This is a genomic window from Bacillus sp. FSL R9-9497 (assembly GCF_038005805.1).
Lineage (GTDB): Bacteria > Bacillota > Bacilli > Bacillales > Bacillaceae_G > Bacillus_A > Bacillus_A cereus.
Window position 1 is genome coordinate 2,332,159 of record NZ_JBBOTY010000001.1, and the last position, 115,343, is coordinate 2,447,501.

Below are 115,343 nucleotides of genomic sequence, written 5' to 3' on the forward strand. Positions count from 1 at the left end.
GTGAATGGATGAAAAGATACATTACTAGATACTTTATACGTGTACGTAATGGAACAATAAAATTCACATTTCCGAAAGGGGAATTATAATGATAAAACTTGTACTTATTCGTCACGGACAAAGTTTATGGAATCTTGAAAATCGCTTTACTGGATGGACAGATGTTGATCTATCAGAGAATGGATTAAGTGAAGCGAGAGAAGCAGGAGCAATATTAAAGAAAAACGGATATACTTTTGATGTGGCTTATACATCTGTATTAAAACGCGCAATTCGGACGTTATGGATTGTACTTCATGAGATGGATCTTACTTGGGTCCCAATACATAAATCTTGGAAGCTAAATGAAAGACATTATGGTGCATTGCAAGGGTTGAATAAAGATGAAACTGCTCAAAAATATGGTGAGGAGCAAGTTCATATTTGGAGAAGAAGTGTTGATGTAAGACCACCGGCTCTTACTGAAGACGATCCTCGATATGAAGCGACCGATCCAAGATATAAAACACTCAAAAAAGGTGAATTTCCATTAACTGAATGTTTAGAGGATACGGAGAAGAGAGTACTTGCTTATTGGCATTCAGAAATTGCGCCGACATTAAAAAGTGATAATAAAGTAATTATTTCATCACACGGTAACACAATTCGCTCGCTAGTAAAATATTTAGACAAACTTTCAAGTGATGGTGTAGTTTCATTAAATATTCCAACTAGCATTCCGCTTGTTTATGAATTAGACGAAAACTTAAGTCCGATTCGTCATTATTATTTAAGTATGGATGGAGAAGTACCTGAAGGGGAAATTCCGAAACATATTTCTTTTTAATACGAAAATTTGAAATGAATGCTTGTCTACATATACAATATAGACTCATGGTAAAGTGGAATTTTAATCAGTGGGGTCTTACTGCCCACAAATAGCAGGATAAAAGACGTGGTACCTTCTAATATATATGCGATGTAGCTAATTTTAGAAGCTTGTCCACGTCTTTTGTCATAAAGAGAGCAGCTTGCGCATGTAATGGTATCGTGAGTAGTTTTTGAATGGAGGGTGATGTGATTAATGATCTCTAACATTCGAATTGGCTTATTTGTTTTAGCGATTGTCTTTGTAGTCCTTGTTTTCTTTTATTGGAAAAATGAAGAGTTGTACGAGGAGAAAAAGCAACGTATTAGAAAGACTTGGTATGGTTTGTTTATCATATCTGTCACCGTGTATTTCATGATAAAAGGAATCGATTTAACCCTCTGGAAAAATCTTTTAATGTTTACTGCAATGGTTATTTTTGTAGATATTGCATTCATTTTAACGCCTAATATTTCAGAAATATGGGGTGCGAAATTTAGCGATATTGGCAAGACAGTTCAATCCATAAAAAGATCATTAATTGCATCTAAAGCGAGAGGAGAAATATACACGACAATTATTCAAAATGTTAATCCAGCAGTATTCGGTACGATGGAATGGCATACGGAAGAGGAATATACAAAGAGCTTAAATGCATTTTTAGATTCATACGGGGAAAAGATTGGCGCGAAAATTGTTGTTTTTGAAGCCGCGAAAGAATTAAATACAAACTTTCGTGGTATTCGCTCGCAATTTAGTATTATCGTTCCGTTAGAACATATCGAGCAATTGAATGAGCAGAAAGCGGTGCAAGTAGAAAATGTCGGGGTTATACCAGCAAAAATAGTAAGTGACGTTTTCATTGTTATTGATGGAAAGAAAAATAACCTGCAAGATCGGGATTTTGAAAATGTATATAATTTAACAATACATCATAGTTATTTTAGTAAATAAGGACAGAATCTTTTTCTGTCCTTTTCTTCTATACATAAATTAAAAACAAAATCCGACAAAGTTGAATAAAATTGGACAATCATTCCTACACTAGCATGTAGAGGTGATTGTAGTGGTAAAAGATTATGACAATGATTTTTTTAAAGAAGATAACGAAGATACAACAGATTTCTCTTTAATAAAAGGGGATACGTTGCAGCAAGTAGAAGAATTAGAAGAAGAATTAAAAAGAAAATCATAAGTGTACACTCTTTCTACATTTGCTATATAATATAAATAAAAGGTTGTATCTTTTTGAAAAGGGGGAGAAGAGATGGCTGAAGTCAATGTACAAAAGTCTTCGTTTTTTAAAGAAAAAAAAGAAGAATCCAATACAGATTTCTCTCTTGTGAAAGGTGCATTAACGGAGAATATAAATCGGTTAGAGAAACTGATGAATAATAGTAGTTCAAAATATATACAGGTGAAAAAAACAAAAGAAAATGCATAGAGCATTTTCTTTTGTTTTTTTATTTAATAGTAAACTTATCTTTTACTTTTTCAGGTAAATCTGCTTTCTGAATCTCTTCATAGGACTTTACTTCAATTGATGATATTTCATTTTTGCTATTATCATCTTGATCTACATAAAGGCGTAAAAACGCGTCTTCATTTAATTTATGGTTGTTTTCTTTTTTTGTACTTCTAAATGTAATTTGTTTTTTGACACCATCTTCATCATATGCGGGCAGCGTATAGTTTCGTAAGTTTCTACCATCTACTTTTTCGATAGTTCCTTCGCCTTTTATCTGCATGTAATATACATCCTTACCAATTCTATTTAGTGACGCTCTCTCACAGCCAATAGTAAAACTAAAAAATAATAAACATAGTGTAATAATTGCTAAAAACTTTTTCATTTTCTTTATCTCCTTTAATGTGTTTCTTTAAAAAGTATACGACTATTATTAAATGAAAAAAATCGATATAGCTTACAACGCCCTTACAATATTGTAAGAGTGTTGTACATAAAATGAACAATAAAAGTTAAAAGAAAGGTAAAATAATGAATCATGGTATAATGATAAAAGACTTACATACTATTTTTTCATTTTGAGAGGAGCTTGAAAAATGTATTCTACTTTAGAACAATTAACAAAGCACCCTGTATTTTATCATTTTGCAGAAATTTCAAAGATTCCTAGAGGATCAGGTAATGAAAAGGAAATTAGTGATTATTTAGTGGGCTTTGCAAAAGAGCGTGACTTAGAAGTCATTCAAGATGAAGCATTAAATGTCATTATTAAAAAAGAAGCAACAGCTGGTTATGAAAATGTACCAGCTATTATTATTCAAGGTCATATGGATATGGTTTGCGAAAAAAATCAAGCAACAGTACATGATTTTGAAAAAGATCCAATTGAATTACGAATCATTGGGGACATGTTATATGCAAATCAAACAACTCTAGGTGCTGATAATGGTATTGCAGTTGCGTATGCATTAGCTTTATTAGATTCGAAAGAAATTCCGCATCCAGCACTTGAAGTCGTTATCACTACTGAAGAAGAAACGACAATGGGCGGGGCTTTTGCTATTGATCCAAATCATTTTGAAGGAAAGATATTTATAAATATTGATTCTGAAGAAGATCATAAATTACTTGTAAGTAGTGCAGGTGGTGCGAAAGCTGTTGAAACAATTCCCGTAATTTGGGATGAAGCGCCAGCGAATATGGATGCATACCGTCTATATGTTGGTGGTCTAAAAGGCGGACATTCTGGTATGGAGATTGATAAACAACGCGGTAATGCGAACAAAGTATTAGGACGAGTATTACGTGATTTATCAGCACGTACGGAGTTTTACATAAGTGAAGTTCACGGCGGATTAAAAACGAATGCAATTCCGCGTGAAAGTGTAGCTACAATTTTAATTCGTACAGAAGATGTAGGACAAGTAGAAGAAAAACTAGAATCATGGACACGTGTATTACAAGAAGAAATGCGTGCTGTTGATCCAGATGTTCATGTTACACTGACAAAATTGGATGAAACAGTTGAAAAAGTATTTGCTAAAGAGACACAAAAGCAGCTTATTTCATCATTATTCTTAATTCCGAATGGCATTCAAAGTATGAGCATGGATATTAAAGGTCTTGTAGAAAGCTCAACAAATTTAGGCGTTATTGAAACGTTGCAAGATGAAATTAAATTACGTAACGAAGTGCGAAGTTCTGTAAGTAGTTTAAAACAACATGTTGCAGAAGAAATCAAATATATTGCTGAATTAGTTGGTGCTACATTTGAAATAGAGTCAGAGTATCCAGAATGGCCATACAATCCAAACTCACAAATTCGTAATTTATTTGAAAAAGTACATCAAGAAAAATACAATAAAGAAATTGAAATCTTCGCTGTGCATGCGGGGATTGAGTGTAGCGCATTCGTTCAAAAGATGCCTGAATTAGATGCAATTTCATTCGGACCAGACATTTTCAACGTCCACACTCCAGATGAACATATCAGTATCTCTTCTGTAGTGAATAACTGGGGATTCTTCATTGATGTAATGAAGGGTACGAAAGAATTAGCTAAGTAATAACGACGAAATAAAAAGGAGCCTATAAAAATTTATAGGCTCCTTTTTTGTATTGGAATTTATCCCGCTATTTGCCGGGCAGCCCGATTGGTTCAACTAATAATCGTGGGGGATGAATAAAACCACTACTGATTAAAGTTTCACTTTATGAGAAGTCATTTTTCGTTAGTATGTAATATTAAGCTTGAACAATTAATAAGGATGAATTGTTGATGTTTTTTAGTACTAATGAAGGGGTGGAGAAATGAAGGAAAGAAAGCATTTTATTGTTTGTATGTTTTTATTGTTTTTCACATTTAGTTTTATTGGTGTTCAGAAAATAATAGCAGAAGAAGTTGAATTTTCAGGAACAACAGCTCCATTGAATGTAAATGTTAGAGAGGCAAAAAGTTTGAATGCAAATATTGTAGATGTGATTCCCGGAAATAAAAAAGTATCTTTTAAAGGATGGGAGTATGGTGAAGCGGTTAAAGATTACTGGACAGGAAATTTAGATAATCGTTGGTTTTATTATTTTAAAGATGGAAAAAAAGTATATGTAACGTCAGCGTATATTAATGGAAATCCCCCAAGTACACCAACAGACCGTAAATTATCTGTACCTAACATATTACAAGAAAGATCAAATTGGTGTTGGGCAGGCACTTCGGTTTCAGTTTTAAATTATTTTGGGAAAACTCCTTCACAAGATCAGTATGTTAGGTATGTTAAGGGTGGGTCATATAATAATCCTGCAACTTCACGTGAAATACAATATGGATTATCGGGATATGGTGTTAGCTCAGCTATAAGTTCTGGAGCAAAATCTTATGATTGGTTCAAAAGTCAAATTAATAGTAATCAGCCGATGATTGCACTCATTATGTGGCAAAATGGAGCTAACATCGGACACTTTCTAGTACTTGATGGATTTTATAAAGGGACAAATGGAACAGATTATATAACATACATGGACCCTTGGTATGGTGATCATTATAATCATAATTTCAGTACGTTCCATAACAATAATAATTTTTGGTGGAGTGAAACTGTTTATAATATCCATGCAAACTAATAATATTAAAAGCGGGGGTTCATAAATGGGAAAACTACTTAAGCTTGTGATACTGTGCATGTGCTTAATGACCGTTATTATTTTCGCTAGTAAAATTAGTTATGCATCAAAAAATAAAAGTGAATCAGTACAATCGATCGCATTAAAAGATTATCAATATAGTAAGGGAAGTTCTTCTGAAAATTTAAGTTTTGAAAAAATAACAACATCTCCATTTTCGTTACCAATCTATGAAACAATTCCAGCACAGCAAATTTTAAATAGCTCTGAATTTAAGAATTTACTATTACCAACAAATGAAAAGCTGTGGTTTATTATGAAGGGTGAGCAGCCAGAAGGACTAATTGTTGCGAATGATACTGAACCGATTCGAACGGGCGGAGAAAATAGAAGTAAAGATTTATATGGATTATATAAAGCAATAAAAAATAATACAAATGAAACAAAAGATATTAGTTATTTCGAATTTGAAGGGCAAGGAATATTGGTAGTAAATCAAAATAATGATCAAGAAATATACCTTAGTAAAGGTGCCGCTGCCATATTAAAACTTCCTGCTGGTCAAAAAGTATTGAGCAGTGAAGTAATACAGAAAATGAAAGAGAGAATTGTAACTGGTTTTGAATAGTGGTAATGTCTGATTTTTTTTTGTTTATACAAGGTTGAATAGGGAACAGGATCAATGGTAGCATTAGGGCATCTTTACTGTTTGAAACCTAATAGTGTATATAAAAAGGTTAGAGAAGTTAATTCTCTAACCTTTTTATATTAATGTCTGAAATTTAAAAAGTGATGGAGTAAACCAAATAATAAAAGTTTGTTTGCTCTTCTATTTTTATTTGCAATTTAAACTCGTTATATTCCGCTATCTATTGTACAACCTTTTTACATAGCTGAATTTTTTTATTTGAAAATAAGGGTGCATCTATAAAACCATAATGATAAACTAAAATACCTAATTCCACTCTAGAATTAATATGCCATTTTTCTTTAATATGATTAATTATCGTTGAAATTCTTCGAGGGGTAACATATATTTTTTTGGAAATTTCTGCATCCGTATATCCTTTTGCTACATAAATAGCCACTTCTAACTCTCTTTCGGTCAACATTCTTTTCATAAAATACGCTCCTTCGAAATTATTTATATAAATATCAAAAGAAACTATTAAAAGAAATAAAGGTGAAAAATCATATTTATTTTAATCCGGCTATTTGCGGATAGTAAGACTCCCACCTCAAAATCTAGATGTGGCAAAGAAGTCGGACTCCCTGTAAACGCCTGCCTGGGATGGACTAATAATCAGTGGGGGTGAATAAAACGCACATTGATTATTAGTGAACCATATTTTAATAATTTCTCGTATTGTGGTACAAGTTTGTAAAAGAAACTATAAATCCATATAATTAGTAATTGTAACTATATCAATTTTACATTACATTAAAAGTTGGAAAATATTCTTATACTCATAAAGTGTTACATTTGAGGGAGGAAAGATGGAATTCTACAATCTTGGTATTATTATTAAAGAACTTAGAAAGAAAAAAAACATGTCACAATCTGAATTATGTCATGGAATATGTTCACAAAGTCAAATTAGTAAGATAGAAAAAGGTATTATTTATCCATCTAGCATATTGTTGTATCAATTATCTGAAAGACTTGGTATTGATCCAAATTATATATTCGCACTAACCAAAAATAAAAAAATAAAATATATTGAAAATGTAAAATGTGTAATGAGAGATTGTGTAAAACAAAAACAATATAATGAGCTTTACGAAATAGTAAAAAAAGAGAAAAATGATGATAATTTCCAATCAAAAGAAGATAAACAATTTCTATTATGGCATGAAGCGATTGCTATATATTATGTAAATGGAGCAACAAGTAATGCTTTTGACATTTTAAATAGAGCACTAAAACAAACCTTAAGTAGTACTAACTTTTTATCAGAAAAAGAAATAAGCATAATGAATTCAATTGCTATAATACATGCAGAAAATGAAGAGTATGAGAAAAGTATAAATATATTAAAACAAAGTTTAATTAATTTTAATAAGATAGAATTTCCTAGAGAAAAAGAAATCAAATTAAGACTCATTCATACGTTAACAAAATGTTTACACCTTGCAAATCAATATGAAGAAGCAATAAAGTATAGTGAAATAGGCATAAAATTAGCCATAAATATGAATACTTTATACTTATTAGGTGAATTGTTTTTTGAAAAAGGTGCAATTTTATTGAAAGTTCAGCACTCTAATGAAGTTGGTTTAACAGACATAAAAAAAGCATTATTTATATTTGAACTAACTGAAAGAAAACAATATATAAAAATGATCAAGGAAAAATATATTAAAAATCAAGAATAAACAAGAAAGAATTTTAACATAAACTATTCCTAATTGTTATTTATTTCTAAAAAAAGTACTGTAATACGAACTATTCCTAATTGTTGTTTATTGCTAAAATGAATACCGTAATATTAGATAAATATAAAGGGTGGCATTTTATGAAATCAAGAGGAATTACTCGTAAAGCAGATAGTATGGGGCGTATTGTTATTCCAATGGAAATAAGACGGAGTTTAGGAATTGTAGAAAAAGATTCTCTTGAAATGTTTATAGAAGAGGATCAGATTATTTTACGAAAATATCAATCTCCAAGAGCTTGTGCACTTACAGGAGATATTTCAGACAGCAATATTTCGTTAGCGAATGGGAAGATTATTGTAAGTCCAAACGGGATGGAACTGTTAATAAAGAAGTTACAGCAATATCTTTTAAAGTAAAAGGTAAGTAAGAACTTTAAAATAGAATATACTTGGAAAAAGTCCTCTATCATTTAGGGGGCTTTTTTATTGTTATCAATAAAATTGAGGGGCCGTAGTTGGTTCAATGGAATACGAATTACCTTGTAAATAGTCTGACTATTTTTTATAAAAAAACTATTCATTTACATTTTTTGGTTTCGTGTTATATTTTTAGTGTTAACATAGTTGTATTGAAAATTCTGATTTTAAAATTAGGAAAACTTTAGAAAATGAAATACTCTTACTTGAATTGAAAATCATATAAACATAGTTTGAAAGTAAAGTATGAAAATGAATCAGATTTTTAAATTAAATTTGTCAATTCAATAGAGGTTCGTGGGGGAAATGTAACTAAGAAGAAATCTCTTATACTCCATGTTTTTTATTTGTAAATCGGTAATTCTAATAGCTCTGACGAAAAGTAAAGGAGTAAAAAAGAAGTGGATAGTTTGTTTAATAGAAGATAGGGTGTAAAAAATAAAACAACGGAGGTTTTATAATGAATAAAGGAATACTGCAGATTACAGAAATTGAAGAAATTACTATTCCGAATCTATTGAAGGATAAAATGAAGAATCTAATAGACAATGAATTAAAAACTCATAATCCTTATACTTGTGATCAAGAAATAGTAGCATATTTTTCAAAAGAGTGGCTTAATTGTTTGATTGACTATTCAAAGAAAACCCCGAATTCAGACATGAAAAATCTACTACACATGATAAAAATAGCGAATTGTGGTGGGAACGTACCGCCTATCCTTATTAAAAATACTCCATGTGATCCTATGGAAACACTATTACCTGGGGAAAATCGCAGAGGTTTTAATTATGGTGAAGACGAACACGATAGAATGAAAAAATATTTTTATGCAGAATGGGTCACATGGCTTTTTGCCACACTTTTTAATTATGATGCTTTAATTCACCCATCCGAACATGCTGGGAAAAATAGATTTCATCTCATTTCTCCTTTAAATAACGATGAAGTTTTGCGAAATGTCGGTGCAAGCACCGGTGGCGGGAACTTTTATCAACATAACGATGCCACAGTGTATACAGATATGAAAGAAAAATCAGATATTGAAGCAAGATTGAATACATTCAATACGAATTTAGAAATTGTATCAAATAGACTTAATAAATCTGTGGAACGAATAGTGTCTGAAATTACTTGTGGAAAATTTACTAGAGTTGATGCTCTTTTATTAAAAGGAGTGTTAAATTTAAAAACTCAAACTCATATTGGAACGCCAAAATTACTTCAAAAGCATCTTGAAGAAAATCACTTCAGTAAAGATGACATATTGGCAATAAGTAAAATGCCTATTGCTCATATAGCAGGAATGGCGGATGGTGAAATATCTGGATTTGTAGGGGAAATAAACCAAATTATATTTTTGGATGATAATGGCGATATTATTGCAACTTGTTTAAATGGAGCAGAAAATAGATTGATTTATGTGGGAGAAAGTGAAGAAGAAAAATTGAAATTTGACATGTTTTTAGAACTCTTACGAACAACGCCTACTTATAAGGTTCCACTTACATCTGAAGATTTATTACTTATACCAAATTCTTACTATGGTAAACAAACAAATGTAACTCATGGTAGGGAAAGGTTATCTGAGGAAGAATATAAAATCCCGATTGGAAATAATAAATACGGAAGAAGAATTGTTTGCAGGCAATACGTTTCCAGCCGATTACGTGATCAGAAAGAAAGTTACTTTAAAGATTTAATTAACTAGTTTAAAGAGAGGAGGGCTGATGGGGAGGTTTGGGGTATAATAGCTCAAGTCTTCCCATATTCTTTGTATGGATTTTACTATTGAATTACTCATATTACTATTTTTAGTAGCTGTATTAGCAGGATGGGTAGACACGATTGCTGGAGGCGGTGGTATGATAACTATCCCGATAATGTTATTAGTAGGTATGTCTCCTTCTGTAGCGATAGCAACTAATAAACTGCAAGGGAGTAGCGGAACTCTCATGGCAACAGTGTTTTTTATTAAGAAGAAAGAGATTAATCTTAAAGAAATGCGTTTGTCCATCTTAATGACCTTTTTTGGATCAGTTTTGGGTGGATGGCTTGTTTTACAGATACGAGCAGAATATCTAATTATGATATTACCTTTTTTACTTGTTTTTATTGGGATTTATTTTCTATTATCTCCAAATATAGCAAATGAAGATCGACCGAGAAAAATAAGTATGTTGTTGTTTGCGTTAACAGTGGCTCCGTTACTGGGATTTTATGATGGTTTCTTCGGCCCAGGAACAGGTAGTTTAATTGCTTTAGCGTTCATTCTTTTATGTGGATATGGTGCTACACGGGCGACTGCAAATGCTAAGATTTTGAACTTTACAAGTAATTTCGCTGCTTTGTTGTATTTTATTATTTTTGGCCAAATCGATTGGACAATTGGATTGATTATGATGCTTGGTCAAATTATAGGGTCATATATTGGGGCGAAGATGGTGCTTACAAAAGGGACGGCATTAATACGACCAATAGTGGTTATTGTTTGCTTTGTCATGGCAATTAAAATTTTTTTACAAAATATGAACTAAATGTAATCAATATATTATTTGTATCAAAGTTAAAGTGTTTTCATGTTCTTATTGCAGTATTACACTGTTTAAGATGTGTTCAAAATTACACAATTTGACTAGTGTAATGTATTGCGTTATGCTTTTTCTAGTATAAAAGAAAGGCTTGAAGATAATGATTCGTCGTTTGAGAAAGCTAAAAAATGTAGCAGTCGTAGTAAGCTTCTAAGTAAATAGCAATATATATAATACTTAGAAGCGAGGAATAAAGCTATGAAGTATCCATTATTTAATCATTGGTCAGAAACAAAGTATATAAAAGATATAGTAACAAATCCACTCATTGAAGTAGGAGAGTACTCCTATTATTCAGGCTATTATAGTCATCAAAATTTTGAAGATGGATGTGTAAGGTATTTGTGGGGAGATGCTAAGTCCCAAGCACTTTTCAATCCAATTGAACAGATGGGATGGCACCTTGATAAACTCATTATTGGGAATTATGTTTGCATTGCAAGTGGAGTAGTCATTTTAATGGGTGGTAACCATAATCATCACTCAGAATGGATTACAGTATATCCATTCGCTGAGCAAATTAAACAATCATATGAACCTAAGGGCAATACAGTCATTAAAAGTGATGCTTGGATTGGAATGAATGCTATAATAATGCCTGGCGTTACTATTGGTGAAGGTGCAATTGTTGCTGCAGGATCTGTAGTAAGTAAAGATGTTCCGCCGTATACAATAGTTGGTGGAAATCCTGCTAAGGAAATAAAGAAACGATTCACTGATACAGAAATAAACATGTTAATGGAAATGCGTTGGTTTGATTGGGATAGGAAATTGATTGAGAAGGCAATTCCGCTGTTATCTAGTCCATCCATCGAACCATTATTTACTTTTTATAAAAATGAAGTGAAAAATAAATAAATTAGTTAGAAAAACTACATCCAGTATAGGGTGTAGTTTTTTATTTTTTGTAAATGTGGAACAAATGTATTATTTAGATTGTCTATTAATTGTAATCCTAAAAAATATGAAAGTGTGAATCATTTTGAAAAATATAAGGGGATTAAAAATAAGGATATGTGTGGAAATACAAAGTATTAGCGCACCTAAAAGTGTCGGATGAGATGGTCTATATGAAAGCGATTCTAACGTTTTATATGTATATACAATTTGAGAACACTGTCTATTTTTTTTTGCGGGATTATGTTAGAATAACGCTTTTTTTTAGTACAAAGAAATTGGAGGTAACTGAAGTGAAAGGTATGTTTTGCAAGAGAGTTATTGCAATAGTAACAGTGCTTACAATATTTTGTAGCATGGTCGTTACAATTGGAAAAGCAGCAGCGGAAACAGATCCTGCTATAGACGTTGAAGCAGGATCAGCAATTTTAATAGAAGCAAATTCCGGAAAAATTTTATATGAAAAAAATGCAGATGAATCATTGGCAATTGCTAGTATGACAAAAATGATGAGCGAATACTTAGTTCATGAAGCGGTGGATAAAGGAAAACTTAAATGGGATCAAAAAGTTAAAATCTCTGAATATGCACATAAGATTTCGCAAGATCGTTCACTATCAAATGTTCCATTAGAAAATGGTGGCTCTTATACGGTAAAAGAGTTATATGAGGCAATGGCAATTTACTCTGCAAATGGTGCAACAATTGCTTTAGTTGAACAGATTGCTGGTAAAGAGGTCAATTTTGTAAAAATGATGAACGATAAGTCAAAAGAGTTTGGTATGAAAGACTATAAGTTTGTAAACTCTACCGGCTTAACAAATCAAGATTTAAAAGGATATCATCTAGAAGGGACAACTCTAGAAGAGAAAAATAAAATGTCTGCAAGGGATTGTGCAATTTTAGCACAACGTCTTATTCAAGATTTTCCCCAAATATTAAATACAGCAAAAATTCCTAAAAAAACATTCCAAGAGGGTGGTAAATATCCAATTGATATGGCGAACTTTAATTGGATGTTAAAAGGCTTAATTAAGCAATATGAAGGTGTAGATGGTTTGAAAACAGGAACGACTCCAGAAGCGGGAGATTGTTTCACTGGTACAGTAGAAAGAAATGGTATGCGCCTAATTTCTGTAGTGATAAAAGCAAAATCTCATACGGCACGTTTTGATGAAACAAAGAAATTATACGATTATGGATTTGCGAATTTTGAAGTGAAGAATGTCTATGGAAAAGATTCAGTAGTAAAAGGGCATGAAACAGTTCGAGTAGCAAATGCAAAAGAAAAAGATGTAGTAGTTCAAATGAAACAAGTTGTTTCGCTTCCAATGCCGAAGGGCAACAAAGACATTTATAAAAAAGAATTTAAAGTATCGAATACGGAACAAGAAGCGCCTATTAAAAAAGGTGTAACAATTAGTAAAATGATTATCTCGTCTAAAGATAATACAGATCCTGGGTTCTTATCAGGTAATTCATTACAAATAGACCTTGTAACAAAATCTGATGTGGAACAAGCAAATTGGCTTACACGTTTTATACGTAAAACAGGATCTTTTTTTAGTGGTATGTGGGATAGTGCGATTGATATAGTAAAAAGCTAATTTTATAGGATACAACTAAATGTTTCACTTTATAAAAATTTAATAAAATCTTTTCTTTGTATTAAATATTTTGTTTTAAATTATGTATATAAAGAAATGGAGGTCAAATTAACTTTGTACTGCTTATATTAGGAATTTAAAGAAAGAATATGTACAATTCTCCCACTACATTCTTATAGTGGCCTTTATGAACAGCAAAATTTACAATTTACAAGGAGAACATTTTATGAGTAAGAGAATAAAAGAATTAGATTCCATACGAGGGTTAGCGGCACTTACTGTGGTATTTGGACATTTTTGTTTAATGCTACCATCGTTGCCTAATTCTATTAAATTTTCCCCGCTTAGGTTTTTATGGGCGGGTGGGGAAGCTGTTATCGTTTTTTATGTACTAAGTGGTTTTGTGTTATCTATGGCACTTTATCATTCAAAAACAAATTATTGGGGATATTTAATTAAGAGATTTGTAAGAATCTATATTCCTTATTATTTTTGGATAATCGTTACCTTTGTTTTATTTATTTTATTTTCGTCGTATGAAGTGGTAGGACTACGGGATTGGTTCTATGATAGGTGGCAAGGGTCTATAACAAAATTAGATATTTTAAACCACTTTGTGCTTCTTAATAACTTTTTTACGGAAAATTATAATCCAGTTATTTGGTCATTGGCTCAAGAAATGCGTATATCTATTGTGTTTCCTTTGTTATTCCTTCTTTTTTATAAACTGAATTGGAAGAAAACGATACTATTTGCTTTGAGCTTTTCTTTAATTAGTGTTGTTCTTAATATGTTGCATATTGGGAAAGCTGAAGGATTTTATAATGGTTATGCTGATACACTGCATTTTACATCTATGTTTATGGTTGGAATGTTACTTTTTAAGTATCAGGAAAAACTTATCTACTCATATAGGAATATGAAAAAAATTAAAAAAGGATTTCTTATTGCATTAGGGGTTATTCTATATTTATATTCCATTTTAATTTATGGTTTTTCCCGTAATGATACAACTTTCTTATTAAAAGATTGGGGTGTCGTAATGGGGGTTAGTATATTTATTATAATGGCTATGAGTAACCTAAAAGTAAAAGTATTTTTAAATAAGAGTGTATTTGTATACTTAGGAGAAATTTCATACAGTATCTATTTGTGTCATTTTCCAATCATGATGATACTATTTAAACTATTGTATACAAAGATACCTATCTTTTTCCTTCTTACTTTGTGCATTGCAATGACAATACTTTTTTCTATAGTTTCGTATCATTTAATCGAAAAGAAATGTATCAACTGGGCAAAACAAAGAACAACAAATTTTTTGAAAAAAAGTATAATTCCTAGCGGGATTTTATTTCTTTAGTAAATATACGAATATGACCGATTCCTTAGTATACTTGGGAATCGGTCAATTTTGGATTCTAAATGTAAATATAGTAAAGTCGAATATAATTGAAATCGAAAAACACTTAGAAATAACAATTACGCTGTGAGCTATTGTATAGTATAGATATGTTTAAAAATAAAGGGGGAATACATATGTGGAAGCGATTTGTAGCAATTGGTGATAGTTTTACAGAGGGGATAGGGGATGAAGTTGAGGGAATTGCATTAAAAAGCTGGGTAGATCATTTTGTTCAACTGTGTGAAAACGATATAGAATATGCCAATTTTGCAAAGCGTGGGTTAGTAACTAAAGAAATTCGCTCGCAGCAATTGGAAAAGGCGTTAACTTTTAATCCAGATTTGGTTAGTCTCATTGCAGGGGCAAACGATGTTTTAAAAGGACGTTGGAATCATGATGCATATAAGAATGATATGGAATTTATGATAGATACATTAAGTAAAGCAGGGGCTGATATTATTATAGCAAACCTTCCAGATTTTACAGTTAGGCTTCCTTTTGCTTCTGAAAAAAAACAAGTAATAAAAGAACAATTATTAGAGGCAAATGAAGTTATACATTCACTGAGCAGAGAGTATAAGCTTCATCATGTTGATTTTTGGAATCATCATTTAGTTAATGACAATACGCTTTGGTCTAAGGATTTAATTCATCCAAACTCAAAAGGATATGTAAAAGTTGCGGAATTGATTTTTAGTAGTTTGCCTGTACAGAAGACAAAATAATAGTTTGCAATGTAACGAATATGATATTAAGTGTATGAAGCTATGTTTTTTAGTAAATGGAAAGAACTAAACATTTAGCAAACAAAGCGTTTCTACGATATATTTCTACAGTAGTGCACAAATACAGAATCACAAAGCAAGATCACTTATGGAAATAGGTGGTCTTTAAATGTTTTTATAACTAAATTAGTATATGCTGTATTACTAACAGTTTCGTACTACATAAAAATTAAGTTCTCTTATAGAAAAACTGATTTTATATTATCTTAAAATATAATAACATGTTCAAATGATATTTTGGGTATGTATCCTAATTGTGAATGATGTGTAATTTTTTTGAAGTATAAATATCCAATAAATAAAATAGGTAGTAGGTGCAGAAGTATTAATACTATATTATTTAATTCTTGTTATGAGTACATTAGTGATTGGTAATATTATATTTTTATTATCAACTTTAGTTATTGGAATTAATTTGCATAGAAAATATGTAGGATAAGAAAAAATAAATATACTTTATTGTATATTTATTTTTTTGTTTAGTAGGATTAATAGTTTCTATAAACTATTATATTAATAAAATTAAAAAACTTAATTCTTGATATCCTTATGGCTAAAGCCATCTATAAAATGACAATATAACTAAATAATTGTTTGGTATGATTTGTGGATTTAGCTTTTTATCCGAATTTTCTGATTCAAATATTTCAACTTTATGAATATAGTAGGTGAAATATTTGTGTGATAGTATTTGAGATAGAAAAAAGCCAACTTTAAAAAGGATGTGAATTGAATGTGCAAACAACTGTAAAGGGTTATATTAAGGCAACGTTTAGCTGTTATTAGTGTAAGGTAAAGATATATTTTGTAACAGTTGATATAAAAATGAAGAAATAGGTACGTTTTTGTTTGTCTGACTATTTTAAATATATGAAAAACAAGACTGGTTTGAGTTTTGACGAAGTTAAATTCTAGGTGAGATTTCAATAATGATTAATTAGGTTTAATAAAGAGGTACCTTATACGCAAAAGCGTTTATATTAGTAACCTAAGGAGCTTGCTTTTATGAAAACTACTGATTCAAAAGGCCTATTAGGAAATAGGGTTTATTTACAAGTTTTCTCTGCCTATTCATTGCTTATGCTTGGTGTTTTTATTGATATGTTAGCGATTATGACTATAGTTGGGTTTGAATGGGAAGTAGATCCTACTATGATTGGATTGATTCCTGTTGCATATGCACTTCCTGGAATTATTTTTGGCTCATGGGCAGGTGTTATTGCAGATCGTTTTAGAAAAATTCCAATTATGATGTTCTGTAATCTAATGGTTGGTCTAATAACAATTGCTCTTTTATTTGTACAAGATATCCACTGGCTCTTAGTGGCATTAATGATTCGTTCCATTTTTATTGTTTTCTATTATCCTGCACAGCAAACACTAACAAGACAGATTGTATCCCCGGACTTGCTTACTAAAGCAGTAAGTATCAACGGAATAGTAGAGCAGGGTACAAAGATAGTAGGCCCACTTATAGGGGGCATGTTGTTGAGCTGGTTTCAACCAGAGTTCTGCCTCATTATAAGAGCTATAAGTTGTTTATTAGCTACTTTAGTTTTGATACCCACAATAAAATTTAAAGAAACTATATCGAAAAAATTTGTTGAAAAGCAAAAACAAAGTACTTGGACCGCTTGGGTACAAGGGTGGGGTTATGTGTTATCTAATCGGATAATATTATCAACCATGATTTTCGTTACAATAGCCATGGCGGTATTACAATTAGTAGACTCACAATTCCCAACTTTATTTAAGAGCTTATTCCCACATGATAAAAGTAAAATGGGATATATCATTTCTATTATTGGTCTTGGCGGAATACTTGGTGCATTACTAACTCAGAAATTAAAACAATTTCAATATGGCTGGGTAGTATGCGGAGGTATGGTTTTAATGGGAATTGGTTTTGGGGGGATTGGTTTGATAACGCCCGGTACGGTCTTCGTTTTAGCCTATTTAATTAGTTTTATCGCTGGTATCGGAAGTGGGCTGATGCTTGTATCTAATCAAGTCATTTTACAAATAGAATCGGATCAAGATCAAGTAGGAAGAGTATTTGGTATACAAAGCAGTTTAACAAACGCAGTTCTAATTATTTCTCCTGCTATGAGTGGTCCATTAGTGCATTTGTTTGGAGTAACTCAACTCTATGTTTATGGAGGGATTGGGCTTGTTATTATTGGAGTAATTGGAGTTTCACTGCAGAAATATTTATGGGCTAAACATAAACACGAACCTATAAGAGCAAATAATTTTTGAAGGGAAGATTTTTATGACCAATGAGGAATGTTATCCATTAAGCCATCCGCAGCGAAGAATATGGTATACAGAAGTTATTCATTCTGATAAAGGAATATGTAATTTAAGATTTTTATTTAAACTTCATCGGAAAATGAATTATTCAAAATTAAACCAAGTTGTGAATCGCGTTATCAGTGAAAATGACGGTCTGTGCATTAGGTTAAAAGAAAATGAGCATCAGGAACCGAAACAATATTTTATTAAACATGAAGAACAAGAATTTGAGTTTTTTGATTTCAGTAATGTGGAGAATACAAATTTGCTTGAGGAATGGATTGAGCAGAAAACAAAAGAAACGTTTACATTATTTAATTCAAATTTATACTATTTCGCTTTAATAAAATTAAACGATGATGAATGTGCAGTCTTTGGAAATGTTCATCATATTATTATGGATGGTTTATCAATTCAAATATTTACTGAGCAGATTGCAAAATATTATTATGACATGCATAACGAGAATGAGGAAGGCGAAATTAAAAATTCATATGTTCAATTTCTGACTAATGAACAAACATATTTGAATAGTAGTCGTTTTCAAAAAGATCAAAAATTCTGGTTAGAGGAATTTAAAACACTGCCATCTGCGACTGGATTGAAGCCTTATAATACGTACCAAGTTAGTACCAAAGCATCACGTGAGACGTTTATATTAACGGAGCATTTGAAGAGAAAGATAGAAAGATTTTCTGAAGATTACAAAATTAGTTTATACACTTTTTTTGTTGCTGCTTTCTCGTTGTCCATGTATCGGTGGACCTCATCGCTTGATATTGGTTTAGGAATGGCTTACGGCAATCGTATGACTAAAATGGAGCGAAAATTGATTGGAATGATGGTGAGTACAGTTCCTTTAAGAATGGATATTAATCCGGAAGAAGAAGTACTTTCATTTATTAGTAGGGTATCCAGAAAACAAAGCAAATTATTGAGACACCAGAAATATCCATTTGATTTGTTATTAAAGCAGATTAATAAAGAGAATAATAGTAATGTGAGACTTTTCGGAACTACGATTGATTATAGGGATCGTGATGAAAGTGGTGACTCACTATGGATTCCAAACCATGAAGAGGTGCAAGATTTTGCAGTGCATATTGAAAATCTAATTGATATTGACTCTTTACATGTACATATTGATTATCGTGAGGAGCTATTTTCTAAGGAAGAGATAAAACGTTTTTTTAACGTGATGTTAGCGATAATGGAAAACACTTTTGAAAAACCAAAGCAGAAGGTAGCTGAAATCGAAATCATTTCTGATGAAGATAAAAGAAGAAGTTTAGTTGAGTTCAACAATCCTAAGCTGGATGTCCCATCTCAAGTAACTATTCATGAAATGTTCGAACGGCAAGCGATGATTTATCCAAATGCTATTGCAGTTACGTATGAAAAAGAAAAAATTACTTATAAGGAGCTTAATGAACGTGCAAACCAGTTAGCTCATTATCTGCAGAAAAAAGGAGTAGGACCTGATACTTTAGTTGGACTGTGCGTTGAACGTTCCCACGAGATGATTGTAGGTATTTTAGGGATTTTGAAGGCTGGTGGGGCTTATGTCCCACTTGATCCAACATATCCAGAGCAACGACTTCAATATATTTTAGAAGATGCTAGCATTCAGTTATTCGTAACGCAAGAAAGTTTAAAAGAATTGAACTGGTTACCAGAAAATGTTGAGTCGATTTGCCTGGATCGTGATCAAGATGAGATTTGGAAAGAAAGTAAGACTTTGCCGGTTTCTAGTGTCGGTCCCCAAAATCTGGCATATGTAATCTATACTTCGGGATCAACGGGAAATCCAAAGGGCGTTATGATAGAGCATCACAATGTCATTCGGTTATTTAAATCGACGGATTGTTGGTATCAGTTTAATGAAAAAGATACTTGGACGCTTTTTCATTCGTATGCATTTGATTTCTCAGTATGGGAAATTTGGGGAGCGTTATTATATGGTGGGAAATTAGTTGTTGTTCCGTACTGGATTAGTCGATCACCTAAGGATTTTTATCAATTATTGGTGGAGGAAGAAGTCACAGTTCTAAATCAGACACCTTCCGCATTTCGACAATTAATACAAGTGTGTGAACAAGAAGATAAGAATAAAAATTTGCAGCTGCGTTATGTCATATTTGGCGGAGAAGCGTTAGAACCTACTAGCTTGTTACCGTGGTTTCAAAGGTATGGGGAGAAAAACCCACAGTTAATTAATATGTATGGAATTACAGAAACCACAGTTCATGTTACATATTATCCAATTACTTTAGATGATGTGCAGCATGCTTCAAGAAGTAATATTGGAAAGCGGATTCCCGATTTAGAAGTGTATATACTAGACGCTTATCAACAACCTGTTCCTATAGGTGTTGATGGTGAACTTTATATTGGCGGGGCGGGGCTTGCACGTGGGTATTTAAATAGACCTGAATTAACAGCAGAGCGTTTTATATCTCATCCATTTAGTAGTGATCTGAAAGCAAGATTATACCGGACAGGAGACTTAGCGAGGTATTTGCCAGATGGGAATCTAGATTATCGTGGAAGAATTGATCATCAGGTTAAAATACGTGGTTTCCGAATTGAGATTGGGGAAATTGAGTCTACTTTACATACATATGCATATGTAAAAGAGGCAGTTGTAATTGTAAGAGAAGATCAGCCAGGCGATAAACGATTAGTAGCATATGTTGTAGGAGATGGAAATGTAGATGCGTGGAGAGAGTATCTTAAAGCGAAACTACCAAGTTATATGGTTCCTTCGGGATTTGTGGCGATGGAAGCTATTCCACTTACAGCTAACGGTAAAGTTGATCGTGAGGCCTTACCTATGCCGGAGGAAAAGCAGATTAATAGTGAATGTGTTGGCCCTCGGAATAGTAACGAACAGATACTAACTACCATTTGGAAGAGAGTATTAGGTGTTAAAAAGGTGGGAATCTATGATAATTTCTTTGAAATTGGTGGCGACTCGATTCTCAGTATTCAAATCATATCTCAAGCAAGTCAAGTGGGGTTAAAACTTACTCCAAAGCAAATGTTTGAATGCCCAACTATCGCTGAGCTGGCACAAGTGGCTATAGAAACGCAGGGAGTACAAGCGGAGCAGGGAATTGTGATAGGTGATGTGCCTCTTACTCCAATTCAGTGCTGGTTCTTCGAGCAAGAACATGCACATCCAGAGCATTGGAATCAATCAATGCTTTTAAGAGTAAAAGAAAGATTGGATGTGAAGTTACTAGAGGGAGCGATATTAAATTTACTGAAACATCATGATGCTTTACGTTTCCGGTACGAACAGTTACCAAACGGAACGTGGAGGCAGAGAAATGAAGGGACTGATGAGCTGTCAGTACTCCATGTTGTAAAACGGAATCAAGTTAATGAAAAAGAGTGGAATAAAATAATACAAGAAGAGATGAACATTAATCAAGCTAGTTTCAATTTAATTACTGGTCCGTTAATGAAAGTAGTGTACTTTGAAGATAACTTGACTGAAAATGATCGAATATTCTGGGTGATACATCATTTAGTAGTAGATGGAGTGTCATGGAGGATTCTATTGGAAGATTTACAGGTGGTATATAACCAGATGAAACAAGGTCAAGAAATTCGCTTACCTGCGAAAAGTACATCTTTTAAAGAGTGGTCTGAACGACTCCAGACGTACAGTAATTCGGGTATTTTAAAAGAAATACAAAATTATTGGAATGAACAAGTAGAAAAAGAAACGATGAAAATTCCAATGGACTATCCAATACAAGAAACGACAGAAGAATCGATTGATCAAGTAACGAGGACTTTAGGAATAGAAGAAACACAAGCATTGTTTCACGAAGTTCTAGTCACTCATAAGACAAGGATTGATGAGGTACTATTAACGGCATTAGGACAAGCTATCGTCGATTGTACAAATCAGCAAACCGTTTCTATTCATCTAGAAGGACACGGAAGAGAAGAGATGATTGAAGGTATTGATTTATCAAGGACAGTGGGCTGGTTCACGAGTATTTATCCCGTTCATCTCAATTTTCAAGGAACTCAGACACCTATTGAAGGGTTAAAGGCAGTCAAAGAGCAATTGCGTCGAATCCCAAATCGCGGAGTTGACTATGGTATTTTACGTTACTTGAATAAAGGATTACTTCCGTTTTATCAGCAAAAGCCTTCAATAAGCTTTAACTATTTGGGCCAATTTGATCAGGTGTTTTCAAGGGACTCTTTGTTTATGCAAGAGACAGGATTTACATTTTTAGATCATGCTCCAGATTCCAAACCATCTCATCTAATTGATGTTATCGGAATGGTGAAAGATGAAAAGTTACATTTTATTTGGATGTATAGTAGGGAACAGTTTTCTAAATTAAAAATTCAAGTGATAGCAGATGGTATGTTGAGGCATCTTCGTCAACTTATAAATAAACCAACAACAGAGTCTGCTTTTACGGTATCAGATTTTGCTGATGCAGAGGATCTTACGGAAGAAAGCTTGAGCAAAGTATTACTTAAATTAACAAAGAAGAGGGTGTAAAAATGGGAGACGTTATTGATATATATGGTTTATCACCTTTGCAAAAAGGAATACTGTTTCATACTTTATACGATCAAGATGATGAACATTCTTTTTCCTATATTGTACAAGTAGGTTTCTTGCTCGGGGGGCAATTGGATGTTGATACTTTTGAAAAGGCTTGGGAATATGTTATTAATCGACATGAGGTTTTACGTTCAGTATTTGTATGGGAGGAAGTAGAAAAGCCACTACAAGCGGTTTACCAACGTCTTCCTTTTACTATTCATCAAGAGGATTGGAGCACCCATCCACATGAGGAAAGGGCGAAGAAATTAAAACAGTTTTTGAATGTAGATCGTAGAAAAGGATTTTTATTGGATGAAGCACCATTGATGAGAGTCACTGCGATTAAAGAAGCAAAAGAGAAAACGAGAATTATTTGGACACATCATCATATTTTGCTAGATGGATGGAGTGTGTCATTGGTCTTTAGTGAAGTGATGGAAGTTTATCTCAAGATGATAAAGGGAGAATTGTTGAATTTCCCTAAATCTCTTCCTTATAAAAAATATATTCAATGGATAAATAAACAAGATCAAAGTCAAGCAGAGGAATTTTGGAAAGAAGAATTAAAAGGGTTCTATGCACCTACTCCATTAGCAATGGAAAGAAAGGATCAAGGACAAGAGAAGGGTTATGGAGAATGTGCTTATCAAGTATCTGAGGAACTTACTGAGAGTTTACAAGAGTGGGTACGAAATAGTCGATTAACGTTGAATACGTTAGTACAAGGTGCATGGGCTTATTTGATGAGTAGGTATAGCGGTGACAGTGACGTCGTATTTGGCGTAACTAGCGCTGGACGTCCTACTGATTTAATAGGAGCAGAGAATATGGTGGGGCTATTTATTAACACATTACCTACCAGAATTCGATTAACGGATAATACATCAGTAGTAGATTGGCTTCGTAAAATACAAATGAAAGAAATGGAACGAAGACAGTATGAGTATAATTCGTTGATAGATATTCAAGGCTGGAGTGAGGTTCCGCGAAATTGCTCCTTATTTCATACCTTGTATGTGTTTGAAAATTATCCAATTCAAGGTGAGAGAAATGATGATTTAAGATTACTAGATGTTACAAGCACGGAACAAACAAATTATCCTTTAACACTCATTGTAATGCCCGGTAAGAAAATTACTTTAAAGTTGATGTATGATCGAAGCTATTTTAATGAAGAAGCAATAAATCGGATTCAGAATCACTTATTGCAAATATTAATTCAGATGACGAAGAGCCTAGATTCAAAACTATTTGAAATTACTCATTTAACAGAAGAAGAACAAATACAGTTACTAGAGGAATGGAATCATACTCAATTTAATTATTCGGCTGAAGGCATGATTCATACGATGTTTGAGGAGCAAGTTAAAAAAACACCGGAAGCAATCGCGGCTAGTTACGAAAATGAACAAATTACCTATAAAGAGTTGGAGAAGCGTGCAAATCAGCTAGCTCATTATTTACAAAAGCATGGTGTAGGCCCAGAGTCTCTAGTTGGGGTATATATGGAACGTTCATTACAAATGATGATAGCGTTATTAGGTATTCTAAAATCAGGAGCAGCGTATGTTCCACTTGACCCTACTTATCCAGAGAGTCGACTTCGATATATATTAGAGGATGCTGGAATCGAAGTACTAGTGACGGAAGAGAATTCTAAAAATTTGTTTGTATCTGAAAATATAGAAAAAATTTGTATGAATAAAGATTACACTGCAATTGAAAAAGAAGAATCAACCCCATGTATAAGTGGTGTAACAGGAGAAAATTTAGCGTATGTTATGTATACTTCAGGATCTACAGGGAATCCAAAGGGAGTAATGATTGAGCATCATTCAGTAATTAATTATCTAGAATGGATGCAACATAAATATCCGCTTTCTGAAAAGGATGTGGTCTTGCAGAAAACGCCATTCTCATTTGATGTCTCTGTTTGGGAATTGTTTTGGGGCATTCACGTTGGTGCAAGTGTATCTTTCCTACCTCCAGGTGGAGAAAAAGATCCTTCTATTATAGCTGAAGTGATTAAACAACATCAGGTTACTATAGTTCAATTTGTACCTTCGATGTTATCTGTTTTCTTAGACCACTTCAATCATATTGAATTGAACATGAATTGCTCGTCCGTACGCCATGTATTTTCTGGTGGAGAAGAACTAAGTTCAGGGTTGGTTAGACGATTTCAACAGAAATGGAATTATAGTGGACAAGTGAAATTAACCAACTTTTATGGGCCAACTGAAGCCACTATTTATGTGAATGCATTTGATATTCAGCCTAATCAAGAATTTGTTTCTATTGGGCAGCCAATACAGAACACGCAATTATATGTATTAGACCAAAATCAACGCTTGCAATCAATAGGAATTGAGGGTGAGTTATATATTGGTGGTGCTGGTTTAGCACGTGGATACTTAAATCGTCCGAATCTTACTGCTGAAAAATTCGTTTCGCATCCATATCGATTTGGGGAACGACTATATCGAACAGGAGATTCAGTAAGATATTTAACTGATGGGAATTTAGAATTTATAGGTAGAATGGACCACCAAGTCAAAATGCGTGGTTTTAGGATTGAATTAGGAGAAATTGAAGCGACTTTAGAAAAATGTTCGTTTATTAAAGAGGCTGTCGTATTAGTTAGAGAAGATCGTCCAGGTGATCAACGATTGGTTGCATATGTAATAAGCGATGGAAATACCGAGGAGTGGAGAGAGTATTTACAAAAACAATTACCGAATCATATGATTCCAGCGCACTTTATAGAGTTAGAACACTTCCCGCTTACTCCAAATGGGAAAATTGACCGAAAGGCCTTGCCAGCACCTGATGAGCAAGCTATTGAAGATTTAAATGTGCTACCTCGGACGCCATCGGAAGAGCTTATCGCCTCGGTTTGGAGTCAAGTGTTAGGAACAGAAAATATTGGCATTCAGGATTCCTTCTTTGAACGTGGTGGGCACTCACTACTTGCTACTCAAATTGTCTCTCGATTGCAAGAACTGTTCCAAATTAAAATTCCATTACGTGAACTTTTCAAGCACGATACAGTGGAAGCATTGGCGAAACGGGTGGATCAGTTACGAAAAGAAGATAAAAAACGAGAGGTTGCTCCCCTTGTACCTATGACACGAGAAGAAATTATCCCACTTTCCTATGCGCAGAAACGTCTATGGTTTATTGATCAATTAATGCCAAATAGTGCTATGTACAATATCCATGCAGCGTGTCGCTTAACAGGTGAATGGTCAATTGAAGCATTGGAGGCCGGATGGAATCAATTGTTGGAGCGTCATGAATCATTAAGGACGATAATTCTAGAACAAGAGGGTGAACCTTTTCAACAAGTTCAATCTCATGTATTCAGACATATTCCTCAAACGAATCTAACAGATCTTTCTTTGGAAGATAGGGAAAGAGAAATGAAACGGCTCATTCAAAACGAGGCGGAGGAACCATTTCATTTTGGACAAGGTCCTCTAATTCGAACACGAATATTGAAAGTGGACAAGGAAGAATGGATTCTCATTTGTACGATGCATCATATTATTTCAGATGGATGGTCAATGGGAATCTTACTTGAAGAATGGATGGCTTTTTATGAAGGCGCATTAAGCGGCAAACCGGCAGAATTGAAGGAGTTATCTATCCAATATGCAGATTTTGTTATGTGGCAGAAGGAATGGCAAAAAGAAGAGAATTTGAATCAGCACCTTCAATATTGGAATGAAGAATTGTCTGGGGAACTACCGGTTTTACAACTACCGATGGATCGTCCTCGACCTGCAGTTCAAACCCATCGTGGTGCAAGTCAGTCCTTAATAGTGGCGAATTCCTTACAGGAAAAGCTCAAAGATTTAAGTTTGCAAGAAGGATGCACTTTATTTATGACATTGATGGCAGCGTATCAAAGCTTCCTTTCTCGTTATACAGGACAGGACGACATTATAGTTGGAAGCCCAATCGCTAATCGAAATGTGAAAGAGATTGAGGGATTAATAGGATTTTTTGCAAACACGTTAGTTTATCGAGCTGATTTCAGTGAAAATCCGACGTTCCAAGAACTTTTATCGCAGATAAGAAAAAAAGCACTAAAAGCATACGAGTATCAGGACATCCCATTTGAGAAAGTGGTAGAATCCGTAAAACCTGAACGGAATACAAGTCATTCACCAATATTCCAAACTATGTTTACTTTACAGAATACGAAACAAGAGTTTCTTCAGCTATCTGAAAGACAAATGGAACTCATGGAAAGCCATGTTTCTGTTGCCAAATTTGATTTGAGTTTATTTGCTTCTGAGACGGAAGAAGGATTATCACTAACCTTTGAATATAATACTGATTTGTTTAATGATACAACCATTGAACGTATGGTAAATCATTTTGAACATTGGCTAAATCAAATTGCCTCTTATCCAAAATGTTTATTATCAAAATTGAATATGTTATCGAAAGTGGAATATAAGCAACTACTAGTGGAATGGAATGAATCAGCCGTTATAGATATAGAAGATAGCACGATTCATACAATGTTTGAAGAACAAGTGGAAAAAACACCAGAAGCAATTGCAGTAGTGTGCGAAGATGAAGAACTAACATATCGAGAGTTGGACGAACGCTCGAATCAGTTGGCACATTATTTACAAAAAAATGGTGTAACATGCGAAACATTGGTTGGGATTTGCGTTACACGTTCATCCGAGATGATTGTCGGTCTCTTAGGAATTATGAAGGCGGGAGGAGCATATGTCCCAATTGATCCAGCGTATCCGGAAAGTCGACTGCAGTACATTTTAGAAGATGCTCAAATAAAGGTACTGGTGACACAGGAAAAGTTACAACAAAAAATGGTTATACCTACATTCGTCAACGTCATTTGTATTGATCGTAATCGAGCAGAAATAGAACAAGAAGTTACTACGGTATGCACGAGTGAAGTGACGGGCGATAACTTAGCCTATATTATCTATACTTCAGGTTCCACTGGAAATCCAAAGGGAGTAATGATTGAGCACAGGAATACAGTAACAATGATTCATTGGGCGCATCATACGTATTCTCGAAAGGAATTAGCGGGAGTATTAGCTTCAACTTCACTATCTTTTGATTTATCCGTTTTTGAAGTATTTGTTCCCTTAACGATGGGTGGTAAGGTGATTGTCGCTGAAAATGCTCTACATCTAGACAAGTTGTCTACCAAAGGTGTGACTTTGGTTAATACTGTGCCATCGGCAGCAAAGGAACTGGTTCGAGCAAAAACAATTCCTTCTTCAGTAAAGGTAATGAATTTGGCTGGAGAACCGTTACCATATCCGCTTGTTCAAGATTTATACGAGAGAAGTACGATTGAGAAGGTGTTCAACTTATATGGACCGTCTGAAGATACTACGTATTCCACGTATATGGAATTAGAAAAGGGTGTCATGCATAGGGTACCACCAATTGGTAAACCAATCTTCAATACAGAAGTATATGTATTGAGTGCTGAACAAAAAATGGTTCCAATTGGTGTAGTTGGTGAGTTGTACATTGGTGGATCAGGGTTAGCACGTGGATATTTAAAACGCCCTGACTTAACGAAAAATCGATTTATACCGCATCCGTTTAAAGAAGACGAGCGAGTATACCGGACTGGAGATCTAGTAAGGTATTTGCCGGATGGAAATTTGGAGTATGTTGGACGAATTGATCATCAGGTGAAAATTCGTGGGTTCCGGATTGAACTAGGAGAAATCGAAGCGGTATTACAAAAGCATACATTAGTTAACGAAGCTATTGTGATGGTGCGGGAAGATTATCCTGGCGATCCACGTTTGATTGCCTATGTTGTAGGAGACGGGGATGCTCAAAAGTGGCGTGATTATCTCAAGGACCAACTACCAAATTATATGATTCCATCCTATTTTGTTGGATTAAATGCATTTCCACTCACTCCTAATGGAAAAATTGATAGGAAGGCTTTACCAGCACCAGAGAAGCAGGAGATAGCGAGTTGTTATATTGCTCCTCGTACGTCTACGGAAAAAACAATTGTTTCGATATGGCATGAAGTTTTAGGCATGGAAAACATCGGAATTCAAGATTCGTTTTTTGAAATTGGTGGACATTCATTACTTGCTACGCAAGCCGTTTCTAATCTTAAAGAGGCTTTTGGAATCGAGATACCATTGCATGATTTATTTATGTTTCATACGGTGCAGCAATTGGCAGAACAGATTGATCAATTGCTCGATAACAAAAATCAAGAAATGCAGAATGATAGTAAGGAGAATGTAAGCCTTCAAGATTATATTCAAAAAGAAGCAGAAGTGAGTAATGATGAAGAATTACTGGAACTGCTTAAGCAATTAGAAGAGTTATCAGAGGAAGAAGCACAAGGGATATTTGAGAGTAATTTGATTGAGGAAGGGGTAAAAAAATGAGAAGTGATTTACTTGCAAAGCTGAGTTCACTTTCTCCTGAGAAGAGAGCATGGCTTCAGAAGCAAATGCAAAAAAAGGAGAATAAAGAAGCACTCCCGTTGTCTTATGCACAACAACGTTTGTGGTTTATGGACAGATTTAACCCAAACAGTTCTTTATATAATATTCCAACAGTATGGCATCTAAAAGGAAATTGGATACCTGAAGCATTAGAGAAGGGATTCAATCGACTCATTGAACGTCATGAATCATTACGAACTGTTTTTAAAGAAATAGGAGAACAGCCTGTGCAACAAATTGTCGAATTCCTTCCTAGAGCATTACCTGTAAGGGATTACTCTCAACTTCCTCTAGAAGTAAAAGAAAAAGAGGTAGATAGTTTAATTGCGAGAGAAGCGCAAGAACCATTTGATTTAATGAATGGTCCTTTAATTCGTAATCAGCTTGTTCAATTAGAGAAGGATGAATGGTTATTACTGTGTACGATGCATCATATTATTTCTGATGCTTGGTCCATTGGTATATTCATGAATGAATTCCTTGCTTTCTATGAAGAAGAAACGGGCGGAAATCCTGCTAAATTAAGTTCATTATCTATTCAATATGCAGACTTTGCGAAGTGGCAAAAGGAGTGGTTGCAAGGTGATGTGCTAAATCGTCAGCTTACGTATTGGCAGAAAGAATTGTCTGGTGAGCTTCCTATCTTACAACTGCCAGTGGATCGACCTCGACCGGTTAAGCAGACTTACTCTGGGGCTGCGCATCATGTGATTTTTCCTTATAAATTGCTCAGTCAATTGAAGGATATAAGTCGACAAGAAGGATCTACTTTATTTATGACTTTAATGGCCGCATACCAGAGCTTTCTTGCTCGTTATACGGGACAAAAAGATATTCTAGTTGGTAGCCCGATTGCAAATCGGAACCATAAGGGAGTAGAAGGATTAATTGGTTTCTTTGTTAATACGTTGGTTTATCGATCAGATTTGAGTGGCACCCCTACTTTTCGGGAGATTTTGAACCAAACAAAGAAAAAGGCGTTAAAAGCTTACGAATATCAAGATATACCATTTGAAAAAGTGGTAGAAGCTGTGCAACCTGAACGAAGCATGAGTCATTCCCCTATATTTCAGACCATGTTTACGCTACAGAATATAAAACAAGAACGACTAGATTTGCCTGATAGAAGTATTGAAATGGTAGAAAGTAATATGTCTATTGCTAAATTTGATTTGAGCTTAACTGCCTATGAAGTGGAAGAAGGTCTATTCGTCTCATTTGAATACAACACGGATTTATTTGATAGTAGTACCATTGCACGTATGGCAGGACATTTTGAGAACTGGCTAAATGAAATCACGTATCATCCAGATGAATCATATACAAAGCTGTCAATGTTATCGGATACTGAGCAAAAACAACTCCTAGAAGAATGGAATGATACGGACGTAGTTTATGGTCATGATTGTATGATTCATGAGCTATTTGAGCAGCAAGTTGCACGGACACCTGATGCAGTGGCGGTAGTTTATGAGGGTGGAAAGCTAACGTATCAAGAACTAAATGAAAAATCGAATCAATTGGCACATTTTCTACAAAAACGAGGTATCGGACCTGAATCATTGGTTGGTATATGTATTGAACGTTCTCCTGATATGATTATCGGTCTCTTTGGGATTTTGAAGGCAGGTGGGGCTTATGTCCCACTGGACCCAAGTTATCCTGAAAACCGCCTGAGATATATTTTGGAGAATTCACAAATTCAAGTGCTGTTAACAAAAGGGGCACTACAGGACTGGTTACCTAAAGATATTCAAGCAATTTGTTTAGACCGGGATCAAGTGATGATTTCTAAAGAGAGTAATTTAGCTCCGGTAAGTGGAGTAACAGCAAATAACTTAGCCTATATTATATACACTTCGGGTTCGACGGGAAATCCAAAGGGGGTAATGATTGAACATCATTCCGTTATCAACCGCCTACAGTGGATGCAGAAAAAATACCCATTGTCCGAGGAGGATACAATCCTACAAAAGACACCGTTTTCGTTCGATGTTTCTGTCTGGGAATTATTTTGGTGGTCATTTGTAGGAGCACGTGTTTGTTTACTTCCACCAGGAGGAGAGAAAGATCCTGCGGTGATTGAGGAGTATATTGAACGATATCGCGTGTCCACCATGCACTTTGTTCCGTCGATGTTATCTACTTTCTTAGATTATATGGAACTATATAATTCGAAAAGGGATGTATCGTCTTTAATTCAAGTTTTTACTAGTGGAGAAGCGTTAAACACTGAGCAGGTTCGCCGGTTTAAGGGGATCTTTTACAATGTTCAGCAAACAAAGTTAATTAACTTGTATGGTCCTACTGAAGCGACTGTGGATGTGACTTATTACGATTGTGATTTAGAAAAAGAAGCAATGATTATTCCGATTGGTCGTCCGATTGATAATACAGAGTTGTATGTGTTAGATCAATATCAACAAGTGGTCCCGATTGGTGTGGCAGGGGAACTTTACCTTGGAGGAGTAGGATTGGCACGTGGTTACTTCAATCGATCGGATTTAACTACTGAACGTTTTATTCCGCATCCTTTTAAGGACGGGGAACGATTATATCGAACGGGTGACTTGGTGAGATATATGAATGATCGTAACTTAGAATATATTGGAAGAATAGATAACCAAGTTAAAATTAGAGGATTCCGAATTGAATTGGGAGAAATTGAAGCAGCTTTACATGATCACTCATCTGTAAAAGAGGCAGTCGTGTTGGTGAAGGAAGATCGACCAGGAGATAAGCAGTTAGTAGCTTATGTAGTGGGGGAAGGGGATACTGGAGAGTGGCGTGAATACCTTAAGAAGCAATTACCACATTATATGGTTCCGGCATACTTTTTCCAAATTGAAGGTATGCCACTCACTCCAAATGGTAAAGTGAATCGGAAAGCATTATTGGAATTAGAAGAACAGTTCATAAGTGAAGATATTACTTCATCACGAACACCAGTGGAGGAGCTCATCGTTTCCGTTTGGAGCCAAGTGTTAGGAATAAAAAATATTAGTGTTCAGGATTCCTTTTTTGAAATCGGTGGTCATTCACTACTAGCTACTCAAGTAGTGTCACGTTTACAGGGAATTTTTCAAATCGAATTACCGGTACGTGAACTATTTGAATATACAACGGTGGAGTCACTGGCAAAGCGATTAGAACAGTTACGTAAAGGAGATAAAAAACGAGAGATTCCGCCACTAATACCAATGAAACGAGGAGAAGCTATTCCACTATCTTATGCCCAACAACGTTTATGGTTTATTGATCAATTTACACCTAATAGTGCCCTTTACAATATGCCAATGGTATGCCGTCTTACAGGGAATTGGCTACTTGAAGCATTGGAAACGGGATGGAATCAACTAATAGAACGTCATGAATCACTGCGGACGGTCTTTCAAGAAGTGAATGGTCAACCCGTACAGCAAATTGAACCGTATGCTTTTCAATCAATTCCGAAAACGGATTTAACTATGCTTTCTTCTGAAGATCAAGAAGAAGAAGTTAAACGTTTAATTCAACAAGAAACAGAAGTGCCATTTGATTTAACAGAGGGTCCATTAATCAGGACAAGTATTTTGCACGTGGGAGAGGAAGAATGGATACTCCTTTGTACTCTACATCATATCATTTCAGATGGATGGTCAATGGGAATCCTACTTGAAGAATGGATGGCATTTTATGAGAAAGCAACGAATGGAAAGGTAGCGGAACTTGAACCATTACCGGTTCAATATGCCGACTTTGCTCAGTGGCAAAAAGGATGGCTAAAGGAGGAGGTGCTTGATCAACAACTCCAATATTGGAGGGAAGAATTGTCTGGGGAGCTTCCTGTACTCCAACTTCCTGTGGATCGCCCGCGTCCCGCAATACAAACTCATCACGGGTCGACATACACTCTGGTTCTGCCAAGCACGCTACATGATAAATTGAATGAACTTAGTCGAAAAGAAGGGGCTACGCTCTTCATGACGCTTTTAGCTGCATATCAAAGTTTTCTATCTCGTTATACGGGACAAGAAGATATTCTGGTCGGAAGCCCAATTGCGAATCGGAATTATAGAGAAATTGAAGGACTAATTGGTTTCTTCGTTAACACGCTGGTTTATCGAGCTAATTTGAGTGGTAGACCGACATTTCAAGATGTACTGTATCAGGTTCGTCAAAAGGCATTGAAGGCGTATGAATATCAAGATATTCCATTTGAAAAAATTGTAGAAGTTGTGCAACCGGAGCGAAGTACAAGTCATTCGCCAATCTTCCAGACTATGTTCATCTTGCAAAATATGAAACAAGAGTTACCGGTGTTATCGAGTAGAAGTATTGAAATGATAGAAAGCCATAGTCCAATTGCAAAGTTTGATTTAAGTGTAATGGCAGTTGAGACGGAAGAGGGATTACTTTTTACTTTTGAGTACAATAAGGATTTATTCAATGCTACTACTATTGAACGGATGGCAGGACACTTTGAGAAATGGCTACATGAAGTTTCTCATCGCCCACAAAATCCGTTGCATGACCTGAGCATGCTATCAGAAACCGAGCGTACTTTGTTATTAGAAACATGGAATGACACTGTAATGGAAATGTCTCATCAGGGTCTTATTTGCGACAAAGTTGAGGAGCAAGTAGCAAGGCGTCCTGATACGATTGCGATAGTTGATCAAACAAAACAGTGGACTTATGGTGAATTGGATACACAAGCAAATCAGTTGGCAAATGTTTTACAGCGAAAGGGAGTAGCCCCAGAGTCAGTGGTAGGGGTTTATCTTCCGAGGTCAGCTGAGCTGATGGTAAGTTTACTAGGCATTTTAAAAGCTGGTGGAGCTTATGTCGTTTTAGATCCGTTGTATCCAAAATCAAGGTTAGAATACATGATTGAAGATGCAGGAATTCAATTTGTAGTGACGGCGGAAGGACAAGAAGGACATTTCGCACACGTCGAAATGGTGAGGTTAGAAGAATTAACGGTGGAAAGCGTAATCGCACCTACACGTCAAATAAATCCAGAGAACTTAGCCTATATTGTTTATACCTCTGGTTCTACAGGAAAACCGAAGGGTGTCATGGTTGAATATCGCTCATTAATGAATATGGTTTCTTGGCATCAGGAAGTTTATCATATTTCAGCAGAGGATCGTGCGACTCAGATTGCAGGGGTTGCTTTTGATTCGGCTGTCCAGGAGATCTGGCCGTATCTAACTGCTGGCGCAGCACTCTACTTGTCAACAGAGGAACTGAGAATTAATCCAGAAGCACTAAGGGACTGGCTCATTGATTCACGAATAACAGCTAGCTTTGCACCTACGCCTATTCTGGAAAGACTCTTGAAATTATCTTGGCCAGATAAAACGGATCTTCGTTTTATCATTACTGGTGGGGATCAATTAACGCAGTATCCATCTAACGATATTCCTTTTGCGGTAATTAATCAGTATGGTCCATCGGAAAATACCGTTGTTACCACAGATTGTTATGTACCTGTAGGAGTGACAACAGGTACGCCATCGATTGGTCGACCGATTGCGAATACAGAAGTTTATGTGTTAGATTCTCATCTTCAGCTAGTACCAATTGGTGTAATTGGAGATCTCTATATTGGAGGGAAGAGTCTTACACGTGGATATGCTAATCGTCCGGATCTTACAAAGGAAAAATTTATTCCACATCCTTTCAAGTCAGGAGAACGTCTCTATTATACAGGAGACAAAGCAAGTTATCTTTCTGATGGTAATCTCCAGTTCCATGGACGTATAGATGACCAAGTGAAAATTCGTGGTTTCCGGATTGAATTGGGAGAAATAGAAGCTGTTTTGCAGGCGCATTCTTCTGTCAAAGAAGCTGTTGTATTGGTGCGAGAGGATAATCAAGGTGATAAGAGATTAGTAGCTTATGTAGTTGGTGAAGGAAGTGTCCATGAATGGCGAGAACATCTACAAACACATTTACCTAATTACATGGTTCCAACAAACTTTATTGAGATGGAATTTTTACCACTTACACCGAATGGAAAACTTGATTTGAAGGCATTGCCTATACTTAGTGAACAATCCACTGAAAATACTGTATACCCAAGAACTCCGCTGGAAGAACTTATTGCTTCAGTGTGGAGTCAAGTGCTAGGAATAAGAGACATTGATGTTCAGGATTCTTTCTTTGATCTCGGTGGTCACTCTCTACTTGCTACACAAGTGGTCTCACGCTTACAGGAAGTCTTTCAAATCAAATTGCCAGTACGTGAACTGTTCGAATATTCAACGGTCGAGGCATTATCGAAACGAATAGATCAGTTACGTAAGGGGAGCGAAAAACGAGAAATTCCACCATTGATGCCGATGGAACGAGGGGAAAATATTCCACTGTCTTATGCCCAACAGCGCTTATGGTTTATTGATCAATTTGCACCTAATAGTGCACTTTATAATATGCCAATGGTATGCCGGCTTACAGGGAATTGGTTACCTGAGGCCTTGGAGTTGGGATGGAATCAGTTGATAGAGCGTCATGAATCTTTGCGGACTGTATTTTATGAAGAGGATGGCCATCCTGTGCAGCAGATTCAACCGTACGTTTTCCGTCCGCTTCTGCAAATGGACTTAACTAAGCTTTCATTAGAGGAGCGAGAAAGAAAGTTGGAGCAATGGATTCAAACTGAAGTAGAATCTCCATTTGATTTAGAACAAGGGCCATTATTCCGTGGGAAACTCATAAGAATTTCAGAAGAAGAATGGGTTCTTCTGTGTAATATGCATCATATTATCTCGGATGGGTGGTCGATGGAAATCTTGCTTCAAGAATGGATGGCATTTTATGAGAATGCGATTGGTGAAAAACAAGCAGAGCTGGAACCACTACCAGTTCAATATGCCGATTTTGCTCAGTGGCAAAGAGACTGGTTGAAAGATGAAGTACTATATCAACAACTTGCATATTGGAAGGAAGAATTATCTGGTGAGTTACCAGTCTTAATGTTGCCAATAGATCGTCCGCGTCCGCCAGTGCAAACCCACCATGGATTAACTCATAATGTTTTGTTGTCACGCTCATTACTGGATAAATTAAACGAACTAAGTCGTCAAGAAGGGGCCACACTTTTCATGACCTTATTGGCATCGTATCAAAGTTTCCTTGCTCGTTATACGGGACAAACGGATATTATTGTTGGCAGCCCAATTGCAAATCGAAATTATCGAGAAATTGAGGGGCTGATTGGTTTCTTTGTCAACACCTTGGTTTATCGAGCTGATTTAAGTAATGCACCGGCATTTCAAGAGTTGTTATCTCAAGTACGGATAAAAGCATTGAAGGCGTATGAGTATCAAGATGTTCCGTTTGAGAAAATTGTAGAGGTTATCCAACCTGAACGAAATACAAGCCATTCTCCGATTTTCCAAACCATGTTTACTTTGCAAAATACGGGACAGAAGCTACCAGAACTACATGGAAGAAATATAGAAGTAATGGAAAGTAATGCTCCGATCGCTAAGTTTGATTTAAGTTTAACTGCTGCAGAAGTGGAAGAGGGTTTATTACTTACTTTTGTTTATAGAACTGATTTATTTGACAGCTTAACTATTGAATCCATGGCTGAACATTTTGGGAACTGGTTGAATGTAATCGTAGAGAATCCTGATAAATCATTAGCTAAGTTGCCTATATTATCAGGATTACAGCAAAAACAGTTGGAAGAGTGGAATAATGGTGCTGTAGCATATCCACAGGAAAGTACAATTCATCAACTGTTTGAAGAGCAAGTAAATCGTACACCTGATGCGGTGGCAGTGGTAGATGAAAAACAGCAGTTAACGTATCGAGAGCTGAATGAAAAAGCTAATCAATTGGCCCACTATCTTCAGCAATGCGGAATTGGGAATGAATCATTGGTTGGACTTTGCTTTGAGCGTTCAATTGAGATGGTTGTTAGTATTATGGGGATTTGGAAGGCTGGAGCAGCCTATGTTCCATTAGACCCATCATATCCAGAAAGTCGCCTACGATATATTTTGGAGGACACTGGAATTCAAGTATTAGTTACGAACGAGTCATTGGAAGATTGGATACCTAAAGAAATCAAGATAGTTTGTCTAGATCGGGATCAAGCAATGATTTCCCAAGAAAGCATTCTTTCACCAAAATGCGAAGTAACAGGAGAAAACTTAGCGTATGTTATCTATACTTCAGGATCAACGGGAAATCCAAAGGGTGTCTTGATACAGCATCATTCTGTACTAAACTTGTCGCATGGTTTACAAAAAGAGGTTTTCAAACATGAGATACCATCTAACATGCATGTCGGTTTAAATGCGTCAATTGCCTTTGATGCATCTATTCAGCAATTACAAATGCTGTTATATGGTTCAAGTTTGTATATTATTCCGAATGAAGTACGAAGTGATCCGGAGCAGTTTGTAGCTTATATTAGGGAGAACAAGTTAGAAATCTTTGATATAACACCTTCATTACTTCAATTACTTTTAGATGTCGGATTGTTAGAAACGTGCGATGGCGTTCATGTTCCAAGTAAGGTACTGGTTGGTGGCGAAGCGATTATGCCTTCATTATGGGAACAGCTAGTAGAGACTGATAAAATGGAGTTTTATAATGTATATGGTCCTACAGAATGTACGGTTGATGCAACCTGCTATCATATTAAAAAAGATAGTAAGAGAGTAACAATTGGGCGTCCGTTGCCGAACGTTCAAACTTATGTATTAGATAGAAATAGGTTGCCAGTTCCAGTTGGTGTGATGGGGGAACTTTATATCGGAGGAGCAGGTCTAGCAAGGGGGTACTTGAATCGTCCAAAGTTAACATCCGAACGATTTATTTCACATCCATTCAAAGAAGACGAGAGGTTATATAGAACGGGTGATCTTGTGAGATATCTTCCTGATGGTAATATAGAATACTTAGGAAGAATGGATAATCAAGTGAAGATTAGAGGATTTCGAATTGAACTTGGAGAGATTGAGTCGACCTTACAGGAGCATTACTTAGTAAAAGAGGCAGTTGTAATGGTTAGGGAAAATCAGTCGGGAGATAAGAGGCTGGTAGCTTATGTAGTGGGCGAAGGCAGTTTAGAAGAATGGCGAGAGTATCTTAAAACAAAACTGCCAATCCATATGATACCTTCCTACTTTGTCGAAATGAAAGAATTACCGCTAACCATAAATGGAAAGATTGATCGGAAATCGCTGTCTATACCAGATTATCAAGGAACACAAGAAGGATACGTGGCCCCAAGAAATGAACGTGAACATAAGCTTTCTATCATTTGGGAACGTGTGCTAGGTTCAAAACGTATTGGTATGAATGATAACTTCTTTGAAATTGGTGGAGATTCAATTCTTAGCATTCAGATTGTCTCGCGCGCGAAGCAAGTTGGTTTACAATTGACACCAAAACAAATATTTGAACACCAAACGATTGCTGAGTTGGCGCAAGTAGTCAAAGAAGAACAAGGTGTACAAGCTGAACAGGGAATTATAACTGGAGAGACGATACTTACACCTATTCAGCAAAGGTTTTTTGCACAAAATCATCCTAACCCACATCATTGGAATCAATCCATGTTCTTTAGAACGAAAGAGAAATTGGACATAGGATCACTGGAAAAGGCGGCAGGTAACCTTCTACTTCATCATGATGCTCTGCGTTTAAGATATGAACGTTTACCTAATGGGGTTTGGAAACAGTGGAATGAAGGAATAGAAGAACAATTGATGCTTACTGTCATTTCATTAGACGAAGTGCCGGAAGCTGATTGGCATCAGGTTATTCAAAAAGAGATTAATATTGCACAAGAAAGTTTGAATTTACATGATGGTCCGCTAATGAGAATGGTGTATTTTGATGAAGGTGAGCACGCTGGCCGATTATTTTGGACAATTCATCATTTAGCCGTGGATGGTGTTTCTTGGCGAATTTTATTGGAAGATTTGCAAACAGCATATACGCAAGTAGTCCAAGGGCAGAAAATTCAATTACCTATGAAGAGTACATCTTTTAAAGAATGGTCGGAGAAATTACATCATTACGCTGAAACTGGCCTATCAAAAGAAGTGCTACATTACTGGGAGGAGCAGGCTGAACAAGACGTAGTTAAATTGCCGGTAGATGGTACTATAAGTAATCCAGTAAGCGCAGTAACTGAGGAAATTACTGTGGTGTTAAATGAGAATGAGACCCGTATGTTATTGCAAGAGACTTTAAGCACTCACCGTGTCCAAATCAATGAAGTATTATTAGCAGCATTAGTACAAGCTACGGCAGCATGTACGGGGCAGCCGATATTGAGCGTAGATTTAGAGGGACATGGTCGAGAAGAGATTATTGAAGATGTTGATTTATCGAGAACTGTGGGATGGTTTACAAGTATTTACCCAGTTCATTTAAATATTACTAGTGCTAATACGCCAATTGAAGCATTAAAAGCAGTTAAAGAACAAGTTCGCAAAATTCCTAATAAGGGTGTTGATTATGGGGTGTTGCGTTACATGAACGCAACAATGTGTGAGCAATTAAGCTCCCAATATACACCGTCTATTAGTTTTAACTATCTTGGACAATTTGACCAAATGTTTTCTAGCGATGCAATGTTTATTCCGGAGAACGAATTTAAGCGTTTAGATCATGCTGCCGGTTCCAAGCGATCGCATGTAATTGATGTAATTGGGGTTGTAACGGATGGAAAACTTCAGTTCACTTGGGTATACAATGTTGGACAATTTGCCAAATCAACGATTCAAAGTATTGCACAGAATATGCTATATCAACTGAGTACATTGATTCAATTTTCAGATAGAGAATCTGCACTGACCATTTCGGATTTTGCAATGGCTAATCTTAGCCAAGAAGGTTTGACAAATGTACTAAACAAAATGCATCGCGGAAAGAACAATCAGATTACTGATTTATATCCACTATCACCTTTGCAAGAAGGTATGATTTTCCACACATTGCATGACCAAGGGGATGAACATGTTGCACCGTATATAGTGCAATTGAGTTTTATGATTCGAGGAAAAATGAATATTCCTACATTTGAGCAGGCGTGGAAATCTGTAATTCAGCGGCATGAAATTTTTCGTACAGGATTTGTATGGGACGAAATTGAAGAACCTGTACAAGTGGTGTATGAAAATATCCCATTTAAAGTGAATAAAGAAGACTGGCGTACAATGACAAGTGAAGAGATAGAGGAAAAAAGAAAAGTCTTTTTGGCATTAGATCGAAAACAAGCCTTCCAATTTGATGAAGCACCATTGATGCGGGTAACAGTCATTCAAGAAGGTGAGGAAGAATATCGGATTGTTTGGACCCATCACCATATTTTACTGGATGGATGGAGTTTACCATTAGTATTTAATGAATTACTTACAGTCTATCAGAAGAGAATGAATGGAGAAGCTGTGAAGTTACCTAAGTCCTCACCATATAAGAAATATATCCAATGGTTAAGAGAGCAAGATAAGGAGCAGGCGGAACAATTCTGGAGAGAGAAGCTAAAAGGTTTTACTGCGCCAACTTTGCTGGGCTTAGAAAGTAAAGAGGAAGAAAAAGGTTACACAGAGAAGGTTACGTATTTATCAGAAGAGCAGACTCAAGCGTTACAAGGATGGGCGAAACGCAATAAACTTACTTTGAGTACAGTAATTCAAGGTGCATGGGCATATCTCATGAGCCGATATAGTGGAGAAAATGACATTGTTTTTGGTGTAACAAGCTCAGGGCGTTCTACGGAGATTATTGATGTTGAAAACATCGTAGGTCCTTTCATTACAACGTCACCGACGCGAATTCAATTGATGGATGATATAAAATTAATAGATTGGTTGCAAAAGATACAAGAGGAAGAGATAGAAAGAAGACAATATGAGTATGCTTCTTTGACAGAGATTCAGGGGTGGAGTGAAGTTCCTAGAGGAATACCGCTGTTCAATAGTTTATATGTGTTTGAAAATTATCCAGTGAAAGAGGAGTCTTCAGAAAATCTGGAAATTGGTGAATTGGAAGGGGTAGAACAAACCCACTACCCATTAGGGTTAGCTGTAGTTCCAGGAATCCAGTTATCGTTAAAGTTAATGTATGACCGTAGTAAGTTTAATAGAGTAACCATTGAACGAATGCTGGGTCATTTACACAAAGTGTTAATGCAAATGCTCAAAAACATTGATCAAAATCTATCGGAGCTAGTATATATTACGGAAGCTGAACAAAGAAAGCTATTGGAAGAATGGAATAATAATACTATATCCTATCCACGTGAGAATGCAATTCATCAACTATTCGAAGAGCAAGTAAATCGTACGCCTGACGCGTTGGCAGTGGTAGATGAAAAACAGCAACTAACATATCGAGAGCTGAATGAAAGAGCTAATCAATTAGCCCATCATTTACAGAAATGTGGAATTGGGACAGAGTCATTAGTTGGCCTTTGCTTTGAGCGTTCAGTTGAGATGGTGGTTGGTCTCATGGGAATTTGGAAGGCTGGAGCAGCCTATGTTCCATTAGATCCATCGAATCCGGAAAGCCGCCTACAATATATTTTAGAAGACACAGGAATTAAAGTGTTAGTTACAAATGAAGTATTACTAGGCTGGATTCCTAAAGACATTAAGACAGTTTGCCTAGATAGGGACCAAGCAATGCTTTCTCAAGAAAGCAAACTTTCACCAATATGTGAGGTAACAGGGGAAAACTTAGCGTATGTTATCTACACTTCTGGTTCGACAGGGAATCCAAAGGGAGCTTTAGTACAGCACCATTCTGTAATAAACCTATCCTATGGTTTACAAAAAGAAGTTTTCTCACATGAGATACCTAGTAATATGCGCGTCGGTTTGAATGCATCAATTGCCTTTGATGTATCTATTCAGCAATTACAAATGCTGCTTTATGGTTCAAGTTTATATATTATTCCAAGTGAAGTTCGCACTAATCCAGAACAATTTGTGTCCTATATTAGGGAGAATAAATTGGAAATGTTTGATATGACACCTTCATTACTTCAATTACTAATAGATGGAGGATTGCTAGAAATAAGTGCTGATGTTCATGTACCAAGCAAGATATTGGTCGGTGGTGAAGCAATCATGCCGTCATTATGGGAACAGCTAGTAGAGACCGAAAAAATTGATTTTTATAACGTATACGGTCCTACAGAATGTACGGTTGATGCAACATGCTATCATATCAAAAAAGATAGTAAGAGAGTAACAATTGGACGTCCGTTGCCGAACGTTCAAACTTATGTATTGGATAAAAATTTGTTACCTGTTCCAGTTGGTGTAACAGGTGAGCTATATATTGGGGGTGCAGGTATAGCGAGAGAATACTTGAATCGCCCAGAATTAACAGCAGAGCGATTCATCTGTCATCCATTTAATGAAGAAGAGCGTTTATATCGTACGGGAGATTTGGTTCGTTATTTACCTGATGGTAATTTAGATTACTTGAGAAGAATTGATAATCAAGTGAAAATTAGGGGCTTTCGTATTGAACTTGAAGAGATTGAAGCGAGTATAGAGAGGCATCCATTGGTAAAAGAAGCAGTAGTTTTGGCAACAGAGGATAAATTAGGAGAGCAGAGATTGGTTGCTTATGTAGTTGGAGATGGTAGTATGCATGAGTGGCGTGAGTATCTCAAGACACAAGTACCAAATTATATGGTTCCCGCACACTTTATTAAGGTAGACGAGATTCCTCTTACAACGAATGGCAAAGTTGATCGAAAGGCATTGAACAATTTAACTATTCATAGAGAAAATAACTTCTCTACACCAATCATTCCAAGGGATGAAATTGAATATCAGTTGATTAAAATCTGGCAGGATGTGTTACAGATAGAAGATGTCTATGTAAATGATGATTTCTTTAATAGAGGAGGACACTCTCTCCTTGTAATTAAATTAGTTTCAAAAATTAAGGAGAAGTTTGGAAAAGAGATTAAGGTGTCTACATTGATTAAGAATCCAACATTGGAAGGAATCGCATGCCTTATTCGTGATAAGCATGATATGACGAAATCAGTAGCAGCGCTAGTTCCACTACAAGAATCAGAAAAAAGCCCTTTCTTCTGTGTTCATCCGTTTATGGGGAATGTATTTTGTTACATTCAACTAGCAAGATTACTTAAGAACCATTGTTCATTTTATGGTTTACAGAATCCTCTTATAGAAAAGGGAGAAATTGATGAATTGACCTTGCCGGAACTAATTCAACTTTACATTGAAGAAATCAAACGTGTTCAGCCAGAAGGCCCATATCGTCTTGGAGGATGGTCTTTAGGCGGTGCAATTGCTTATGAAATCGCAACTGTACTAAAGAATCAAGGTGAGGAAGTTGAGTTGTTGATACTAATGGATACTAAAGTACCTTCAAAGCAGGACTATAAAACGAGTGAGGATATGCTCTCATATATATCTGAACATTTCATTCCTAGAGATCTTACTGAGCAGGGGGAAGGCCTCTTCCATGAACAAGATATGCTTGTAGAGCGACTAATTATGGAGGGAGTACTCCCGCCTGATGCAGATCTTATGAATTTGAAGCAAGTTATCAATGCTCATAGGAAATGCCTGAACTTAATGGCAGAGCATGATTTAATACCATACTTTGGAGAAGTTATCTACTTTAGTGCTGAGGAAGGAAAAGAGTTGTTTACAGATTGGGGACCTTTATTAAATGGAAGAGTAAATAAGTATTCTGTCCCTGGATCACATGAGGAAATAGTAGACTTCCCCGCAGTTGAAAAGATAGCTAAGTACCTATTAAATGAATTTGAAGGGATAAAAGAAACATCCCTTTCATTAACTGAAAAGTAGAGAATGCAAAAGATGCAACGCTATGAACGAAAAGGGCAGCCCAATAACTGCAAATAAAGCGTAGGCAATAATGAATATATCAAGAGTATTACTTTTTAAGAGGATAATGGAAAATTTACTTGATAGAGACATAGAAACCTATATGAGTTGCTCATAGAATGATGTAAATGCTCTCTATTTTTTGTAATAGAAACTAATGCTTTGATGATATTACTGAGGAAAGGTGCATATTTTCATTGATATGTAAATATGCACCTTTTCTATTGTATTTGCAATTTAATAAAGTTAATTTGAATTTATGTAATGCACATATATGAAGCCATCTTTTAAAAAAGGAAGTGATTTATCATACACATTCAAGCTGTGAAAATACCAAAGAATATTGAAAGTCATTTGTTTAAGCAACTTAGTAACTTGGTTTCAAATGAGAAGAAAGAACGAATGAAGCGTTTATTAAACTCATGCGACGTTAATAGGACACTGATAGGGGATTTACTAATCCGATCTCTAATCTGCCAAAAGTATAAAATTAATAATGAAGAAATTAGATTTAAATATAATGAGTATGGAAAACCTTTTGTTGAAAATTTTTCTGACTTTCATTTTAATCTGTCACATTCAGGAGAATGGGTGGTTTGTACTACTGCTAATTTTAATGTGGGTATTGATATAGAAAAGGTTTCAGAGATAGAGGCTCTTAAATTAGCAAAAGAATTTTTTTCAGCGGATGAATTTTATGATATATCTAATATGAATTCTGATGAACAAATTAATTATTTTTATGATTTATGGACATTAAAAGAAAGCTATATAAAAACGATTGGAAAAGGGCTTTATACCCCATTAAATTCATTCTCTATAAAAAAAGAATCACGAGCTTTAATTTTATACAAGAATATACCTAAAAACTTTTACTTTAAACAATATAACATTGATCCAAATTATAAGTTATCTGCTTGTGCAACAAGGGATGAATTTCCGCAAGAGATAATAATTAAAGACATTTATGCAATTTTCCAAAATATATACAAATTTGAAAGTAAGGAGAAAATCAATGCAGAAGACTAAACTTTTTTGCTTTCCACATGCTGGGGGATCTGCGTTTAGTTACGCAAAATGGAAAAATCACTTTAATCCATATATTGAGGTAGTCCCGATAGAGTTAGCTGGTAGAGGATATAGAATTGAAGAAAACTTGTACCAAAGTATGGAAGAGGCAGTAAATGATGTCTACAATAAAATAGTTATGCAGATAGATGATTCGCCCTACATTCTATTCGGGCATAGCATGGGAAGTTTGATCGCCTATGAAGTAGCCAGAAAAATAAAAGATTCTAAAAACGTATCGCCTGAATTTCTTGTTTTGTCCGGTAGAAATCATCCAAATAGTAAAATAAAAAATATCCGACATAATCTTTCTAATGAGCAATTTAAAAGAGAAGTTATTGCAATGGGAGGTACACCATCTGGGGTACTGCAATCAGAAGAATTAATGGAGATTTTCCTCCCTATTCTAAGAGCAGATTTTAAAATCGTTGAGACGTATATTCATGACAAAAATACACAACCATGTGATATTGATTTTCTTATATTTAATGGGAAAAATGATGAATTTACTACATATGATCAAGTAATAAAATGGGAACGATACACAAGTAAAACGTGTACTTTTCATTCTTTTGAAGGTAATCATTTCTTTCTAAATGAAAATATTGAAGAAATAGCAAATAGTATTATAAGAAAGTTAGATTCTAAAAGATTTTCAAATAGTTTTTAGAGTTTTATAAGTATGCTCATAGCTAAAAATATTAAAGGGTTTGAAGTATACACTTCTTGTGCAGATATGCATGGCAAAAAGACAATCGAGTACATTCGGTGGTCTTTTTCTATTTTCATGGAGTTTGTGGCGAAATGGTAGACTTGCTAGATTGTGGATCTAGTATTCCGTTGAATGTGCGGGTTCAAGTCCTGTCATTCCGACCACGAGGGGGTATAATTTAAGGGCAAAATAGGGGCCTCCAGAACCTCTGACCATAATTGTATAAACGTAGCGAACATTTCCTATCTACAGGTCTATTTATGTACCAAAGGGATACATTCGGTACATATTTAATACAGCGCATTGGTGAAGCGGCCAAACACATCGCCCTTTTACGGCGACAACCGCGGGTTCGATTCCCGCCATCCACTTATACTTGTTCATTAAAAGGTTTCACAAACAATATGTAATACGTTATGGGTACTTACATAAATTTATTGATTTTCAGTTAAAAAAGTATTGTGCGATTACACACGTTATGTTACATTAATGTTACTAATTTGTTACATTGTATTATAAATGTTTCGTTTTTGTTTCTTGTTATTTCCGTAATGTTACAAAAAACTATAAATGTTGTTATGTGTATAGGAGTGTGTGTAGTAAAAAGTCTGAGTTGAAAGTACGTGCACACTTTAAATTTCCTTTCTGTCTGAATGAAGAAGACTACCAACTAATTAAGGGCTTTAAAGTAACCACTTTAAATAAAATGTGCTTCCTTTCCCACACACAATTGAGTACATATTTAAAGTACAGCCTAATTGCTACACAGACTCTTGTACATATAAACATTAAGGTGAAATAGAGATAAGAATTCATTACATAAAAAGCATTACCAAGCTAAACTTACAAAATATCATCTGTGCATTTTGATGAAATGTTAAAATGCCTAGATGATATTTTTTTTGAAGAATTCTTGGATATGTTTATGAATAACAATTCCTAATACTTAATGATTCTCTACTACTAAAACATCCGATAATTTATGTAATTAGATTTACAGGGTGTATGTACATTCACTTATATAGGGAAAATGAGGTTTTTCATATGAAGTATAGTTATAAAGTGTTTATATTTATTTGGACAATTATTTTATTGTTTTTTCTACTTTATTATGGTTACAGTGAAATTTCCGAAAACGAGCAAGTGCCAGTCATAACAATCAAACAATAAAAATAAGAGATACTACAAAAGCAAAATATAATAAAAATAGATACCTGAAAATGTTTAAGAACAGGAACAATTACATGCATAAACACCCTTACGATTTCCATGCATACCCCACGTCATTTGGGCAATAGGGGAAAAGTATTATTATTTGGCGTGCGCAATCTTCCATCACTAGTAGAAACGGAAAGTTCTGTATCCCTGCTGAAGGAGGAAGATGTCTACCTGCCAGGGGTCGGATCTATTCAGCATCTAGAAATATTGGAATTAAAAGTGTAGAAAACAAATGGTGAAAAGGGAACATATCTTGTGTTTCCTTTTTTATTCTTGTAGATAAGTCTGGGGAGAAAACGGGGATTTCTGCACGTAACATAGATCTCACCGGTATACTAATTGTGTTTTACGTATAGCTGGGAGTTGGTTTGATGGTATTTGCAATGGATGTGAGATTCTGTCATTCTTTTCATGAAATTGAATCATTAGACATTCCAAATATATTGTTTCCGAGTCAGTGCAGAAAATTGTATCAAGTGATTGGAGTCGGCATTCAAGAAGAATTCCGCAATCCCTATGTCATTATAAAAGAGCAACATGGTTCCGTTACATTCCGATTACCAGAAGAATTATCAACATGGGTGCAGAACAAATTATTACTTGTTAAAGGGAGCTAGTTTGTTTCCATACTGCATTTCAGTTAGCCATGCGAAGTTTTGTGCCATTTTTTGATCTCGGATATAAAAAGAATAGTCTGTCAGGTTAGGTGAGGTGAGGAGATGCCACCTTTGACTTTCACATCATACGTAGGATGTGGTGTAACTTGAATCAATTCAGATTTATGATTCTGAATAAACATTCTAACCTTTTCAAACTTGTTAATTACGGGCTGTATCTCCATTTTAAACCGATCATAGGGATATATTTTATTTTTATGGTAATACCTATCCAGTTCAATCAACTCTGACACTGCTGTATCAAATTCACTCTTTACTTCAGGATTTACTTTTTGCAACCATTCTTTTGCATAAGGGCGGAATGAAGATTTATAAAACAAATTCATATCAAAACGAGCTAATGTGAGTGGCTTTCCTTTTTCTTTTTGTTCTTTCATATAGGTAAATAATTGTTCAAGTTCCTCAGCTTTCCATACAGAGTATAAGGATTATTTCATCGCTTCTGTAGCGGTTGAGTTATCAAAATTTTGCTGAACAGCTGCTGCTTCCCAAAGCCCTGTTTCAAATGCAATCACATCATATTCCAGGTGTAACAGCTTGGGAGGAAGTGCTGGAAGACGGGACCCCTAAGAAAGCAAAAAAACTAGGTGTGAAATAATCAGTTATTTGTGATGGTGGATTCTCCTAGGTGGAGGATTCGCCGTTTTTTATTATACGTTATGTTGTGGTTTTTATATAAAGCATATTGAAAAGATGGATTAAATCTTCTGGAATGATGTCTCCATAATTAATCACTTGTACAATAACCTTTCAATTATCACTAAATCCATTCATATCAACAAGTTGTCCCATATATCCCTTTGTAGCAATATCTTTTAAAGTACGCTAAAAAATACCCTTTATTTTATCTTTATCTTATCTTTACCTTATCTTTAAATTTTTATATTAAACTTGAAACCTTAAAGTATTGATATATGAGTCTAAAAGGGTGGGAGATAGATGTTCATTACATAGTTTATATATAACCAATTACCTTTGAAAAATTGCATTTCTTATACGAGGAGGAATATATGAAGGATACAAGTAAAAAACAAATTATAAAAGTGTTCCTTATTAGTATTTTAGGCTTAGGAACAATACTTGGAATGCTATATTTTAATCATAAAACCAATATTCAACAAAATAAAGCGCTAGCCACCGAAAAACGTGTATTGCAATATGAGTCTACCTTAAAAAAAGAATTAGAAAAATATAATTTAGGAGAGAAAACACCAATTTTATTAGGAATTATGTATCAAGAGAGTAGAGGTGAGGGAAACGACCCTATGCAGTCATCCGAATCACTTGGATTAAAGCCAAATGAAATTCAAGAGACAAGCTTGAGCATTAAACAAGGGGTAAAGCACTTTGCTAAAATGTACAAATATGGAACGGAAAAAGATGTTAGCATGGATACAATTATTCAAAGCTATAATATGGGGCCAGGTTATATTGATTTTGTTGCTAGTCAAGAAGTTAAACAACACTCGGAGGATTCAGCCAAAAAGTTTTCTAAGATGAAAGTTGATCAAAATCCAGCGATGTATACTTGTGGTGGAAATAAAAATAATTTTAGGTATCCATATTGTTATGGTGATTTCACATATGCCACAAAGGTAAATGAAAAAACAAAACTTATTGAAGAACTTCTTCGAAATGTACATAGCTCTTCTAAATAAGTTGCAGAATGAAATATAATGATACCGTCAGTTAATAATAATAATAATAGCTAAGAAAAAACTACTTCCTTTCTTAATTCACATAATTTTCAAAAATAAATCCTATGGATGTTAATATTTGTTATATAATATATTTGTCAAAGCATTACCCCTAAAGTTTCTACAGTCAATCTGTAAGATAGTTTGTTTGGCTCGTATATTCACCTTAAACTAAAAAGAACTTGTAGAGAGTCCTACAAGTTCTTTTTGTTTTAAGGGTTAAATGTGGATTTCAAATATAGTTGCAATTTTTTGAGGGGGAAAAGTAAATGTTTATAAAAACAGAAAGATTATTAATACGGAAATTTGAGTTCAAAGATTGGCAAGCTGTTCATGAGTATACATCAGATATCAATGTTATGAAATACATACCTGAAGGGGTTTTTACTGAAGAAAATACAAGAAACTTTGTGAATGAAAACATTGGTGAAAACGCTAAGAACTTTCCTGTAGTATTAATTGATAAAGATATTCTGATTGGTCATATAGTTTTTCATAAATATTTTGGTGAGCATACATATGAGATTGGTTGGGTGTTCAATCCTAAATATTTCAATAAAGGATATGCTTCTGAAGCAGCACAAGCTACATTGGAATATGGCTTTAAGGAAATGAAATTACATAGGATTATAGCTACATGTCAACCACAAAATACCCCATCATATCGAGTAATGGAGAAGATTGGAATGAGAAGAGAAGGCTATTTCAGGAAGTGTATACCACATGGGAATGAATGGTGGGATGAATATTATTACGCTATTTTAGAAGAAGAGTAGTGTTTCAGAATGCATCATTTAAATTGACACTCTTATTCCTAAATAGGCAAGTTGACTATCTTTATTGGGGATTCTTGCTACTAAAGGCGAAGTTTATTTTCAGTATTGCTGACGTGCAAAACTTTGTATAATCTGATCTTATCTCTAAATCACAACTGTTACCCCATCACCATCAAGTTAAAGTTTCGTTTTATTTTGCTAACTTGATGGTGATGTGACGTAACCTTAATTATTTAAAAATTTTAAAAAGGCCCCTTAGTCATGTTAAAGGGACCTTGATCACGCAAATGATCTGTAAACCAATTCATTTTTGATATACAGATCATTTGTATAATAATTTTTATAAATAATTGCTAAATAGTGAATTTACATAAATGCTTTTAGTAGTTCTTGAATTAATGGGATTGCTCCACCTATAAATTTTAAAACTGCCATTGCGATTTCCATATTATTCTCTCCTCTTTTTCGTATTAAGATGTAATAAATCTTTATAACCTTATTATAGTAAGCGCTTACAATTATAACAATACATTTTCGTATGCAATATTGCATATTTATACATTAGATCTCTATTATTCATTTTTTAATGGTACTATAGCGAGGTGAGAGTCTTTAAGGGTTCTGCTTAATAGGAGGAAATATGGAAAGAGTGCAAGCGATTTACAGTAATCAAAAATTTAAGAGTTGGGTTAAACAGGTATTAGCTGTAGGAGGAGTAATAGGGTGCTGTTATTTGGTGTTATATGTTTTCTGTTTCTTAGTTATCATGTAAATAGTATACAACTAAACTAGTAGAGTCTTGCCTAGAAAGGTAAGGCTCTTTTATTGTAGTACCTGGAGATGAGCAAACTACATACAATATCTCTCAGGTTTTTCAGATCACTTTGTACGGTTTCTTGTTTAGAACACTAATTCCTATCATTGAAAACAGAATTCTATGGATAAAAAATATGTTTTTACTAGATACATATTAAAAAGACAAGCATAAATTATATTAGATTTTGACAAAGTCTTTTTGATTTCGAGAAGGATTTAAATCTTACTTATAGATTTGATTCCTTTTTATATAATATAATCCTTATATTGATACGTAAATATAATACAGTAATAATGATTTAAAAGCAAGAATTTTAGTAGCGGTACGTTCACACATCCATCAACTTAAGATTTTAAAGTAGCTCTTAAACAAAAAAATTCTTTTTTTAATTGATTAATAGTAAACAAGAAAGATTGGCAAATTAACAACTAAAGAGATTTATTCAGGTAAAATCTATCAAAAGGTCCTTTACAAAATTTATACATAATTCAATTACAAAATAATGTAAAAATTATGCATTTTTGTAAAATAAATTCATTGACACTTGTGTATATAAGTAACTATACTCGTTACATCAAATTGAATGCGTGATAATACGATTTTATTATTATTACAAACATGTAAATATAAAAATAGAAAATTTCAATTTGATAAATACAATGGTAGAGGTGTTTATTTTAATGAAGCACAAATTAATTGCAACAGGTATCCTTGCAGGAGCTATATTATCCTATTCTTCTAATATTTTAGCAGATACTCATAAATTCCCTGATGTTCCTACATGGGCTGATAAATCCGTTAACTATTTAGTTGATAAACAGGTATTAAATGGTTATCCAGATGGAACTTTTGGTTCAAATGACTCCTTAGACAGAGCTTCGGCTACAAAGATTATGACAAAAGTTTTAGGTATACAAATTGATCCTAATGCAAAACCATCTTTTACAGATTCACAAAATCACTGGGCTACTCCTTATATTGCTGCTGCTGAAAAAGCTGGTATTGTTAAAGGTGAAGGTAATGGAATCTTTAATCCATCCGGAAAAGTAACTCGTGCTGCTATGGCTACCATGCTAGTAAATGCATATAAACTACAAAGCACAGCAAATCATAACGAGCAGGTTAGATTTGAAGATTTAAAAGGGCATTGGGGAGAAAAACATGCCAATATTTTAATAGATTTAAAAATTTCTAATGGTACCGAGAACGGTTGGCAACCAAATAGATTTATAACACGTGCTGAAGCTGCTCAACTTACTGCAAAAACAGATATGTTACAACAAAATTTAAACGATGAAAAAGAGGTTATTACTGCTACCTCATATGAAGATTTAAATTTAACAGTGGCTTCGAAAATTACAGCTCAAGAGATTGATAGTTTTATTGCAAAATATCATTCAGATAGTCCCTTAGTTGGACATGGACAAGATTTTATCAATGCGCAAAATCAATATGGCGTGAGTGCTCATTATTTAGCGGCGCATGCGATTTTAGAATCTGGATACGGAAAATCAGAAATCGCATATCAAAAACATAATTTATTCGGTCTACGTGCATATGATGGAGATCCGTTTAAATATGCGAAATATTTACCAAGCTACGGCGATAGCATTGCTTATAATGCTAATTATGTACGAGAAAGATATTTGGAAGAAAATGGTATATATTATAACGGGCCAACATTAACTGGCATGAATGTGAAATATGCATCAGATAAAGGCTGGGCTAAGAAAATTGCAGGCATTATGGAACGTATTAAACCGTTTCGTGTAGAAGACTATACATATGCAAAAAAATTATCAAAGAATCCTGAAACATTAGATGTCGAAGCGTTATCAAATGAAATTCCGTATAAAATGTATGCAGACGGTTCAAGCACAAATGTTGTATCATCAGCTACTTACTACCAGGTACCTTATCCATTTAATTTGAAAATTAAAAGTAGACCAGATGTAGCTGTCGAGGAAAATAAAGTTGGTACAGTAACTCCTGGAACAACCATCTTTATTTATCGTGAAGATCCAAATGGATGGGTAGAATTCTCTTTTGAAGCTAATGGAGAAAAATATTGGACATTAAAAAATAAATTAAGTATGTAATTAAAAAGATCTATTGCACTAGTTTTAAAAGTATGGGATTGGACAATTGATTCTCTAGATTGGAAATACAGTAAATTACCCGTTGATGTAGCAGCTGCAAAGATTATTCAAAATGTCTTAGCAGGTGCGACATCCGCATGCTTTTTCGGGAAAATGTTGCGCAAAGTAGGTTCATTTTCAGCACTATCTCCTGGTTCACCGTAATCTTCAATGATGTAATCATTTCCATTTTTTATGACTGTCACACGGATTGGAAGTAAATGTCCTGCTTGAGGAACTGTCTGTGTTTCGCGGTTATATCCTTGCATGAGGGAATGGAGGTAGACATACATTTTTTCATCCTTCATTTCAGTTCCATAGATTATACGCGTCTCAAATTGTTTTTCTGTATGATTTAATTTGTCTTGATCCCAGGCAATGATACTTTCTGAAATAAGGGAATCTAGTTTGCTGTTTAGCGGAATGTCCGTTACATCCTTTGGATTATTTTGGACCGAATCACACCCTGTTGTAATGAAAACGAGTATGACAATACTTACGGTAATCATTATCTTTCTCAAAATCTTATTTTCATATGTTAATGCAAAACGTCTGCTCATTAATTCACTCCATTTCTCTTCGTGCCAATCAACCATTGACATAAATCATTTATATGACAATAGTAAAACCGATTTCATACTAGAAACTTATTCTATCCAAGGAAATATATTGCATTATATAATACATACTATACCATTCTTATACATAACGGGAGAGACTCTATGAGAAAAGTTATCATGTATTGCGGAATCTTTATTATGATTCTTTTAAGCGGTTGTGTCCGATTCGGAAAAGATACTACAGATACCATTTATCTCATTCCAGAAGCATACGAAGGAGACCTTTTGGTTCTATATAATGTTCCAGGAGCTGAGTTGTTGCCAGAAGAAGATGAGTTTCGTGTCGTTACTTTTTCTACAGACGGGACCGCAGTGACATCAACAGTTAATATGAAATATGGAGAAGTCAATGACACATATTACACAGTTAACAAGGAAGGTAAGCGTACTAAACTTGACGAAAGCTGTATACGCGTTGGTTCAAATGGAAGCACTACTGAAAACATTGGTAAAGAAAATGAGCATACATTCTCATACGCGAAATTGAAAGTAACAACTAGTGCATGCTCACAAAACTTTTCATCCTATGGCAGAGAAGTTCTAGAAAATCAAGAACACCCTGCAGAGAATAAGCTGAGGGACTTACTGGCTCATGTAAAAGAGAAGTATATGAAAGTGAAGGGCTAAATTTTAAAATTCTAAAAAGGGTGAATGGATGATGTTAGGGATAGGGTTGATTGTATTAAGTATTTTACTTGTCAGCATTGTATTTTTACCATGATGCTTTATTCCAAGTGAGACAGAAAACATGTAGTATTTTTATTCGTAATCATCCAAAAAAGAAAGAGGGATATTTGTTACAATCACGGCATTGTAGAAGAAATAGAATAAAAGAGGAAAATATATACTGTTACAAATTAATATTCCATGTGTTTTTTGAACATACATTACTTATCTTTAATGTATATATTGAATATATGAATATATTGTGTTATGATGTGAATTAGAAACTCGCGTGTTTCAAATACAACATTTTTATCTTTTTGATGACCTCTTATCTTTCCGTAAGAGGTCCTTTTTTTATCCCTCCGTATTGTATAGCCGCTAAAATACTATGAAAAGATACTAGAGACTACTACACTGTGATATCCTCTAGTATTTTTTCTTTATCTATATTATCTATTGTTAGGTAAACGACGAATTAGTACTTTTTGTATAATTTTCACAAAATAACTTTGAATCATTATTTATTTCAATATAAAGTAATGAAAGGACATATTTGACTATCGTCTTTAATTTTTCCGACAGCAAGCAAAGTTAGCATGTTTAATGCATAATCAGACGCCTGTAAATGAGCATTACTATTTAAATTTTTACCAGAGAGTAATTTAGTTAATTAGTAGAAAAAGGAAGGGGCCTATTTGGCTCCTTCCTTTTTCTCATACATACATAACGCTTGTTGACAACTTATGAAATAATAGCATTCATCGCTATTAAAATATAACATTAAAAGCAATTAATTAGATATGTAATTTTGCATATATTGTACTATTTCATGAATAGGAACAAAACTATTTATTCCTTTCTGTATGGAGACAAATAGATTTAGGTTTACTTAGGGTAAGAAGACCTGATCATTGATTGCTGGTTAAACCATATTTCTACGTATTTGAAACAAATTATTTCACTGAATTGTATGTTAAAGAGAGTGCGGGATTTATGAAATGTAGATTATTCCTTGATTTCTTACTCGTGATTTTACTTGGACATCGGAAAAGAAGTTACGTTATATACGATTTCAAAAGGGGATATTATTCAGTGCATCCAAAGATGCACTCCGTTTCCTGTTTCCTATCCTACTAAATTACCATTCCAAGCAAATTTCTTCTCTTTCAAACAATTCATCCATTGAATAAAGATAATTCGGCCATACGTATCGGAGGACATGAAACTTTCTTAATACCATTTGGAATATATTTCAATATACTTCCGATACTATAACAGATCGAAAATTTCTTTATTGGAGGTATATAATGGCATATCCATTTCGTAACTTAGTATTTGAAGGTGGCGGGGTAAAGGGAAGCGCTTACATAGGTGCCATCCGTGCACTAAATGAAGAAGGGATTTTACCAGAAATACAACGATTTGGAGGGACTTCAGCAGGAGCGATTACTGCATTACTTTTAGGTCTTTCCATTCCATTCGCAGATCTTGTAAAAATCCACAAAGACATGAATTTCAAAGCGTTTAAAGATGATGATTTTTCGATTGTACAAGATAACATTCGTTTGTTTTTTGATGGTTTTGGTATCTATAAAGGGGATTTCTTCACTGAGTGGGTAGGAAAGATCGTTGAAAAGTGGACAGGGAGTAAGGACACAACTTTTCAGCAGTTGTATGACAAAACAGGAAAAGACGTGTTTTTCCAAGGAACGAACGTTTCTACACACCAGCTTCGTACGTTTTCTCGCGAAACGACACCTGATGTCCCGTTAGTAGTTGCTGTGCGGATTTCGATGTCCATCCCATTCTTTTTTAAATCTGTGGAATGGGATAAAGATTATTATGTAGACGGAGGTGTACTCGATAACTACCCAATTCGTTTATTTGATCGGAAAAGTTTTGTGAATAAAGAAGAACACTTCACGACCACAGATACGATTGACGAGGTTAATAAACTGATAAGCAATATAGAGGATCATTCTACACTAAGAAGCTTACACACGAAATACAATGCATCTTTCTTTGATCCTACAGATGAAATTGTCTACAACAAAGAAACACTTGGTTTCCGTTTAGAATCTCAGGCGGAGGTTGCCATGTTAAAACATATCGCAACCTCAACAGAACATCATATTGGCCATTCTCTTATTCATTTTGCATGGAATTTGTCTCAAACCATGATCAAAGGTCATGAGAGCGGAAAAACCACCAAAGAAGATGCTGCCCGCACTGTATTTATTAATACATTCTTTACGTCGTCGTTTAATTTTGATATCACAGAAGAAGAAAAGAAAACACTCATGAATTCAGGTTATACTTCTACTAAAGACTATCTACATCAGTTTAATACGTCTGAAGTAAAATTGTTTAATCGACCATAAAGCCGAGTGCAATGCACTTGGCTTTTTTTAATCGTCCTGTAAATTCTTTTTTTAGTAGCTAATAAAAATTTAGATAGACTATGCATAGAACAAGAGAGAGGAGATAACAGAAAGTAATAAATATAAGTTTTGATGACTTCTTATTTTGTAAAACTAGGGTGTAGAAAGGGTGAAACAGGTGGAAGAAAAACGAATTATGATTTATACAATTTTTTGGCTAACACAGTACAAAAGAGAACCTTAAAACGGTGGATAGGAATGTATCAAAAAATGAATAGAGTAGCAAGGCGGATTTATTGTGGAAGTAGGGATTTTCCTTTTTCTTTCTACTGATAATAAAGCGTTATGTAGACTGGGGATGTATAAGGTATTCATTGCTATTCCTTCAAAATGCTGATGTTACATCACATTAAAATAACCTCTAATTTAAGTATTGAAATTCTCTAAATCTCGATGTATTATATTCTTGTATTTTCTCACTTTGCGAAGCCTAGAAAACATCATCATTTCTGAAAGAACTCGAACTCTAGCCGGTTCTTTGAATTTACTTGAACTTATTTTTGAATCATTGTATTATATTTTCGAGTCTTACTCATATAAATCATTATCAGGAGAATCTGCAAATTTGCAGGTTCTTTTTTATTTTATTGAAAGTAAAATTTTAGCCAGTCGTTTATTTTCATATTGTTGGTTTTTATACGTGTTTGGTAAAAAATCAATGTGTTGCAAAAAAATACTATGCTGAAATCTAGTTCGGTATAGCAATGTGCATATAAAAGATCTCACTTTGCTATATCCCCTAAAAAGAGTCATAAAAATCTATATTTTTTTAATTCAGTTGCATACTACAAAACTTCTTTTAAAAGAAATGTATGTACATACACATTATATTTTGTTCTATAACTCTCTAACTTTTGTTCACGATAGTCTGTTAAGTACAGGATTATTGGCGGGTGGTGCAATAGGTGCAGAAGATGTGAAAACAAATGAAAAAGTACAAGTTGCTGTTGCAGGTAAAGAGGGAAATATGACGTATAAAGAAATTGATAAAGCAGAATCTCCATTGTTATTTGGAATGTATCCTTTATGTTAAGATCCTAATAAGAAGTTAGTTTTTTTTGATAATTAATATTTATACAAAATGTATAATTAATATACTAAAACGTTTTTAAATTTTATTAATGTATTCCTTTTCATCTGAATGAATTATTTATTGCAACAGGTTTCCCGTTCAAAACAAGATGTTCAAACAAAAGACAATATAAGTATCTTTATAATGATTTTTCAATATAATCAATGTGTTTATGAAAGGAACTCTGTGTTATTTTTGCTTTTTTACTAACTAATACAGCTTCAAACAAAGGACACAATTGCTACATACTAAGTATAATTTATTACCTATTCAAAATTCTGTCTATTCAATCTTTCTAAAAATAAAAAAAGATTAAACTTATAAATATACAAGTTATAATGAGGGCGTCGAGACACAATTTATTACCTCTAGAGAAAATATCAAACCTCGTTTTGGATTAAAAATTCTAAACAACTTGCCAGTAATTTTTTAAAATTGGACATACTGATATGATTACTATACGGAGGATAGCGGATTAGAAGGGAAGTTTATTCAACTCAATAAAGAAAGCGTTATCAAACAAAACTTGTTTTGAATCGATCATTCTAATAACTTAGATTCAACTACAGCTAAAAATAATAAATTATGGGGGTGCTTATATGAACATGAATGTAGCATCTATTAAAGAAAAAAAGATTGTTAAATACAAAAGTTGTTTTGATGTGATTGGGCCCATAATGATAGGCCCTTCAAGTTCACATACTGCAGGTGCTTTGGCTATTGGAACAGTTGCTAATAAATTATTTCAAGGTCTTCCCAAAAAAGTTGTGGTAAAGTATTATGAATCATTTGCTGAAACCCATAAAGGTCACGGAACTGATTTTGCAATTATTGCTGGTATATTAGGCTTAGCTGCTGATGACAGCAAAGTGCCAGATGCTATTAAAATAGCAGAGTCTAAGGGAATTGACATTACCTTTATTGAACAATTGGGTAATAGTCCTGCTGGTCATCCAAATACGGCAGATGTATATGCAGAGGATGAAAGTCGAAGTATTAGAGTAATGGGTATTTCGGTCGGTGGTGGGTTGATTGAAGTCAAAAATGTTGAAATTGATGGATTTAGCTTAAATCTGCAGGGGCCATTGCCAGTTGTTATTGCGATTTCAGAAAGAGCTGACTTTGAATTTGTTTTACGCAGGATCTTTAAACAATATGATGTGGAAATTAACAACTTTCATAGTTTGGAAGATAAAACAAAATATTTATATGCATTCGCTTTGGATTCGATATTGCCAGGTAATGCTCAGAAGGAATTAGGAGATTTAAGCAATATAGCTAATCTTATTATTCTTTAGTCACATTAAGGAGTGAAAAATATGCATATGGCCATAAAAGAAATTGTGGATGCAGCTAATAAAAGCCAAAAGCAAATTTATGAATTAGCAATCGAACAGGAAATCAAACAAACTAAAACTTCTTATGAAGAAGTATGGAGTAAAATGGAACGAAATTTAGCGACTATGCAACATGCAATAAATAAAAGTATCGAGGGCGACGGTGTATTTTCTCCAACAGGTTTGACCGGAGGGGATGCTGTAAAAATTAAAAACTATCGAGAAAATAGGAAAACTCTTTCTGGAGATTTGATGGTGTTAGGGATTCAAAGTGCTATCGGTGTTAATGAAGTAAATGCTGCATTAGGAGCTATTTGTGCAACTCCAACAGCAGGTGCGAGTGGGACGATTCCGGGAGTCCTATTTAGTATTAAAGATACGTTGCAGTTAAGTCATGAAGATATGATTCATTTTCTATTCACTTCAGCGTTATTTGGAACGATAGTCGCAAACAACGCTTGTATTTCAGGAGCGTATGGAGGATGTCAAGCTGAAGTAGGAAGTGCCTCAGCGATGGCGGCTGCAGCTGCGGTAGAAGCTGCGGGTGGAACGCCACAGCAATCTTCTGAAGCTTTTTCGATTGCATTACAAAATTTACTCGGTTTAGTTTGTGATCCGGTCGCTGGTTTGGTAGAAATTCCTTGTGTAAAGAGAAACGCCATTGGAACGGCAAATGCTTTAGCAGCAGCGGACATCGCATTAGCCGGCGTAAACAATCTCATCAATGCTGACGAAGTGATTGAAGCCATGTATAGAGTTGGAAGACAGATGCCTCGCGAATTAAGAGAGACAGGTTTAGGTGGTATTGCAGCTACGCCTACAGGAATTTCCATTAAAAATAAAATCTTTGGGGAGAAACAATCAAATCAATAAGTTATCGAGTATATTGTGAAGTTTTCAACAATTTTCACTCTATTGTTCGCCTAAGGATGTCTGTATATTGGGGGAGTTATCAATAAAATATACTACTATATAATTAAAATATTTTATAAGTGGTAACAAACCCTTCAGGTTGATGCTTCGCTAATTTTTTGATTTTTATTAACCTAGAAGGGGGATATTCGTTGTGGGGCACTATATAAGCTATTCATTTTTCAAGAACGGTCTATATTCCTATATCTTAAAAAGAGAATTAAGAATAGGACACAAGGAGGAATTATTATATGGATGGGAATACTGCAAAAAACATAGAATTTCAAGCTGATAACACTGCAGTAAAAAATGAGAAATATCTAGACCCTAAAAAGTGGCATAAACAGGATACTACCTGGGCATTGAGCCTTTTTGGAACAGCAATTGGAGCAGGAGTACTCTTTTTACCGATTAATGCAGGTTCAGGTGGTTTATTATCATTGCTGTTAATTACCATACTTGCATATCCTGTTATGTATTATTCACATAGGGCGCTTGCTAAAATGATTTACGCTTCGAACTCTGCCGATGAGGGGATTACAGGTACAATAAGAGAGTATTTTGGAAATAAGGCAAGTATCATTTTTAATATTGTATATTTTGTCTCCATTTATACGATCGTGCTGATGTACTCGGTCGCACTTACAAATACCGCTAGTAGCTTTATCGTGCATCAATTGCACATGTCGGAGCCTCCAAGGTCCATTTTATCGCTTGTTTTAGTACTCGGTCTTATCGCTATACTAAATTTTGGTCAAGATATAACTGTAAAGATCATGAGCATGCTAGTGTATCCTTTTATAGCTTCTCTACTTTTTATCGCAATATCTTTGATTCCACAGTGGAATACGTCAATGCTTAGTTTTTCAAGTGTTTCTACTGCTTCAACAGGAACAGGATATTTAGGAACGATATGGATGATACTTCCAATCATAGTATTCTCGTTTAATCATTCGCCTATGATTTCGTCATTTGTTATGAAACAGAGAGCTACGTATGGAATAGATGCTACTGATGCTAAATGTGCTCAAATACAAAAAGTTTGTTATATTATGACATTCGCAGTTGTTATGTTCTTTGTTTGGAGCAGTACCTTAAGTTTAACTCCAAATGATCTTAAGGTGGCAAAAGAACAGAACTTGTCAATCCTATCATATCTTGCTAATGAGCTTAATTCGCCAGTAATCACTATTGCAGCTCCTATCATTGCATTTGTGGCTATTACAAAGTCTTTCCTTGGTCATTATATAGGAGCGTATGAGGTAATGCGTGACATGATTATCAAGTCCAGTAAAAAACGTGGGAAAGATATAGGAGAAAAAACAGTTAAGACAATGATTCTTACTTTTGTCGTATTAACATGCTGGTATGTTGCTTATACAAATCCAAGTATTCTTGGAATCATTGATGCCCTTAGCGGTCCGCTAGTTGCTGCTATCTTATGTATACTACCAATGTATGCAATCCATAAAGTATCAGTACTTGCTAAATACAAAGGGAAATCTAGCAATGTATTTGTCATTATTATAGGTATTCTTACTGTCCTAGCAAGTATTAAGTCATTATTCTAATCCACTATTGTTAGTATCGATGTAAAAACCGTGGGGTATGGAAAAAAGAAAGATTCTTATCGGAACTGAATTCTATATTGTTAAACTAAAGAAATCATGGTTTTGGACAAACTCCTCACATTGGAGAGTTTGTCTTTTTTTATCATTTTAGCCAAGAAGACCCCTTCCTCAAGGAACGCAAAATAAGTAGGTGGGAGATGAATTAGCTAAAATGATAAACTGGTGACCCCGTATGTAGAAGTAAAAAAGGGGGAAACTATTGTATAATTATCGATAATTTAGGGGGCGCCAAATGAAACATAATAAAGAAGTAACACTTGGGGATTACGTTGAATTTTCATATCGTAAAAATCATAATTTGAAATTAATGGGATTTGTGGTGAATGTTTTACAAAATACAATTGTTGTAGATATTGCGGAAAGAATGGATATCGAGGTAGATGATTTTAGGCAAGTTGTAAAGCATGGTTATTATAATAAAGTGGTTCATAAGCAAATAAAGAATAGTGTTTCATAAAAAGTGCTCCTATATATATAAATTTAGGAGCACTTTTTATGGAGAGAATTTTCGCAAAGATTTTTTTGTCTGAGGTATAAAATTTTCATATAAAAATACGTTTTGAAGATATTTTCTTATTTGTTAATTAATAATTTTTTCAATCTTTATAGCTGTTATGGATTTAAAATATTATTCATAAGAATTTCACATAATTTTATTAAAAAGAAAAATACTAATACTTGTTTTAATACTTTACTTCGAGTCATTAAAACAAATTTACTAACTACGAAACAAGGAGGCATCACTGTGGACATTCGTGAAGGATTAATTCCAACAGCTTTAGGTACAGCAGTGACAGCAGCAGGTTATGCTCTTAAACAAACTCGTGGAACTAATAAAATGATTGCAAGTACAGTATTTGGTTTTGGTTTAGCACACGTCGTTTTAGGTGTAATCGATCTTGTTGAACATCGTCGTTAGAACGAAAGGCAAGCATTGATATATGCTTGCCTTTTTGGGAGTACATTTATTATTCATTTTTCAAAATATGTTTGTATGGCGTAATCATTATCAATGTAATTAAATAGTTACACTACAAGGAAATTAGAAAGTAAAACTGTGAGCATTGAATTTTATGAAATGAGATGGTGATGGAATGGAATTTTCTTCTGAAAGTAATACGTATCATGCTGGTGACATTGTTTATATTTTTTACCGAAATCCTCATACTCAAGACGTAGCTAACATACAAGCTGCAGCAGTTGTAAATAATCCTGAAAGACCTAATGAATTAGCACTATTTCTTTACGAAACGTATTATCCACTAACAAATGAGATGGCTATATATGCTACCGAAGATGAGGCAAACCAAGCTTACACTTACTATTATGGTGATATTTCAGAGGGGATGTTTGAATGAATAAGCCATTTATGCCTAAGCTCGTATATTTTGAACCGAAAGCATTAGATTATCCTTTGGGGAAAGAGCTGTTTGAGAAGTTTTCAAAGATGGATGTTGAAATTCGACATACTACTTCCCATAATCAAGTAAGAGATTTGCCAGGGGATAACGATTTTCAAAAGTATCGAGTAGCAAAATCCACGCTGGTTGTTGGTGTTAGAAAAACACTGAAATTTGATACTTCCAAGCCTTCAGCAGAGTATGCAATTCCTTTTGCAACGGGATGTATGGGGCATTGTCATTATTGTTATTTACAAACAACGATGGGAAGTAAGCCTTATATACGAACGTATGTAAATGTTGAAGAAATTTTAGATGCTGCTGATAAATACATGAAAGAGCGTGCACCTGAAGTAACAAGATTTGAAGCGTCGTGTACTTCAGATATTGTAGGAATCGATTATTTAACGCATACCCTTAAACGGGCCATTGAGCATTTTGGAGAATCTGAATATGGGAAATTGAGATTTGTTACGAAATTCCACCATGTAGATCATTTACTTGATGCTAAACATAATGGAAAAACAAGATTTCGCTTTAGTGTAAACGCTGATTATGTGATTAAAAACTTTGAACCAGGAACTTCTCCCTTAGCTAAACGAATTGAGGCAGCAGGAAAAGTAGCTAGAGCTGGATATCCTCTTGGTTTCATTGTAGCTCCTATTTACCTGCATGAAGGCTGGAAGGAAGGATACTATCATATGTTTGAACGCCTAAATGCTGAATTACCTCTTGATGCACGGGATGATATTACATTTGAATTTATTCAACATCGTTTTACAAAGCCAGCTAAGAGAGTAATTGAAAAAAACTACCCGATGACAAAACTAGAATTAGATGAAGAGAAAAGAAGGTATAAATGGGGGAAATATGGAATCGGAAAATACATTTATCAAAAAGAAGAAGAAGAGGATATAAAAAACTATCTGTATTCCTATATGAAACAGTTCTTTCCTAATGCAAAACTAGAATATTTTACATAAAAGAAACGAAAAAAATTCATTACATCATCAATCTAAAAAATTACTCACTCAAAAAAGTGATATTGGTCAACAATTCGCTAATAAATCATTTGAAAAATTTATATACGAAAGTCTTTTATGTAAAAATATGTTTCATTATGAACTGAATCCCAACAGTTAAACAGAAAAATACAGCGGTTGTATGAATATAAGTCCGGTATTGTACCGGGCTCATTCTTTTTAACGTTGCATCAATTCTTTTGTGAACATATTAATTTGAACATGTTTAAAAACGAACCATCTTTTGACAATGGTATTAGCGCTTTAGAAAGAACTTTCATAAAAAATGGTACTAATAATCCCTCCAAGTATTACTCCCATAGTAGAACCTAATAACAAAAATCTAATTGTTTAATTAGTAATTCTAATCTACCATTTTTTGCTGTACTATCAACTAAAGAAACAGTAAATGGTTGTTGAAACATATTAGAAAATCGAGCAATTAAAGACATAATATTATATTTAGCAAAAGCCGATGAAACTAAAGCTAATTTCGCTCCAACAAGTTGAACTCCATATCCTAAAACTTCTATAGAAGTCATAAGCATTAAAAATAAAAAGATACAAATTACTTTAAAAGTAATAAACTCCATAATCATACCCCTTAAGTTTCTATAAATACATAACTCAATAATTATATTAAAAATATTCAATATTTTCATTAAAATATAAATCGATTTCTATTTTATAATCAAAAACTATACTCTTTTATTTTGAATGATGGCATCACCTTTTATTAGAATTGTCCCTTGGTTTAGCAAATGTTTTTTTGTAAATAATATATTTGTTAAACCATTAATTAAGGGGGACTAGTATGCCGCAGGATCGAAAAGAAGAAGTGCAAAACGATACATATGAAGGAAAAGAGGTTATGCCAGATAATCCACAATATCTACCGCGTCACGTGCAAATGGAGCTGCCTCCCGAATTTTCTATAAATCCTCTTTTTGCCCGCAAAGGAGAATCAGTCGTTCCGCGCTTTCACATGCCTGATGAAGGCATGTTACCAGAAACAGCGTATCAAATCGTCCATGATGAAATGACTCTTGATGGCAATGCACGCTTGAATCTTGCAACATTCGTTAGTACATGGATGGAACCTACCGCAGAGCACTTATATGCTAAATCATTTGATAAGAACATAATTGATAAGGACGAATATCCACAGACAGCTGAAATTGAGGAGCGGTGTGTCCGCATTTTAGCCAACCTCTGGCATTCCCCCAGCCCCCTTACAACTATGGGCGTTTCAACAACTGGATCGTCGGAAGCCTGTATGCTCGGGGGGCTTGCGTTAAAGAGACGCTGGCAAAATGCACGAAAAAGAGAGGGTAAGCCGGTGGATCGGCCTAATATTGTGTTTAGTTCTGCTGTTCAAGTCGTTTGGGAAAAATTTGCGAACTATTGGGAGGTTGAACCACGCTATGTGAAGGTTAGCCCTGAGCATCCCCGATTAGATCCTCAAGGGGTCCTTGCAGCCGTGGATGAAAATACGATTGGTGTGGTACCGATTCTCGGTGAGACTTATACCGGACTTTACGAACCGGTTGCCGCCATTGCAAAAGCGTTGGACGATTTACAGGAGAGGACGGGACTCGACATTCCTATGCATGTAGATGCGGCTTCGGGCGGATTTATAGCACCGTTTCTTCAACCAGATTTAGTCTGGGATTTTCAGTTGCCGAGGGTGAAGTCCATCAATGTATCGGGACATAAATATGGATTAGTCTATCCTGGCTTGGGTTGGATAATTTGGCGGGAAGCTGATGATCTCCCCGATGATTTAATCTTCCGCGTCTCCTATTTAGGCGGAAACATGCCGACTTTTGCCCTGAATTTTTCACGTCCTGGCGCACAAGTGCTCCTACAATATTACAATTACCTGCGTTTGGGGAAAAGTGGGTACTATGATGTCCAAAGGGCTTCTCAGAAGGTCGCTCTTTTTCTTAGCAAGGCAATTCAGGAGATGGAACCGTTCGAACTTTTGTCCGATGGTTCGGATATTCCGGTTTTCGCTTGGCAACTGAAAAAAGGTTACACATTAAACTGGAACCTTTATGATTTATCTCGACAATTGCGTGTGTTCGGCTGGCAAGTACCCGCATATCCATTGCCTCCAGACCTAGAAGCAGTGACGATTATGCGCGTTGTGGTTCGAAACGGGTTTTCTATGGATCTCGCGCATTTATTTTTGAGGAACCTCAAACAGGCCGTTGCCTTTCTGGATTCCTTGGATGGACCTATGCCACATGATACGAAATGTGATAATGGGTTTCATCACTAATTGGGGAGCAGCTCTCGTCGTCGTTAAGTTGAGCTCAACACTCATAACTTTTCGAGCTATCGACTGGGAAGAGGTACAGAAAAGCTGATGGTTTCAACCAAGGGATACATGATGATAGGTGATGAACAAATTGATGCCTGAGGGCTTTACAATATCAAATCATACGCCCAGTTTTCAGAAATCTATTGGCTTTTCTTCTGGTTTCGAAAGACACAATTCAAATCTGTTGAAGAGTTAAAGAAATTTGTAGCTAGTATTTCCTTTTGGGAGGTACCATTACCTGCTTTAGGAGTTACTCCACCATTACATTGGATTTTATCGGATAAATGGGGTGAATCTATTGTATTAGAATCGACAAGGAGTAGTGACTAATAGTCCTGAGTTTAATTGGCATTTACAAAATTTAAGACAATATATAGGTCTTAAATCGCAGCCATGCGAGGGGGATATACCATTAAGTACTTTTGGACAAGGTTCAGGTTCAATGGGACTTAATGGAGATTTCACCCCACCATCAAGGTTTATACGAGCAGCGTATGGTAAATAAAATATTCAGGGTATAGATAACGAAGAAGAGGGTATATCGGTCATTTTTCGTATTTTGTAAAATTGTGAGGTTCCAAAAGGAGGAGTAATAACGGAAGAAGATACATTAGATAATACTATTTATACAAGCGCAACGTGCATGGAGTCTGGTACATATTATTATCATATCTATGATTGTAGATAAATTATTGCCCTTCGATATTAGTAACAGGATAGCTGCTTAACGATAAAAATGAATTTGCCAATTTTCTTGCAAAATGTAACGGATGCTCTACCGATTGGATATGAATATACATAATTAAGGGATTCATGTATAACCAGTGATTATGTAAAGCACTGACAATAATTCCTTGTTGTACAATTGATTTCATAAATGCAGGGATCTCTTCTTGTAGAACCGCGATTTCTCCTAAATTTAATGCATTGCCATTTTGATCCAACGATTCAAAACTTACTCCGACGGGAACTACATAGGCACTTGGTTTTCCTTGAACCAGGACCTTAAAATTGCGGTGAAAAGACACCGAACAACCACCTTGATTTATTTTACTCTTTCCTTTAAGAATTGCAGCAAATTGATCAGAAATGAAATTTAAATTAGACATAAGTTCAATTCCTTTCCCGTGCTAAATTTATCCATTTAGAAATTTAATTTAAAAAATGTAGTTCCTTCTTTTAAAGAAAAGAACTACTTATAAACAACTTTTCTCTAAAATAAACAGGCTGATATGTGTAATTTGTACCCTGTTTATTTTAGAGGAAATATAAATGTTATTTCCCAACAAACATAACTTAATGAATCCTTTCTATATATCATTATAAAAAATTCATAAAGTAGGCAATTGTACATCTTTATTTTATGTAGGTTAGATAAATATGTGTCTTAATAAGTCTGTGCTTTCTTTATGAAATTCTTATTGGTAATTAATACAACAATAAATTTAATATATTTTAATGATTGTATAGGGTAAAACTTAAGTTGTTTTTTCATTTTCTCTTTTACAATTGCTTGTGGTCCTTTGTTAAAATTGTAGTAATATATTGAACTGTATATAAAGATAGATATTTTAAATTTTTCATCCTAAAATAACTTACTATATCTAGCTAAAAATGTTGTTTTTTCAATGAAGAAGTAAATTTTGGGTGTATGGTTTTATTGGTTATATTAAGTGTTTTGTTAATGTTAAACATAACTCTTATTGCACATACATTTTTTTAAATCGAAAAGAAGAATTTATTCGTCTGTCAAATTCTATGTTAACTGGTAAAACAGACTAATTTTAGATGAAAGATTCTATAATAAATCTGGAGAAACAAAAATAATTGAAAACATTTGAGCATGGAGATAAAAAACGCTTAACGAAGGATATTTCAAAAGAGATGGAGCAAAGGATTCAAAAATCAATAAAGCTTGTTCAAAAAAAATATAAGGTGGATGTATTAGCATTAGGAGAAGTATATAAGCGGAATAATTATAAAGAATGGAAGAAAATAAGTAAGAATTGGGATCAAGGTGAAAATTATTTTAGTAATGCTGACATTAATGTTTATGTTCATCTAGTAATTGAACATTCAGGCTCAGCTTTACCGAAGAGAGTGAAATAAGGTGATTTAAGTCGTTAGCGGATTAGAAATACGCTAAACGATATTAATGCTGGTTCTGCATTTTCAATCAGTGCAGACTTATGTACTTTAAACGTGATTAATAAATTATATTTGGCTTATTATGATCCTTTGGTTAGCACTAGTTAGAGTTATAGTAAAAATATTAAGTAGAAACGACTTATTTTTAATAATAAGAGGAAATATGTTACTGAAAAGTAAGGAGACAAATTATTACTTTTCTAAAGAGTAATTAGGTCCGTACAATGATGCATTAAAGTGATTCATAAGGGATTCTGAATGCTAAGAGAGTGAGAATGCATTACAAAAGAAAGGTGCATAGGCGCCTTTCTTTTTTTGAAGGGATTTTTTGTTACGAGTTAGTACAAAATTGGGTTCAGGGGGTACTATAAAATTTTAGCTTGATGGCGATGGGGTAGCATCCACGTCTATCAACATCACTACACCTATATTTAATACTGAGTTACGTGCCTTTAATCAAGTGAAAAACAAGACCCATTTTGTAAAAACTGAAACCAACGTTTTCTAAACTGAACTTGAGCCATATCTGCATGAACATGGGCCTCCATTTTTAAAGCTTCTGGTATAGGTCTAGGATGTTGACTTTCTACAATAATTTGATCCTCTTTTAGTACTCTTAAACTAAATTCAGCTAAAATTTGGTCTAGTAAAGGGAAGTACTTTAAAAATGTCCTTCCGGTATATCCCATAATTAATGTCTCTTCTTCATCAATTGGTGTAAACGTAATGTACTGAATAAATGACTCATTCTCCTGTTTGCCACTGTGAAGCATCCACTGATGTGGGAATTTGTATTCAAGGTAAGCATTACCATTTGAGAATATAAACTGATCCAGTGTTCCCTCCAGCTTATAATTGGTTGATTCGGCTTTTGTTTTTCTACCAATCGTTTTTTTATGTACATAAGCAAGATGAGCAATATCCAGCACAGATTCGATTGATCGAGTAAGGTGTGCATTCCAAGTGGCGTGGAAGAAAGAGAGTTTAAAAGGAGTGTTCTCCATTACATGAAAAGTTTTCCATTCAGGTGGAGTTTCCTCACTATTAGGGTATATCCAAATCAACCCAATCTTTTCTTTTACAGGGTATGAGAAGGTATGAGCAAATTTCGGGATAGGTTTATTGGGTTGGGATGGAATTCTTACACAAGTACCACAACTATCGAACTCCCAACCATGGTAGGGACAGACTAGTTTACCATTTACTACTTGTCCCAGTGATAAGTCAGCGCCACGATGAGGGCAGTAAGGTGATAGAGCCTGAACTTCGCCTTTTTCATCCCGATATAATACAAAATCTTTGCCAGCAACTCTTTTTTTTACTGGAATCTTTTTTATATCTTTTACATAACTCACAGCATACCAATTACGTGGGAATACTCTATTTATATTTAGAGTCATTTATTTTCTCCTTCTTTTTATTCACCTAGTAGATATTAGTGGTGTCTACTGTATACTGTCTATTCTATGCTATAAAATATTTTAAATGTTCGTTTAAAATTAATAAATCTACAGTTTGATCAAATCATTATGAAAGCCTGTATAATCTCTCTAAATGTAACAAAAATGACTATAGTACAATAGATTTTAAAAAGGAGAAAGTCTTATTTTATTGAAAATTGAGATATTAAGCAATATTCCTATTGCTATTAAATTCACCATTAAAGAACTTCCACCAAAACTTACAAATGGAAATGGAGTACCTGTAAGAGGAAATAGTCCCGTAATACCACCTAAATTTACAACTGATTGCATACCAATCATACATCCTATACCAATTGCTATAAAACTGCCGAAAGGATCTACACATAATTGTGCAATTTTTAAGGAGCGAAGTACTATAGTCAAAACTCCAACCAATAGAATAAATACACCAATAAATCCTAGTTCTTCAGAAACTATTGCCATTATAAAATCAGTGTGTGGTTCTGGAAGATAACCTGTTTTTTGTATGCTATTTCCAAATCCACGACCAGTGATTCCTCCAGAGCCCATGGCAATAAAAGAGTTTACAAGCTGGTATCCATTTCCTTGCGCATCAAGAAAGGGATTGAAAATCGTAGTAATACGTGTCTTTTGAACTTCTGATAAACTATATTGAATCAAATAATATAAAATAGGTAACCATAAAATAGAACCGATGGTAGTTCTTTTGATTAGTAGATTTATATTTATTCCTGAACAAAGAAATATGCTAAAACCTATACCTAATATTAAAAGTGCAGATCCTAAATTTGGTTGTTTAAAGATAAGAAAAAAAATTGTAGCTAAAAAAAATAAAAGTTTTCCGATACCACGCCAGTTATTTTTAGCTTGTTCTTGTCGCAATGCAAAAAAACGGGCTGTTACAAGTATTGTTCCTAACTTAAGAAATTCAGCTGGCTGTATTCCAAAGATCCATGATTGAGCATTATTTACCACTTTTCCTTTCCATAAAACCATAATTAATAAAAAAATCCCCCCAACCATAATACAGATTGAGACTATTCGTTTTTTCCATATTTCATATGGGAGTAAAGCACAAATTATTAATCCTATTGTTCCTAAAAGTAGCTTTGTTAATTGAGAATCAACAAAATGTCTACTGTTATAACCGTAATGTTGAACAGCGACAATGGAGCTTGCACTATACATCATGATAATACCTAAAGTACATGTTATGAATAGAGGAAGGAGCAATAGATAATCGATTTTTAATATTTTTTTCATTTTAATATCCTCCTGATTTAAAACAAAACATAATATTACATTTGCTAATGAATAGAATCTTGTTCTCGTTAATTACTAAATATGACTTTTGTTTAGGAAGATTCTATCGCTTATTCCCTGTTTTTTACGCAAAAATCCCCCTAGTATGTAACTAGAGGGATTCAAAATGGCATGACTAAATAAGGCTTTTTTCCCTCTAGTAGAGCTTTGGCACTATACAACGTAAAGTAATGAAAATTCATTACTTAGCTATCTTAAGAAGAGCCTTAATCCGACAATTCCTGTTCTACCCATTGGCGTCTTTCGACATTTTTGGGCAATAGCCTGTGTTTGCATAGGAGCCTCACCTAACAGGTTAAGCAATATAAATTTTATGTGTTTGTTTCGTGTAGCAAGCATAAATATATTTTTTTTGCTTGTCAAGCAACCATATTGCTAATTTTATTTGTTTTATTGCTTTATAGTCCTTTGAGAAATGATATGAAAAAATGTCTGTAATCATTCTGTATAAGTACATATTTTTGACTTGTAGTGTATCGTTTGATTAAGTAGTTTAACCATATAAATTTGATAAACAGTAAAGAAGATTTTAATCATAAAAGAAGATTTTTTGTGAATGTTCTTTTTGTATACAGAATGACTAATTATTCATCTTTTGTTATAAAGTTGGAATTTGATTAAAAATAATAAGTTTCATATGTTTTATTACGTTTCTTCGAATTAAATCTATTTGAATTCTATGTTTTTTAAGGGGAATTTTAAATTTATAATAAAATATAATTTCATTTTCTATAAAAGATTTTTTTATAAATGGAATTGAAAGTCAGTTGACAAATATTAAATTCTGGTTTAAATTTTGAAGTAATTCAATAAACTTTGTTAGGTGAGGCTCCTGTATAGAGAAACGCTGCTGCCCAAAAATGTCGAGAGACGCCAATGGGTCAACAGGAACGGTCGGATTAAGGCCCTTCTTAATGTAGCTGGTTATAAAAACCTATGCTATACAGTGCTAAAACTCAACGAGGGAGTGGTATACGATTTGATAGAAAGGCACCTCTGTGATTTCGGCAGAGCTGTCTTAATAATCATTTATTTGTATTGTGAAAAAACCTTTACTCCTTTTTGAGTAAAGGTTTTTCTGTTTAATGTTATTTATTTTTATCTTGTCTATATTCAAAAAGGAGGTAATTCTAACTAATGAATTGATTGCAATGTAACTATTATTGCTCTAATAAAAAATTTAAGACAGATAAAATAAAACAAAACCACTCATGAAACTCTAGAGTCTCCCTTAGCAATATGAGGAGGAGTTAGCATGAAGAAATTATTAAAGGAATTACTTATAACCAAAAATAACTTGGATGCAGAGAAAGTTTTACGTCTTCCGTCGTATGATATTGCGCAAGAAGTAAAACAGTTTTCAATTGAAGATCAAGTCATATTACTAAATACGATTCCTGTATTAAAAAGCTCTAAAGTTCTTCAATATATGAGTGCAGAAGAAAAATATAATATCTTAATTCACTTATCTGAAAATAAAGCTAAAAAGTTACTGAATTTACAACCGATTGATGAATTAGTAGATTTACTTCTAGCGGTTCATCCGGAAGAACAGGCCAAATTAATGGCGTATCTAGATAAAATTACAAAACATAACGTAAAAAAATTAATGACTTTCAAACCTGAAACGGCAGGAAGTCTTGTTACAAGTGATTTTGTTGCAGTTAGAGGAAATTGGTCAGTAAAAATGACATTGAAGTACATTAGGGAACATTCTGAAAATGTAGAATCAATATCTTATAGTTATGTTCTTGATAGTCATGGTTATCTTGAGGGAATCGTTTCCATACATGAGTTATTACTAGCAGCAGATGAAGAGATATTATCTACTATCATGATGCCAGAGGTAATTTCAGTACACGCTGAAGTTGACCAGCAAGAAGTTGTAAAAAAGCTACTGAATTATAATTTAGCAGCAATACCTGTCACAACAGCAAATAATAAAATGATTGGTATTATAACATTTGATGACGTAATGAATGTTATGGAAGCAGAAGCTACAGAAGATATTCAAAAGTTAGGCGGAAGTGAACCATTGAATCAATCTTACTTTGAAGCTAGTATTTGGAGCATTTTCCTAAAACGTCTACCATGGTTATTACTTCTTTTTGTTGCTGAGGCATATACAGGTACAGTATTAAAGTATTTTGAAGACGAAATTGAAACTGTAGTTGCCCTTGCTTTCTTTGTTCCATTATTAGTAGGCACTGGAGGGAATACAGGAACACAGGTTGTAGCAACAATTACTCGTGCAATTGGTATTGGAGAGTTAAAATTTAAAGACATTTTCCGTGTAATGAAAAAAGAATTTGCAATTGGTATGCTTCTTGGACTTGCACTTGGGATAGCTGGGCTCATTCGTGCTTATATGTTAGGAGTTGGAGCAGAAGTTGCGCAAGTTGTAGCAATTACTTTATTATTTATTGTTATTTGGGCTTCTCTTGTAGCAGCTGTTTTACCTTTAATTCTAAGAAAATTAAAACTAGATCCTGCAGTTGTTTCAGGTCCATTTATTACAACATTTGTTGACGGAACAGGATTAATAATTTACTTCATGGTTGCAAAAACGTTATTAAATTTATAAATATACACTAAAAAAACGAAATCCGGAATAAGTATGTTGCCTTAATTGCTAAAACATAGTGGGGAATTCAGGCATGAGGAAATCAAACACTTTTGTCTTTAGATAAATAATATTTTAATGGATTTATTGAATGTAATGAATGCTGGAGGATAAAACTATGAAACATCTAAGAAAAATCTTCAAACGAATTTTGCTTCTATTTTCTATTTTAATGATTATTGGCGTAGGAATACTATTTGGTACTAGCTATGGCCGAGAGCTTCGTATAACAATCGCTGGGAGTATATTAACTTCTCAGCATCCACAATATGCGAAATATACATTCCTATCCCAAAAGGAACTAGATAAACTGCAAGATAGAATTAATCATCCAAAATGGTCAAACAGTGATGAGCATATTTATAAAAAAATAGTAGGAAAAAGATTAGAAGAATTAAAAAATCAGCCATTAGAAATTGATGTAGAAACAATTAAAAGTAATAAAGATAGTCGCTTTCTTTTCGAAGGAAAGTTAGTAACAATTAGTAATCCTTTCAATGTTAAACTTGTTAGCCATCAAGGAACACAGGGTGCTAACAGGGGAGAAAAAATTAGTGTAATGGCAAAACGTAATCATGCACTTGTTGCTGTGAATGCAAGTGGATTTGCTGACGAAACAGGAAGGGGTGGAGGAAATGTTGCTACTGGAATTGTGATAGAAAATGGGAAAGCTATTGATACAAATATGGATAGAAATGCCCCTACAATTATTACGGGATTAACAAAGTTTGGTCAAATGATAACAGGAAATTATTCAACCCAACAACTGTTGGATAAACAAGTTGTTTCCGCAGCTGGATTTATGCCACAGTTAATTGTAAATGGAGAAAAAATGATTACAGAAGGAGACGGCGGTTGGGGGTCGGCTCCAAGAAGTATTATGGCCCAAAAAGAAGATGGTACAATTATGTTTCTAGTTATTGACGGTAGACAGACACATAGTATAGGAGCTACGTTGAAAGAGTGTCAAGATATTCTATATGAAAAAGGAGCTATAAATGCAATGGCAATGGATGGAGGTTCTTCTGCTACGCTATATTTAGGAGGAAAGGTTATAAATTCACCGTCTACATTATCCCATGAAGATCGTTATTTACCGAACGCTTGGGTAGTAACAGCAAACCAAAAACAAAAAATAAAGATGACAATTGATGGGAGAAAAATAGATACCAAAACATCAGATGAATTTGATGCGAACATTTCAACGAATTTATGAATTATTAAAAATAGAACAAATACATGATTTTTATCTCGTTAGTTGGAAAATTAAAATTATTTTTTAAAATTAGAAATTATTATTTCATATTCATGATTTGCACAATATCAAACGAGAGTGATGAGGATTCCAAATTTACGGAATTCTTATCACTCTTTTTTAGTTTTTTGTAAATATGGAACAATATCCTTACTTTCACTGTCTATTAAGCGTTAAAACATTTTTTATTAAATAAATTAAGAAAGGAATCATCATTTTTAACTAAGGGAGAAGATTGAATTGAAAAAATTATGGATGCTGCTTTTCGTTTGTTTCGCGGTTATGTTGGTAGGATGTAATAAAAACGAACCGCCAAAACAAGCATTTGAAGAATATATCAATTTATGGAATGATAGAAAATTTACAAATATGTATGATCATTTATCAGATCATGCAAAAAAATCAATTTCTAAAAAAGAATTCACAGAAAAATATCAAAAAATCTATGAGGGGATTGGAGCTAAGAATTTAAAAGTTAAAATGAAAGGAGAGAATACGAAAGATAAAGAGCTTTTTCTTTTTGAAGTTAAGATGGATACCGATGTAGGATCAGTTTCATTCATCCATGAAGCAAAACTTGTGAAAGATAAAGAGTCTTGGAAAATAGATTGGACGCCAGACTTCATTTTTCCAGGAATGAAAAAAGATTACAAAGTACGTATGCAAATAGAGCAAGGAAAACGCGGAGAAATATATGATCGAAATGGAAAAGGGCTTGCAACGAATGGTAAAGCGACTGAGGTTGGAATTATTCCAGAGAAACTAGGCGAAACAGCAGCGCAAACGAAAGAAATAGTAGCACAATTACTTGATATGTCTACAGAAGAGGTTGAACAAAAGCTCACAGCGAAATGGATAAAACCAGACTCCTTTGTACCAATTGGTATTTTAAAAGAAGGAACCAGACAGAATGATTATATTGAATTAGAAGGAGTTTCATCTCGTCCAGTAAATATTCGTACGTATCCATTAGGTGAAGCAGCGGCACACTTAACTGGATATATAGGAAAGGTGAATGCGGAGGAGTTAAAATCACTTCAAAAACAAGGTTATCAAGCAGATGATTTAGTAGGTAAGACCGGTTTAGAGAAAGTGTTAGAAAATAAATTGCGTGGTGAAAAGGGTGGACGCGTATTTATAGAAGATGAGAAGGGGAAAGAGATTAAAAACGTAGCAAAAAAAGAATCAAAAGAGGGAGAAAATGTTACGTTAACAATTGATGCTGCAATTCAAGAAAAAATCTTTAATGAGATGAAAACTGAAGCAGGGTCTAGTGCAGCGGTCAATCCTAAAACAGGTGAAACAATCGCACTTGTAAGTAGCCCTGCTTATAATCCAAATATAATAGTTAGAGGAGCATCGAAAGCCCAACGAGAAGCATGGAGTAACGACTCGAAACTACCAATGACGAATCGCTTTACACAAGCATTTGTACCAGGTTCCGTATTTAAAACGATCACAGGTGCAATTGGTTTGGAAACAAACACAATAAATCCGAAGGAAGAATTTAAAATTCAAGGATTGAAGTGGACAAAAGATTCGTCTTGGGGAAATTACTATGTAACGCGTGTAAAGGATGCAAGTCCAATTGATTTTGATAAGGCAATGAAGTACTCTGATAATATTTATTTTGCTCAACAAGCTTTGAAAATGGGAAAAGATCAGTATGTAAATGAATTTAAAAAGTACGGATTTCATGAAAAATTACCAATCGAATACGAATTTCCTATTTCAATTATTGCAAAAGATGGGATAAAAAATGATATTCAACTAGCAGACACGGGTTATGGACAAGGACAAGTATTAATGACGCCACTTCATTTAGCATTAACATATGCACCGATTGTGAATGAAGGGAATATTCCGTCGCCACACCTTTTAAAAGAAGCAAAAGTAGCGGGGAATTGGAAAGAAAATGTGATTTCTAAAAAGAATCAAGAGATATTAAAGAGTGCATTAATTAAAGTCATTAATGACCCTGATGGCGCGGGGAGAATTGCAAAGGTTAATGGTGTAACGCTTGCTGGTAAAACTGGTACAGCAGAACTGAAAGAGTCGAAAGAAGCAGACGGAAAAGAACTGGGATGGTTCGCAGCTTTCGATGCAAATGCGCCAGACATGATTGTTACAATGATGATTGAAGATGTAAAAGGAAGAGGAGGAAGTAACGTTCCAGGTGAAAAAATAAAACATGTATTTCAGAAATAATACTTAATTATAAGGTGAATTTTTCACTACATTTATTATATGTTTGCTTCACTCAAAGATATAAATTGGGGGAAATATAGAACAATTAAATTTCAAAAAAGCATTCTTTCTAATCGAGAATGCTTTTTTGCTGTCATTCTAGAAAAGTTGACATTGTTAATGGTAAATAGAAGGGAATAGCAAATTGAAATGGACAAGTAGAGTGTTACGTTAAATTCAAAAAATAGATTATTGTGAGTGGATTTTTATCATTGTATGCTTTACTTGTTTTTTAGTAGTATTATTCTGCCTGAAAAAAGATAAACAATGGAACAAATGAAACTTGTATTTTGTCTATATATTGAAACCATAATAAAAAAGTGAGGGCAGTTTTATGTTTATTCAAATAAGTTTGAGGTGTGGAAATGGAACAGACGTTTATTGAAAAGTGTAATCATGATGAGCTGGACTATGTTATAAAAGACTATTGGCAAGATGTATGGAATTATTCATTTATTATTACGAAAGATCCACACTTATCAGATGATATCACGCAAGATGTATTTATAAAGGTGTTTAAAAATTGGAATTCATTTCGAAAGGAGTCATCTATTAAAACGTGGATTTTAAAAATCACAAGAAATACGGCAATAAACTATTTGAAATCCTCCTATTTTAAAAGGATATCTTTAATAGGATTTTTTAGTGACGATAAGCAATCCTTGTCAGCAGAACAAGAATTTTTTAAGCAAGAAGAAATGAATGATGTGTGGAAGGTGGTATTAGAACTACCTAAAAAGCACCGTGAAATAATTATATTGGATGCAAAATATGAATTATCTTATGAAGAAATGGCTGAAACATTAGGAGTATCCATTGGAACTGTAAAATCGAGATTAAGTAGAGCGAGAAGTAAGGTTTCAAAATTAATAGGGGAGGGTAGTAGTGATGAACAATAAACAAAATCCTGACTGGTATAGAAAAATAAAAAAAGGCCCAATGGAGAATCGTAAAGATGAAGAAGAATTTATTTCTAAAATAAAGCAGTCTATATATGAAAATAATGAAGTGGATTTTGAAAAACATAAAAGACCATTTCGTAAAAAAGCATTACCTATTGTAGTTGTTTTGGTTTGTACAATGTTATTTTTCATTGTTCAACAACCTTGGGTTGATGATAATAAATCGCCGGTACAAAGTAGTACTCAAATTAAGCCTAAAACAAAAGATGAGTCTGCTCAAGATCCATCATTAAAACAATTTATGAATGAACTATATCAAAGTACGAACTCAAAAAATGAAAATAACTTGTACAAAGCGTTAAATGATGAAGTTCTATTTAAAGGAAAGAGTTATAGGAAGGATGAACTGAAGTTTGATGAAGATATCTTTCATGAGTTGCAAGTCGCCCTTACAATGGGAGGAGAGTTTGCAAAAGATACAAAGCAAGTATATAAAGTACCAAGTGGATTGACAGAAAGTAACCAACCAAACCAAGCGCATTTTATATATGCAACTGTTACTGGAAATAAAACGAAAATTTTAGCTGAACCAAAACGAGAATCACAAGTTTTATATGAAGTATCTAATGAAATGGTAAAAGCTTGGATTCCAGAAAAAGTACAGAATAATGGATATATAAAAGTTTCGACAATTAACGGTAATACTGGATATGTACAGAAAGAGTATGTTTTAACTGATATTAAATATTCATTTATGTTCGAAAAGAATAATGAAGGTATATGGAAAATAATAAATATAAATTCTATATGGTAAAAGAGGAAGGTTCATTAAAGTGAACCTTCCTCTTTATTTTTATTTTCTTTTTGAAGAGTATTCCAGTACTCTAAAATTTCTGATGTAACGAGAGCGGCAATGTTTTTTTCTGAATTACTACCAGGGATAACGACAGAAACGGCAATTTGTGGATCTTCCGTAGGAGCATACGCAATGAAAAGAGAGTGATTTATCATTCTTGCTTGCTCATTTGGAAAACCTGTAATACCTGTTTTACCTGCGACGTCAAAGGGCAACTTTTTAATTTCCTCTATATTTTGACTCATCCCACCTTGCACGACACTCCAAAAGTTCATCGGGTAACGATTTGAACTTTCTAAAATGGGTTTAAACTTTTTGGTTTCCTTACCATCTTGCCCAATAATCGCACTTACGATTTGAGGTTTATATTTGTCGCCTTTACTTGCCAAAGTTGCTGCATATTGAGCGAGTTGAAGAGGAGTATGCACTTCATTTCCTCCCCAAGAGGCATTTAATAAAGCTGAAATCCCATTTTCAAATTTATTAGATGGATGGAATTCATATTGTCCGTCTTCTTCAAAGGGTAAATCAATCCCAGTTTTAGAACGTAGGCCGAATTGCATTAAATAATCTGTCCATATATGTGCCACTTTTTCTATATTTCCATTATTTTGGTTGAATAAGGGCAGAGCTACTTTTGCTGTCATAAATGTGTTAGATGAATTAATGATAGCCTGCCTCGGTGTAATCTCCCCTGTTGGTGTTCCAGGCGCATTCGTAATGTTATTTTGATTATCATACTGAAAAGTACCTTTATCTAAATAAGTATCTTCGGGTTGGAAAAGCTTTTCGTTTAATCCAATTAAAATAGTGAGTGGTTTTATAGTAGAAGCCATATTTACATAAGATTCACCATACTTTAATTTTTGAATTGCTTTATTTTGCGAAAGAGATTTAATGTTTTCTTTTCTAGAAGATACATGTGTATTTAATATATTTGGATCAAAAACTACCGAGTTGGCCATAGTTAAAATTGCGCCAGTTTTTGCATCGCTCACTATAGCATAACCAGCTTTAGCATCAGGTGTTTTCTTAATTTGAGATTTTAATGCTTCTTCTGCCTTTTGCTGCAACTCAGAGTCTAAAGCTAGCCGCACATCTTTACCTTTTTGTACGTTTTGAATGTTCCATAAGAACTTTTTATTATTCAATTTAAAAATAAGAGTTTTACCTGGTTTTCCTTTTAAATCATTTTCATATTGCAGCTCAATCCCGCTTTTTCCAACAGCCATATGCTTTGAATTAAGGTCATTTTCTACATACCCAATTACTTGTGAACCAATTTCGTGTTTAGGATAATATCGAATCCATTCATCTTTAATTATTACATTATTGGGTTTGTTTTTGTTTATGAATGCAAGTTCATTCTCAGTTATATGAGAGTATAACGGTATATCATTCATAGTCTGCTTTTTACAAGATTGTTGTAATTGAGATTTTATGTTCTCTGTAGAAATATCATGTTGAAACTCGCTTGAAAATTGATTAAAAAAAGCTAATGTGTTTGATGTATCTTGTTTCGATAGCTTTTCATCATTAGAAGTGCAATATAGAGACTTAACTTTCTTATTTGTAGCTAGTATTACACCATTTTGATCAAAAATCTTTCCTCTTTCAGCTGAAGAAGTTGCGATAGTAATTGAAATGAAGTTGATTTTTAATAAAATTAGTAAAATCAAACCTACAATAGAAAGAACCGCAAAAAATCTCCATCTTTTTGTATGTAACATATAACCCTCCCTTATGTAGCCTATTTCATCTTATATTTAATTATTTTTTTTGTAAATGTGGAACAACTTTATTGTTTAGGTTGTCTATTAAGTATTACAGCATGAAGAAAGGAATAATTAGCATGAAAATTTACTAGCAAGTTTATAGGTAAGTTTAATAAGAGTCATTATACAGTTTAGCACTTCTAATGCAAGCGGCAAAAAATAGAGAGAAAACAAGAAGGGAGAGTTATTAATTCCATAGCTAAACGAAAAGGAATAGATGCTTACAAGGAATAAGCAAAAGATTGAGGCGATATTTATAACCGATTATCGGTATCTAATATATAAGGGATGTTTTTAGTATTTGTAGCAATTTCTGAAAGGATTAAATGGAGGATTTATGAAAGAACAAAAAGGCAAGAAGCAGAAGACATATATATCTATTCGATTAAATATAATGTTCCTTTGCATATTTGTACTATTCTCAGCTATTATTATGCAGCTAGGAAAGGTACAAATCGTTGAGGGAGAGGCTTATAAGAACCAAGTGGAAAGTAGTCAAAATGCAATAACTAGTATTCCAGTTCCACGTGGACAAATTTTAGATCGAGAAGGGAAAACAGTTGTTAATAACAAATCTCTTCGCACAATTACGTATACAAGGGTGAAGGGAATTACGAGTGAAGATATTTTAAAAACAGCAAAAGACTTGGCGAAAGTACTTGAAATGCCTGAACAAGATATAAATAAATTAACAGATATCGATAAAAAAGATTTTTGGATGCAGTTGAATTCGAAACGTGCGGAGACAAAGATTACTAAGAAAGATATAGAAAAGTTTAAAGAAAAGGGTATAGAGGGAAAAGAGTTAGATAAAAAAATAGAAGACTTAAGACGAGGTCGGGTTACAGAGGTAGAATTAGCAGAATTAACAGCACAAGATTTAAAGGTGTTAGCTATTAAAAGTAAAATGAGTTCAGGTTATCAACTAACACCACAAATCATTAAAAAAGATGTAACAGATGAAGAGTATGCGCGGATAAGCGAAAATCTTGCGAATTTTCCAGGAGTAGATGCAACTGTTGATTGGGAACGTAATTATGTAAACGGTAATTTATTTCGTTCTGTATTAGGAAATATTACGAGTAGTGAAGAAGGATTACCGAAAGAAAATTTAGATTCTTATTTAGTACGTGGATATAACCGTAATGATCGTGTTGGAAAAAGTTATATTGAACAACGATATGAAGATGTATTACACGGCACAAAAGAAGAAGTAAAAAATATTACTGATAAATCAGGAAACATTGTTAGCACAGAAATAATCTCTAAAGGAAAAAGTGGTAATAGTTTAACATTAACGATTGATATGGAATTACAAAAGAAAGTGGAAGAAAGTATAGAAAAAAACTTGAGAGCTTTTAAGAGTTCAGAGCCACTGCTCGATCGAGCTTTTGTTGTCATGACGAATCCAAATAACGGACAAATTTTATCAATGGCAGGCAAAAAGATTGTAGAAAAAGAAGGGAAAATAGAGGTTGAGGATTTGGCATTAGGAAACATGACAACTTCGTATGAGCTAGGGTCAGCTGTAAAAGGTGCTACTTTATTAACTGGATATGAGACAGGGGCAATACATCCAGGAGATCAATTTTATGACGCGCCGATGAAATTTAAAGGTACACAAGCTAAGAAATCGTGGAATGTATCCGGATTTGGTAATATTAATGATTTACGGGCTTTACAAGTATCTTCGAATGTATACATGTTCCAGACAGCTTTAAAAATTGCGGGAGTCAATTACGTACCAAATGGCTCATTGGATATTAAACAAGGAGCATTTGATACGATGCGCTATTATTTCAAGCAATTTGGTTTAGGTGTCCCAACAGGTATTGATTTACCGAATGAAATAATTGGACAAACGAGAAAAGTAGATAGTCAACCTGGGTTTTTACTAGATTTTTCTATCGGTCAGTATGATACGTATACGCCGTTGCAATTAGCGCAATATATTTCAACGATTGCAAATGGTGGTTATAGAATGCAACCTCAAATTGTACAAGAAATACGAGAACAATCAATAAAAGAAGAGGTTGGCAAAGTTATACGTTCCATAGAGCCTGTCGTATTAAATCGAATTGATATGAAGAAAGAACATATTGATCGGATAAAAGAAGGGTTTAGATGGGTATTCCAAGAAGGTGATGGAACTGGCGTGAAATATTTCAAAAACGCGCCATATAAACCAGCAGGAAAGACAGGAACAGCCCAAACTGTATATGGTGGAGATGACCCGATTGGTAGAAATGCAAAAGGAGAACGTATGGAATGTTATAACTTAACGTTAGTTGGATATGCTCCATATGATAATCCAGAAGTAGCATTTTCCGTAGTAGTTCCATGGCTTCATGATGATAAAAATGGAATTAATTCTATAATTGGAAAGGAAGTATTAGATGTATACTTTGATTTAAAACAGCAACGTATACATGGTGAATCTACTAGTACAGGTGGTTCCAAGCAAAATTAGAATACTTTTCTCAGGGAAGAGAACCTGTTTATATAAAGCCATTTATAAGTAAAAAAATGAAATGTGAAATAAGAGATAGTGGCGATCATAGCTACTATCTCTTATTTTGTTAATAATTCTCATACTAGCTATAAATTTTTTCAGTTTATGGAACAAATTTGGTTCGGTGATTGTCTATTATGTGTACGTATAAAAAGGTGCTAAAAATTTGGAAGGAATGATGATTTTGAAAAATAAGAGGATGCTAAAAATAGGAATATGCGTTGGTATATTAGGTTTAAGTATTACAAGCCTAGAAGCTTTTACAGGAGAGTCACTGCAAGTTGAAGCGAAAGAAAAGACTGGACAAGTGAAACATAAAAATCAGGCAACGCATAAAGAGTTCTCTCAACTTGAGAAAAAATTTGATGCTCGATTAGGTGTATATGCGATTGATACTGGTACAAATCAAACAATCTCTTATCGACCTAACGAAAGATTTGCCTTCGCATCAACATACAAGGCTTTAGCCGCGGGAGTATTACTACAGCAAAACTCAATTGATTCATTAAATGAAGTAATCACATATACGAAAGAAGACTTAGTGGATTATTCACCTGTTACAGAGAAACATGTAGATACTGGAATGAAACTAGGAGAAATTGCAGAGGCAGCTGTTCGTTCAAGTGATAATACTGCAGGGAACATTTTATTTAATAAAATAGGAGGACCGAAAGGATATGAAAAAGCGCTTAGGCATATGGGGGATCGGATTACTATGTCTGATCGCTTTGAAACAGAATTAAACGAAGCTATTCCAGGAGACATTCGTGACACTAGTACAGCGAAAGCTATTGCTACGAATCTTAAAGCTTTTACGGTCGGAAATGCACTTCCAGCTGAAAAACGTAAAATTCTTACAGAGTGGATGAAAGGAAATGCTACAGGGGACAAACTTATTCGTGCAGGCGTACCAACTGACTGGGTAGTTGGAGATAAATCAGGTGCTGGTAGTTACGGGACAAGAAATGATATTGCTGTCGTTTGGCCTCCAAATAGAGCACCAATTATCATCGCAATTTTATCTAGTAAAGATGAGAAAGAGGCAATCTATGATAATCAACTCATTGCAGAGGCAACTAAAGTTATAGTTAAGGCTCTTAGGTAATAGTATTTTAGTTTTCGCATTTTTAACATGAAAGTATTAAAAGTATAAAGTTAGAAAACGACTCTTTTCTTGTGATAAGAGTCGTTTTTGTATTCTTATTATTAAAAAGGTAGAAGTAAAAATATAACGAATATATATGACATATCTCATACGAAATTTCATGTACTGCATTATTTTATTAATTTAAATAAATTTCAAGAAAGTATAATATAATTCAGTTAGCATATAGAAGTGTTTGATGAGAATGTAAAGGAGAAAATATGAAAAAGAAAATTAATAGAATTGTAATGATTATTTGTATATTAGTAGGTTTTACAATCTTTTTATATTTACAGAACAATTTAATAAGTATAACTGAGGTTAAAATAACCTCTAGTAAAATACCATCCTCTTTTAAAGGGTATAAAATTCTACAAATTTCAGACTTACACAATAAAAAAATTTGGCGATAATCAAGATGTGTTAATTCAAAAAATAAAAAGTATAGACCCAGATATTATTGCGATTACGGGTGATTTAATTGACAGTAAATCATACGATGCAGAAGTGAGTATGCAATTAATACAAGAAATGGTAAAGAAGTATCCTGTATATTTTGTGACAGGAAACCATGAACAATGGTCTGGAAAGTATAACAGTTTAGAAAAAGAGTTGAAGAAATATGGTGTCAATGTTTTAAGGAATGAACATGTAGGCATTCGAAAGGGTGAGCAAGAAATAAACTTGCTAGGTATTGATGATCCAGAGTTTGTTACTGGAAACCGTGATGAAGGAAATATTATAATAGATGAAATTAAAAAAGCAAAAATTGAAATGCAGCCAGATAGATATAATGTATTATTATCCCATAGGCCTGAATTTATAAAGGAATATACGAATGAGAGGTTGGATTTGGTTTTATCGGGACATGCTCATGGAGGGCAAGTTAGATTGCCATTTATCGGTGGATTAGTTGCTCCAAATCAAGGTGTTTTACCTAAATATACAGCAGGTTTATATGTAGAACAAAATACATCAATGGTAGTGAGTAGAGGATTAGGAAATAGTATCATTCCGCAAAGAATTTTGAATAGGCCAGAGATTGTAGTCGTGCAGTTAAATTAAGCTGTACGATTTTTTTTATGCAAAAGTGAGTAAAGAGATTTTATGTATTTTGCAGGAGTTAACATTACAATTTTGTTAAAAATTTTCTACGTTACATAAAGTAACAAAATTTGACCCTGATTGTTTGTTATAGTGTAAATAATCAAAAAACTTAAAATTTGTCGAGTGAAAATTGTGATAAGTAATTCATGTAAAAAACTTAAAGGGGTGTACACATGCATAAAGAATATGAAATTGAAGAATACACGGCGATTGAGGAACAAATACATTATTATTGTAAATGTTTATTAGTAAGTCATCCTGATCAAATAATAAAGTATTTAGAAAAAAGGTTAGAAAAATATGCAGAAACATTACAATATGCACATTTATATCCTGACACAGTTATTTTACCGTTACAGCAATTAGTTATTGAATATTCTTTAGATGTTGCTAGAATTCGGAAGTATATGAATTTAAAAACGTAAAGTGAAATTTATAGTTTAAATGAAACAGAGTCGATTTTAGGAAATGAAATTCTAATGTCGACTCTGTTTCATTGTTTAATATCGTTGATTGAACATACATACTAATCAATGAAGTTTGACATATAATTAAGCAAGGGTAAAATAAAAGTGAGTACTCACTCATTTTATTGAAAAAGGAGGATGAAACGTGCAACAACCTTCAATTATTTTACGGACTGTATCAAAAAGTTTTGGAAAAAAAGAAGTGTTACACAATCTTTCATTGCAAGTTGAAAAAGCAGAAATTTTTGGTTTTGTTGGACCTTCTGGATCGGGGAAAACAACGCTCATTAAAATGATTGCAGGTATTAATGAGGCAACGAAAGGTGAAGTGCTTGTTAATAATACTAATATGCCTAATTTAAATGAAATGAAAAGAATTGGTTATATGGCCCAGGCGGATGCATTATACGAAGAATTGTCAGCATATGAAAATGCAGATTTTATAGCAACGATGTATGGACTAAAGGGAAAACGTAAAAAGATAAGAATTGCAGAGGTTTTTGAACTTGTACAATTGTCACAGTATATGAAAAAGCAAGTACAACAATTTTCAGGTGGAATGAAAAAACGCTTATCATTAGCAATAGCGCTCCTTCACGAACCAGAAATATTAATTTTAGATGAGCCTACAGTGGGGATAGATCCGCTTCTTAGAAAAACGATTTGGGAAAAATTTTATGATCTTAAAAAGAAAGGCACAACGATTATTGTAACGACGCACATTATGGATGAAGCTGAATTTTGTGAGCGTCTAGGGTTAATTAGAGAAGGGAAACTAGTTGCGGTTGGAACAACTGAAGAATTGAAAAAACGCGTGTCATCTGGACGGATTGAAGATGTCTTTTTGCTAGAAGAGGTAGTGCCATCATGAGAGTTACTGGTGTAATTATACGTATTATTCGTCAATTTTTTCGAGATAAGCGTTCGTTAGCAATGATGTTTGGAGCACCGATGTTATTACTTTGGCTTTTGTCACTAGTGTTTACACAGAAAGACTATGTACCGCAAATTGCTGTTGTTGATATGCCCGCTCAAATAGTAAAAATGATGAAAAATCAAGAAGCGTCAATTTATGAATACAGTAAAGAAAAGGCGATTTCTGAGTTGGAAAAACAAAAGGTAGATGCAGTACTTCGTATAGAGAATGGAAAAATGAAACTTCTGTTGGAAGGTAGTGATTCGTCAAAAAATCGTGCTGTACTTCAAGTATTGCAAAAAAGTACAGAGAAGAATGATGTATCGATTATGAAACCTGAAGTAAATTATTTACATGGCTCTAAAGACTTTACGATGTTTGATGGGCTTGGTCCTGTATTAATTGGTTTCTTTACATTTTTCTTTGTATTTATATTATCAGGTGTATCTTTCGTAAGAGAACGTTTAAGTGGTACGCTAGAAAGGTTATTATCCACCCCAGTAAGAAGATGGGAAATAGTCGCAGGTTATATTATTGGTTTTGGAATCTTTGCCTTTATACAATCCATTATTATCGTAAGCTTTTCCGTTTATATTTTAGATTTATACGTAGCTGGCTCCATATGGCTAACGCTACTTATTACATGTATGCTCTCTTTAACTGCACTAACATTAGGTACGTTTTTATCGGCATACGCAAATAATGAATTTCAAATGATTCAATTTATACCGCTTGTTATTGTGCCACAAATCTTCTTTTCTGGATTGTTTCCAATGGAATCTATGAATAAGTGGCTACAAATGTTAGGGAAAGTATTTCCACTCACATACGGCGCTGACGCAATGAGACAAGTGATGATTCGGAATCAAGGGTTTACAGAGATTGCATTAGATCTTACTGTATTATTACTTTTTTCACTATTATTTGCAGTAGGAAATGTATTTGCTTTAAAGAAACATCGCAAAATATAATAATGACAAAAAGGAGCTTTATAAATGCAGAAGGATTGGCTGGAGGAATTAATAGCTGCAACTAATACGGATAAACGAAATGAACGTCAAATGCGAATATTAGAGGCGGCTGTTGATATGTTTGGAGAAAAAGGATACGCTTCAACTTCAACAAGTGAAATTGCAAAGCGTGCTGGTGTAGCGGAAGGAACCATCTTCCGCTACTATAAGACGAAAAAAGATTTATTGTTAGCAGTCGTCATGCCAACATTAACAAAGTTTGCTGCACCATTTTTCGTACAAACCTTCGCAAAGGAAATATTTAAATCGGAGTATGAATCATACGAAGGGTTTCTAAGAGTTGTGATTTATAATAGATTTGAATTTGCAAAAAAGCATTTTCCAATGATAAAAATATTAATTCAAGAAGTGCCATTTCAGCCAGAACTAAAAAATGAAATACAACATTTAGTAGAAACAGAGTTATTTTCACATTTTAAAAAGTTGATTGTAAAGTTTCAAGAAGACGGGGAAATTATTGAAATGCCGCCATCTTCAGTATTAAGACTTACTTTATCAGCTGTATTAGGTTTATTATTAACAAGATTTTTATTATTACCTGAAGAAAAATGGGATGATGATTTGGAAATTGAAAATACGATTCAATTTATACTGTACGGATTAACGCCACGAAATTAATCGTCGAAGTATGAATTACATATGTTACATTTAAGCAAAATAATAAATCGCCTTTAAAAAGGCGATTTATATTTGTTATATTTTTGATAAATAAGTACTTGTTTACGAAAAACATTCTAGATTAACGTACTTCTTTGTCTCTTCTTCTAAGACCTAATAATCCTGCTAGTCCTAATAAACCGAGCCAAGCCCAATTATTATTTCTATCACGATTATCATTTAAATCATTTGTCGTATTTACATTTCGAGTTCTCACATCATTATTAACTCTGTCTAAATTATTGTCATTAACTCGAGTTGAAATATCAGTGTTATTAACTCTATTCATATGATTTCCATCGTATTCAGCTTGGGCAGATGTACCTAAAAACATAATAGATAGTGCTAAAACACTTAAAATAGATGATAATTTTTTCTTCATAAATTTCTCCTCCTTTCTTACGTATTACATTCTCCAACTCTTTTGTGCATTATTCATTTGTGATAGTATCAAACCATGATTTTAAAGCGAACATCTTTACGTCGTAGAGCTAAATAACTGTTAAAATGGCATTGAATATGTGCATTAAAATATTAAATAAAACAAACTTTGATTACGATACTAAACTTAGTACAATTTATATAGTACGGACTAGTACAAAGGAGGTAATGAAATGCGACAATTTGCAAAACCAACAATTGTTGTGAGTAAATGTTTAGAATTTGATGCTTGTCGTTATAATGGAGAGATGATTCCAGATGTAACAATACGAAATTTGCAGCCATTTGTTACATTTATACCTGTTTGTCCAGAAGTGGAGATTGGATTGGGAACTCCTCGTGAAACGATACGAATTGTAGAAGAAAATGGTGAGAACAGACTTGTGCAACCGTCGACACGAGAAGATGTAACTGAAAAAATGGAGCAGTTTTCAAATGACTTTTTACAAACGATATCGGATGTGGATGGTTTTATTTTAAAGAATCGTTCGCCAAGTTGTGGTACGCGTGATGTGAAAATTTATTCTGGTTTTGAAAAAGCGCCAGCAAAGGGAAAAGGATCGGGCTTATTTGGCGGAGCAGTAGTAAAAAATTTTTCGCATCTTCCTATTGAAGAGGAAGGCAGATTGTCGAATTTTATTATTAGAGAGCATTTCTTTACAAGACTATTTACAATCGCATATTACAAAATGATTAAACATAATAAAAATATGAAAGACCTTGTATCGTTTCAGTCGGACAATAAATATTTATTTATGGCATATAATCAAGTGAAACAAAAGGAATTAGGGCGTATAATTGCAAATCACAAAAATGAAAAGATTGAAGTTGTATTTGAAAACTATGAGAAGACTTTATATGAATTATTTATGCGTACACCCCGCTATACATCGAATGTAAATGTATGTGAACATATTTTTGGATATTTTAAAACAAAATTGAAAAAACAAGAAAAAGATCATTTTTTAGATCTGATACAAAAATATAAAGAAAAGAAAAGCCCGCTTAGTAGTATACTTGCAATTTTAAAATCATGGGCTCTTCGATTTGATGAAAAGTATTTATTACGACAAACATATTTCGAACCATACCCTGAAGCTTTAGTAGAGATTTCAGATTCGGGTAAAGGTAGAGATTATTAAACAATAAATTACATATTTCGACAAGAAAACTCCTATGTTGTTGTAGAACAATGTAGGAATTTTTTTGTGCATTAGTACAGAATCTGTTTTAAAATTAAGTTATGACAGAATTGTAGCAATTGTCTAACTAATATTCTTGTCTTTTAAGTTGTTATGTTTGTAGTAGAAACTCGCACGCTGTCGAAACTCAATATTCGATAAGGGGTGTGTAGCGGAATGGAATTTACTCTAACTCGCGAAAAACAAATGATTAAAGAAATGGTACGTGACTTTGCTGAAAAGGAAATCGCACCGAAAGCTGTATATTATGACAAAACTGCAGAGTTTCCATATGAAACATTTCAAAAAATGGGCGAACTAGGATTATTAGGCATCCCATTCCCAGAAGAGTATGGAGGTTCAGGTGGCGATACTGTATCGTATGCGTTAGCAGTTGAAGAAATTGGTCGCGCTTGTGGTGGCACTGGTTTAAGCTATGCTGCAACAATTTCATTAGGTGCTTCTCCAATTTATTATTTCGGTACAGAAGAACAAAAACAAAAGTATTTAGTTCCAATGGCGTCAGGTAAAACATTAGGTGCCTTCGGATTAACGGAGCCGAATGCTGGATCAGATGCAGGTGGTACTCAAACGAAAGCGGTACTAGATGGCGATGAGTATGTAATCAGTGGTGAGAAGTGTTGGATTACAAACGCAGAGTATGCAAATACCATTATTGTAACCGCTGTCAACGGTGTTGAAGAGAATGGTAGAAAACGCATTTCAGCATTTATCGTACCTACTACTAGTGAAGGATTAACGATTTCTAGTCCTTACGATAAAATGGGCGTTCGCGCTTCTAATACTTGTGAAATCGTACTTGATGGTGTTCGTGTACCGAAAGAAAATATTCTTGGTGATGTAAATAAAGGTTTTAAACAATTTTTATATACACTTGATGGAGGACGTATTTCAATCGCAGCATTGGCAGTTGGTATTGCGCAATCAGCCTTTGAACGTGCATTGCAATATGCGAAAGAACGTCAACAATTTGGAAAGTCAATCTCTAATTTCCAAGCGATTCAATTTAAATTAGCTGATATGGCGACTGAAGTAGAGCTAGCACGCAATTTAGTACATAAAGCAGCTTGGTTAAAAGATAACGATAAACCTTTCGGTAAAGAAGCGGCAATGGCAAAACTATTTGCATCGGAAGCGGCAAGCCGTATTGCGAATCAAGCAGTACAGATTCATGGTGGATATGGCTATATGCGTGAATATGAAGTTGAACGACATATTCGTGATGCGAAACTATTAGAAATTGGTGAAGGAACTTCTGAAATTCAACGTCTCGTAATTGCTAGACATTTAGGATGTAGATAAAAGGGAGGAATCACTATGTTTCAAAAAATATTAATTGCGAATCGCGGGGAAATCGCTGTTCGTATTATGAAAACTTGTCAAAAACTTGGCATTCGCACTGTTGCTATTTATTCTGAAGCAGATGAAAATGCCCTTCATGTGAAAATGGCAAATGAAGCTTACTTAGTAGGTGGACCGCGTGTCCAAGAAAGCTATTTAAACCTTGAAAAAATTATTGAAATAGCTAAGAAGACAAATGCAGAAGCAATTCATCCGGGTTATGGTTTATTATCAGAGAATCCGTCTTTTCCGGTTCGCTGCAAAGAAGAAGGAATCGTATTTATCGGTCCTTCAGAAGAAATCATTACGAAGATGGGAAGTAAAATCGAATCACGTATCGCAATGCAAGCAGCAGATGTCCCAGTAGTCCCAGGTATTACTACAAATATTGAAACTGCTGAAGAAGCAATTGAAATTGCAAAACAAATTGGTTATCCATTAATGCTTAAGGCATCCGCAGGCGGCGGAGGCATTGGTATGCAGTTGATGGAAACTGAGCAAACGCTCACCAAAGCGTTTGAAAGTAATAAAACGAGAGCGCAAAACTTCTTCGGTAACGGAGAAATGTATTTAGAGCGATATATAGCAGACGCGCATCATATTGAAATTCAGCTTTTAGCAGATACACATGGTAACACAGTGTATTTATGGGAGCGTGAATGTTCGGTACAGCGCCGAAATCAAAAAGTAATCGAAGAAGCACCTTCACCATTTTTAGATGAAGGTACACGAAAGGCGATGGGAGAAGTTGCTGTACAAGCTGCCAAAGCACTTGGTTATACAAATGCAGGTACAGTTGAGTTTCTTGTAGATGATCAGAAGAACTTCTATTTCTTAGAGATGAATACGAGATTACAAGTAGAGCATCCAGTGACAGAAGAAATTACGGGATTAGACCTTGTAGAACAACAACTTCTGATTGCAAGTGGAGAGAAACTATCATTTACTCAGGATGATGTAAAACGTAGTGGTCATGCCATTGAAGCTCGTATTTATGCAGAGGATCCGAAAACATTCTTCCCGTCACCTGGGAAAATTACAGATTTAACATTACCGTCAAATGTACGGATTGATCACTTCTTAGAAAATCATGTAACGATTACACCTTTCTATGATCCAATGATTGCGAAAGTCATTGCACATGGCGAGACTCGTGAAGAAGCAATTTCAAAATTACATGATGCTCTAGAGGAATTAAAAGTAGAAGGTATTAAAACGAACACACCAATGCTACTGCAAGTTTTGGAAGACGAAGTGTTCAAAGAGGGTATTTATACAACAGGCTTTGTAACGAAACAACTCGTTAAAAAATAAGATTTAACAATATTAAGGGGGAAAAAATGATGACGAAAGTATACGCATCGATGGCAGGAAACGTTTGGAAGATTGTTGTAGGAGTAGGAGATACAGTAGAGGAAGAGCAGGATGTCGTCATTTTGGAATCTATGAAAATGGAAATTCCAATCATTTCAGAAGAAGCTGGCACGGTTATGAAAATTAATGTGCAAGAAGGCGATTTTGTAAATGAAGGAGATGTATTATTAGAAATTGAATAGGGAGATATAGGGGGAAGCGAATTGAAACTACCTAATTTTGCTGTCATTAAAGAAGTCGGGCCACGTGATGGCTTACAAAATGAAAAAAAGATTGTTGGCACAAAAGATAAAGTAAAATGGATTCAACTACTTACAGAAGCAGGATTGTCGTATGTTGAAGTTTCCTCATTCGTTCACCCAAAATGGGTCCCTGCATTAGCGGATGCAAATGATGTATTTTCTGAGCTGAAAAGGGATCCAAATGTTACATATGCTGCGCTTGTTCCGAATCAAAATGGTTTGGAACGAGCTTTTTTGCAAAATGTAGATGAGGTGAATGTTTTTTTATCAGCAAGTGAATCTCATAATAAAAGTAATATTAATAAATCGATTAAAGAAGCATTAGTTGTAATTGAAGATATAACAAAACAGGCATTATTCGAAGGGAAAAAGGTAAGAGGCTATGTTTCTACTGTATTTGGATGTCCTTATGAAGGGGATATAAGTCTCGCAGCAGTTGACGAATTATGTAATCAACTATTTTCATACGGCATTTATGAAGTTTCTCTTGGGGATACAATCGGTGTAGCGAATCCATTACAAGTAGAACAAGTATTAGAACACCTATTAAAGAAGTATGATGCTTCGCAGTTTGCAATGCATTTTCATAATACGTATGGAATGGCTCTAGCGAATGTAGTTAAATCATTAGAATACGGTATTACAACGTTTGATAGTTCTTGTGGTGGACTCGGGGGCTGCCCTTATGCACCAGGAGCATCAGGTAATGTTGCCACTGATGACCTAGTACATATGCTCCATAAATTAGGAGTCCAAACGAATATAGACGAAGAAAAGTTATTGAGAGCTAGTCAATTTATTCAAAGTAAGTTGAATATCCAATTACCGAGTCATGTGTATAGAGCGCTTCAACATAAAACGATAAGTAGGTGAGTAGATGCTACAATTACAAAACATTTCCGTTGATTATGTAACACCTCACGTAGTAAAGATTTCGTTAAATCGTGCAAGACAAGCAAACTCATTATCTTTGGCATTATTAGATGAATTACAAACGATATTAACTCAAATAAGTGAAGATTCAAACGCACGTGTAGTTATTTTGACTGGTGCTGGTGAAAAAGCATTTTGTGCTGGTGCAGATTTAAAAGAGCGTGCCGGTATGAATGAAGAACAAGTTCGCCATGCTGTTAGTATGATTCGTACTACTATGAAGATGGTTGAACAATTACCACAGCCAGTTATTGCTGCTATAAATGGAATTGCACTTGGTGGTGGTACGGAATTAAGTTTAGCTTGTGATTTTAGAATTGCTGCTGAATCTGCAAGTCTTGGTCTTACTGAAACGACACTTGCAATTATACCAGGAGCAGGTGGTACACAGCGCTTACCGAGATTAATTGGTGCTGGTAGAGCGAAAGAATTAATTTATACAGGTAGACGTATTTCAGCGCAAGAAGCAAAAGAATACGGTTTAGTAGAATTTGTTGTACCAGCTAATTTACTTGAAGAGAAAGCGATTGAAATAGCAGAGAAAATTGCTAGTAATGGACCTATTGCTGTTCGATTAGCAAAAGAGGCAATTTCAAATGGTATTCAAGTTGATTTACATACCGGATTACAAATGGAAAAACAAGCGTATGAAGGTGTAATCCATACGAAAGATCGCATAGAAGGATTACAGGCATTCAAAGAAAAACGCAAACCGATGTATAAGGGGGAGTAAATATGTTAGACCAAAAACAACAATCTAATTCATTTGAAGAACGAGTTGAAACAATTAAACAAGGCGGGGCACCGAAATATCATGAGCAAAATAAAGCAAAAGGAAAATTATTCGTTCGAGACCGTTTAGCGCTTCTATTTGATAATGGCGAATATGTAGAAGATGCATTATTTGCTAACTGTGAACAAACAGGCTTACCTGCGGATGGCGTTGTAACGGCAACGGGTAAAATACATGGTCGTACTGCGTGTGTAATGGCCAATGATTCTACTGTAAAAGCTGGATCATGGGGATCACGCACAGTTGAAAAGATTTTACGTATTCAAGAAACAGCTGAAAAACTACGTGTTCCGTTATTTTATTTAGTTGACTCTGCTGGAGCGCGTATTACAGATCAAGTAGAAATGTTCCCAGGGCGCCGCGGTGCAGGAAGAATCTTCTATAATCAAGTGAAGTTATCAGGTAAAGTTCCTCAAGTATGCTTGTTATTTGGACCTTCTGCAGCTGGTGGTGCGTATATTCCAGCCTTTTGTGACGTTGTAATGATGGTAGAGGGAAATGCATCTATGTATTTAGGATCTCCTCGTATGGCTGAGATGGTTATCGGTGAGAAGGTAACTTTAGAAGAGATGGGCGGAGCTCGTATGCATTGCTCTGTATCAGGATGCGGAGATGTTTTATGTAAGACGGAAGAAGATGCGATTACACAAGCAAGACAATACATTTCATATTTTCCAAACAACTATTTAGAAAAGACTCCATTGGTTACACCTCAAGAACCGAAACAATTCGATAAAACGTTAGAACAAATCATTCCAGAAAATCAAAATGCTCCTTTCAATATGAAAGATCTCATTAATAGAGTTATTGATGAAGGTTCATTCTATGAAGTAAAAAAATTATTTGCTCAAGAGCTAATTACAGGCTTAGCACGTATTGATGGTAAGCCAGTTGGTATTATTGCAAATCAGCCGCGTATGAAAGGCGGCGTATTATTCCACGATTCAGCTGATAAAGCTGCTAAGTTTATTAATTTATGCGATGCATATCATATTCCATTATTATTCCTTGCGGATGTACCAGGATTTATGATTGGTACAAAAGTAGAGCGTGCCGGTATTATTCGCCACGGTGCAAAAATGATTTCTGCAATGAGTGAAGCAACTGTACCGAAGATTTCTATCGTTGTTCGTAAAGCATATGGCGCTGGTTTATATGCGATGGCAGGTCCAGCATTTGAACCAGATTGCTGTCTGGCATTACCGACAGCTTCTATTGCGGTAATGGGTCCAGAAGCTGCGGTTAATGCTGTATATGCAAATAAAATTGCAGCTTTACCAGAAGAAGAGCGTGCTAGCTTCATTGCTGAAAAACGTGAAGAGTATAAGAAAGATATTGATATATACCACTTAGCATCAGAGATGGTGATTGATGGTATTGTTCATCCAAACAATTTACGTGAAGAGTTAAAAGGACGTTTCGAAATGTATATGAGCAAATATCAAGTATTCACAGATCGTAAACATCCTGTATATCCAGTTTAAAAGCCCTATTTAGGGCTTTCTTGCTCAAAAAGTTAAGGAGGGGAAAACATTGAAACAAGCAGTTTGGTTTCCAACAGAAGAGTACAAGGAAAAAACACGTTTATATGGTTGGATGAAATCATTGGGATATGAAGACTATGAAATTTTTTATAATAAATCTATTGAGGAAACAGCTTGGTTTTGGGGAGAGGCAGAAAAAGCAGTAGGCTATCAATGGATGAAACCTTATACAGAAGTGTTAGATTTAGAAAATGGTACACCGTTTGCACAGTGGTATAATGGCGGAACATGTAACGTTGTAGAATCAGCTTTATCCCGCTGGCTTGCGGATGAAGAGACGAGAATACAGCCAGCACTTCAGTACGAAGGGGAAAATGGAACTTCAAAATCATTTACATATGAAGAGCTTGACAACTGGGTAAGCCGTGTTGCAAATGGTTTGAAACACGCGGGTATTGAGAAAGGTGACCGTGTAACAATTTATATGCCGATGATTCCAGAAACAGTTGTTGCGATGCTAGCTGTAATGAAAATCGGAGCAATTATTTCACCAATATTCTCAGGCTTTGCGTCTGATGCAGTTATGACACGTGTGCAAGCGGCAGGTTCAAAAATGATTATTACCGCAGATGGATTTTCACGCCGCGGTAAAATTGTTTCTTTAAAAGATGAAGTAGATAAAGCTTGTGAACATTGCCCAACTGTTGAAAAAGTTGTTATCGTTCGTCATGCAGGAAATGATTTTACACCACATAACTATGACTTTTCGTGGAGTACGCTAGAAAAAGAAAAACCATTCATACATGCAGAGGAAATGCAAAGTGATGATCCATTAATGCTCATTTATACATCAGGAACGACTGGTAAGCCGAAAGGAACAGTACACACGCATGCAGGATTTCCTTTGAAAGCAGCTTTTGATGCAGGATTTGGAATGAATATTAAACAAGGTGATCGTGTATTATGGGTAACTGATATGGGCTGGATGATGGGGCCGTTTCTATTATTCGGTTCACTCATTAATGGAGCAACGATGGTTATGTACGAAGGTGTTCCAGACTTCCCAGAAGCAGACCGGTTATGGGAGACAGTTGATAGATATGAGATTACTCATTTAGGTATTTCGCCAACGTTAATCCGAGCATTAATGGCAAAAGGTGATGAGTATGTCAATAAACATTCTTTAAAGAGTTTGGAAGTATTCGCATCAACAGGAGAACCTTGGAATCCTGATCCATGGATGTGGTTATTTGAAACAGTTGGAAAAGGAAATGTCCCAATCTGTAACTACTCAGGTGGAACTGAAATCTCTGGTGGGATTTTCGGTAATGTTCTTATTAAGCCAATAGCACCGATTAGTTTTAACGCATCTTTACCAGGAATGGCAGCTGTCGTACTGGATGATCAAGGTAAACCAATTCGAGATGAAGTCGGAGAATTATGCTTAGAGAAACCTTGGGTAGGTATGACGAAAAGCTTCTGGGAAGATGATGAACGTTACATAAACACATATTGGTCGCGTTTTGAAAATAAATGGGTCCACGGTGACTGGGTCATTTACGATGGTGAACAATATATCATCACAGGGCGTTCAGACGATACGTTAAATATTGCAGGTAAACGTATTGGACCTGCTGAATATGAATCTATTCTTGTGAAACATAACGATGTAATCGAAGCTGCTGCAATTGGTATACCTGACGAAGTAAAAGGTGAAGTTTGTCATTGTTTTGTAGTATTAAGAGACCATGTAACATTCACAGGAGAATTAAAGAAAGAATTAATGAGTTTAGTAAACTCTCATATTGGAAAAGCGTTGTGTCCTAAAGACATCCACGTTGTAGAAGATTTACCGAAAACACGTAATTCTAAAGTAATGCGCCGTGTTATTAAAGCAGCTTACTTAGGAAAAGAATTAGGTGATTTGTCTTCACTTGTAAATCCTGAAGTAGTTCCGTTTATTCAGGGGTTACAGTCTAGTAAATTATAAAATTAGAAAGGAGCTCTATATAAATAGAGCTCCTTTTTTATGTTTATAAAAAAAGAAGAAGTGAAGTTGATGAAGATGAAAAATTCTACTATTAGTGTTAAGTATGTTTTATAGTTTTAATCAAAATACGATATTATAGAATGTCTATTCAATGGGGGAATACTAATTTACAACAACAAGGTGATGACAAAGCGTGACTGCTTATATGTCTGTTTAAACCTTTACGTGTTCATATATAAAAAGCTGACTATACTCAGTCAGCTTTTTATATATTACATTCTAGTATTTATCTCGCTATTTGTCAGGCAGTAATGCCCCCACCTAAAAATTCAGCGAAAGCAAGGAAGTAGGTGAGGGATCAACTTTCCGGAAAAGTCCGATTGGTTCCAAAAGACATATTCTTTCCGTTAAGTTGACATTAAAAATATTACCAATTTTTTCTTTTACAATGGCAACAAATAAAGAAACATTTACAACGACACTTATTTCGTTTAGAACTCCAATCGTCATCACAATGACACTTTTCTTTAGATTTCCACCAATCATCATTACAATGCTTTTTCTGAGAACTCCAATCATCATCACGATGACACTTTTCTTTAGATTTCCACCAATCATCACAACAATGCTTTTTCTGAGAACTCCAGCAATCATTTTTCCATGACATTTATTTCTACCTCCTTTCAATAGTGTTCATATTATTCTATGTTTTAATAAAAAAATGGCTTGTTTATTAACCTACTATTTTATCTCTATATAATAGAGTGTTTTCTACTCGATATAGAGTTCATACAAACTATGCTAATTTTTAAGAGATAGTGGAGGGAACTACTACTAGTTATGGTATTTTTTAATAAACATTTGTTGAAGAAAGCGTTCTGATTACAAATAATATCTTATTTTCGAGTACGCTTTTTTGAATGTATATTTCACAATAACAAAGGAAAAATCCACAAATAAAGTCTATGTATATGTGAGTTAATGGGAAAATCTAGTGCGTTTTTAAGGAGCGTCTTATTTAAAAGAAAAAAGATTTGTTTTAGAAAGCGGTGTCTAAACATTAAATGGAGTAGGACTAAATTCACGGCCGCTCATTAAACAAGCTTTTAATTAGGAGAGGTCTGTTTTTATAATGAATAATGAAAAGAAGGTTTGGTACAATTGCTTGTTTTTTTCTTTTTATGCGTTTGCCTCGTACCCTTTTAAGCTAGTGGACATACTTTACTAATAGAAATGATTAGGGGGTGAGGTATTGGGTTCTCGATTTAATAATTGTAAAAAGAAGTGTACATGTAAACAGGATGATTGTTGGGAAGTATTCGAAGAGTGTAAAAAAGAACAGCATGAGAAATGTGATAATTCTTGTGTACAAGGAATTAGAGATGAACTTAAGAAATTAATTAATCGAACAGTTCAAATTAACACAGAGGGACGTACTTATGTAGGTACTGTTTCGTCTGTAAGTTGTGATGTAGTTAAGCTTGCGGCTATTCCTGGATCGGTTGGAGTAATTATTTCCATTTGCAAAATTGAAGCAATTTTCCCACCTGTTACAACGGTTACTGCTGACTTTGATTTTAATGGTATTGATGTAGCAAACAAGGCATAATTATGCTGCTTTTTTGTAAAGCCATTCACATGAATGGCTTTATTTTAATTTCATATAAAAGGAGAATATATTCTTTATATAGAAATAAGTTTGAGGTTATAAAGCATGATGTACGAAAGGAGCAAGGAAGTGATTAAACTAGAAACCTTTAAAAAATCTGATTATAAACAATTAATAAGTTGGATTAATTCCGAAGAATTTCTAATACAATGGTCAGGTAATGCCTTCACATTTCCTTTAGACGAACAGCAATTAGAGAAGTATATAGAAAGTGCAAATACATTCGCTTTCAAAGTGGTAGATGAAGAGACTTCAGACGTTATTGGTCATATTTCGCTTGGGCAAATAGATAATATTAACAAGTCCGCTAGAATTGGAAAAGTATTAGTTGGTAATACGAAGATGAGAGGACGTTCTATAGGAAAACATATGATGAAAGCAGTACTTCATATTGCTTTTGACAAATTAAAACTACATAGAGTAACTCTTGGTGTGTATGATTTTAATACATCGGCCATTTCATGTTACGAAAAAATAGGGTTTGTAAAAGAAGGCTTATTAAGAGAGTCAAAAAGAGTAGGAGAAACGTATTGGAATTTATGGGAAATGAGTATGTTAGAATATGAATGGAAGAAGTAGCAACGATAGTAATTTATAATTATATTATGTTAACAAAAGAGGCTTGGTGGGTATAGTGGATAATAAAACAAAAATAATTTCAATTGCAGCTGTTTCAGGGGGAGGTAAAACTACAATTACAGAAAGATTAAAGCATGAGTTTAAAAACTCAAAAGCTTTATATTTTGATAGTTATACATTTGATAACTGTCCTGCTGATATTTGTAAATGGATTGATGATGGGGCGAATTACGACGAGTGGGTATTAACACCATTAATTCATGATATTGAGCAACTTATACAAAATAATACCTTAGACTATATTATTGTAGATTATCCTTTTGCATACTTAAATAGTGAGATGCGAAAATTCATTGATGTAACTATATTTATTGATACGCCTTTAGATATTGCGATGGCTAGAAGGATTTTGCGAGATTTTAAGGAAGGTACAATAGATGAAATACATAATGATTTGGAACATTACATGACATATGCGAGAAAAGCTTATTTAGAGGCAATTCATACTGTTAAGCCGAATTCAGATATCATATTGGATGGTTCTTTATCTGTAAGTGAAATAATTAATCACGCTGTAGAGGAACTTGGCCGAAGAGAAGTGATTGTCAATGGTTAAATGTATAACAGATGCTGTTAGGTGGATAATTGAAGTAAGAGAGAGATAAATGTGTACACTTTATTTCAATATAATTGGCAAGTAAGAGATGATTGGTTTAAGTGGTGTGAACAACTTTCAGAGGAAGATTTACTTTGCAAACTGGTGGTATTTTAGAAACATTATTTCATATTGTAGATGTAGAGTATAGTTGGATTAGTGCTCTTCAAGGAGAAGAAGATAGAAAACCGCAATTTAAAGATTATCAATCGGTTCAAAAAGTGAAAGCGTTATTTGATTTATATAAACGAGAACTTGAAGTTTTTTTGCAGTCATGATCATCTAGCATAGAATGCTAGCACACTTAAAATAAGCCGTATAAAAAGTTAATCATTGTGTGCTTTGATTATATAATGTCGCGAAATAAATAGTGTGAAGGACAGCTATTTTAACAAGTGTTTCATGTAACGTTCATATATTTTAATTTTTTATAATTAATCAAATTTGAATTTTGTTTGTTGTTAAGAAAAGGTGAGAAGAAAATAAAAAAAGAGGGCTAATGCCCTCTTTTTCTTTTAATTTGGTAATTAATCACAGATTGGTATCCCAAGCACTCTTAGAGCTAATGCTACTTGAAGGGAAATCTCTAATCTAGCAATTTCAATACCAGCTACTGAAAGAACTAAAAAAGGTTGTCCGTTTACAAATACAACGCAACTATCCATAGTTAAGCCTCCTTTCTAGTAATCTACTATAGTATATGAATAGAACTTTAATATGTAATAGTTCAATTGTTGGATTTAATAGAATTAATAGATTAACCCATTTATACTAAACAAAAGAACACAACGAACGGAAACAGAGATGGATGTATGCCTCGAAAAACATAGGTTTTAAGACATGTAATGGGATATGAAATTCATTATATTGGTCAGCTATCTATATGGGCGAGGGAGTTAAACTTGCAATCTGTTTCAGCAAATTTGATTGGACGAGGATGATAGAATTAAAAACCGACTTGCATCTCAAACGCAAGTCGGTTTTTATATATAAGAAGATTTCTTAATTGAAATCCTCGGATTTTTTCTGACGTATATGTAAAAACATTAAGGTGGTAATGATTAAAAAAATCATTATAGTTTGTATAATTAAATTTTTAAACTGAAGTAATATTGTCCAGGATGTAATTGTGTCTTTAAAAGCTTGGAGTGCAGAGTACGAGGAAGGATCAAAACCATACTGTAGCAACTTTTTTGTTTCAATAAATGAAATGTTTTCTTCATCTGCATCTAATATTACTGAAATTAGTCTAGTATCTCCAAGTTTTGCTGTACTAACAAAACTATAATTACCGTTAGTTGAAAAACTAGTTTGTAAGCCATCAACACCTTGAAGTTTAATGTTTTCATTAAGGGAATATATCATTTTATTCGTATTGAAAACTTGGGAATCTTTGAAGGTAAATTGGTAAGAGGTTAGTTTCGTAATATTCAATACATCTGGAAAATCTTTTACTAATCGTGCTGCTAGTTTAGCTGCATCTATTGCTGTTGTAGTTGATTGTTTATTTGTATCATTATTAATTCCAGTAGAGTTTAGAAATGGAGATGGTTGTAATAACTTTAGTTCTTTTGCTTTTTTATTCATTAATATTGTAAAGTTATCTTCATTTCCAGCAATGTGTTCTGCTAGAGCGAGTGCAGAACGATTATTCCCTGCCAGTAGCAATGCATGAAGTAAATCACGAACCGTTGTTTTATCATTCGATGTTACTTGTATAGGGCTTGTTTCTACTCGGAAAACTTCGTTACTTATTTGTACGAAGTCATCTAACTGTATTTTTCTATCATTTAGTTGCTCCAATACGATATATTCTGTCATTAATTTAGATAAAGCAGCTGATTGTATCGGAGTTTCTTCATTTTTTTTATAAACAATTTCACCTGAATTAGCATTTATTAAAATAGCTGATTTAGCTTGAATAATGGGACCATTTACATAAAGATAAAAATATAAAACGATAAGTGCAGTAATAAAAAAAGATAATAATAAAATAGCGAATTTCTTTAAGAATTGCATAAGCGATCCTCCTATTATGACATCAATACTAGTATTGTAAAAAGGAATGCTTAATTAGGAAGAAAGAAAAGGTAAAGAATTTCTAAAGAATTATAAAGGATTATTAAATTTTGGGTGTTAATGGAAAAAGTTCAATTTCTTATATGATAAGAAATTGAACTTTTTATTTATAATATTAACATTTGTATGGGAGTAGTTTTACAGTGAATGTTGTTTTTTCATCATCACTATATACTTCAATTGTTCCTTTATGCAATTCGACTATACTTTTTGCAATAGCTAATCCAAGTCCAGATCCACCAGTGTTTGTAGAGCGAGATTTCTCAACGCGATAAAAACGTTCAAAAATATGAGGTAAATCCGTACTAGGAATAGGTTGTCCGTAATTTGTTATATCAATTGTAATCATATTATTGCTTTCATAAGCAGTAAGGTCAATATAGCGACCTTCGCTTCCATAAGCGATAGCGTTTATAATAAGATTTTCAAACACACGCACTAATTTTTCACCATCAGCTAATACCATGAGCTTTTGAGATGGGAAAGAAGGTCGACATTCTATATTTGCTTCTTGAAATTGTATACGGAATTGAACAGTTAATTGCCCAAGTAACTCTACTATGTCAATAGGGACAGAATACAAGCTTAACTCTTTATTTTGAACACGTGTATATTCGAACAAGTCATTCATTAATGCATTAAGACGAGTTACTTTATCGTAAATGACTTGAATATAGTATCGCAATTCTACTTCATCTCTATAATTATCATGATGGATTAAATTTACGTATCCAACTATAGAAGTAAGGGGAGTGCGTAAGTCATGTGATACATTTGTAATAAGTTCACTTTTTGCTTGTTCCGCTTGTCTTTCTTCATCAATGGAGACTTTTAATTGTTCAACAATTTCATTGACCCCGATTGCTAATTCTTCTAGATAATTATGATTTACAATAGAAACTTTATGATTGAAGTTTCCATTTGCAATATAACGAATTTCTTCTATCATTTTTTTAATACAAGTTTCATAATAAAGTTTTTTCTCGTGACGATAAAAAATGTAAAGATAGGATGAAAAAATAGAAAATAAAAACAAATAAGATACAATCATCATCCATAACGATTCTTTAATCCCTTTATACTTTTCATAACCAAAAATTCGAATGAATTCTTTACCAAGTTCAGTTAGAGTAAGTGAACTCTCAATTACACTCGTAACGAGGCGATAAATAATTAACTCAGTAATAGGCGTGAGTGTGATAGCTAATAAGAGCCAAAAAATAAGTTTCCATTTAGGGATATCTTTTAATATATCAAATGCTTCATTTCTCAATTTTATAGCCAACTCCCCAAACAGTGTGAATAAATTTTTCTCCATTTATTACTGTTTCAAGTTTATCCCGTAAGTTGCTAATATGAACCATTACAGTCTTATTTGAACCGTAACCATCTTCATTCCAAACGCGTTCGAAAATTTCTTCTGAACTAAATACTCTTCCTGTATTACTTGCAAGTAAATATAAAATATCGAACTCAATAGAGGTTAATTTAATATACTCTCCATTTACTTTAACAGTATGATTATGTTTGTGTATTTCAACAGAGCGAATACGAATAATACCATCTTCATTCTTTTGCGAAGTAGCGTTTTGGAAAGAGGATCTTCGTAATAAAGCTTTCACTCTTGCTACTAATTCTAATGGATTGAATGGCTTGATCATATAATCATCGGCACCTGTCATAAGACCTAATATTTTATCCATATCTTCTGCTTTTGCACTAAGCATTAGAATTGGTACAGTATTATTTTCACGCACTTCCTGACAAACTTCTAATCCGTTTCGCTTTGGCATCATAATATCCAAAATCATAAGGTCAACTTCATATGTAGAAACCTTTTGCAATGCTTCATCGCCATCATAAGCTTTATAAATGTTATAGCCTTCATTTCGCAAATAAACAGCAAGTAATTCAACAATTTCTTTATCATCATCAATAATTAATATGTTTTTATTCATTGTGTAGTTCCTTTCCTTACAAATCATCAACATTACTATAATATCAAACATTTATGTACTTGTAGCGATGATTCTGTATAAAATTTCATGTAACGTATTAAAAAGGAGTAAAAAGATTAATAACGAATATAAAATAACGAGGATATTTAGATTCTACATTATAATGAAAGTTAGTTATAAGGGGGATTTTCTATGTTATGTAATGATATATATTCATTTACTCCAACTGGAAAAATAGAAAATGATATTAAAGCTTTTCTACTAAAATATAATAAAGAGTTTACATATAAACATTCAATTCGTGTGGCAAATGAGGCAAAAAAGATTGCAGAAAAGTTTCACGTAGATAAAGAAAAAGCAGCAATTGCAGGATATTTACATGATATTAGTGGCATTTTTCCGAACGAGGAGCGGATTGCAGTTGCTGAAGAATTTGGTGTAGAAATAGTGGAAGCAGAAAGAAAGTTTCCTATGATCATTCATCAAAAACTATCGAGAGTAATCGCAAAAGAAATATTTAAAGTAGAAGATGAAGAGATTTTAAATGCAATTTGTTGCCACACAACGCTGCGTAAACATGCAACGAAGATGGATTTAGTATTATTTGTTGCAGATAAAATAGAATGGGATCAAAAAGGGACACCACCATATTTAATAGAAATAAAAAAAGGATTGGAAAAATCTTTGGAAAAAGCAGCTTTTGTATATATTTCATATTTGTGGGAAAGGAAAGATACATTGAAAGTTATACATCCGTGGCTAGAAGAAGCATACTGGGATTTAAAAGGAATTGTACAGTAGAAAGGACAAGGAAATGCAATTAAAAGAATATGTGAATCAAACATTTCCAGGAGTTACATTAGTACCCTACTTATATTCTTAGTGGGAAAATCATTTACATTTTGATTTTGGAAAAGATAAATATCAAATTGTAGAAGGAACCGACAATTTAAATACGGAATACTTTTCTCAACTATATACATATAATAAATTCTTATTTGAAGACATATTTTCAAAAGAAGATGTAGTGTTTGTAGTGACAAATGTTTATAGATTTAAAAAGGAAAATATAAAAACTCCACAGAAAATAAATGTATACAATAAATATATTAGGAAAAGAGATTTAAGATTTCATATAAGATAAGAAACGTTACCGTTTTTATTTGAAGATGAAGAAGCAGATTTATATTGTACATATCATTTTTCTTTAAAATGCCTTGCGGAACATATTAAATATGAATCGCTTATACAAGTTGCTAATCATGAGGATTTCTTTGATTTATATCCTCGATTTGGACGAAAAAAAGAAATTTCTTATCCAGATGTATTTCTCATAAATGCAACGAAAGATATTGTCATGTTGATGTATGATGATAGAGGATGTGAAGTAATTGCGAAGAATAAAGAAATAATACGAGATTTATATAAGAAATACAAAGAATGGATTCCAGATTATGAACGAGAAAGTATAGATAACTTATTTAAATGACAATAGGGGAAGTGAGCGTGTAATGAAACGTATTGCAATTGTATCTGCATGGGAACCAGAACTGACGTATTTGCATCAACATTATCCAAGTGAACGTGTTGAAAAAAGAGCAGCTTGGGAATTTCATTTTCATACTATTAATGAGCTGGAAATTATATCAGTTGTTACTGGTGTCGGTAAAGTAAGCTGCGCTAGTTGTGTACAATTGTTAATTAGTGAGTTTCAGCCAGATGAGTTGTTTATGACAGGAATATGCGGAAGTTTATCAAACAAGGTGAAAAACGGTCATATTGTAGTCGCACTAAACGCAATACAACATGATGTTACTGCTGCTGGTTCAGGGGAAGATGTTTTTAATTTATATAACGGTAGAACAGCACCTATTGAAACAACAAAATCACTTGTAAGAAGAATAAAAAAAATACGATCGTATGATCCGATACATTTCGGTACATTTTTATCAGGAGATCAACGTATTCGTAGTTCGGAAATGAGATATTTACTCCATACCGTATATGGAGCATTGGCAGTTGATCAAGAAGTAGCAGCTTTCGCCTATGTATGCCAAATAAATAAAAAACCATTTCTCTGTTTAAAAGCTGCTTCAGATCAAGCAAATGATAAAACGAAAGAAGAACAAAAAATCTTTAAAATGCTAGCATGTGAAAGAGCATGTGAGCATTTAATTGCTTTTTTACGTGTTTATGAGGTTAATGTAGTAAATAATAGATAGTTTGTTATAAAACAAATCAATAGTGAGTTATATGTAGGGAAATGTCCGCTCATTTCAAATTAAGAGCTGAAATTTATAATAGATGGAATATATTATATGGGTACACGTTGAGTTTAATATAAGCAGTTGGAGGGCAATTTTATATGATTCAATATAAAAGGTGTAGTGAAGTAAATATTGATTTAGTATATGAAGCTTTTAAAGATGGATTTTCAGATTACATTATTAAGATGGAGGTTTCAAAAGAGGATTTTATACAACGTTTTTTGGGACCAGAAGGTAATTTGCTAGAGCATTCTTTTCTTGCTTTAGAAGAAGGCAAATCTGTTGGCGTAATACTAGGTGGCATAAAGGATTATGAAAGTATAAAGACTATGCGCTGCGGAACATTAGCGGTTCATCCTAATTACCGCGGTATTGGTGTGAGTCAAAAATTATTTGAACTGCATAAAGAAGAGGCGATTCAACATGGATGTAAGCAACTTTTTCTCGAAGTCATTGTAGGAAACGACCGAGCGATTCATTTTTATAATAAGTTGGGCTATGAAAAAGTGTACGATCTTTTTTATTATAATTTAAATGATTTGACTAAAATAATGAATAAAGATTGTAAAGATATTGAAGTAAAACAATTAGAATTTCCAACTTTTAAAGATGAAATTCAGAAATGGTTAAACTTCCATATAAATTGGCAAAATGATATTGATTATATTAAAAAAACAAATAATGTATTTTATGGTGTATATGTCGATAATGACTTAAAAGGCTCTCTATGCGTAAATGAACAAGGTAAAATTAGTTTTATTTTCGTAGACAAAGGTTATAGAAATATTGGTGTTGGGATGAAATTATTACAAGTAGCAATAGAAGAATTAAATTTATCAAGTTTATCAATTGGGTTTCCTAACAATAATTTATTGGAGGGTTTTTTAAAGAAGTGTGGATTTGAAAAGAATTCTTTAGCGCAATATGAAATGTATTTATTACTCTAAGAGCGGAAAGATTTATTCTTTTCGTTTTTTATTTAGCCGTTATGTTGGTAAATGCTCCGCAATTATAATTTATAATGAGAGGGATTTTGTTTATCCTTAAGTTATTTTTTTAATTGTCAATTTCTTGCTAATAATTTTCTTTGTATAATATTCTAATTTTATGTAGAATAGATACGATGGGAGGGGATGAAATGAATAATGGATTAAAGTTTAAGATTTTTGAATTGCATTGTCTCGTTCAAAAGACTTATTCTGATATTAAAATAGCATGTGATATTGCTATTTATCAAGAAAACACTTCTAAATATTTAATTTCATTAGGATTTTTAAATAAATCATATATGACTTATATAGAAGCAAAAAGATTCTATCGCGAAAATGAAGAGCTTGTAAGTGTAGAATTTGATAATTTTTTTGATATGTATGATAAATTAGAAAATGAATTAAAACAAGTTATTTCAACTGAAGATAAAAATCCTTCATCGCTACATAACAGATTTGATCAGTTTCAGCAGAAAGTTGAAAATATAAATGACCTAATAAAAGTATTGCAAAATGCTCGTTAATGAATGCTTTTTTCTTTTTTGTATAGAAATTATGTATTAAAAACATTTTAGGGATATTATATATTGAAGAGGTGGCTTTTGTAGATTACAAAAGTCATCTTTTTATGTTAGGAATAGATTGTATACATTTTAGCAGTTTCATATAAATAATAGAAATTTATACGAGGTAAATACCATGGGAAATAAAAAAGAAATAGCTATAGTTGCATTAACAACAGGATTCGTTTTAACAAGTGTAACACCATATGGAGTAGGTCATGCAGAGGAACCTGGTCAAATGCAAGTTGAAATTCACGAGGATTCGTTCCGTACAGGTGATCTTACACAACCATCAAAAAAGGCGCCAGAGAATGTAGTGAAAGATGCACTTAAGGAAAATACGGACCATGCTTTGTCTCCAAAACAAGTTAGTGCAGAAACAGGAGTAGATTACAAAGTTCTTCAAAAACGTGGTTCTTATGATGGAACTACACTTGTGCGCATGCAACAAATATATGAAGGAAAAGAAGTGTATGGCCACCAGTTGACTGCTCACGTAGATAAAAAAGGTATTATTAAAAGCATTTCAGGAGCTAGCGCACAAAATTTAACACAAGAAGATTTAAAGAAACCTATTAATTTATCAAAAGAAGAAGCGAAACAATATATTTATAAAAAGTACGGAAACGACATTAAATTTATTTCTGAACCAGAAGTTAAGGCAGTTATTTTTGTTGATGAAAATCATGGGCAGGCTAGCAATGCATATCAAGTTACATTTGCTGCTACAACACCAAATTATGTATCTGGAACTTATTTAGTGAATGCTCATAATGGCGATATGTTAAAAGATATGGTACAAGAATCAAGTTTGAAAATAAGTGAAGAGTATGTTGAATCCGTTAAGGAAAATAAAACTAGCAATTTCACATCATTAACTGGAACAGGAAAAGATGATTTAGGCGTAACTCGTACATTTGGTATTTCTAAACAGACTAGTGGGAATTATGCGCTTGCTGATTACACAAGAGGGCAAGGAATTGAGACATATGATGTAAATTATAGAGATATTACAAATGAAGAAAGTTATTATCCTGGCATACTAGCAACTAGCGCTTCAACAACATTTAATGATCCAAAGGCGGTAAGCGCTCATTTCTTAGCAACAAAGGTATATGATTTTTATAAAGAAAAATATAATCGTAATAGTTTTGATAATAAAGGAAAAAAAGTAGTTTCAGTTGTACATGCATGGGATTCTGGAGGAACAAATGATCCTGAAAATTGGGAGAATGCATTTAGTACTAATATTAATAACATTAGTATGCTTTTATATGGAGATCCTATGGTAAAAGCGTTCGATATAGCCGGTCATGAATTTACACACGCAGTTACATCAAGTGAATCTAACCTTGAATTCTCAGGAGAATCTGGGGCAATTAACGAGGCATTATCGGATATTATGGGAACGGCTATAGAGAAATACATAAATAATGGGGAATTTAACTGGACAATAGGAGAGCAAACTGGATCGACTTTTCGTAATATGAAAAATCCAACTGCAATTAATTTTTCAGAAGGACTACCGTATCCCGATGATTATAGTAAATATAATGATTTAAATGGAGAGGATTATGGAGGCGTTCATTTTAACTCAAGTATTATTAATAAAGTTGCGTATTTAATTGCACAAGGTGGTACTCATAACGGTGTAAATGTAAATGGTATTGGTGAAGATAAAATGTTTGATATATTCTATTATGCAAATACTGATGAATTAAACATGACTTCTAATTTCTCTGAATTGAAATTGGCATGCCTTAAAGTGGCAACTAATAAATATGGAACGAACTCAATTGAAGTTCAAGCAGTCCAAAATGCTTTTGATGCTGCAAAAATTACCGGAACAGTGAAAGAAAACGAAAAAACAGCAGAAAACCAAGCTCCAGAGTTAACTGTGCCGTTTACCATTACACTACGTGTAGGTGATACGTTTGATCCAATGAGAAATGTAAAAGCTGTTGATAAAGAAGATGGTGATTTAACAAATAAAGTAAAGCATAAAGGCGATGTAGATACTTCAAAACCAGGTACATACATTGTGGAATACTTGGTCGTTGATTCCCAAGGGAGAACTACAACGGCTACACAGACTGTAATTGTAGAGGGAAATGGAGAAATATTAGATTTAGAACCTAAATTAACAGTGCCTGTTGGAGCGACAATTCATGTAGGAGATTCATTCGATCCAATGATAAAAGTAAAAGCTATTGATAAAGAAGACGGCGATCTTACTTCTAAAGTAAAAATTGCTGGTGGAGTAGATACATCTAAAGTCGGTACTTACGTATTAACGTACACGGTTACAGATTCTAAAGGTCATGAAGTAACGGCGAAACAAACTGTAACGGTCAAAGTTAGAGAAGAAGTTAAAAATGATAAACCAATACTAAAAGTACCTGCTACAACTTCAATTACTGAGGGTGATCAATTTGATCCGTTGGTAGGGGTATCAGCTACTGATAAAGAGGACGGTGACCTTACTTCTAAAGTAGCGTATGAAGGAACTATAGATACAACTAAAGCTGGTACTTATGAAATAATATATAGTGTTAGAGATTCCATGGGTAATGAGGTAAATACAATACAAAAAGTATTAGTGAAAGATAAAGAAACTAGCAAAGCTAATGGCCTTACTAATAAGACAAATAACAATAATAGCGATAAAAAAGAATATACATATAAGGAGCTTCCAAAGACGGGTGTAAGTACAACTAACAGTGCAGCAATCGGCATATTGATGATTATTACAGGCACAGTACTCACTTTTGTTCGCAAATTTAGAAAGATACAAAAATAATAGTAGGGATCATTCTTTTGAAGAAAAGAGTTCATTATTCAAAAGAAATAAAGTAGAAAGTAAGTAAAACAAAATATGGATTTTTACTTAATAAGATTTTAGTAGTTAAGCGGTGCATTTGGCTTCTATAAAAATTTGTAGTTGGATCATGTTATGTCTACAAAACTACATTACATAAAAAACACGTTATTATTCTCATTAAAATAAAAGAATAGTAACGTGTTTTTTGGTTTGGAAAAAGCATAAATCCTATAGTTCATGAATCTGGGGGTGCTTCTAATCTGCCATTGATGAGTTACTGAAAACATGTTGTTTTAATGGAAGTTTCACTCTAAATGACAACATGAGATTTTCGATATTTACCAGGTGTTTCATTGGTGAATTTTTTAAAAATTTTAGTAAAATAACTTTGATCGCTAAAATTAAGCGAAGCGCATATGTCTGATAAGGGATAGGTGGTGAAAGTTAATAATTTCTTTGCTTCTTCGACTCGTTCACGTTGAATGTACTCAATTAATGAAATACCGACCTCTTTTTTAAATAATATAGATAAATAATCTGAATTCACATTTGCAAATTTAGCAAGTTGTTTAACAGATATTGGATTGTAAATATTTTTAAAAATATAGTTTTTGCAAATAGCAATAGTCTGTGAATATTGCTGTGTTTTTTGTGCCTTTACACGGTCTGCAAAGGTACAAAAAGCATTTTTTAATAAATCCCAAACAGATTCTTTGTCTTTTAAATCTTCTGTTCTTTGAATATGTAAATCATAAATTTTGTAAGCAATCCCAGATGGAAGTCCCCCTTTTATCGCATATCTAGTAGCGAGCGTGATGGATGAAATACAAATGTTTTTATGACGTCTTAATTGATGGAATGAAGATAAAGATGAAAGAGTCTCTTGTTGGAATTCGTAATAATATTTGAGTACGGTTTCTTTATCCCCGTCTTCTATAGAACTAAGTAGTTGCTGCTCTATATATAAATTATGATAAATGGATTCGTCTTTTTGCATTGAAATATATACATCTTCGTTTAAGATGCTGCTATGACTTATATGAAGTGAGTCACTGTTATTTGAAAAGGTGCTTACATCTGAATTTTTTTTATAGAGAATGTTATAGAACAATATCGCTATATTTACAAAGAAATTTTGATCTTTGACTGACAATGAAAAATAATGGTCTCTTGTTCTTTTATAATTTGGAATAAAATTAAGGTTACTATCCGCTTTACTTGTAGAAAAATTTACATGTGTCAAGGGCCCAATAATAACAGTACCGTTCACCATATAATCGCTCTTTATGTGAATTAAAATAAAGTGCCCTAGATATTCGTGAGTTCTGAAGATGGGAGAATTATATGTATCATTTCTCTGAAAAAGCATATGTAACTGTTCTATTTTTGATGTATATAACGAATGTGAATCATTTTTGGATTTAAATTCTAAAAGAATATTTTTGTTACAATCTAAAAAACAAACTGGAATTTCGAAAGATTGAAAAAACATATTGCAAATGTACTCTATCTCAACTAGACTGAGTTTTTTAGTCATATTCTTCCTCCTTACAGTTATGCGTAATAGTTAAATAAACATATATTCCTTTTTCATAAGTAGATACGGAAAACCTTTATCAATAAAAAATATAAATAAAAGTTATAAACTTCTAAGAATAATACCATAATTTAACATGAATAGCACATATTATTTGAATATACAGGTAATAGTTTTGGACAGTAACGTAAAATATGAATCGTCACACTTATTTGTTGGTTATTACTTATATGTATCAAAAAATGATTAAGATTGGATTTTAAATAGGGATAGGAAGTGAGATATGAATAGATTGACAGTAAGTGACTAGTCGAAATTAGCAGTGAAAGCTATTATGTAACAAATGTAATGATTCTTGAAATAGGGATATACGTGTAATTTAGGGGAGAAAATTACATATATCATGTGGAGAGACAACGTAATAATAGAAGATAAGAAAAGTGAATAAGTGATTGTAAACAATGGATTGTTGGACGACTATGTTTTATGTTATTCGTTTAAATCTGATACTTGGCACACTATTGCTTTTAAGAAGGTAATAGTAATAAAGAAATTTTTAAAATGATAGAAGTAGTAAAGGGGATAAGAGAAATGAAAAAAATATTTAGTGTGCTTTTAGTGTTATTCTTAACATTTTCTACATGGTCTAGTGTATTAGTAAAGGCAGATTCACCATCTAAAGGTACTTTAACGATTCATAAGTATGAACAAGAAAAAGATGGAGCGCAGGGACTAGAAGGTGACGGTTCTGCAAATCAAGAGGTGCCAAAAGATGTGAAACCATTAAAAGGTGTAACGTTTGAAGTGAAAAGGGTTGCTTCTTTTGAAAAAATTTCAAACGATGGGAAAATCGTAAAAGAAGACGTGAAACCTGTAATGGGAGCCACTCCAAATCAAGTAGTAACAGATGATAACGGACAAGCTGTATTAAAAGATCTTCCGCTAGGACGTTATGAGGTGAAAGAAGTGGCAGGACCTCCACATGTTAATCTAAATCCCAATACGTATACAGTGGATATCCCATTAACGAATAAAGAGGGTAAGGTGCTAAACTATGATGTTCACATGTATCCCAAAAATGAGATTAAACGTGGTGCAGTGGATTTAATAAAAACTGGTGTAAATGAAAAAGCATTAGCAGGTGCAGTATTCTCTTTATTTAAAAAAGACGGTACAGAAGTGAAAAAAGAGTTAGTAACAGATGCTAATGGTCATATTCGCGTGCAAGGATTGGAGTATGGTAAATACTATTTCCAAGAAACAAAAGCTCCGAAAGGCTACGTAATAGATCCAACTAAACGTGAGTTTTTTGTTAAGAACTCCGGAACAATTAATGAAGATGGAACTATTACTTCTGGTACAGTAGTTAAAATAGAAGTGAAAAACAATGAAGAACCAACAATTGATAAAAAAATTAACGGAAAATTGGAAGCGTTACCAATAAATCCGTTAACTAATTATAATTATGATATTAAAACATTAATTCCAGAAGACATTAAGGAATACAAAAAATATGTGGTAACAGATACTTTGGATAATCGTTTAGTGATTCAAGGAAAGCCAATCGTGAAAATTGATGGAGCAGAAGTAAATGCAAGCATTGTAGAGGTAGCTATAGAAGGTCAAAAAGTAACAGCTACAGTAAAAGATTTCACAAAATTAGATGGTAAAAAAGAATTTCATTTGCAAATTA

Annotated in this window: 78 protein-coding genes, 1 tRNA gene, 11 pseudogenes and 2 riboswitches (1 of these 92 running past the window's edge); of the genes and pseudogenes, 72 read left to right on the plus strand and 18 right to left on the minus strand. The window is 33.9% G+C overall.

Features of this window, described 5'->3' with window-relative positions:
• Window positions 1–88: 88 nt before the first annotated feature.
• From gpmA to spoIISB, 4 genes are all read left to right on the plus strand, one after another.
• On the plus strand, window positions 89–826 hold the full coding sequence (gene gpmA, locus MKY21_RS12115) for a 2,3-diphosphoglycerate-dependent phosphoglycerate mutase (RefSeq protein WP_044797537.1): 738 nt from the start codon (window positions 89–91) through the stop codon (window positions 824–826).
• Window positions 827–1,063: 237 nt separating this feature from the next.
• A complete protein-coding gene (locus MKY21_RS12120; RefSeq protein WP_044797536.1) occupies window positions 1,064–1,801 on the plus strand; it encodes a type II toxin-antitoxin system SpoIISA family toxin in 738 nt (245 codons plus the stop codon).
• Between the two features lie 112 nt (window positions 1,802–1,913).
• Complete coding sequence (locus MKY21_RS12125) at window positions 1,914–2,042, plus strand: hypothetical protein (RefSeq protein ID WP_000237818.1); 129 nt, start codon at window positions 1,914–1,916, stop codon at window positions 2,040–2,042.
• A 72-nt stretch (window positions 2,043–2,114) separates the two neighbouring features.
• A complete protein-coding gene (gene spoIISB, locus MKY21_RS12130) occupies window positions 2,115–2,291 on the plus strand; it encodes a stage II sporulation protein SB (RefSeq protein WP_000852627.1) in 177 nt (58 codons plus the stop codon).
• A gap of 19 nt (window positions 2,292–2,310) precedes the next feature.
• Here the strand turns inward: spoIISB and MKY21_RS12135 are convergent, their stop codons facing one another.
• On the minus strand, window positions 2,311–2,700 hold the full coding sequence (locus MKY21_RS12135; protein ID WP_000713864.1) for a YxeA family protein: 390 nt from the start codon (window positions 2,698–2,700) through the stop codon (window positions 2,311–2,313).
• Between the two features lie 211 nt (window positions 2,701–2,911).
• On the opposite strand from MKY21_RS12135, the gene pepD reads away from it, so the two are divergent.
• The 3 genes from pepD to MKY21_RS12150 all read left to right on the plus strand — a co-directional run bounded on the left by pepD (window position 2,912) and on the right by MKY21_RS12150 (window position 6,063).
• The gene (pepD, locus tag MKY21_RS12140) at window positions 2,912–4,381 is read left to right on the plus strand and encodes a beta-Ala-His dipeptidase (protein WP_044797535.1); all 1,470 of its coding nucleotides are present in this window, start codon (window positions 2,912–2,914) and stop codon (window positions 4,379–4,381) included.
• Between the two features lie 244 nt (window positions 4,382–4,625).
• Entirely contained in the window at window positions 4,626–5,435 is an 810-nt protein-coding gene (locus MKY21_RS12145; protein WP_000664542.1) for a papain-like cysteine protease family protein, read from the plus strand.
• Window positions 5,436–5,460: 25 nt separating this feature from the next.
• The gene (locus MKY21_RS12150) at window positions 5,461–6,063 is read left to right on the plus strand and encodes a hypothetical protein (protein ID WP_000517260.1); all 603 of its coding nucleotides are present in this window, start codon (window positions 5,461–5,463) and stop codon (window positions 6,061–6,063) included.
• 241 nt (window positions 6,064–6,304) lie between these two features.
• Here MKY21_RS12150 and MKY21_RS12155 read toward each other — a convergent pair whose 3' ends face one another.
• Window positions 6,305–6,556, minus strand: a complete 252-nt coding sequence (locus MKY21_RS12155; protein WP_000827560.1) for a response regulator transcription factor — start codon at window positions 6,554–6,556, stop codon at window positions 6,305–6,307.
• 376 nt (window positions 6,557–6,932) lie between these two features.
• Between MKY21_RS12155 and MKY21_RS12160 the strand changes: the two genes are divergently transcribed.
• The 16 genes from MKY21_RS12160 (at window position 6,933) to MKY21_RS12235 (ending at window position 47,410) form a co-directional block, all read left to right on the plus strand.
• On the plus strand, window positions 6,933–7,811 hold the full coding sequence (locus tag MKY21_RS12160; protein WP_000397983.1) for a helix-turn-helix domain-containing protein: 879 nt from the start codon (window positions 6,933–6,935) through the stop codon (window positions 7,809–7,811).
• 140 nt (window positions 7,812–7,951) lie between these two features.
• On the plus strand, window positions 7,952–8,230 hold the full coding sequence (locus tag MKY21_RS12165) for an AbrB/MazE/SpoVT family DNA-binding domain-containing protein (RefSeq protein WP_000842216.1): 279 nt from the start codon (window positions 7,952–7,954) through the stop codon (window positions 8,228–8,230).
• Between the two features lie 520 nt (window positions 8,231–8,750).
• On the plus strand, window positions 8,751–10,001 hold the full coding sequence (locus tag MKY21_RS12170) for a hypothetical protein (RefSeq protein ID WP_001032362.1): 1,251 nt from the start codon (window positions 8,751–8,753) through the stop codon (window positions 9,999–10,001).
• Window positions 10,002–10,068: 67 nt separating this feature from the next.
• Window positions 10,069–10,827 (plus strand): TSUP family transporter, encoded by a 759-nt coding sequence (locus MKY21_RS12175; protein ID WP_341076349.1) that lies wholly within the window; start codon window positions 10,069–10,071, stop codon window positions 10,825–10,827.
• Window positions 10,828–11,079: 252 nt separating this feature from the next.
• A complete protein-coding gene (locus MKY21_RS12180; protein ID WP_000876939.1) occupies window positions 11,080–11,739 on the plus strand; it encodes a CatB-related O-acetyltransferase in 660 nt (219 codons plus the stop codon).
• A 332-nt stretch (window positions 11,740–12,071) separates the two neighbouring features.
• On the plus strand, window positions 12,072–13,385 hold the full coding sequence (locus MKY21_RS12185; protein WP_044797530.1) for a D-alanyl-D-alanine carboxypeptidase family protein: 1,314 nt from the start codon (window positions 12,072–12,074) through the stop codon (window positions 13,383–13,385).
• 187 nt (window positions 13,386–13,572) lie between these two features.
• Complete coding sequence (locus MKY21_RS12190) at window positions 13,573–14,748, plus strand: acyltransferase family protein (protein ID WP_001999762.1); 1,176 nt, start codon at window positions 13,573–13,575, stop codon at window positions 14,746–14,748.
• Window positions 14,749–14,924: 176 nt separating this feature from the next.
• Window positions 14,925–15,515, plus strand: coding sequence for an SGNH/GDSL hydrolase family protein (locus MKY21_RS12195; protein WP_000265884.1), 591 nt, complete (start codon window positions 14,925–14,927; stop codon window positions 15,513–15,515).
• A gap of 1,065 nt (window positions 15,516–16,580) precedes the next feature.
• Window positions 16,581–17,834 (plus strand): MFS transporter, encoded by a 1,254-nt coding sequence (locus MKY21_RS12200; protein WP_016117929.1) that lies wholly within the window; start codon window positions 16,581–16,583, stop codon window positions 17,832–17,834.
• A gap of 13 nt (window positions 17,835–17,847) precedes the next feature.
• On the plus strand, window positions 17,848–22,404 hold the full coding sequence (locus MKY21_RS12205) for an amino acid adenylation domain-containing protein (RefSeq protein ID WP_341076352.1): 4,557 nt from the start codon (window positions 17,848–17,850) through the stop codon (window positions 22,402–22,404).
• A 2-nt stretch (window positions 22,405–22,406) separates the two neighbouring features.
• Window positions 22,407–28,877, plus strand: a complete 6,471-nt coding sequence (locus MKY21_RS12210) for an amino acid adenylation domain-containing protein (protein ID WP_341076353.1) — start codon at window positions 22,407–22,409, stop codon at window positions 28,875–28,877.
• On the plus strand, window positions 28,874–43,756 hold the full coding sequence (locus tag MKY21_RS12215; RefSeq protein WP_341076356.1) for a non-ribosomal peptide synthetase: 14,883 nt from the start codon (window positions 28,874–28,876) through the stop codon (window positions 43,754–43,756). Before MKY21_RS12210 ends, MKY21_RS12215 begins: the two co-directional genes overlap by 4 nt.
• Before the next feature lie 363 nt (window positions 43,757–44,119).
• On the plus strand, window positions 44,120–44,824 hold the full coding sequence (locus MKY21_RS12220; protein ID WP_033693990.1) for a 4'-phosphopantetheinyl transferase family protein: 705 nt from the start codon (window positions 44,120–44,122) through the stop codon (window positions 44,822–44,824).
• Window positions 44,811–45,533 carry a thioesterase II family protein gene (locus MKY21_RS12225; RefSeq protein WP_341076358.1) on the plus strand — a complete coding sequence of 241 codons (723 nt, stop codon included), beginning with the start codon at window positions 44,811–44,813 and terminating at the stop codon, window positions 45,531–45,533. Before MKY21_RS12220 ends, MKY21_RS12225 begins: the two co-directional genes overlap by 14 nt.
• 347 nt (window positions 45,534–45,880) lie before the next feature.
• Window positions 45,881–45,940, plus strand: a tRNA-Lys gene (locus tag MKY21_RS12230).
• 1,224 nt (window positions 45,941–47,164) lie between these two features.
• Window positions 47,165–47,410 (plus strand): hypothetical protein, encoded by a 246-nt coding sequence (locus MKY21_RS12235; RefSeq protein WP_016117935.1) that lies wholly within the window; start codon window positions 47,165–47,167, stop codon window positions 47,408–47,410.
• On the opposite strand, the pseudogene MKY21_RS12240 reads toward MKY21_RS12235, so the two are convergent.
• Both MKY21_RS12240 and MKY21_RS12245 read right to left on the minus strand, forming a co-directional pair.
• Window positions 47,411–48,009: pseudogene (locus MKY21_RS12240) on the minus strand (erythromycin esterase family protein); the annotation flags it as partial.
• Window positions 48,010–48,145: 136 nt separating this feature from the next.
• Window positions 48,146–48,268: pseudogene (locus MKY21_RS12245) on the minus strand (vancomycin resistance histidine kinase VanS); the annotation flags it as partial.
• Window positions 48,269–48,480: 212 nt separating this feature from the next.
• Between MKY21_RS12245 and MKY21_RS12250 the strand changes: the two are divergent.
• Complete coding sequence (locus MKY21_RS12250) at window positions 48,481–49,128, plus strand: lysozyme family protein (RefSeq protein WP_016117937.1); 648 nt, start codon at window positions 48,481–48,483, stop codon at window positions 49,126–49,128.
• 308 nt (window positions 49,129–49,436) lie between these two features.
• Window positions 49,437–49,943: a GNAT family N-acetyltransferase gene (locus tag MKY21_RS12255; protein WP_000470144.1), complete on the plus strand. Its 507-nt coding sequence runs from the start codon at window positions 49,437–49,439 to the stop codon at window positions 49,941–49,943.
• A 366-nt stretch (window positions 49,944–50,309) separates the two neighbouring features.
• On the opposite strand, the gene MKY21_RS12260 is transcribed toward MKY21_RS12255, so the two are convergent.
• Window positions 50,310–50,495, minus strand: a complete 186-nt coding sequence (locus MKY21_RS12260) for a hypothetical protein (protein ID WP_001987408.1) — start codon at window positions 50,493–50,495, stop codon at window positions 50,310–50,312.
• Window positions 50,496–51,440: 945 nt separating this feature from the next.
• Here MKY21_RS12260 and MKY21_RS12265 point away from each other — a divergent pair.
• Both MKY21_RS12265 and MKY21_RS12270 read left to right on the plus strand, forming a co-directional pair.
• On the plus strand, window positions 51,441–52,859 hold the full coding sequence (locus MKY21_RS12265; protein WP_061663294.1) for an S-layer homology domain-containing protein: 1,419 nt from the start codon (window positions 51,441–51,443) through the stop codon (window positions 52,857–52,859).
• 24 nt (window positions 52,860–52,883) lie between these two features.
• Window positions 52,884–52,997 (plus strand): annotated as a pseudogene (locus tag MKY21_RS12270) (polysaccharide deacetylase); the annotation flags it as partial.
• On the opposite strand, the pseudogene MKY21_RS12275 reads toward MKY21_RS12270, so the two are convergent.
• Window positions 52,985–53,458 (minus strand): annotated as a pseudogene (locus MKY21_RS12275) (peptidase M56); the annotation flags it as partial. The pseudogenes MKY21_RS12270 and MKY21_RS12275 sit on opposite strands and share 13 nt — an antisense overlap.
• 162 nt (window positions 53,459–53,620) lie before the next feature.
• On the opposite strand from MKY21_RS12275, the gene MKY21_RS12280 reads away from it, so the two are divergent.
• The 9 genes from MKY21_RS12280 to splB all read left to right on the plus strand — a co-directional run bounded on the left by MKY21_RS12280 (window position 53,621) and on the right by splB (window position 63,960).
• Entirely contained in the window at window positions 53,621–54,145 is a 525-nt protein-coding gene (locus MKY21_RS12280) for a DUF6843 domain-containing protein (protein ID WP_061663295.1), read from the plus strand.
• Between the two features lie 1,346 nt (window positions 54,146–55,491).
• On the plus strand, window positions 55,492–56,565 hold the full coding sequence (locus MKY21_RS12285) for a patatin-like phospholipase family protein (protein WP_000331137.1): 1,074 nt from the start codon (window positions 55,492–55,494) through the stop codon (window positions 56,563–56,565).
• A gap of 1,731 nt (window positions 56,566–58,296) precedes the next feature.
• Window positions 58,297–58,995, plus strand: a complete 699-nt coding sequence (locus tag MKY21_RS12290) for a serine dehydratase beta chain (protein WP_001056999.1) — start codon at window positions 58,297–58,299, stop codon at window positions 58,993–58,995.
• 21 nt (window positions 58,996–59,016) lie between these two features.
• On the plus strand, window positions 59,017–59,907 hold the full coding sequence (gene sdaAA, locus MKY21_RS12295; protein WP_061663513.1) for an L-serine ammonia-lyase, iron-sulfur-dependent, subunit alpha: 891 nt from the start codon (window positions 59,017–59,019) through the stop codon (window positions 59,905–59,907).
• Window positions 59,908–60,197: 290 nt separating this feature from the next.
• Complete coding sequence (locus MKY21_RS12300; RefSeq protein WP_000348956.1) at window positions 60,198–61,517, plus strand: aromatic amino acid transport family protein; 1,320 nt, start codon at window positions 60,198–60,200, stop codon at window positions 61,515–61,517.
• Window positions 61,518–61,809: 292 nt separating this feature from the next.
• On the plus strand, window positions 61,810–62,034 hold the full coding sequence (locus MKY21_RS12305) for a DUF2187 domain-containing protein (protein ID WP_000682213.1): 225 nt from the start codon (window positions 61,810–61,812) through the stop codon (window positions 62,032–62,034).
• Between the two features lie 288 nt (window positions 62,035–62,322).
• The gene (locus MKY21_RS12310) at window positions 62,323–62,496 is read left to right on the plus strand and encodes an asparagine synthase (RefSeq protein WP_086392428.1); all 174 of its coding nucleotides are present in this window, start codon (window positions 62,323–62,325) and stop codon (window positions 62,494–62,496) included.
• Between the two features lie 175 nt (window positions 62,497–62,671).
• A complete protein-coding gene (locus MKY21_RS12315) occupies window positions 62,672–62,935 on the plus strand; it encodes a transcriptional regulator SplA (protein WP_000396090.1) in 264 nt (87 codons plus the stop codon).
• Window positions 62,932–63,960, plus strand: a complete 1,029-nt coding sequence (gene splB, locus MKY21_RS12320; RefSeq protein WP_001039638.1) for a spore photoproduct lyase — start codon at window positions 62,932–62,934, stop codon at window positions 63,958–63,960. The genes MKY21_RS12315 and splB overlap by 4 nt, the downstream gene beginning before the upstream one ends.
• Before the next feature lie 368 nt (window positions 63,961–64,328).
• Here the strand turns inward: splB and MKY21_RS12325 are convergent, their stop codons facing one another.
• Window positions 64,329–64,592, minus strand: a complete 264-nt coding sequence (locus MKY21_RS12325) for a lipid II flippase family protein (protein WP_086392429.1) — start codon at window positions 64,590–64,592, stop codon at window positions 64,329–64,331.
• 221 nt (window positions 64,593–64,813) lie between these two features.
• On the opposite strand from MKY21_RS12325, the gene MKY21_RS12330 reads away from it, so the two are divergent.
• Both MKY21_RS12330 and MKY21_RS12335 read left to right on the plus strand, forming a co-directional pair.
• Window positions 64,814–66,283 carry a glutamate decarboxylase gene (locus MKY21_RS12330; protein WP_001135433.1) on the plus strand — a complete coding sequence of 490 codons (1,470 nt, stop codon included), beginning with the start codon at window positions 64,814–64,816 and terminating at the stop codon, window positions 66,281–66,283.
• Window positions 66,284–66,493: 210 nt separating this feature from the next.
• A pseudogene (locus tag MKY21_RS12335) lies at window positions 66,494–67,010 on the plus strand (linear amide C-N hydrolase); the annotation flags it as partial.
• Window positions 67,011–67,014: 4 nt separating this feature from the next.
• On the opposite strand, the gene MKY21_RS12340 reads toward MKY21_RS12335, so the two are convergent.
• The gene (locus tag MKY21_RS12340) at window positions 67,015–67,434 is read right to left on the minus strand and encodes a DUF1259 domain-containing protein (RefSeq protein WP_000067577.1); all 420 of its coding nucleotides are present in this window, start codon (window positions 67,432–67,434) and stop codon (window positions 67,015–67,017) included.
• A 739-nt stretch (window positions 67,435–68,173) separates the two neighbouring features.
• Between MKY21_RS12340 and MKY21_RS12345 the strand changes: the two are divergent.
• Together MKY21_RS12345 and MKY21_RS12350 are read left to right on the plus strand one after the other, a co-directional pair.
• Window positions 68,174–68,434 (plus strand): annotated as a pseudogene (locus MKY21_RS12345) (Ger(x)C family spore germination C-terminal domain-containing protein); the annotation flags it as partial.
• Window positions 68,435–68,615: 181 nt separating this feature from the next.
• Window positions 68,616–68,684 (plus strand): annotated as a pseudogene (locus MKY21_RS12350) (HXXEE domain-containing protein); the annotation flags it as partial.
• A 241-nt stretch (window positions 68,685–68,925) separates the two neighbouring features.
• Here the strand turns inward: MKY21_RS12350 and MKY21_RS12355 are convergent.
• Complete coding sequence (locus MKY21_RS12355; protein ID WP_098616553.1) at window positions 68,926–69,873, minus strand: aromatic ring-hydroxylating oxygenase subunit alpha; 948 nt, start codon at window positions 69,871–69,873, stop codon at window positions 68,926–68,928.
• A gap of 186 nt (window positions 69,874–70,059) precedes the next feature.
• Window positions 70,060–71,181 (minus strand): FtsW/RodA/SpoVE family cell cycle protein, encoded by a 1,122-nt coding sequence (locus MKY21_RS12360; RefSeq protein WP_341076360.1) that lies wholly within the window; start codon window positions 71,179–71,181, stop codon window positions 70,060–70,062.
• Between the two features lie 185 nt (window positions 71,182–71,366).
• A riboswitch (M-box (ykoK) riboswitch) is annotated at window positions 71,367–71,543 on the minus strand.
• 506 nt (window positions 71,544–72,049) lie between these two features.
• Window positions 72,050–72,215: riboswitch (M-box (ykoK) riboswitch) on the plus strand.
• 281 nt (window positions 72,216–72,496) lie between these two features.
• Between MKY21_RS12360 and mgtE the strand changes: the two genes are divergently transcribed.
• From mgtE to MKY21_RS12385, 5 genes are all read left to right on the plus strand, one after another.
• Complete coding sequence (gene mgtE, locus MKY21_RS12365) at window positions 72,497–73,825, plus strand: magnesium transporter (protein WP_000734820.1); 1,329 nt, start codon at window positions 72,497–72,499, stop codon at window positions 73,823–73,825.
• A 157-nt stretch (window positions 73,826–73,982) separates the two neighbouring features.
• On the plus strand, window positions 73,983–75,080 hold the full coding sequence (locus MKY21_RS12370) for a phosphodiester glycosidase family protein (RefSeq protein WP_000681825.1): 1,098 nt from the start codon (window positions 73,983–73,985) through the stop codon (window positions 75,078–75,080).
• Between the two features lie 279 nt (window positions 75,081–75,359).
• Window positions 75,360–77,327, plus strand: coding sequence for a penicillin-binding transpeptidase domain-containing protein (locus tag MKY21_RS12375; protein ID WP_341076361.1), 1,968 nt, complete (start codon window positions 75,360–75,362; stop codon window positions 77,325–77,327).
• A gap of 404 nt (window positions 77,328–77,731) precedes the next feature.
• Window positions 77,732–78,265, plus strand: coding sequence for an RNA polymerase sigma factor (locus MKY21_RS12380; RefSeq protein ID WP_000438327.1), 534 nt, complete (start codon window positions 77,732–77,734; stop codon window positions 78,263–78,265).
• Window positions 78,255–79,082 (plus strand): SH3 domain-containing protein, encoded by an 828-nt coding sequence (locus tag MKY21_RS12385; RefSeq protein WP_341076363.1) that lies wholly within the window; start codon window positions 78,255–78,257, stop codon window positions 79,080–79,082. Before MKY21_RS12380 ends, MKY21_RS12385 begins: the two co-directional genes overlap by 11 nt.
• 14 nt (window positions 79,083–79,096) lie before the next feature.
• Here the strand turns inward: MKY21_RS12385 and MKY21_RS12390 are convergent, their stop codons facing one another.
• Window positions 79,097–80,854 carry a peptidoglycan D,D-transpeptidase FtsI family protein gene (locus MKY21_RS12390; RefSeq protein ID WP_341076366.1) on the minus strand — a complete coding sequence of 586 codons (1,758 nt, stop codon included), beginning with the start codon at window positions 80,852–80,854 and terminating at the stop codon, window positions 79,097–79,099.
• Window positions 80,855–81,236: 382 nt separating this feature from the next.
• On the opposite strand from MKY21_RS12390, the gene MKY21_RS12395 reads away from it, so the two are divergent.
• The 7 genes and pseudogenes from MKY21_RS12395 to MKY21_RS12425 all read left to right on the plus strand — a co-directional run bounded on the left by MKY21_RS12395 (window position 81,237) and on the right by MKY21_RS12425 (window position 88,694).
• Window positions 81,237–83,369, plus strand: coding sequence for a peptidoglycan D,D-transpeptidase FtsI family protein (locus MKY21_RS12395; RefSeq protein ID WP_086392436.1), 2,133 nt, complete (start codon window positions 81,237–81,239; stop codon window positions 83,367–83,369).
• 220 nt (window positions 83,370–83,589) lie between these two features.
• Complete coding sequence (bla, locus tag MKY21_RS12400; protein WP_140159530.1) at window positions 83,590–84,516, plus strand: class A beta-lactamase Bla1; 927 nt, start codon at window positions 83,590–83,592, stop codon at window positions 84,514–84,516.
• A 260-nt stretch (window positions 84,517–84,776) separates the two neighbouring features.
• Window positions 84,777–85,620 (plus strand): annotated as a pseudogene (locus tag MKY21_RS12405) (metallophosphoesterase).
• 215 nt (window positions 85,621–85,835) lie between these two features.
• Entirely contained in the window at window positions 85,836–86,087 is a 252-nt protein-coding gene (locus MKY21_RS12410) for a hypothetical protein (protein WP_000548621.1), read from the plus strand.
• Window positions 86,088–86,274: 187 nt separating this feature from the next.
• Complete coding sequence (locus tag MKY21_RS12415; RefSeq protein WP_001187066.1) at window positions 86,275–87,000, plus strand: ABC transporter ATP-binding protein; 726 nt, start codon at window positions 86,275–86,277, stop codon at window positions 86,998–87,000.
• Window positions 86,997–88,016, plus strand: a complete 1,020-nt coding sequence (locus tag MKY21_RS12420) for an ABC transporter permease (RefSeq protein WP_098616557.1) — start codon at window positions 86,997–86,999, stop codon at window positions 88,014–88,016. The genes MKY21_RS12415 and MKY21_RS12420 overlap by 4 nt, the downstream gene beginning before the upstream one ends.
• A 24-nt stretch (window positions 88,017–88,040) precedes the next feature.
• On the plus strand, window positions 88,041–88,694 hold the full coding sequence (locus tag MKY21_RS12425) for a TetR/AcrR family transcriptional regulator (RefSeq protein WP_001168186.1): 654 nt from the start codon (window positions 88,041–88,043) through the stop codon (window positions 88,692–88,694).
• Window positions 88,695–88,815: 121 nt separating this feature from the next.
• Here the strand turns inward: MKY21_RS12425 and MKY21_RS12430 are convergent, their stop codons facing one another.
• Window positions 88,816–89,115: a WGxxGxxG family protein gene (locus MKY21_RS12430; RefSeq protein ID WP_000728148.1), complete on the minus strand. Its 300-nt coding sequence runs from the start codon at window positions 89,113–89,115 to the stop codon at window positions 88,816–88,818.
• Window positions 89,116–89,347: 232 nt separating this feature from the next.
• On the opposite strand from MKY21_RS12430, the gene MKY21_RS12435 reads away from it, so the two are divergent.
• The 8 genes from MKY21_RS12435 to MKY21_RS12470 all read left to right on the plus strand — a co-directional run bounded on the left by MKY21_RS12435 (window position 89,348) and on the right by MKY21_RS12470 (window position 98,533).
• Window positions 89,348–90,316, plus strand: coding sequence for a YbgA family protein (locus MKY21_RS12435; RefSeq protein WP_001248646.1), 969 nt, complete (start codon window positions 89,348–89,350; stop codon window positions 90,314–90,316).
• 216 nt (window positions 90,317–90,532) lie between these two features.
• Complete coding sequence (locus MKY21_RS12440) at window positions 90,533–91,678, plus strand: acyl-CoA dehydrogenase (RefSeq protein ID WP_000397282.1); 1,146 nt, start codon at window positions 90,533–90,535, stop codon at window positions 91,676–91,678.
• Between the two features lie 15 nt (window positions 91,679–91,693).
• The gene (locus MKY21_RS12445; protein WP_000486742.1) at window positions 91,694–93,031 is read left to right on the plus strand and encodes an acetyl-CoA carboxylase biotin carboxylase subunit; all 1,338 of its coding nucleotides are present in this window, start codon (window positions 91,694–91,696) and stop codon (window positions 93,029–93,031) included.
• Between the two features lie 26 nt (window positions 93,032–93,057).
• The gene (locus MKY21_RS12450; RefSeq protein ID WP_001987345.1) at window positions 93,058–93,273 is read left to right on the plus strand and encodes an acetyl-CoA carboxylase biotin carboxyl carrier protein subunit; all 216 of its coding nucleotides are present in this window, start codon (window positions 93,058–93,060) and stop codon (window positions 93,271–93,273) included.
• 21 nt (window positions 93,274–93,294) lie between these two features.
• Window positions 93,295–94,206 (plus strand): hydroxymethylglutaryl-CoA lyase, encoded by a 912-nt coding sequence (gene mvaB, locus MKY21_RS12455; protein ID WP_000775429.1) that lies wholly within the window; start codon window positions 93,295–93,297, stop codon window positions 94,204–94,206.
• Window positions 94,207–94,210: 4 nt separating this feature from the next.
• On the plus strand, window positions 94,211–94,999 hold the full coding sequence (locus MKY21_RS12460) for an enoyl-CoA hydratase (RefSeq protein ID WP_000939795.1): 789 nt from the start codon (window positions 94,211–94,213) through the stop codon (window positions 94,997–94,999).
• A 2-nt stretch (window positions 95,000–95,001) separates the two neighbouring features.
• Entirely contained in the window at window positions 95,002–96,543 is a 1,542-nt protein-coding gene (locus MKY21_RS12465) for an acyl-CoA carboxylase subunit beta (RefSeq protein ID WP_000886744.1), read from the plus strand.
• Window positions 96,544–96,592: 49 nt separating this feature from the next.
• Window positions 96,593–98,533 (plus strand): AMP-binding protein, encoded by a 1,941-nt coding sequence (locus tag MKY21_RS12470; protein WP_061662951.1) that lies wholly within the window; start codon window positions 96,593–96,595, stop codon window positions 98,531–98,533.
• Between the two features lie 321 nt (window positions 98,534–98,854).
• On the opposite strand, the gene MKY21_RS12475 is transcribed toward MKY21_RS12470, so the two are convergent.
• The gene (locus MKY21_RS12475) at window positions 98,855–99,187 is read right to left on the minus strand and encodes a hypothetical protein (RefSeq protein ID WP_098616560.1); all 333 of its coding nucleotides are present in this window, start codon (window positions 99,185–99,187) and stop codon (window positions 98,855–98,857) included.
• A 598-nt stretch (window positions 99,188–99,785) separates the two neighbouring features.
• On the opposite strand from MKY21_RS12475, the gene MKY21_RS12480 reads away from it, so the two are divergent.
• The 4 genes and pseudogenes from MKY21_RS12480 to MKY21_RS12495 form a co-directional block, all read left to right on the plus strand.
• A complete protein-coding gene (locus MKY21_RS12480; protein ID WP_000535573.1) occupies window positions 99,786–100,142 on the plus strand; it encodes a hypothetical protein in 357 nt (118 codons plus the stop codon).
• Window positions 100,143–100,247: 105 nt separating this feature from the next.
• A complete protein-coding gene (locus MKY21_RS12485; protein ID WP_000990087.1) occupies window positions 100,248–100,781 on the plus strand; it encodes a GNAT family N-acetyltransferase in 534 nt (177 codons plus the stop codon).
• A 46-nt stretch (window positions 100,782–100,827) separates the two neighbouring features.
• On the plus strand, window positions 100,828–101,397 hold the full coding sequence (locus MKY21_RS12490; RefSeq protein ID WP_170964296.1) for a hypothetical protein: 570 nt from the start codon (window positions 100,828–100,830) through the stop codon (window positions 101,395–101,397).
• A gap of 51 nt (window positions 101,398–101,448) precedes the next feature.
• Window positions 101,449–101,708 (plus strand): annotated as a pseudogene (locus MKY21_RS12495) (DinB family protein); the annotation flags it as partial.
• A gap of 255 nt (window positions 101,709–101,963) precedes the next feature.
• On the opposite strand, the gene MKY21_RS12500 reads toward MKY21_RS12495, so the two are convergent.
• Complete coding sequence (locus MKY21_RS12500) at window positions 101,964–102,101, minus strand: DUF3956 domain-containing protein (RefSeq protein WP_000376554.1); 138 nt, start codon at window positions 102,099–102,101, stop codon at window positions 101,964–101,966.
• Between the two features lie 165 nt (window positions 102,102–102,266).
• Between MKY21_RS12500 and MKY21_RS12505 the strand changes: the two are divergent.
• Window positions 102,267–102,377 (plus strand): annotated as a pseudogene (locus MKY21_RS12505) (DinB family protein); the annotation flags it as partial.
• A gap of 61 nt (window positions 102,378–102,438) precedes the next feature.
• On the opposite strand, the gene MKY21_RS12510 reads toward MKY21_RS12505, so the two are convergent.
• From MKY21_RS12510 to MKY21_RS12520, 3 genes are all read right to left on the minus strand, one after another.
• On the minus strand, window positions 102,439–103,455 hold the full coding sequence (locus MKY21_RS12510; protein WP_016117959.1) for a D-alanyl-D-alanine carboxypeptidase family protein: 1,017 nt from the start codon (window positions 103,453–103,455) through the stop codon (window positions 102,439–102,441).
• A gap of 175 nt (window positions 103,456–103,630) precedes the next feature.
• Window positions 103,631–104,788 carry a sensor histidine kinase gene (locus tag MKY21_RS12515; protein WP_001243309.1) on the minus strand — a complete coding sequence of 386 codons (1,158 nt, stop codon included), beginning with the start codon at window positions 104,786–104,788 and terminating at the stop codon, window positions 103,631–103,633.
• Window positions 104,778–105,473 carry a response regulator transcription factor gene (locus MKY21_RS12520; RefSeq protein WP_001038807.1) on the minus strand — a complete coding sequence of 232 codons (696 nt, stop codon included), beginning with the start codon at window positions 105,471–105,473 and terminating at the stop codon, window positions 104,778–104,780. Before MKY21_RS12520 ends, MKY21_RS12515 begins: the two co-directional genes overlap by 11 nt.
• Window positions 105,474–105,665: 192 nt before the next feature.
• Here MKY21_RS12520 and yqeK point away from each other — a divergent pair, with 192 nt between their 5' ends.
• From yqeK to MKY21_RS12550, 6 genes and pseudogenes are all read left to right on the plus strand, one after another.
• Entirely contained in the window at window positions 105,666–106,274 is a 609-nt protein-coding gene (gene yqeK / locus MKY21_RS12525) for a bis(5'-nucleosyl)-tetraphosphatase (symmetrical) YqeK (protein ID WP_000882443.1), read from the plus strand.
• Between the two features lie 13 nt (window positions 106,275–106,287).
• A pseudogene (locus tag MKY21_RS12530) lies at window positions 106,288–106,962 on the plus strand (DUF3885 domain-containing protein).
• Between the two features lie 22 nt (window positions 106,963–106,984).
• Window positions 106,985–107,695, plus strand: a complete 711-nt coding sequence (gene mtnN, locus MKY21_RS12535) for a 5'-methylthioadenosine/S-adenosylhomocysteine nucleosidase (protein WP_000820810.1) — start codon at window positions 106,985–106,987, stop codon at window positions 107,693–107,695.
• A 143-nt stretch (window positions 107,696–107,838) separates the two neighbouring features.
• Entirely contained in the window at window positions 107,839–108,687 is an 849-nt protein-coding gene (locus MKY21_RS12540; RefSeq protein ID WP_000617061.1) for a GNAT family N-acetyltransferase, read from the plus strand.
• 191 nt (window positions 108,688–108,878) lie between these two features.
• Complete coding sequence (locus tag MKY21_RS12545) at window positions 108,879–109,253, plus strand: hypothetical protein (RefSeq protein WP_001059023.1); 375 nt, start codon at window positions 108,879–108,881, stop codon at window positions 109,251–109,253.
• 175 nt (window positions 109,254–109,428) lie between these two features.
• The gene (locus tag MKY21_RS12550) at window positions 109,429–112,092 is read left to right on the plus strand and encodes a M4 family metallopeptidase (protein WP_044797392.1); all 2,664 of its coding nucleotides are present in this window, start codon (window positions 109,429–109,431) and stop codon (window positions 112,090–112,092) included.
• A gap of 331 nt (window positions 112,093–112,423) precedes the next feature.
• On the opposite strand, the gene MKY21_RS12555 is transcribed toward MKY21_RS12550, so the two are convergent.
• The gene (locus tag MKY21_RS12555; RefSeq protein ID WP_000162834.1) at window positions 112,424–113,650 is read right to left on the minus strand and encodes an AraC family transcriptional regulator; all 1,227 of its coding nucleotides are present in this window, start codon (window positions 113,648–113,650) and stop codon (window positions 112,424–112,426) included.
• A gap of 591 nt (window positions 113,651–114,241) precedes the next feature.
• Here MKY21_RS12555 and MKY21_RS12560 point away from each other — a divergent pair.
• Window positions 114,242–115,343, plus strand: the 5' portion of a protein-coding gene (locus MKY21_RS12560) for an LPXTG cell wall anchor domain-containing protein (RefSeq protein WP_080336350.1). The gene runs 560 nt beyond the window's last position; 1,102 of the gene's 1,662 nt are visible here — the first part of the coding sequence; its start codon is at window positions 114,242–114,244; its stop codon lies off the right edge, out of view.

What these genes read in the sequence shown, in the direction of transcription:
- gpmA (WP_044797537.1), top strand. Translation starts at nt 89, where the DNA reads ATGATAAAACTTGTACTTATTCGTCACGGACAAAGTTTATGGAATCTT.
- MKY21_RS12120 (WP_044797536.1), top strand. Translation starts at nt 1,064, where the DNA reads ATGATCTCTAACATTCGAATTGGCTTATTTGTTTTAGCGATTGTCTTT.
- spoIISB (WP_000852627.1), top strand. Translation starts at nt 2,115, where the DNA reads ATGGCTGAAGTCAATGTACAAAAGTCTTCGTTTTTTAAAGAAAAAAAA.
- MKY21_RS12135 (WP_000713864.1), bottom strand. Translation starts at nt 2,700, where the DNA reads ATGAAAAAGTTTTTAGCAATTATTACACTATGTTTATTATTTTTTAGT.
- pepD (WP_044797535.1), top strand. Translation starts at nt 2,912, where the DNA reads ATGTATTCTACTTTAGAACAATTAACAAAGCACCCTGTATTTTATCAT.
- MKY21_RS12145 (WP_000664542.1), top strand. Translation starts at nt 4,626, where the DNA reads ATGAAGGAAAGAAAGCATTTTATTGTTTGTATGTTTTTATTGTTTTTC.
- MKY21_RS12150 (WP_000517260.1), top strand. Translation starts at nt 5,461, where the DNA reads ATGGGAAAACTACTTAAGCTTGTGATACTGTGCATGTGCTTAATGACC.
- MKY21_RS12155 (WP_000827560.1), bottom strand. Translation starts at nt 6,556, where the DNA reads ATGAAAAGAATGTTGACCGAAAGAGAGTTAGAAGTGGCTATTTATGTA.
- MKY21_RS12160 (WP_000397983.1), top strand. Translation starts at nt 6,933, where the DNA reads ATGGAATTCTACAATCTTGGTATTATTATTAAAGAACTTAGAAAGAAA.
- MKY21_RS12165 (WP_000842216.1), top strand. Translation starts at nt 7,952, where the DNA reads ATGAAATCAAGAGGAATTACTCGTAAAGCAGATAGTATGGGGCGTATT.
- MKY21_RS12170 (WP_001032362.1), top strand. Translation starts at nt 8,751, where the DNA reads ATGAATAAAGGAATACTGCAGATTACAGAAATTGAAGAAATTACTATT.
- MKY21_RS12175 (WP_341076349.1), top strand. Translation starts at nt 10,069, where the DNA reads ATGGATTTTACTATTGAATTACTCATATTACTATTTTTAGTAGCTGTA.
- MKY21_RS12180 (WP_000876939.1), top strand. Translation starts at nt 11,080, where the DNA reads ATGAAGTATCCATTATTTAATCATTGGTCAGAAACAAAGTATATAAAA.
- MKY21_RS12190 (WP_001999762.1), top strand. Translation starts at nt 13,573, where the DNA reads ATGAACAGCAAAATTTACAATTTACAAGGAGAACATTTTATGAGTAAG.
- MKY21_RS12195 (WP_000265884.1), top strand. Translation starts at nt 14,925, where the DNA reads ATGTGGAAGCGATTTGTAGCAATTGGTGATAGTTTTACAGAGGGGATA.
- MKY21_RS12200 (WP_016117929.1), top strand. Translation starts at nt 16,581, where the DNA reads ATGAAAACTACTGATTCAAAAGGCCTATTAGGAAATAGGGTTTATTTA.
- MKY21_RS12205 (WP_341076352.1), top strand. Translation starts at nt 17,848, where the DNA reads ATGACCAATGAGGAATGTTATCCATTAAGCCATCCGCAGCGAAGAATA.
- MKY21_RS12210 (WP_341076353.1), top strand. Translation starts at nt 22,407, where the DNA reads ATGGGAGACGTTATTGATATATATGGTTTATCACCTTTGCAAAAAGGA.
- MKY21_RS12215 (WP_341076356.1), top strand. Translation starts at nt 28,874, where the DNA reads ATGAGAAGTGATTTACTTGCAAAGCTGAGTTCACTTTCTCCTGAGAAG.
- MKY21_RS12225 (WP_341076358.1), top strand. Translation starts at nt 44,811, where the DNA reads ATGCAGAAGACTAAACTTTTTTGCTTTCCACATGCTGGGGGATCTGCG.
- MKY21_RS12235 (WP_016117935.1), top strand. Translation starts at nt 47,165, where the DNA reads ATGGTATTTGCAATGGATGTGAGATTCTGTCATTCTTTTCATGAAATT.
- MKY21_RS12250 (WP_016117937.1), top strand. Translation starts at nt 48,481, where the DNA reads ATGAAGGATACAAGTAAAAAACAAATTATAAAAGTGTTCCTTATTAGT.
- MKY21_RS12255 (WP_000470144.1), top strand. Translation starts at nt 49,437, where the DNA reads ATGTTTATAAAAACAGAAAGATTATTAATACGGAAATTTGAGTTCAAA.
- MKY21_RS12260 (WP_001987408.1), bottom strand. Translation starts at nt 50,495, where the DNA reads ATGCAATATTGCATACGAAAATGTATTGTTATAATTGTAAGCGCTTAC.
- MKY21_RS12265 (WP_061663294.1), top strand. Translation starts at nt 51,441, where the DNA reads ATGAAGCACAAATTAATTGCAACAGGTATCCTTGCAGGAGCTATATTA.
- MKY21_RS12280 (WP_061663295.1), top strand. Translation starts at nt 53,621, where the DNA reads ATGAGAAAAGTTATCATGTATTGCGGAATCTTTATTATGATTCTTTTA.
- MKY21_RS12285 (WP_000331137.1), top strand. Translation starts at nt 55,492, where the DNA reads ATGGCATATCCATTTCGTAACTTAGTATTTGAAGGTGGCGGGGTAAAG.
- MKY21_RS12290 (WP_001056999.1), top strand. Translation starts at nt 58,297, where the DNA reads ATGAACATGAATGTAGCATCTATTAAAGAAAAAAAGATTGTTAAATAC.
- sdaAA (WP_061663513.1), top strand. Translation starts at nt 59,017, where the DNA reads ATGCATATGGCCATAAAAGAAATTGTGGATGCAGCTAATAAAAGCCAA.
- MKY21_RS12300 (WP_000348956.1), top strand. Translation starts at nt 60,198, where the DNA reads ATGGATGGGAATACTGCAAAAAACATAGAATTTCAAGCTGATAACACT.
- MKY21_RS12305 (WP_000682213.1), top strand. Translation starts at nt 61,810, where the DNA reads ATGAAACATAATAAAGAAGTAACACTTGGGGATTACGTTGAATTTTCA.
- MKY21_RS12315 (WP_000396090.1), top strand. Translation starts at nt 62,672, where the DNA reads ATGGAATTTTCTTCTGAAAGTAATACGTATCATGCTGGTGACATTGTT.
- splB (WP_001039638.1), top strand. Translation starts at nt 62,932, where the DNA reads ATGAATAAGCCATTTATGCCTAAGCTCGTATATTTTGAACCGAAAGCA.
- MKY21_RS12325 (WP_086392429.1), bottom strand. Translation starts at nt 64,592, where the DNA reads ATGGAGTTTATTACTTTTAAAGTAATTTGTATCTTTTTATTTTTAATG.
- MKY21_RS12330 (WP_001135433.1), top strand. Translation starts at nt 64,814, where the DNA reads ATGCCGCAGGATCGAAAAGAAGAAGTGCAAAACGATACATATGAAGGA.
- MKY21_RS12340 (WP_000067577.1), bottom strand. Translation starts at nt 67,434, where the DNA reads ATGTCTAATTTAAATTTCATTTCTGATCAATTTGCTGCAATTCTTAAA.
- MKY21_RS12355 (WP_098616553.1), bottom strand. Translation starts at nt 69,873, where the DNA reads ATGACTCTAAATATAAATAGAGTATTCCCACGTAATTGGTATGCTGTG.
- MKY21_RS12360 (WP_341076360.1), bottom strand. Translation starts at nt 71,181, where the DNA reads ATGAAAAAAATATTAAAAATCGATTATCTATTGCTCCTTCCTCTATTC.
- mgtE (WP_000734820.1), top strand. Translation starts at nt 72,497, where the DNA reads ATGAAGAAATTATTAAAGGAATTACTTATAACCAAAAATAACTTGGAT.
- MKY21_RS12370 (WP_000681825.1), top strand. Translation starts at nt 73,983, where the DNA reads ATGAAACATCTAAGAAAAATCTTCAAACGAATTTTGCTTCTATTTTCT.
- MKY21_RS12380 (WP_000438327.1), top strand. Translation starts at nt 77,732, where the DNA reads ATGGAACAGACGTTTATTGAAAAGTGTAATCATGATGAGCTGGACTAT.
- MKY21_RS12385 (WP_341076363.1), top strand. Translation starts at nt 78,255, where the DNA reads ATGAACAATAAACAAAATCCTGACTGGTATAGAAAAATAAAAAAAGGC.
- MKY21_RS12390 (WP_341076366.1), bottom strand. Translation starts at nt 80,854, where the DNA reads ATGTTACATACAAAAAGATGGAGATTTTTTGCGGTTCTTTCTATTGTA.
- MKY21_RS12395 (WP_086392436.1), top strand. Translation starts at nt 81,237, where the DNA reads ATGAAAGAACAAAAAGGCAAGAAGCAGAAGACATATATATCTATTCGA.
- bla (WP_140159530.1), top strand. Translation starts at nt 83,590, where the DNA reads ATGATTTTGAAAAATAAGAGGATGCTAAAAATAGGAATATGCGTTGGT.
- MKY21_RS12410 (WP_000548621.1), top strand. Translation starts at nt 85,836, where the DNA reads ATGCATAAAGAATATGAAATTGAAGAATACACGGCGATTGAGGAACAA.
- MKY21_RS12420 (WP_098616557.1), top strand. Translation starts at nt 86,997, where the DNA reads ATGAGAGTTACTGGTGTAATTATACGTATTATTCGTCAATTTTTTCGA.
- MKY21_RS12425 (WP_001168186.1), top strand. Translation starts at nt 88,041, where the DNA reads ATGCAGAAGGATTGGCTGGAGGAATTAATAGCTGCAACTAATACGGAT.
- MKY21_RS12430 (WP_000728148.1), bottom strand. Translation starts at nt 89,115, where the DNA reads ATGAAGAAAAAATTATCATCTATTTTAAGTGTTTTAGCACTATCTATT.
- MKY21_RS12435 (WP_001248646.1), top strand. Translation starts at nt 89,348, where the DNA reads ATGCGACAATTTGCAAAACCAACAATTGTTGTGAGTAAATGTTTAGAA.
- MKY21_RS12440 (WP_000397282.1), top strand. Translation starts at nt 90,533, where the DNA reads ATGGAATTTACTCTAACTCGCGAAAAACAAATGATTAAAGAAATGGTA.
- MKY21_RS12445 (WP_000486742.1), top strand. Translation starts at nt 91,694, where the DNA reads ATGTTTCAAAAAATATTAATTGCGAATCGCGGGGAAATCGCTGTTCGT.
- MKY21_RS12450 (WP_001987345.1), top strand. Translation starts at nt 93,058, where the DNA reads ATGATGACGAAAGTATACGCATCGATGGCAGGAAACGTTTGGAAGATT.
- MKY21_RS12460 (WP_000939795.1), top strand. Translation starts at nt 94,211, where the DNA reads ATGCTACAATTACAAAACATTTCCGTTGATTATGTAACACCTCACGTA.
- MKY21_RS12465 (WP_000886744.1), top strand. Translation starts at nt 95,002, where the DNA reads ATGTTAGACCAAAAACAACAATCTAATTCATTTGAAGAACGAGTTGAA.
- MKY21_RS12475 (WP_098616560.1), bottom strand. Translation starts at nt 99,187, where the DNA reads ATGATTGCTGGAGTTCTCAGAAAAAGCATTGTTGTGATGATTGGTGGA.
- MKY21_RS12485 (WP_000990087.1), top strand. Translation starts at nt 100,248, where the DNA reads ATGATGTACGAAAGGAGCAAGGAAGTGATTAAACTAGAAACCTTTAAA.
- MKY21_RS12500 (WP_000376554.1), bottom strand. Translation starts at nt 102,101, where the DNA reads ATGGATAGTTGCGTTGTATTTGTAAACGGACAACCTTTTTTAGTTCTT.
- MKY21_RS12510 (WP_016117959.1), bottom strand. Translation starts at nt 103,455, where the DNA reads ATGCAATTCTTAAAGAAATTCGCTATTTTATTATTATCTTTTTTTATT.
- MKY21_RS12520 (WP_001038807.1), bottom strand. Translation starts at nt 105,473, where the DNA reads ATGAATAAAAACATATTAATTATTGATGATGATAAAGAAATTGTTGAA.
- yqeK (WP_000882443.1), top strand. Translation starts at nt 105,666, where the DNA reads ATGTTATGTAATGATATATATTCATTTACTCCAACTGGAAAAATAGAA.
- mtnN (WP_000820810.1), top strand. Translation starts at nt 106,985, where the DNA reads ATGAAACGTATTGCAATTGTATCTGCATGGGAACCAGAACTGACGTAT.
- MKY21_RS12540 (WP_000617061.1), top strand. Translation starts at nt 107,839, where the DNA reads ATGATTCAATATAAAAGGTGTAGTGAAGTAAATATTGATTTAGTATAT.
- MKY21_RS12545 (WP_001059023.1), top strand. Translation starts at nt 108,879, where the DNA reads ATGAATAATGGATTAAAGTTTAAGATTTTTGAATTGCATTGTCTCGTT.
- MKY21_RS12550 (WP_044797392.1), top strand. Translation starts at nt 109,429, where the DNA reads ATGGGAAATAAAAAAGAAATAGCTATAGTTGCATTAACAACAGGATTC.
- MKY21_RS12555 (WP_000162834.1), bottom strand. Translation starts at nt 113,650, where the DNA reads ATGACTAAAAAACTCAGTCTAGTTGAGATAGAGTACATTTGCAATATG.